Origin of the sequence: Plantibacter sp. CFBP 8775 (genome assembly GCF_014839505.1) — a bacterium.
GTDB classification, from domain to species: Bacteria; Actinomycetota; Actinomycetes; order Actinomycetales; family Microbacteriaceae; genus Plantibacter; species Plantibacter auratus.
The window spans coordinates 2,319,811-2,434,115 of the sequence record NZ_JACYNV010000001.1 but is presented as its reverse complement, the minus strand read 5'-3'; the positions used below and the strand labels follow the sequence as shown (position 1 = coordinate 2,434,115).

The 114,305-nt window shown below is 69.3% G+C and carries 102 protein-coding genes, 8 tRNA genes and 1 pseudogene (2 of these 111 only partly in view); 28 read left to right on the top strand and 83 right to left on the bottom strand.

Annotation, left to right across the window (positions count from 1 at the left end; all coding sequences use genetic code 11):
* A protein-coding gene (gene polA / locus IFR14_RS11490; protein ID WP_137241666.1) for a DNA polymerase I crosses the window boundary here: on the bottom strand, positions 1-1,829 show its 5' portion. The gene continues 832 nt to the left of window position 1, outside the view; only the first 1,829 of its 2,661 coding nucleotides appear in the window; the start codon lies at positions 1,827-1,829; its stop codon lies off the left edge, out of view.
* Positions 1,830-1,884: 55 nt separating this feature from the next.
* Here polA and IFR14_RS11485 point away from each other — a divergent pair, with 55 nt between their 5' ends.
* Positions 1,885-2,307, top strand: coding sequence for a hotdog fold thioesterase (locus tag IFR14_RS11485; protein ID WP_137241667.1), 423 nt, complete (start codon positions 1,885-1,887; stop codon positions 2,305-2,307).
* 74 nt (positions 2,308-2,381) lie between these two features.
* On the opposite strand, the gene IFR14_RS11480 is transcribed toward IFR14_RS11485, so the two are convergent.
* Positions 2,382-2,987 (bottom strand): ANTAR domain-containing response regulator, encoded by a 606-nt coding sequence (locus tag IFR14_RS11480; RefSeq protein ID WP_064296913.1) that lies wholly within the window; start codon positions 2,985-2,987, stop codon positions 2,382-2,384.
* 54 nt (positions 2,988-3,041) lie between these two features.
* Here IFR14_RS11480 and IFR14_RS11475 point away from each other — a divergent pair.
* Together IFR14_RS11475 and IFR14_RS11470 are read left to right on the top strand one after the other, a co-directional pair.
* Positions 3,042-3,122 (top strand) — tRNA-Leu (locus IFR14_RS11475).
* 257 nt (positions 3,123-3,379) lie between these two features.
* A complete protein-coding gene (locus tag IFR14_RS11470) occupies positions 3,380-3,652 on the top strand; it encodes a hypothetical protein (protein ID WP_137241668.1) in 273 nt (90 codons plus the stop codon).
* Here IFR14_RS11470 and IFR14_RS11465 read toward each other — a convergent pair whose 3' ends face one another.
* The 43 genes and pseudogenes from IFR14_RS11465 to IFR14_RS11255 form a co-directional block, all read right to left on the bottom strand.
* The gene (locus IFR14_RS11465) at positions 3,653-4,315 is read right to left on the bottom strand and encodes a histidine phosphatase family protein (RefSeq protein ID WP_191941112.1); all 663 of its coding nucleotides are present in this window, start codon (positions 4,313-4,315) and stop codon (positions 3,653-3,655) included.
* Between the two features lie 60 nt (positions 4,316-4,375).
* Positions 4,376-5,716, bottom strand: a complete 1,341-nt coding sequence (locus tag IFR14_RS11460) for a CoA transferase (protein ID WP_191941111.1) — start codon at positions 5,714-5,716, stop codon at positions 4,376-4,378.
* 114 nt (positions 5,717-5,830) lie between these two features.
* Complete coding sequence (pyk, locus tag IFR14_RS11455; protein ID WP_064296910.1) at positions 5,831-7,246, bottom strand: pyruvate kinase; 1,416 nt, start codon at positions 7,244-7,246, stop codon at positions 5,831-5,833.
* 92 nt (positions 7,247-7,338) lie between these two features.
* Positions 7,339-8,796: a glutamate synthase subunit beta gene (locus tag IFR14_RS11450; RefSeq protein WP_137241671.1), complete on the bottom strand. Its 1,458-nt coding sequence runs from the start codon at positions 8,794-8,796 to the stop codon at positions 7,339-7,341.
* Positions 8,789-13,351 carry a glutamate synthase large subunit gene (gene gltB, locus IFR14_RS11445; protein ID WP_191941110.1) on the bottom strand — a complete coding sequence of 1,521 codons (4,563 nt, stop codon included), beginning with the start codon at positions 13,349-13,351 and terminating at the stop codon, positions 8,789-8,791. The genes IFR14_RS11450 and gltB overlap by 8 nt, the downstream gene beginning before the upstream one ends.
* A 118-nt stretch (positions 13,352-13,469) precedes the next feature.
* The gene (gene lgt / locus IFR14_RS11440) at positions 13,470-14,483 is read right to left on the bottom strand and encodes a prolipoprotein diacylglyceryl transferase (protein ID WP_137241673.1); all 1,014 of its coding nucleotides are present in this window, start codon (positions 14,481-14,483) and stop codon (positions 13,470-13,472) included.
* A gap of 75 nt (positions 14,484-14,558) precedes the next feature.
* The gene (trpA, locus tag IFR14_RS11435; protein ID WP_137241674.1) at positions 14,559-15,371 is read right to left on the bottom strand and encodes a tryptophan synthase subunit alpha; all 813 of its coding nucleotides are present in this window, start codon (positions 15,369-15,371) and stop codon (positions 14,559-14,561) included.
* A complete protein-coding gene (trpB, locus tag IFR14_RS11430) occupies positions 15,368-16,618 on the bottom strand; it encodes a tryptophan synthase subunit beta (protein ID WP_370281926.1) in 1,251 nt (416 codons plus the stop codon). Before trpB ends, trpA begins: the two co-directional genes overlap by 4 nt.
* Positions 16,615-17,391 carry an indole-3-glycerol phosphate synthase TrpC gene (gene trpC, locus IFR14_RS11425; RefSeq protein WP_137241675.1) on the bottom strand — a complete coding sequence of 259 codons (777 nt, stop codon included), beginning with the start codon at positions 17,389-17,391 and terminating at the stop codon, positions 16,615-16,617. Before trpC ends, trpB begins: the two co-directional genes overlap by 4 nt.
* Positions 17,392-17,393: 2 nt before the next feature.
* Positions 17,394-17,624: a DUF6704 family protein gene (locus IFR14_RS11420; RefSeq protein ID WP_079705940.1), complete on the bottom strand. Its 231-nt coding sequence runs from the start codon at positions 17,622-17,624 to the stop codon at positions 17,394-17,396.
* A 115-nt stretch (positions 17,625-17,739) separates the two neighbouring features.
* Positions 17,740-18,432, bottom strand: coding sequence for a Trp biosynthesis-associated membrane protein (locus tag IFR14_RS11415; protein WP_085510892.1), 693 nt, complete (start codon positions 18,430-18,432; stop codon positions 17,740-17,742).
* A gap of 13 nt (positions 18,433-18,445) precedes the next feature.
* Positions 18,446-18,835, bottom strand: coding sequence for a phosphoribosyl-AMP cyclohydrolase (gene hisI, locus IFR14_RS11410; protein ID WP_079705938.1), 390 nt, complete (start codon positions 18,833-18,835; stop codon positions 18,446-18,448).
* Positions 18,832-19,596 carry an imidazole glycerol phosphate synthase subunit HisF gene (hisF, locus tag IFR14_RS11405; RefSeq protein ID WP_079002513.1) on the bottom strand — a complete coding sequence of 255 codons (765 nt, stop codon included), beginning with the start codon at positions 19,594-19,596 and terminating at the stop codon, positions 18,832-18,834. The genes hisI and hisF overlap by 4 nt, the downstream gene beginning before the upstream one ends.
* Before the next feature lie 47 nt (positions 19,597-19,643).
* Positions 19,644-20,483 (bottom strand): ATP phosphoribosyltransferase, encoded by an 840-nt coding sequence (gene hisG / locus IFR14_RS11400; protein WP_137241676.1) that lies wholly within the window; start codon positions 20,481-20,483, stop codon positions 19,644-19,646.
* 76 nt (positions 20,484-20,559) lie between these two features.
* Entirely contained in the window at positions 20,560-20,823 is a 264-nt protein-coding gene (locus IFR14_RS11395) for a phosphoribosyl-ATP diphosphatase (protein ID WP_064293847.1), read from the bottom strand.
* Between the two features lie 65 nt (positions 20,824-20,888).
* On the bottom strand, positions 20,889-21,557 hold the full coding sequence (gene rpe / locus IFR14_RS11390; RefSeq protein ID WP_137241677.1) for a ribulose-phosphate 3-epimerase: 669 nt from the start codon (positions 21,555-21,557) through the stop codon (positions 20,889-20,891).
* A 10-nt stretch (positions 21,558-21,567) separates the two neighbouring features.
* Positions 21,568-23,055: an RsmB/NOP family class I SAM-dependent RNA methyltransferase gene (locus tag IFR14_RS11385; RefSeq protein ID WP_428844492.1), complete on the bottom strand. Its 1,488-nt coding sequence runs from the start codon at positions 23,053-23,055 to the stop codon at positions 21,568-21,570.
* Positions 23,052-23,981: a methionyl-tRNA formyltransferase gene (gene fmt, locus IFR14_RS11380; RefSeq protein WP_137241678.1), complete on the bottom strand. Its 930-nt coding sequence runs from the start codon at positions 23,979-23,981 to the stop codon at positions 23,052-23,054. Before fmt ends, IFR14_RS11385 begins: the two co-directional genes overlap by 4 nt.
* 28 nt (positions 23,982-24,009) lie before the next feature.
* On the bottom strand, positions 24,010-25,944 hold the full coding sequence (locus tag IFR14_RS11375) for a primosomal protein N' family DNA-binding protein (protein WP_342365686.1): 1,935 nt from the start codon (positions 25,942-25,944) through the stop codon (positions 24,010-24,012).
* Between the two features lie 26 nt (positions 25,945-25,970).
* Positions 25,971-27,164: a methionine adenosyltransferase gene (gene metK, locus IFR14_RS11370; RefSeq protein WP_064293843.1), complete on the bottom strand. Its 1,194-nt coding sequence runs from the start codon at positions 27,162-27,164 to the stop codon at positions 25,971-25,973.
* 203 nt (positions 27,165-27,367) lie between these two features.
* A complete protein-coding gene (rpoZ, locus tag IFR14_RS11365) occupies positions 27,368-27,625 on the bottom strand; it encodes a DNA-directed RNA polymerase subunit omega (protein ID WP_056005756.1) in 258 nt (85 codons plus the stop codon).
* Between the two features lie 68 nt (positions 27,626-27,693).
* Positions 27,694-28,572, bottom strand: coding sequence for a guanylate kinase (gmk, locus tag IFR14_RS11360; RefSeq protein WP_191941313.1), 879 nt, complete (start codon positions 28,570-28,572; stop codon positions 27,694-27,696).
* A gap of 28 nt (positions 28,573-28,600) precedes the next feature.
* Positions 28,601-29,446: an orotidine-5'-phosphate decarboxylase gene (gene pyrF, locus IFR14_RS11355; protein ID WP_191941108.1), complete on the bottom strand. Its 846-nt coding sequence runs from the start codon at positions 29,444-29,446 to the stop codon at positions 28,601-28,603.
* Positions 29,443-32,733 (bottom strand): carbamoyl-phosphate synthase large subunit, encoded by a 3,291-nt coding sequence (carB, locus tag IFR14_RS11350; RefSeq protein ID WP_086473290.1) that lies wholly within the window; start codon positions 32,731-32,733, stop codon positions 29,443-29,445. The genes pyrF and carB overlap by 4 nt, the downstream gene beginning before the upstream one ends.
* The gene (gene carA / locus IFR14_RS11345; RefSeq protein WP_085510883.1) at positions 32,733-33,899 is read right to left on the bottom strand and encodes a glutamine-hydrolyzing carbamoyl-phosphate synthase small subunit; all 1,167 of its coding nucleotides are present in this window, start codon (positions 33,897-33,899) and stop codon (positions 32,733-32,735) included. The genes carB and carA overlap by 1 nt, the downstream gene beginning before the upstream one ends.
* Positions 33,900-33,901: 2 nt before the next feature.
* A complete protein-coding gene (locus IFR14_RS11340; protein WP_124769343.1) occupies positions 33,902-34,489 on the bottom strand; it encodes a PH-like domain-containing protein in 588 nt (195 codons plus the stop codon).
* Positions 34,489-35,856 carry a dihydroorotase gene (locus IFR14_RS11335; protein ID WP_191941107.1) on the bottom strand — a complete coding sequence of 456 codons (1,368 nt, stop codon included), beginning with the start codon at positions 35,854-35,856 and terminating at the stop codon, positions 34,489-34,491. The genes IFR14_RS11340 and IFR14_RS11335 overlap by 1 nt, the downstream gene beginning before the upstream one ends.
* Positions 35,849-36,808: an aspartate carbamoyltransferase catalytic subunit gene (locus IFR14_RS11330; RefSeq protein WP_071260160.1), complete on the bottom strand. Its 960-nt coding sequence runs from the start codon at positions 36,806-36,808 to the stop codon at positions 35,849-35,851. The genes IFR14_RS11335 and IFR14_RS11330 overlap by 8 nt, the downstream gene beginning before the upstream one ends.
* A pseudogene (gene pyrR, locus IFR14_RS11325) lies at positions 36,805-37,350 on the bottom strand (bifunctional pyr operon transcriptional regulator/uracil phosphoribosyltransferase PyrR); the annotation flags it as partial. The gene IFR14_RS11330 and the pseudogene pyrR, both read right to left, overlap by 4 nt.
* Before the next feature lie 68 nt (positions 37,351-37,418).
* Positions 37,419-37,829, bottom strand: a complete 411-nt coding sequence (locus tag IFR14_RS11320) for a VOC family protein (protein ID WP_159880285.1) — start codon at positions 37,827-37,829, stop codon at positions 37,419-37,421.
* A gap of 2 nt (positions 37,830-37,831) precedes the next feature.
* Positions 37,832-38,248 carry a transcription antitermination factor NusB gene (gene nusB / locus IFR14_RS11315; protein WP_064293834.1) on the bottom strand — a complete coding sequence of 139 codons (417 nt, stop codon included), beginning with the start codon at positions 38,246-38,248 and terminating at the stop codon, positions 37,832-37,834.
* Positions 38,245-38,808: an elongation factor P gene (efp, locus tag IFR14_RS11310; RefSeq protein WP_056005785.1), complete on the bottom strand. Its 564-nt coding sequence runs from the start codon at positions 38,806-38,808 to the stop codon at positions 38,245-38,247. The genes nusB and efp overlap by 4 nt, the downstream gene beginning before the upstream one ends.
* Before the next feature lie 116 nt (positions 38,809-38,924).
* Positions 38,925-39,368, bottom strand: coding sequence for a type II 3-dehydroquinate dehydratase (locus tag IFR14_RS11305; RefSeq protein ID WP_191941106.1), 444 nt, complete (start codon positions 39,366-39,368; stop codon positions 38,925-38,927).
* Between the two features lie 52 nt (positions 39,369-39,420).
* Complete coding sequence (gene aroB / locus IFR14_RS11300) at positions 39,421-40,518, bottom strand: 3-dehydroquinate synthase (protein WP_191941105.1); 1,098 nt, start codon at positions 40,516-40,518, stop codon at positions 39,421-39,423.
* Positions 40,515-41,033: a shikimate kinase gene (locus tag IFR14_RS11295; protein WP_079705925.1), complete on the bottom strand. Its 519-nt coding sequence runs from the start codon at positions 41,031-41,033 to the stop codon at positions 40,515-40,517. The genes aroB and IFR14_RS11295 overlap by 4 nt, the downstream gene beginning before the upstream one ends.
* The gene (gene aroC, locus IFR14_RS11290) at positions 41,026-42,240 is read right to left on the bottom strand and encodes a chorismate synthase (RefSeq protein WP_064293830.1); all 1,215 of its coding nucleotides are present in this window, start codon (positions 42,238-42,240) and stop codon (positions 41,026-41,028) included. Before aroC ends, IFR14_RS11295 begins: the two co-directional genes overlap by 8 nt.
* Positions 42,241-42,332: 92 nt before the next feature.
* Positions 42,333-43,232 carry a shikimate dehydrogenase gene (locus IFR14_RS11285; protein WP_191941104.1) on the bottom strand — a complete coding sequence of 300 codons (900 nt, stop codon included), beginning with the start codon at positions 43,230-43,232 and terminating at the stop codon, positions 42,333-42,335.
* Between the two features lie 16 nt (positions 43,233-43,248).
* Entirely contained in the window at positions 43,249-44,817 is a 1,569-nt protein-coding gene (gene mltG / locus IFR14_RS11280; RefSeq protein ID WP_229938877.1) for an endolytic transglycosylase MltG, read from the bottom strand.
* A 13-nt stretch (positions 44,818-44,830) separates the two neighbouring features.
* Positions 44,831-45,301, bottom strand: a complete 471-nt coding sequence (ruvX, locus tag IFR14_RS11275; protein ID WP_138947071.1) for a Holliday junction resolvase RuvX — start codon at positions 45,299-45,301, stop codon at positions 44,831-44,833.
* A gap of 1 nt (position 45,302) precedes the next feature.
* The gene (alaS, locus tag IFR14_RS11270; protein WP_191941103.1) at positions 45,303-47,957 is read right to left on the bottom strand and encodes an alanine--tRNA ligase; all 2,655 of its coding nucleotides are present in this window, start codon (positions 47,955-47,957) and stop codon (positions 45,303-45,305) included.
* Positions 47,958-48,026: 69 nt separating this feature from the next.
* Positions 48,027-48,260, bottom strand: a complete 234-nt coding sequence (locus tag IFR14_RS11265; protein WP_079002498.1) for a hypothetical protein — start codon at positions 48,258-48,260, stop codon at positions 48,027-48,029.
* Between the two features lie 160 nt (positions 48,261-48,420).
* Complete coding sequence (gene rpsD, locus IFR14_RS11260; protein WP_137241687.1) at positions 48,421-49,050, bottom strand: 30S ribosomal protein S4; 630 nt, start codon at positions 49,048-49,050, stop codon at positions 48,421-48,423.
* 222 nt (positions 49,051-49,272) lie between these two features.
* A complete protein-coding gene (locus IFR14_RS11255; RefSeq protein WP_082915828.1) occupies positions 49,273-50,724 on the bottom strand; it encodes a replication-associated recombination protein A in 1,452 nt (483 codons plus the stop codon).
* Positions 50,725-50,908: 184 nt separating this feature from the next.
* Here IFR14_RS11255 and IFR14_RS11250 point away from each other — a divergent pair, with 184 nt between their 5' ends.
* The 3 genes from IFR14_RS11250 (at position 50,909) to IFR14_RS11240 (ending at position 53,850) form a co-directional block, all read left to right on the top strand.
* On the top strand, positions 50,909-51,715 hold the full coding sequence (locus IFR14_RS11250; RefSeq protein ID WP_079705920.1) for a peptidylprolyl isomerase: 807 nt from the start codon (positions 50,909-50,911) through the stop codon (positions 51,713-51,715).
* A gap of 133 nt (positions 51,716-51,848) precedes the next feature.
* Complete coding sequence (locus IFR14_RS11245) at positions 51,849-53,078, top strand: DUF349 domain-containing protein (protein ID WP_369808437.1); 1,230 nt, start codon at positions 51,849-51,851, stop codon at positions 53,076-53,078.
* Positions 53,079-53,172: 94 nt separating this feature from the next.
* On the top strand, positions 53,173-53,850 hold the full coding sequence (locus IFR14_RS11240; protein ID WP_191941102.1) for a hypothetical protein: 678 nt from the start codon (positions 53,173-53,175) through the stop codon (positions 53,848-53,850).
* Here the strand turns inward: IFR14_RS11240 and IFR14_RS11235 are convergent.
* From IFR14_RS11235 to thrS, 12 genes are all read right to left on the bottom strand, one after another.
* The gene (locus IFR14_RS11235; protein ID WP_079705918.1) at positions 53,837-56,092 is read right to left on the bottom strand and encodes a RelA/SpoT family protein; all 2,256 of its coding nucleotides are present in this window, start codon (positions 56,090-56,092) and stop codon (positions 53,837-53,839) included. The genes IFR14_RS11240 and IFR14_RS11235 overlap by 14 nt on opposite strands.
* 48 nt (positions 56,093-56,140) lie before the next feature.
* Positions 56,141-57,181 carry a protein translocase subunit SecF gene (gene secF, locus IFR14_RS11230; RefSeq protein WP_079705917.1) on the bottom strand — a complete coding sequence of 347 codons (1,041 nt, stop codon included), beginning with the start codon at positions 57,179-57,181 and terminating at the stop codon, positions 56,141-56,143.
* A complete protein-coding gene (secD, locus tag IFR14_RS11225) occupies positions 57,181-58,932 on the bottom strand; it encodes a protein translocase subunit SecD (RefSeq protein WP_064293819.1) in 1,752 nt (583 codons plus the stop codon). Before secD ends, secF begins: the two co-directional genes overlap by 1 nt.
* 64 nt (positions 58,933-58,996) lie before the next feature.
* Complete coding sequence (locus IFR14_RS11220; protein WP_249407008.1) at positions 58,997-59,380, bottom strand: preprotein translocase subunit YajC; 384 nt, start codon at positions 59,378-59,380, stop codon at positions 58,997-58,999.
* 72 nt (positions 59,381-59,452) lie between these two features.
* Positions 59,453-60,484, bottom strand: a complete 1,032-nt coding sequence (gene ruvB / locus IFR14_RS11215) for a Holliday junction branch migration DNA helicase RuvB (protein ID WP_071260128.1) — start codon at positions 60,482-60,484, stop codon at positions 59,453-59,455.
* Positions 60,481-61,107, bottom strand: a complete 627-nt coding sequence (gene ruvA / locus IFR14_RS11210) for a Holliday junction branch migration protein RuvA (RefSeq protein WP_064293816.1) — start codon at positions 61,105-61,107, stop codon at positions 60,481-60,483. The genes ruvB and ruvA overlap by 4 nt, the downstream gene beginning before the upstream one ends.
* Positions 61,104-61,736, bottom strand: coding sequence for a crossover junction endodeoxyribonuclease RuvC (ruvC, locus tag IFR14_RS11205; protein WP_064293815.1), 633 nt, complete (start codon positions 61,734-61,736; stop codon positions 61,104-61,106). Before ruvC ends, ruvA begins: the two co-directional genes overlap by 4 nt.
* A 96-nt stretch (positions 61,737-61,832) precedes the next feature.
* A complete protein-coding gene (locus IFR14_RS11200) occupies positions 61,833-62,594 on the bottom strand; it encodes a YebC/PmpR family DNA-binding transcriptional regulator (RefSeq protein WP_079705914.1) in 762 nt (253 codons plus the stop codon).
* Between the two features lie 99 nt (positions 62,595-62,693).
* On the bottom strand, positions 62,694-63,290 hold the full coding sequence (pdxT, locus tag IFR14_RS11195; RefSeq protein WP_137241690.1) for a pyridoxal 5'-phosphate synthase glutaminase subunit PdxT: 597 nt from the start codon (positions 63,288-63,290) through the stop codon (positions 62,694-62,696).
* 30 nt (positions 63,291-63,320) lie between these two features.
* On the bottom strand, positions 63,321-64,226 hold the full coding sequence (gene pdxS / locus IFR14_RS11190; protein ID WP_079705912.1) for a pyridoxal 5'-phosphate synthase lyase subunit PdxS: 906 nt from the start codon (positions 64,224-64,226) through the stop codon (positions 63,321-63,323).
* Between the two features lie 97 nt (positions 64,227-64,323).
* Positions 64,324-64,884: an HIT family protein gene (locus IFR14_RS11185; RefSeq protein WP_079705911.1), complete on the bottom strand. Its 561-nt coding sequence runs from the start codon at positions 64,882-64,884 to the stop codon at positions 64,324-64,326.
* Positions 64,881-66,803 carry a threonine--tRNA ligase gene (gene thrS, locus IFR14_RS11180; RefSeq protein ID WP_194718942.1) on the bottom strand — a complete coding sequence of 641 codons (1,923 nt, stop codon included), beginning with the start codon at positions 66,801-66,803 and terminating at the stop codon, positions 64,881-64,883. The genes IFR14_RS11185 and thrS overlap by 4 nt, the downstream gene beginning before the upstream one ends.
* A gap of 193 nt (positions 66,804-66,996) precedes the next feature.
* On the opposite strand from thrS, the gene IFR14_RS11175 reads away from it, so the two are divergent.
* On the top strand, positions 66,997-67,680 hold the full coding sequence (locus tag IFR14_RS11175; RefSeq protein ID WP_191941099.1) for a lysoplasmalogenase: 684 nt from the start codon (positions 66,997-66,999) through the stop codon (positions 67,678-67,680).
* Positions 67,681-67,777: 97 nt separating this feature from the next.
* Here IFR14_RS11175 and IFR14_RS11170 read toward each other — a convergent pair.
* The 8 genes from IFR14_RS11170 to IFR14_RS11135 all read right to left on the bottom strand — a co-directional run bounded on the left by IFR14_RS11170 (position 67,778) and on the right by IFR14_RS11135 (position 71,026).
* Positions 67,778-67,849, bottom strand: a tRNA-Val gene (locus tag IFR14_RS11170).
* A 21-nt stretch (positions 67,850-67,870) separates the two neighbouring features.
* Positions 67,871-67,941 (bottom strand) — tRNA-Cys (locus tag IFR14_RS11165).
* A 56-nt stretch (positions 67,942-67,997) separates the two neighbouring features.
* Positions 67,998-68,069, bottom strand: a tRNA-Gly gene (locus IFR14_RS11160).
* A gap of 355 nt (positions 68,070-68,424) precedes the next feature.
* A complete protein-coding gene (locus IFR14_RS11155) occupies positions 68,425-69,696 on the bottom strand; it encodes an HNH endonuclease signature motif containing protein (RefSeq protein ID WP_137241691.1) in 1,272 nt (423 codons plus the stop codon).
* Positions 69,697-70,011: 315 nt separating this feature from the next.
* Positions 70,012-70,551, bottom strand: a complete 540-nt coding sequence (locus IFR14_RS11150; protein ID WP_161578517.1) for a hypothetical protein — start codon at positions 70,549-70,551, stop codon at positions 70,012-70,014.
* 139 nt (positions 70,552-70,690) lie between these two features.
* Positions 70,691-70,765 (bottom strand) — tRNA-Val (locus IFR14_RS11145).
* Between the two features lie 58 nt (positions 70,766-70,823).
* A tRNA-Cys gene (locus IFR14_RS11140) sits at positions 70,824-70,894 on the bottom strand.
* Positions 70,895-70,954: 60 nt separating this feature from the next.
* A tRNA-Gly gene (locus IFR14_RS11135) sits at positions 70,955-71,026 on the bottom strand.
* Between the two features lie 168 nt (positions 71,027-71,194).
* Here IFR14_RS11135 and IFR14_RS11130 point away from each other — a divergent pair.
* Positions 71,195-71,267: transfer RNA gene (locus IFR14_RS11130), tRNA-Val, on the top strand.
* Between the two features lie 45 nt (positions 71,268-71,312).
* On the opposite strand, the gene IFR14_RS11125 is transcribed toward IFR14_RS11130, so the two are convergent.
* Positions 71,313-72,953, bottom strand: coding sequence for an MFS transporter (locus tag IFR14_RS11125; RefSeq protein WP_191941098.1), 1,641 nt, complete (start codon positions 72,951-72,953; stop codon positions 71,313-71,315).
* A gap of 165 nt (positions 72,954-73,118) precedes the next feature.
* Here IFR14_RS11125 and IFR14_RS11120 point away from each other — a divergent pair, with 165 nt between their 5' ends.
* Together IFR14_RS11120 and IFR14_RS11115 are read left to right on the top strand one after the other, a co-directional pair.
* Positions 73,119-73,859 carry a histidine phosphatase family protein gene (locus tag IFR14_RS11120; RefSeq protein ID WP_124769327.1) on the top strand — a complete coding sequence of 247 codons (741 nt, stop codon included), beginning with the start codon at positions 73,119-73,121 and terminating at the stop codon, positions 73,857-73,859.
* A complete protein-coding gene (locus tag IFR14_RS11115) occupies positions 73,846-74,727 on the top strand; it encodes an ADP-dependent NAD(P)H-hydrate dehydratase (protein WP_191941097.1) in 882 nt (293 codons plus the stop codon). Before IFR14_RS11120 ends, IFR14_RS11115 begins: the two co-directional genes overlap by 14 nt.
* On the opposite strand, the gene IFR14_RS11110 is transcribed toward IFR14_RS11115, so the two are convergent.
* Both IFR14_RS11110 and IFR14_RS11105 read right to left on the bottom strand, forming a co-directional pair.
* Positions 74,724-77,150: a phosphoketolase family protein gene (locus tag IFR14_RS11110; protein WP_191941096.1), complete on the bottom strand. Its 2,427-nt coding sequence runs from the start codon at positions 77,148-77,150 to the stop codon at positions 74,724-74,726. The genes IFR14_RS11115 and IFR14_RS11110 overlap by 4 nt on opposite strands.
* A gap of 62 nt (positions 77,151-77,212) precedes the next feature.
* Complete coding sequence (locus tag IFR14_RS11105) at positions 77,213-78,304, bottom strand: hypothetical protein (RefSeq protein WP_194718763.1); 1,092 nt, start codon at positions 78,302-78,304, stop codon at positions 77,213-77,215.
* A 133-nt stretch (positions 78,305-78,437) separates the two neighbouring features.
* Here IFR14_RS11105 and IFR14_RS11100 point away from each other — a divergent pair, with 133 nt between their 5' ends.
* The 4 genes from IFR14_RS11100 to IFR14_RS11085 are packed head-to-tail and all read left to right on the top strand — an operon-like array spanning position 78,438 to position 82,622.
* Positions 78,438-79,574 (top strand): glycosyltransferase, encoded by a 1,137-nt coding sequence (locus IFR14_RS11100; protein ID WP_191941095.1) that lies wholly within the window; start codon positions 78,438-78,440, stop codon positions 79,572-79,574.
* A complete protein-coding gene (locus IFR14_RS11095; RefSeq protein WP_191941094.1) occupies positions 79,571-80,713 on the top strand; it encodes a glycosyltransferase in 1,143 nt (380 codons plus the stop codon). The genes IFR14_RS11100 and IFR14_RS11095 overlap by 4 nt, the downstream gene beginning before the upstream one ends.
* Complete coding sequence (locus IFR14_RS11090) at positions 80,710-81,744, top strand: glycosyltransferase (protein WP_191941093.1); 1,035 nt, start codon at positions 80,710-80,712, stop codon at positions 81,742-81,744. The genes IFR14_RS11095 and IFR14_RS11090 overlap by 4 nt, the downstream gene beginning before the upstream one ends.
* Positions 81,741-82,622, top strand: a complete 882-nt coding sequence (locus IFR14_RS11085; RefSeq protein WP_198425041.1) for a glycosyltransferase family 2 protein — start codon at positions 81,741-81,743, stop codon at positions 82,620-82,622. Before IFR14_RS11090 ends, IFR14_RS11085 begins: the two co-directional genes overlap by 4 nt.
* A gap of 51 nt (positions 82,623-82,673) precedes the next feature.
* On the opposite strand, the gene IFR14_RS11080 is transcribed toward IFR14_RS11085, so the two are convergent.
* Together IFR14_RS11080 and IFR14_RS11075 are read right to left on the bottom strand one after the other, a co-directional pair.
* Entirely contained in the window at positions 82,674-83,474 is an 801-nt protein-coding gene (locus tag IFR14_RS11080) for a glycosyltransferase family A protein (protein ID WP_191941092.1), read from the bottom strand.
* The gene (locus IFR14_RS11075; protein WP_191941310.1) at positions 83,471-84,151 is read right to left on the bottom strand and encodes an alpha/beta hydrolase; all 681 of its coding nucleotides are present in this window, start codon (positions 84,149-84,151) and stop codon (positions 83,471-83,473) included. Before IFR14_RS11075 ends, IFR14_RS11080 begins: the two co-directional genes overlap by 4 nt.
* 248 nt (positions 84,152-84,399) lie before the next feature.
* On the opposite strand from IFR14_RS11075, the gene IFR14_RS11070 reads away from it, so the two are divergent.
* The 6 genes from IFR14_RS11070 (at position 84,400) to IFR14_RS11045 (ending at position 91,921) form a co-directional block, all read left to right on the top strand.
* Entirely contained in the window at positions 84,400-85,947 is a 1,548-nt protein-coding gene (locus tag IFR14_RS11070; RefSeq protein ID WP_191941091.1) for a DUF3375 family protein, read from the top strand.
* Position 85,948: 1 nt separating this feature from the next.
* Positions 85,949-86,794: a DUF4194 domain-containing protein gene (locus tag IFR14_RS11065; RefSeq protein ID WP_191941090.1), complete on the top strand. Its 846-nt coding sequence runs from the start codon at positions 85,949-85,951 to the stop codon at positions 86,792-86,794.
* Complete coding sequence (locus IFR14_RS11060; RefSeq protein WP_191941089.1) at positions 86,791-90,171, top strand: ATP-binding protein; 3,381 nt, start codon at positions 86,791-86,793, stop codon at positions 90,169-90,171. The genes IFR14_RS11065 and IFR14_RS11060 overlap by 4 nt, the downstream gene beginning before the upstream one ends.
* Positions 90,172-90,286: 115 nt before the next feature.
* Positions 90,287-90,973 carry an HAD-IA family hydrolase gene (locus tag IFR14_RS21195; protein WP_191941088.1) on the top strand — a complete coding sequence of 229 codons (687 nt, stop codon included), beginning with the start codon at positions 90,287-90,289 and terminating at the stop codon, positions 90,971-90,973.
* 95 nt (positions 90,974-91,068) lie between these two features.
* Positions 91,069-91,383, top strand: a complete 315-nt coding sequence (locus IFR14_RS11050) for a hypothetical protein (RefSeq protein WP_191941087.1) — start codon at positions 91,069-91,071, stop codon at positions 91,381-91,383.
* A gap of 214 nt (positions 91,384-91,597) precedes the next feature.
* On the top strand, positions 91,598-91,921 hold the full coding sequence (locus tag IFR14_RS11045) for a hypothetical protein (RefSeq protein WP_191941086.1): 324 nt from the start codon (positions 91,598-91,600) through the stop codon (positions 91,919-91,921).
* 19 nt (positions 91,922-91,940) lie between these two features.
* On the opposite strand, the gene IFR14_RS11040 is transcribed toward IFR14_RS11045, so the two are convergent.
* The 3 genes from IFR14_RS11040 to zapE form a co-directional block, all read right to left on the bottom strand.
* Positions 91,941-92,486 carry a type II toxin-antitoxin system PemK/MazF family toxin gene (locus IFR14_RS11040; protein ID WP_342365684.1) on the bottom strand — a complete coding sequence of 182 codons (546 nt, stop codon included), beginning with the start codon at positions 92,484-92,486 and terminating at the stop codon, positions 91,941-91,943.
* 98 nt (positions 92,487-92,584) lie between these two features.
* Positions 92,585-93,814: an ammonium transporter gene (locus IFR14_RS11035; protein WP_085510852.1), complete on the bottom strand. Its 1,230-nt coding sequence runs from the start codon at positions 93,812-93,814 to the stop codon at positions 92,585-92,587.
* A gap of 198 nt (positions 93,815-94,012) precedes the next feature.
* Entirely contained in the window at positions 94,013-95,077 is a 1,065-nt protein-coding gene (zapE, locus tag IFR14_RS11030; protein WP_191941085.1) for a cell division protein ZapE, read from the bottom strand.
* A 136-nt stretch (positions 95,078-95,213) separates the two neighbouring features.
* Between zapE and IFR14_RS11025 the strand changes: the two genes are divergently transcribed.
* Together IFR14_RS11025 and IFR14_RS11020 are read left to right on the top strand one after the other, a co-directional pair.
* Positions 95,214-96,116, top strand: a complete 903-nt coding sequence (locus IFR14_RS11025) for a sulfurtransferase (protein WP_121290722.1) — start codon at positions 95,214-95,216, stop codon at positions 96,114-96,116.
* Positions 96,117-96,199: 83 nt separating this feature from the next.
* Positions 96,200-96,634, top strand: a complete 435-nt coding sequence (locus IFR14_RS11020; protein ID WP_191941084.1) for a SufE family protein — start codon at positions 96,200-96,202, stop codon at positions 96,632-96,634.
* A gap of 16 nt (positions 96,635-96,650) precedes the next feature.
* Here the strand turns inward: IFR14_RS11020 and IFR14_RS11015 are convergent, their stop codons facing one another.
* A complete protein-coding gene (locus IFR14_RS11015) occupies positions 96,651-97,907 on the bottom strand; it encodes an alpha/beta hydrolase family protein (RefSeq protein WP_079705892.1) in 1,257 nt (418 codons plus the stop codon).
* A 25-nt stretch (positions 97,908-97,932) separates the two neighbouring features.
* On the opposite strand from IFR14_RS11015, the gene IFR14_RS11010 reads away from it, so the two are divergent.
* The 4 genes from IFR14_RS11010 to IFR14_RS10995 all read left to right on the top strand — a co-directional run bounded on the left by IFR14_RS11010 (position 97,933) and on the right by IFR14_RS10995 (position 103,191).
* Complete coding sequence (locus IFR14_RS11010) at positions 97,933-98,529, top strand: DUF3000 domain-containing protein (protein WP_079002473.1); 597 nt, start codon at positions 97,933-97,935, stop codon at positions 98,527-98,529.
* The gene (locus IFR14_RS11005; protein ID WP_191941083.1) at positions 98,522-99,769 is read left to right on the top strand and encodes an HRDC domain-containing protein; all 1,248 of its coding nucleotides are present in this window, start codon (positions 98,522-98,524) and stop codon (positions 99,767-99,769) included. The genes IFR14_RS11010 and IFR14_RS11005 overlap by 8 nt, the downstream gene beginning before the upstream one ends.
* Positions 99,770-99,843: 74 nt before the next feature.
* A complete protein-coding gene (locus tag IFR14_RS11000; RefSeq protein ID WP_064293790.1) occupies positions 99,844-101,049 on the top strand; it encodes a thiolase family protein in 1,206 nt (401 codons plus the stop codon).
* Entirely contained in the window at positions 101,050-103,191 is a 2,142-nt protein-coding gene (locus IFR14_RS10995) for a 3-hydroxyacyl-CoA dehydrogenase NAD-binding domain-containing protein (RefSeq protein WP_191941082.1), read from the top strand.
* Between the two features lie 105 nt (positions 103,192-103,296).
* On the opposite strand, the gene IFR14_RS10990 is transcribed toward IFR14_RS10995, so the two are convergent.
* The 7 genes from IFR14_RS10990 to dut form a co-directional block, all read right to left on the bottom strand.
* A complete protein-coding gene (locus tag IFR14_RS10990; RefSeq protein ID WP_124769310.1) occupies positions 103,297-104,274 on the bottom strand; it encodes an aldo/keto reductase in 978 nt (325 codons plus the stop codon).
* Positions 104,271-104,654: a MerR family transcriptional regulator gene (locus IFR14_RS10985; protein WP_191941081.1), complete on the bottom strand. Its 384-nt coding sequence runs from the start codon at positions 104,652-104,654 to the stop codon at positions 104,271-104,273. The genes IFR14_RS10990 and IFR14_RS10985 overlap by 4 nt, the downstream gene beginning before the upstream one ends.
* Before the next feature lie 55 nt (positions 104,655-104,709).
* Positions 104,710-106,674: a 1-deoxy-D-xylulose-5-phosphate synthase gene (gene dxs / locus IFR14_RS10980; RefSeq protein WP_191941080.1), complete on the bottom strand. Its 1,965-nt coding sequence runs from the start codon at positions 106,672-106,674 to the stop codon at positions 104,710-104,712.
* A 143-nt stretch (positions 106,675-106,817) separates the two neighbouring features.
* Complete coding sequence (locus tag IFR14_RS10975) at positions 106,818-109,637, bottom strand: aconitate hydratase (protein ID WP_191941079.1); 2,820 nt, start codon at positions 109,635-109,637, stop codon at positions 106,818-106,820.
* A gap of 246 nt (positions 109,638-109,883) precedes the next feature.
* Positions 109,884-110,597 (bottom strand): DUF3159 domain-containing protein, encoded by a 714-nt coding sequence (locus IFR14_RS10970; protein ID WP_137241709.1) that lies wholly within the window; start codon positions 110,595-110,597, stop codon positions 109,884-109,886.
* Between the two features lie 81 nt (positions 110,598-110,678).
* Entirely contained in the window at positions 110,679-111,299 is a 621-nt protein-coding gene (locus tag IFR14_RS10965; RefSeq protein ID WP_086473327.1) for a DUF3710 domain-containing protein, read from the bottom strand.
* The gene (dut, locus tag IFR14_RS10960; RefSeq protein ID WP_137241710.1) at positions 111,296-111,805 is read right to left on the bottom strand and encodes a dUTP diphosphatase; all 510 of its coding nucleotides are present in this window, start codon (positions 111,803-111,805) and stop codon (positions 111,296-111,298) included. Before dut ends, IFR14_RS10965 begins: the two co-directional genes overlap by 4 nt.
* A gap of 38 nt (positions 111,806-111,843) precedes the next feature.
* On the opposite strand from dut, the gene IFR14_RS10955 reads away from it, so the two are divergent.
* Positions 111,844-112,290: a DUF3093 domain-containing protein gene (locus IFR14_RS10955; protein WP_079705884.1), complete on the top strand. Its 447-nt coding sequence runs from the start codon at positions 111,844-111,846 to the stop codon at positions 112,288-112,290.
* An 87-nt stretch (positions 112,291-112,377) separates the two neighbouring features.
* On the opposite strand, the gene IFR14_RS10950 is transcribed toward IFR14_RS10955, so the two are convergent.
* Complete coding sequence (locus tag IFR14_RS10950) at positions 112,378-112,671, bottom strand: DUF4193 domain-containing protein (RefSeq protein ID WP_056005937.1); 294 nt, start codon at positions 112,669-112,671, stop codon at positions 112,378-112,380.
* 199 nt (positions 112,672-112,870) lie between these two features.
* Here IFR14_RS10950 and sepH point away from each other — a divergent pair, with 199 nt between their 5' ends.
* Positions 112,871-113,986 (top strand): septation protein SepH, encoded by a 1,116-nt coding sequence (gene sepH / locus IFR14_RS10945; RefSeq protein ID WP_191941078.1) that lies wholly within the window; start codon positions 112,871-112,873, stop codon positions 113,984-113,986.
* A gap of 12 nt (positions 113,987-113,998) precedes the next feature.
* Here sepH and IFR14_RS10940 read toward each other — a convergent pair whose 3' ends face one another.
* Positions 113,999-114,305, bottom strand: partial view of an alkaline phosphatase family protein gene (locus IFR14_RS10940; RefSeq protein WP_249406908.1) — the 3' portion only. Its footprint extends 836 nt past the window's final position; the window shows 307 of its 1,143 coding nt (coding positions 837-1,143); its start codon lies off the right edge, out of view; the stop codon is at positions 113,999-114,001.

Genomic DNA, 114,305 nt, shown 5'->3' with positions numbered 1-114,305 from the left:
CGGCCGTCGGGCGTGATCGCCTTGTCGAGCGTCTCGACGATCTGGCGGAGCTTCGTCGCATCACGGTGCTCGAGGAGGAGCCCCAGGAACGGGTGCGGGCTCTTCTCCTGGAGATCGGCCAGGGCGCCGGCGTCCGTCGAGAAGCCCGTCTTGTTGGCGCGTGTCTTCGGCATGGCGAGCTGGTCGAAGAGGACCTCCTGCAGCTGCTTCGGTGATCCGAGGTTGACCTCGCGGCCGATCTGCTCATACGCGTTGCTCGCGAGCTCTGCTGCCCGGTTCCCGAGCTGCTCGGACAGGCCGCTCAGGATGTCGTGGTCGACCGTCACGCCGGTCAGCTCCATGTGGGCCAGCACCTGGAGGACCGGCAGTTCCATGTCGAGCAGTACGCCGAGCGACCCGGCGTCGAGCGCCGTGCGGGTCGCCTCGGCGACCCGGAGGGCGTACCAGGCGGTGCCGCCGGCACCCACGGGGTCGGTCTCGGGGACGAGCTGGTTCGGGTCGGCGACGGGCATCGTCTCGTCGAGATAGCGCGTGATGAGGTCGGCGATGGTCTTGTCGCCGCCGCTCGGACGCAAGAGCCAGCCGGCGACCGCGGTGTCGTAGCCGAGTCCGCCGACCGTCAGGCCGGCGCGCGTGACCGCCTGGAGCTGTGGCTTGGCGTCGTGCATGATCTTCGGGGCGTCGCTCGCCAACCACGCTTCGAGCGGGGCGTAGTCGGCTTCGCCGGGACGCCAGGCGAGCGAGACGATCTCCGTGGGCGTCGCGAGGCCGGCTGCGACCGGCAGGCCTCCGTCGAGGTCGAGGTGGAGACCGATCCCGGCGGGATGTGCGGCGACGGCACGGGTGATCCACGCCTCGAGCTCTTCGTCGAGCAGCTCCTTCTGCGGCGGCATGACCACGCCGCCCGCCTGCGGTGCGGACACATCCGTGTTGGCCTCGAGTCCGTCGAGTTTGAGGACCCGATCGAGCAGCGTGCGGAACTCGAGCCGCCCGAAGACGGCCGCCACCGCGTCCGCGTCGATCGGTCGGCGTTCGAGGTCCTTCGGTCCGACAGGCAGTTCGACGTCGGTGAGGAGCCGGTTGAGGCGGCGGTTGCGGACCGCGTTCTCCTTGTGCTCGCGGAGGCTCTCCCCCACCTTGCCGGTGATCTCGTCGGCGCGCTCGAGGATCTGCTCGAGGGAGCCGAACTGGTTGAGCCACTTCACGGCGGTCTTCTCGCCGACCTTCGGGATGCCCGGGAGGTTGTCGCTCGTCTCACCGACGAGCGCCGCGATCTCCGGGTACTGCTCCGGCCGGATGCCGTAGCGCTCGAAGACCTTGGCTCCGTCGTACCGGGTGAGCGCGGAGACGCCCTGGCTCGACGGGTACAGCAGGGTGACGTCGTCGGTGACGAGCTGGATGGTGTCGCGGTCGCCGGAGACGACGAGCACGCGGAAGCCGTCCTCAGCGCCCTGCTTGGCGAGGGTGGCGAGGATGTCGTCGGCCTCGTAGTCCTCTTTGCTGATCGTCGTGATGTTCATCGCCTTGAGCGCTTCTTCGAGCAGCGGCACCTGCCCCTTGAACTCCACCGGGGTCTCACCGCGCGTGCCCTTGTACTCGGGGTACTCGCGGGTGCGGAAGGAACGGCGCGAGATGTCGAACGCCACGGCGATGTGGCTCGGGTTCTCGTTCTTGAGCAGGCTGATCAGCATGGAGATGAAGCCGTGGATGGCGTTCGTGTGCTGACCGTCGCGGGTTTGGAAGCTGTCGACCGGCAGGGCGTAGAACGCCCGGAATGCGAGCGAGTGGCCGTCGACGACGAGGAGGGTAGGCTTTTCTGATTCCGACACGCGCCCAGCCTACAAGCCGGTGCCGACACGGCTCAGGCCCGATCCGAAGGTGGACATGACGAACGAGACCGACGACGCACTCGAGTTCCTGCGGACGAGGGGCAGCGGCGCACTCGCCGCCAAGATGGGCATCGAGTTCACGGAGTTCACGGTGCAGCGATCCGTCGCCACCATGCCCGTCGAGGGCAACACCCAACCCGCGATGCTGCTGCACGGTGGGGCGTACGTCGTGCTCGGCGAGTCCCTCGGCTCGATGGCCGCCAACCTCTTCGCGGGCCCGGGCAAACTCGCGGTCGGCATCGACATCAACGCGACGCACACCAGGTCCGCCACCGAGGGCCTCGTGACGGGTGTCTGCACCCCGATCCACCTCGGTCGCTCGCTCACCGTGCACGAGATCGCCGTCAGCGACGAGCAGGGACGACGGTGCTCCACGATCCGCATCACGAACCTCATCAAGGACGCACCGACCGGCTGACGAGCCCGGCACCGGACACAGCAGAGCGGCCCGCCCCCGAGGGGACGGGCCGCTCTTGCGACGAGGGAGGAGCGCTACTTCTTGGCGCTGAGCTGCTCGATGATGGCCTGCGCGACATCGTGCATGGTGAGGCGACGGTCCATGGAGGCCTTCTGGATCCAGCGGAACGCCTCGGGCTCGGTGAGGCCCATCTTCTCGTTGAGGAGGCCCTTCGCCCGGTCGACGAGCTTGCGGGTCTCGAAGCGCTCGACCATGTCGGCGACCTCGGCCTCGAGGGTGATGATCTGCTGGTAGCGCGAGAGGGCGATCTCGATCGCGGGAAGGAGGTCGTTCGGCGTGAACGGCTTCACGACGTAGGCGAGGGCGCCTGCCTCGCTCGCCCGCTCGACGAGCTCCTTCTGGCTGAAGGCCGTGAGGAGGACCACCGGGGCGATGTGCGCCTTACCGATGCGCTCGGCCGCGGAGATGCCGTCGAGCTGAGGCATCTTGACGTCCATGATCACGAGATCCGGACGGAGTTCCGTCGCGAGGGCGACAGCGGTCTCGCCGTCGCCGGCCTCGCCGACGACCTCGAAACCGTTGTCGCGGAGGATCTCGACGATGTCGAGGCGGATGAGGGATTCGTCCTCAGCGACGACGACGCGCCGTGGGGCTGCGGGAGGGGTCTCTTGCTCGGTCACCCTCAAATCCTACGGTACTCTGATGCAGGTTGCTGTTCGCCGTGCGGCGGACGCGCCGGTGTGGCGGAATGGCAGACGCGGAGCACTCAAAATGCTTTGTCGAAAGACGTGTGGGTTCGAGTCCCACCACCGGTACCGCGATGAGTGAGAAAGCCCTCCGGGCGCACTCAACATGCTTTGTCGAAAGACGTGTGGGTTCGAGTCCCACCACCGGTACTCTCTTCATCCATTTCAGGCCCGGACTCAGGCTCCGGACTCAGCCCGTCCAGGCTCCGACGACTCGTGAACCGCGCCCGATCGTCAAGCCCCTGCGGGAGGTGTCGGCGACGCCGTAGCGTACCGTCGAGAGCACGGCGTACCTCACGTCGTCCGACACGATGGGACCCGACACCATGACCGCAGAGCACACCGACCCGCGCCAGGACGTCCACGACGCCAGCACCGACGACCGGCTCCAGGGCATCCTGGTGCAGGTCGCAGCAGACCGGTCCCTCACCCCGGACCTCGACGTCCGGGCAGCGCTGGCGGACCGTCTCAGCGACCAGGGCATCGACGTCGACGCCGCTGAGCTCGACCGTCTCGTCGGCTCACTGCCGGGTCAGCCCGGCGAAGAGCCCGGACCGTTCCTCACGGACGGCGCGACCTCGGCTGACGGCGCGAACTGATCAGAAGCCGCGCTCGACGGCGGCGGCCGGACCGTCGGCCTCTGTCGTCAGCTCCGGTCCGCCGACGGCGTCGCCCGTCCACGTGTCGACCCGCCAACCGGTCGTCGTGTCCCCGTCGACGATGATGACGCCCGTGTTCGTGATGGGGTGCGTGCCGATGAAGTGCCCGTCGACGTTCGCCCCGCGCAGCCCGAGCCAGGACCGGAGCATCGCTCCGTGGCTCACGACCACCACGCTCTCCAGTCCGAAGCCCTCGAGCTCCTCGATCACGGCGTCGAAGCGCGCGAACACCTCGTGGCCGTTCTCGCCGCCCGGCATCCGGGTGTCGAGGTCGCCCATCGCCCACGCCACGATGGTGTCGATGTAGACCTGGACGGCCTCGGGCGACCCGAGCATCTCGTTGTCGCCGGCGCTGATCTCCCGGAGTCCGTCACGGACGATCACGGGAAGCCCACTGACTTCGGCGACGGGTGCGGCGGTCTGTTGCGCCCGCACCGCGGTGGAGGCGTAGACCGCGTCGATCCGCTCCCCCACGAGCGCTTTGGGGAGGGCGGCCGCCTGCGTCTCGCCGAGTTCGGTGAGGACGGCCCCGGGGATCGCGGTGTCGAGCAGGCCGGCGACGTTGGACGAGGTCTGACCGTGTCTGATGAGGATGAGGCGCATACCTCCAGGGTAGGCGAGCGACCGGACGGCGGTCATCTCCCGGTGCGGAGTGTGCCGGGATCAGCTGCGCGGGGTCCACTGCGGTTCGGCGCTCCCCAGGACCGCCGCCGGGGACGCGTGGTCGTCGAAGGCGCTGAGCGCGGGGCGGGCCGTCGTCACCGCACCGTGGGTCACCAGGCACCGCGCTCCCGGGAGATCGGACGGCGGGCGTTCCCCGGATCGTGGCAGTCGCTGGAGCGCCGCACCGACGCGCGCGAGCGACACCGACGACCGGCCGGCATCACCGCCGCCGACGACCGCCGCCACGTCGTCGACGATGGCCGCCGCCAGCAGGTATCCCGCGCTGTGGTCGAGCGCCTGAGCCGGCAGGGCACCCGGGGCGCCGTCCTCCCCTTCGACCAGCGCGATGCCCGTGGCGGCCTGGACCAGGCTGTCGAAACCGCGTCGATCACCCCAGGGCCCCGTCGTACCCCAGGCGTCGACGGAGCCGGTGACCAGACCGTCGCGACCTCGCAGACCGAGGCGCTCGAGGGCGTTTGGCCGGTACCCCGTCACCAGGATGTCGGCCTCGTCGCTCAGCGTCTGCAGTGTCGCGAGGCCGCGCGGTGTCGACGCGTCGAGGGTCGCCGTCCGCTTCCCCTGGCCGCTGTCGGTGTGCTGCCACGGGATCTCGGGGACCTGCGGTGGATCCACGCGCAGGACGTCCGCGCCGAGGAGCGCGAGGGTCCTCGTGGACACCGGACCGGCGATCACCCGCGTCAGGTCGAGGACGCGGAGGCCGCGCAAGGGGTGTCTCCTCGTCGGCCGCACCCACGAGGCGCTCGCCGAGCCGACGGAGCCGCCATGACGCCTGACGAGCGGTCCATCACCGACGGCGGCCTGTGGTGTGGACGACCACTCGGCAGCGCTCCGGACGGCGACGAGGAGTGCGCCGACTCCCGCGGCCTCCGATTCCAAGTCGAGAGCCGAGCGGGAGGCGATCGCCGAGGCGAGCTCTGCGCGGGTGGCCTCGTCGCCGATCCCGAGCATGGCGCTCAGGCGGCGGCGATGGTGCGGGTAGTTCGCGTGCGTGCGCACCCAGCCGTCTGCCGCGGCGAAGAAGCCGGACAGTGGCGCGAACGCGTCCACGGCTGCTCCGTCGATCCGCAACAGGCGGTCGCTCTGGTAGGCCGCGGCGATCCGCTCGAGGTCGAGAGCCGTGTGCAACGGCTCGTACCCGAGGGCGATGCGGAGTCGGTCGGCGGCATCCTCCACGGCGCCGACGGCGACCGCGGCGAGCTCCAGGACGGCGAATCGGGAGGCCAGGAGTCCCGCCGCACCGGTCGCCTCACGGTCGACGCCTCCCGGCTCCAGGCCCACTGCGCTGCGGAGGGTGTCGTCGACGAGGACGGAACGGTTCATGGGGATCAGGCTAGACCCACGGCGTCCGGAATCGCGGTGCCACCGCACCCCCGGCGGACGACGAAGGCCGTGGTCCCCGTACGGGAGGACCACGGCCTTCGCTGCTGTCGACGACTAGAGGACGTCGCCCACCTTGTGGACGCGGATGTCGTTCGTCGTCCCGGGGATGCCGGGAGGGGAACCGGAGATGATGATGACCGGCTCACCGACGGCGGCCTTGCCCGTGGCGACGAGGACCTCGTCCACCTGGGCGACCATCTGGTCGGTGTGCGTCACGCGCTCGACGACGAAGGACTCGACGCCCCAGTTCAGCGCCATCCGACGACGGATGGCCGGGTCGGGCGTGAACGCCAGGATCGGGATCCGGTTGCGGAGACGGGCCATGCGGCGGACCGACTCCCCCGACTCCGTGAAGACGCAGAGGAACTTCGCCTCGACGAAGTCCGCCACCTCGACGGCCGCCAGCGTGATCGCTCCGGCCTGGGTGCGCGGCTTCGTGCCGAGCGGCGGAACGCGGTCGAGACCGTGGATCTCGGTCGACTCGACGATACGGGCCATGGTCTGGACCGTGATCACCGGGTAGGCGCCGACACTCGTCTCGCCACTGAGCATGACCGCGTCAGCACCGTCGAGCACCGCGTTCGCGACGTCGGAGGTCTCCGCGCGGGTCGGGATGGGGCTGGAGATCATCGACTCGAGCATCTGCGTCGCGACGATGACCGGCTTCGCCATGCGGCGAGCGAGCTCCACCGCGCGCTTCTGCACGATCGGGACGGCCTCGAGCGGGAGCTCGACACCGAGGTCGCCACGGGCGACCATGATCGCGTCGAACGCCTCGACGATGCCCTCAAGGTTCTCGACGGCCTGCGGCTTCTCGATCTTGGCGATCACGGGGACCTTGCGGCCCTCCTCCGCCATGATCTCGTGGACACGGTCGATGTCGGCCGCGTCGCGCACGAACGAGAGGGCGATGAGGTCGGCGCCGAGACGCAGTCCCCAGCGGAGGTCCGCTTCGTCCTTCTCGCTGAGCGCGGGGACGTTGACGGCGACGCCGGGGAGGTTGATGCCCTTGTTGTTCGATACCGGGCCGGCGACGATGACGCGCGTGGTCACGACGGTGTCGTCCGCTTCAACGACCTCGACCTTGACCTTGCCGTCGTCGATCAGGAGGAAGTCGCCCGGCTTGACGTCCTGGGGCAGGCCCTTGAACGTCGTCGAGGAGATCTCCTTGGTGCCGAGGATGTCCTCGGTCGTGATCTTGAAGATGTCGCCGACGGCGAGGTCGTACGGGCCGCCCTCGAACTTGCCGAGGCGGATCTTCGGGCCCTGCAGGTCGACGAGGACGGCGACGGCACGGCCGGAGTCCTCGGTGGCCTTGCGCACGTTGGCGTAGATGGCCTCGTGCACGTCGTAGCTGCCGTGGCTCAGGTTCATCCGGGTGACATCGACCCCCGCATCGATGATGGCCCGGATGTTCTCATAGCTGGAGACTGCAGGCCCCAGCGTTGCGACGATCTTGGCTCGTCTCATGTGTGTGTGTTCTCCATGATTTCTGCGCGCGAGGCGCTTCGGTACTCACTGCTCGGCATGATGCGTCCGACGCTTGTCGTCCGCTTGAAAGCCTAGAGGGAGATGGGCTGGTCCGTGGGACGGACCGGGAAGGGAAGCTGGGTCTCACCCTCGAGGTACTGGTCGACGGCCGCCGCCGCAGCGCGGCCCTCGGCGATCGCCCACACGATGAGGGACTGGCCACGACCGGCGTCGCCCGCGACGAACACGCCGGGCTGGTTGGTCTGGTAATCGCGCTCCCGTGCCACGTTGCCGCGCCCGGTGAAGGGGAGCTGGAACTGCGACTCGAGGGTCTCGCCCTCCGGGCCCGTGAATCCGAGCGCGAGGAGCACGAGGTCGGCCGGGATCTCACGTTCGGTGCCGCTCTTCGGCACGCGACGGCCGTCGACGAACTCCGTCTCGGCGACGCGGATCGCCCGCACCTCTCCGGCCTCGTTGGCGAGGAACTCGACGGTCGACACCAGGTACTCGCGGTTGCCGCCCTCTTCGTGCGCACTCGCGACCTCGAAGAGCGTCGGCATCATGGGCCACGGCTGGTGCTCGGGCCGCTCCCCCGCCGGCTGCGTGCCGATGGCGAGGTTCGTGACGGAAGCGGCACCCTGACGGTGCGCCGTGCCGATGCAGTCGGCACCGGTGTCGCCGCCGCCGAGGACCACCACGTGCTTGTCCTCCGCCGTGATCTGGTCGGAGACCATGTCGCCGGCGCCGACGCGGTTGGCCTGCACGAGGTACTCCATCGCGAAGTGGACCCCGGAGAAGTCACGACCGGGGATCGGGAGGTCGCGCGGCACCATGGCACCGGTGGCGATGACGACGGCGTCGTAGCGGGCGCGAAGCTCGTCCCAGCTGATGTCGACCCCGATGTTCACACCGGCGCGGAACCGGGTGCCCTCGTCCTGCATCTGCTTCAGCCGGATGTCGAGGTGCTTCTTCTCCATCTTGAAGTCGGGGATGCCGTAGCGCAGCAGACCACCGATGCGGTCGTCGCGCTCGTAGACCGCGACCGTGTGCCCCGCACGCGTCAGCTGCTGGGCTGCGGCGAGGCCGGCCGGACCGGAACCGACGACGGCGACCGTCTTGCCCGTCAGCCGCTCCGGCGGGTGGGACTCGACCCAACCGTTGGCGAACGCCTGGTCGATGATCGACACCTCGACCTGCTTGATGGTCACGGCGGGCTGGTTGATGCCCAGCACGCACGAACTCTCGCACGGCGCCGGGCAGAGACGACCCGTGAACTCCGGGAAGTTGTTCGTGGCGTGCAGCCGCTCGATGGCCGAGCGTCCCTCGCCTCGCCACATGAGGTCGTTCCACTCCGGGATGAGGTTGCCCAGCGGGCAGCCCTGATGGCAGAACGGGATGCCGCAGTCCATGCAGCGACCAGCCTGCTTGCGGACGGTCGCGGGGTCGCTCTGCTCGTAGACCTCTTTCCAGTCCATGATGCGGACCGGCACAGGCCGGCGCTTCGGGAGCTCGCGCTCCGGTACCTTCAGGAATCCCTTGGGATCAGCCACCGGTCACCTCCAGGATTCGGTTCCATACGATGTCGCCGTCGGGGTCGAGCCCCTCGTCGAGTGCGGTCTGTCGGGTCGCCAGGACTGCCGCGTAGTCACGCGGCAGGACCTTGACGAAGCGGGCGAGTGAGTCCTCGATGTCGGCGAGCAGGCGCGCGGCCAGCGGAGAACCGGTCTCCACGACGTGCCGCTCGAGGAGGTCGCGGACGATCTCGGCGTCGGCACTGTCGAGTTCGGACAGGGTGAGCTCCCCCGATGCGAGGGAGTCGCGGTTGACCTGGTCGTGTTCGAGGTCGAACACGTAGGCCGTGCCGCCGGACATGCCCGCGCCGAGGTTCCGGCCGGTCTGACCCAGGATGACGGCGAGACCACCCGTCATGTACTCGAGCGCGTGGTCACCGACGCCTTCGACGACCGCCGTGGCGCCGGAGTTGCGCACCAGGAACCGCTCGCCGACGATCCCGCTCAGGAACATGGTGCCCTGGGTCGCGCCGTAGCCGATGACGTTGCCGGCGATCACGTTCTCCTCGGGCGCGAAGGCTGCGCGCTCGGATGGCCGGACGACGATCTGTCCACCGGACAGGCCCTTGCCGACGTAGTCGTTCGAGTCGCCGATGAGCCGCAGGGCGATGCCGCCGGGGAGGAACGCACCGAAGGACTGCCCGGCCGAGCCGCGCAGGGTGATGTCGATGCTCCCTGCCGGGAGCCCGTTCTCGCCGTGTCGTCTGGTGACCTCGTGGCCGAGCATGGTGCCGACCGCCCGCTCCGTGTTGCGGATGGGCAGGTCGACCGAGAAGTGGCCGCCGTGTTCGAGCACGTCCGAGGCGGCCGTGATGAGCTGCTGGTCGAAGTGCTTCTCGAGCTCGTGCTCCTGCGGCCGGCGGTTGATCCGCGGCTCGTCGTCGGCGAAGACGGGACCCACGAGGACCGGGGCCAGGTCGAGCCCGGACGCCTTCCAATGGTCGATCGCCCGGTCGGCGTCGATCAGTTCGTTGTGGCCGATCGCCTCCTCGAGCGTCCGGAACCCGAGCTCGGCGAGGTACTCGCGCACCTCCTGGGCGATGAACTCGAAGAAGTTCACGACGAACTCCGGCTTGCCGGTGAACCGCTCGCGCAGCACCGGGTTCTGCGTCGCGACGCCGACCGGGCAGGTGTCGAGGTGGCACACGCGCATCATGACGCACCCGGAGACGACGAGCGGTGCCGTCGCGAAGCCGAACTCCTCCGCGCCGAGCAGTGCGCCGATGACGACGTCGCGTCCGGTCTTCATCTGACCGTCGACCTGCACCACGACGCGGTCGCGCATGTTGTTGAGCATGAGCGTCTGCTGCGTCTCGGCGAGACCCAGCTCCCACGGCGTGCCGGCGTGCTTCAGGGAGTTCAACGGGCTCGCACCGGTTCCGCCGTCGTGACCGGAGACCAGGATCACGTCCGAGAGCGCCTTCGCGACGCCCGCGGCCACCGCACCGATGCCGGACTGGCTCACGAGCTTGGTGTGGATCCGGGCTTTCGGGTTCGCGCGCTTCAGGTCGAAGATGAGCTGCTTGAGGTCTTCGATGGAGTAGATGTCGTGGTGCGGCGGCGGCGAGATCAGCCCGACGCCCGCAGTGGCGTGCCGCGTCCGTGCCACCCACGGGTAGACCTTCGTCGGCGGCAACTGCCCGCCCTCACCGGGCTTCGCACCCTGGGCGAGCTTGATCTGGATGTCGTCGGCGTGCGTCAGGTACATGCTCGTCACGCCGAACCGGCCGGAGGCGACCTGCTTGATCGCGCTGCGGCGCGTGGGGTCGAGGAGACGGTCGACGTCCTCGCCGCCCTCACCCGTGTTCGACTTGGCACCGATGCTGTTCATCGCGATCGCCAGCGTCTCGTGCGCCTCGCGCGAGATGGAACCGTAGCTCATGGCGCCGGTCGAGAACCGCTTCACGATCGACGCGACCGACTCGACCTCGTCGAGCGGGACGGGCGGCCGCGCACCGGCACGGAGCGTGAACATCCCGCGGAGCGTCATGAGCTGCGCCGCCTGGGAGTCGACCATGTGGGTGTACTCGCGGAAGATGTCGTACCGGCGCGTCTTGGTCGCGTGCTGCAGCTTGAAGACCGTCTCCGGGTTGAAGAGGTGCGGCGAGCCGTCGCGACGCCACTGGTACTCGCCGCCCGACTGCAGCCGCTCGTGGGCCGTCGATGCGGCGTCCTCGGGGTACGCGTACCGGTGACGCTTCGCGTTCTCCTCGGCGATCACCTCGATGCCGACACCGCCGAGCTTCGTCTCCGTACCGGTGAAGTAGCTGTCGACGAGCTGCTGGCTCAGGCCGACGGCCTCGAAGGCCTGTGCTCCGGCGTAGGAGGACACCGTGGAGATGCCCATCTTCGACATGATCTTGAGCACGCCCTTGCCGAGCGCCTTGATCACGTTCTTCACGGCCTGCTCGCGGGTGACGCCCTGGATGAGGCCGCTGCGGACGAGGTCCTCGCAGCTCTCCATGGCCAGGTACGGGTTGATCGCGGAGGCGCCGTAGCCGATGAGCAGCGCGACGTGGTGGACCTCGCGGACGTCGCCGGCTTCGACGACGAGCCCCACCTTCATCCGGTTCTCGGCGCGGATGAGGTGGTGGTGCACGGCCGCGAGCGAGAGCAGCGACGGGATCGGCGCGAGGTCTGAGTTCGAGTCACGGTCGCTCAGGACGATGAACTCGGAGCCGGCGAGGATCGCCTGGTCGACCTCGTCGCACATCTCGCGCAGGCGCGTCTCGAGTCCGGCCGAGCCGTCCTCGACGCGGTAGAGCGCCTTGACGGTCGTCGTCAGCGGGCTCGCCGGGTTCGGTTCGATGTGCTGGATCTTGGCGAGCTCGTCGTTGTCGATGACCGGGAAGTCGAGGACGACCTGCTTGGCGTGCTCCGGGCCCCACGAGAGGAGGTTGCGCTCCGGGCCGAGCCCGAGCTTCAGCGAGGTGACGACCTCCTCGCGGATCGAGTCGAGCGGCGGGTTGGTGACCTGGGCGAACTGCTGCACGAAGTAGTCGAACAGGAGCCGAGGGCGGTCGGAGAGCACCGCGATCGGGGTGTCCGAGCCCATCGCGCCGAGCGGCTCCGCACCGTTCTGACCCATGGGCTGCAGGAGGATGCGCACCTCCTCCTCGGTGTACCCGAAGGTCCGCTGGCGGCGGGTGACGGACGCCGGCGTGTGCACGATGTGCTCCCGCTCCGGCAGGTCGCTCAGGTTGATGCGTCCGGCGTCGAGCCAGTCGCCCCAGGGCGCCGATGCCGAGAGCTCGTCCTTGATCTCGTCGTCCTCGATGATCCGCCCGGCCTCGGTGTCGACGAGGAACATCTTCCCGGGGCGCAGGCGGCCCTTGCGCTTGACCCGGCTCGGGTCGACGTCGAGGACGCCGATCTCGCTGCCCAGGACGACGAGACCGTCGGTCGTCTCCAGCCAGCGACCGGGACGCAGGCCGTTCCGGTCCAGGGTCGCCCCGACGAGTGAGCCGTCCGTGAAGGTGAGGGCGGCCGGGCCGTCCCACGGCTCCATCTGCATCGAGTTGAACTCGTAGAAGTCGCGTCGCTCCTGCGACAGCCCGGTCTGCTTCTCCCAGGCCTCGGGCACCATCATCATCATGGCGTGCGGGAGGGATCGTCCGGTCAACGTCAGCAGCTCCAGGACCTCGTCGAACGAGGCGGAGTCGCTCGCTCCGGGCGTGATGATGGGGAGCAGCGGGCGGATGTCGCCGATGAGCTCGGACTCGAGCTGCGACTGCCGCGCGCGCATCCAGTTGCGGTTGCCCTCGACCGTGTTGATCTCGCCGTTGTGCGCCATCATGCGCAGCGGCTGGGCGAGCGGCCAGGACGGGAACGTGTTGGTGGAGTACCGCGAGTGGACGATGGCGAGCTTGGTCGCGAACCGCTCGTCGGACAGGTCGGGGTAGAACGGTTCGAGCTGGAGCGTCGTGACCATGCCCTTGTAGACGAGCGTGCGGCTCGACAGGGAGATGAAGTATGCCCCGAGCTCGCGCTCCGCCCGCTTCCGGAGTCGGAAGGCGAGTCGGTCGAGGGCGATCCCGGTCGGCGTCGACGCGCCGGACCCGGTGACGAACAGTTGCTCGAACGCCGGCATGGCCGCACGGGCGAGCTTCCCGAGCTCGTCGGCGTCGACCGGCACCTCACGCCAGCCGAGGACGGTGAGTTCCTCCTCGGCGGCGATCGCGGCGATGCGCGTCTGGAGCTGTGCGCGCTCGGAGGCGTCGGTGGGCAGGAAGGCGATGCCCACGGCGTACGCACCGAGCGGCGGCAGGTCGAATCCGGCGACGCCGCGGAGGAAGGCGTCGGGCATCTGGGTGAGGATGCCCGCGCCGTCGCCGGTCCCGGCGTCGGAACCGATCGCGCCGCGGTGCTCCAGGTTGCGGAGCGAACCGAGGGCCGCGTCGATGATGCTGTGCGAGGCCTCGCCCGTCAGGGTCGCGACCATCGCCAGGCCACAGGCGTCCTTCTCGTTCGCCGGGTCGTACATGCCCTGCTTGGGCGGAACCGAGCTGAACGAAGCGTACGGTGCATGCGCCATGGAATTACCGTCCTCACGAAAGGGGATCAGAAGGGGGACGTCGCTGGCCCTGGGACGAAACGGGTGATGGATCCCCTGCTGAGCCGGGATCCACCGGGCCGACGAGGGTGCGTTCAGCCTAGGAGCGAGAGCCGGTCTTGCTTGTGGCGACCGTGGCTTCGGACGACGGAGTGGATGACGCAGTGCGGTCTGATCCGTCGGCATCGTCGTCGGCGGAGGCACTGCGCAGCCCCAGGTTCTCCGCGTCGGTGTCGTAGTAGTCTACCGCAGCCTTCGGATCGGCCCAGGAACGGCCGGGGACGTACGGCGACGGCTCGGCACCCGTGTGGCGACGCGACTGGATGACGATGATCGCGAGTCCGACGACGATCGCGAGGATCGCGGCCCAGACATTGGCGCGGATGCCGAAGAGGTACTCGCTCGGGTCGATCCGGATGGTCTCCCAGACCGTGCGACCGGCGCCGTACCAGATGAGGTAGACACCGAACAGGCGGCCCCACTGCGGGTTGAAGCGGTGTCCGATCCAGAGGATGACGGCCACCCCCAGCAGGTTCCAGATGATCTCGTACAGGAACGTGGGGTGGAACAGCGTGCCGGCGGGCAGACCGATCGGGAACGCTGGGTTGCTGGCCTCGATCTCGAGGCCCCAGGGCAGGTCCGTGGGGAGCCCGTAGAGCTCGTGGTTGAAGTAGTTGCCGAGGCGACCGAACGCCTGGGCGAGCAGCAGGCCGGGCGCGAGGGCGTCGGCGAAGGTCCAGAACCGGATCCCCGTCATGCGGCAGCCGATGTAGGCGCCGACCGCTCCGCCGAGGAGCGAACCGAAGATCGCGATGCCGCCCTCCCAGATGTAGAGCGTCCGCAGGAGGTCGGCACCCGGGTAGAAGTAGTCGCCGGGGTGGGTCAGGACGTGGAAGATCCGCGCACCGATGATCCCCAAGGGGATGGCCCACAGGATGATGTCGAGCACGATGCCCGGCTCGGCACCGCGCTTCGTCAGCCGCCGGGAGGTGAGGATGGTGGCGGCGATGATCCCGGCGATGATGCAGAGCGCGTACATGTGCACCGTGAACGGGCCCACGCTGAAGGTCGCGATGTCCGGGTTCGGGCTCGGGATGCTGAGGGGTGCAATCACTGCAGTGGTCGCCTTTCGTTACGAACTCTGATCGAGTGTACGGCTTTCAGCATCGCGGACGTGGTGAGGATACCCTCAGCGGGCGGTGCCGGCCGCGAGTGAACGGGCGACCTCGGTGATCGCCGGGACGCCGCCGTCGGCGAGAGCCTTGACGAACACAGAGCCGACGATGGCTCCGTCGGCGTACTCGAGGACCGAGCGGACCTGCTCCGCGGTCGAGATGCCGATGCCGACGCACGCGTGCTGTGCCCCCGCCGTGCGGAGACGACCGACGAGGGTCTTCGCGGCCGCGTCGAGGTCCTGCCGGGCACCGGTGATGCCCATCGTGGAGACGGTGTACACGAAGCCGCGGGACCGTTCGGTCACGAGCGACAGGCGGTCGTCGCTCGAGGTCGGTGCTGCCAGGAAGACCCGGTCGAGGCCGTGTCGTTCACTGGCGTCCAGCCAGTCCGCCGCGGCGTCGGGGGTGATGTCGGGGGTGATGAGCCCGGCTCCGCCGGCCGCGGCGAGGTCGGAGGCGAACCGCTCCACGCCGTACTGCAGCACCGGGTTCCAGTACGTCATGACGAGGACCGGGACGTCCACGGCGGCGCGGATGGCGCTGATCGCCGTGAAGACGTCGCGCAACCGGAACCCCTCCGCGAGGGCGGTCATGGTCGCGGCCTGGATGACCGCTCCGTCCATGACGGGGTCGGAGTAGGGCACGCCGAGCTCGAGGACGTCGACGCCGTTCTGCGCGAGCGCGATGGCGGCGTCGATACTCGTCTGGAGGTCGGGGAATCCGACGGGGAGGTACCCGATGAGGGCGCCGCGACGGTCGACGGCGGCGGCGTCGATCGCCGATGCGACCGGTGAGACCGTCGTGTGGTCGGTGGCCGGGGCGGTCATGCGTTCCGCCCGGCTTCGTCGAGGAGCCCGAAGTAGGTGGCAGCCGTCTCGACGTCCTTGTCTCCGCGCCCGGAGAGGTTGATCAGGATGGTCGCCTCGGGGCCCAGCTCCTTGCCGAGGACGATGGCCCCGGCCAGTGCGTGGGCGGACTCGATCGCGGGAATGATCCCCTCGGTGCGGCTCAGGAGTCGGAAGGCCTCCATCGCCTCGGCGTCCGTCGCGGGGACGTAGGTCGCCCGCCCGGTGTCGGCGAGCCAGGCGTGCTCCGGTCCGACGCCCGGGTAGTCGAGGCCTGCGGAGATGGAATGGGACTCGACGGTCTGGCCGTCGTCGTCCTGGAGGACGAAGGTGCGGGCACCGTGCAGGACACCCGGACGACCGCGGCCGATGGACGCGGCGTGCCGTGGGGTGTCGACGCCGTCGCCGGCAGCCTCGACTCCGTAGAGCGCGACGTCCGCGTCGTCGAGGAAGGCGTGGAAGATGCCGATGGCATTGGAGCCGCCACCGACGCAGGCGACGACCGCGTCGGGAAGTGAACCGTTCAGCTCGAGGAGCTGTGCGCGGGCCTCTTCTCCGATGATCTTCTGGAAGTCGCGGACCATGACCGGGAACGGGTGTGGGCCCGCCGCGGTGCCGAAGATGTAGTTCGTGGTCTCGACCGACGCGACCCAGTCGCGGTACGCCTCGTTGATGGCGTCCTTGAGAGTCCGCGAGCCCGTCGTCACGGGGATGACGGTCGCGCCGAGCAGTCGCATGCGGGCGACGTTGAGCGCCTGACGCTCGGTGTCGACCTCGCCCATGTAGATCGTGCAGTCGAGGCCGAAGAGTGCGGCCGCGGTGGCCGTGGCCACACCGTGCTGACCGGCCCCCGTCTCGGCGATGACGCGGGTCTTGCCGATGCGCTTCGTGAGGAGCGCCTGGCCCAGGACGTTGTTGATCTTGTGCGAGCCGGTGTGGTTGAGGTCCTCGCGCTTGAGGAAGATGCGTGCACCACCCGCCGATGCGGCGAAGCGTGGCACCTCGGTGATGATCGACGGGCGGCCGGCGTAGTCGCGGAGCAGCGTCGTCAGCTCGGCCTGGAAGCTCTCGTCGGCCTTGGCGGCCTCGTAGGCCGTCGCGAGTTCGTCGACCGCGGCGATGAGCGCCTCCGGCATGTAGCGTCCGCCGAAGTCGCCGAAGAACGGACCGGCTTCGTCTCGGAGGTGCGTCGGTTCCGCGTGGGCGGGGGTGGCTGGTGACATGGTCATGCGGTGGCTCCCAGGAACTGTTCGAGGGTGGCGACGGGGTCGCCGGTGACGAGCGCCTCGCCGACCAGGACGACGTCGGCGCCGTCACGTCGGTAGGCGGCGACGTCGGCGGCGCGGAGCACAGCTGACTCGGCCACCTTGACGGCGTCGGCGGGGAAACGGTCGGTCAACGATCCGAAGAGGTGTGGGTCGAGTTCGAAGGTGCTGAGGTTCCGCGCGTTGACGCCGATGAGCCGGGCACCGATGTCGCTCGCTCTGGCCAGCTCCTCGGCTGAGTGGGTCTCCACCAGCGGGGTCATGCCGAGCTGCAGGACGAGTTCGTGCAGCGACGACAGCGTGGCCTGGTCGAGTCCGGCGACGATCAGGAGGACCAGGTCGGCGCCGGATGCCCGGGCTTCGAACACCTGGTACGGCAGGGAGATGAAGTCCTTGCGGAGGACCGGGATGCGGATCGCGGCCCGGACGGCCTCGAGGTCTTGCAGCGAACCACCGAACTTGCGGCCCTCGGTCAGCACGCTGACCGCGCTGGCACCACCCTGCTCGTAGAGCGAGGCGAGGAGCGCAGGGTCGGGGATGTCGGCCAACGCGCCGCGGGACGGACTGGACCGCTTGACCTCGGCGATGATCTTGACCTGGTCGGCCGGGGCGAGCGCAGCAAGGGCGTCGATGGCCGGAGGGGCCTCGACAGCAGCGGCTTCGACGACTGCAGCCGGACGGCCCGCGAGGCGCCCGAGAGCGTCCTCCTTCGCGCCGGCCATCAGGTCGGCGAGCATGTTCAGTGCTCTTTCGCCACGGTCTTGGACCCGCCGACGCCGTATCCCGCCTTGGCGAGGACACCGCCCGTGATCCACCCGAGGAGGAGGACGCCGGCGGAGGCCCAGACGAGGACGGGCATGTCGAGCCAGAAGAAGACCGTACCGGCGGCGAACGCGACCAACATGATGATCACGGCCGTCCAGGCGGCGGGCGAGTGTCCGTGGCCGGGGTCCGAGGGGTCGGTGCTCATGGTTCTCCTTCTGTGCGAGTGCGGGTTCCAGTGTACCGGCAAGCGGTGCGCGGTTCCGTGCGTGGGCCACGAGTTCCCAGGTGGCCCGGGGTGCCGTCGTGGTTCGGCGGAGCGGTCAGCGCGTCGGGTCGTCGCCGCGGCTGAGGTCGTCCCAGGCGCCCACCGGGTCGGCGCTCGGGGCCGTCTCGACCTGCGTGAACCGGACCGCCTGGTACTTCTTCGACGGACCGGGCCACCGGCGGTGGGTGAGCACGGTCGCGAGCCCGGCGAGTCCGAGCACGACGCCGAGCACCAGGGTGATCGCCGGCCAGGCGGTGAGCGTGGTCGCCGCGACGAGGTCGATGGTCGACTGGCTTCCGGCGACGCCCGTAGCCTCGGTCACGGCCGCCGCGCCCGCGGTCGCCGGCGAGGCGAGCACCGCGATCGACGAGATCATGACGCAGGCGCCGATCACGGCCTCCAGCAGGCCGAGGATGATGCGGAACACCGGCCCGGCGATGGCCAGCGCCGCGACGAGGGCGAGACCGGCGAGCGCGAGTGCGGACAGGGCGGGAGCGGCGACGGAGCCGACGACGTCGAGCGCGCCGGAGTGCGGGCCGACGCCCACGAGGCTGATCGAGAGCCAGGTCTGGGTCCACGCTGCGAGGATGAGCGCGTCGGCGAGGACGGCGGTGACGAGGAGCAGGGTCTTCAGGCGGCGCTGACGACTGCGGAGAGCCCTGGACTCGAGCTCGTCAGCCTCGGACGGTTCGTCGGGCCTCGGCGGCTCCACCGGCCCGGACTGGGGTGCTGCGGTGCTCTCGGTCATGCTCCAACTCGATTCATGGTGTCGGCGATGGCGCTGCGACGACGTCGAGGCTCCGGCCGTCGAAACAGCTGCGCGTGCCCGTGTGGCAGGCGGCGCCGTGCTGATCGACCTCCACCAACAGGGTATCCCCGTCGCAGTCGTAGGCGAGCGCCCGGACGAACTGCACGTGGCCGGAGGTGTCGCCCTTGCGCCAGTACTCCTGTCGTGACCGGGACCAGTAGGTGACCCGACCCTCGGTCATCGTCCGGCGGACGGCCTCGGCGTCCATCCACCCGAGCATGAGCACCTCGCGTGAGTCCCACTGCTGCACGATCGCGGGAAGCAGGCCCTGCGCGTCGAAGGTGAGCTGGCCGATCGCGGTCTCCGGGTCGGCGCCCACCGGGATGGTGATGTCCGCGCTCATGCCCGCACCGTCCAACCGGCGTCGGCGAGTTCCTGTTTGACCTGGCCGATCGTCAACTCGCCGTTGTGGAAGACGCTCGCGGCGAGGACGGCGTCGGCACCCGCGGCGATCGCGGGTGGGAAGTCGGCGAGGCGGCCTGCTCCCCCGGACGCGATGACCGGAACCCGGCTGATCTCGCGCATGGCGCTGATGAGCTCGGTGTCGAACCCGGCCTTGGTGCCGTCGGCGTCGATCGAGTTCACCAACAGCTCGCCCGCACCGCGTTCGATCGCCTCGGTCGCCCAGGCGAGCGCGTCGAGCTCGGTCTCTCGTCGGCCGCCGTGTGTCGTGACGATCCATCCGGACGCGCTGCCGGCGTGTCGCTTCACGTCCAGGGAGAGGACCAGGACCTGAGCGCCGAAGCGGTCGGCGATCTCCCCCAGCAACTCCGGCCGGGCGATCGCGGCGCTGTTCACGCCGACCTTGTCCGCCCCGCTGGCCAGCAGCCGCGAGACGTCCTGGGTCGAGCGGACCCCGCCGCCGACCGTGAGCGGGATGAAGACCTGCTCGGCGGTGCGGCTGACGAGGTCGTAGGTGGTGTCGCGTTCGGCCACGGTGGCCGTGACGTCGAGGAAGGTCAGTTCATCGGCGCCCTGCTCGGCGTAGCGCTTCGCGAGCTCGACCGGATCGCCGGCATCGCGGAGGTCGAGGAAGTTGACGCCCTTCACGACGCGCCCGTCGGCGACGTCGAGACAGGGGATGACTCGGGTGGCGAGTGACACGGAGGCCTCCGCAATGCGACTGGGACGGGTGATGATGGAGGGGCGACTCAGAGTCGGGCGGCGTGGATGGCCGTGACGAGGATGGCGCGTGCGCCGAGCTCGTAGAGGCGGTCCATGACGTCGTTCGCGTCGCCGCGAGGGATCATGACCCGGACCGCCACCCACTCGGGATCGCGGAGCGGCGAGACCGTCGGCGACTCGATGCCACCGGCGACGGCGGTCGCCTGCTCGAGCAGCCGGACCGGGAGGTCGTAGTCGACGAGCACGTACTGCCGCGCGACGAGCACGCCCTGCAGTCGGCGGATGAGCGTGGCCGTGGTGGGCTTCGTCTCCGGCGACGCGATGAGCACGGCGGTGGAGTCGAGGATCACCGGGCCGAAGATGCCGAGGCCGGCCTTCCGGAGGGTCGTGCCGGTGGACACGACGTCGGCCACCGCGTCCGCGACCCCGAGCTGGACGGCCGACTCGACCGCACCGTCGAGGTGGACGAGCGTCGCATCCACTCCGGCGTCGCGGAGGAAGTTGCCGACGAGGCCGGGGTAGCTGGTGGCGACCGTCTTCCCCGCGAGATCGGAGAGCTCGGAGAACTCGTCGGCCGGACCGGCGAAGCGGAACGTCGAACCGCCGAAGCCCAGCTCGGCGAGTTCGGTCGCGGCGGAGTGCGAGTCCAGAAGCAGATCGCGCCCCGTGATGCCGATGTCGAGGGCGCCGGAACCGACGTAGGTCGCGATGTCGCGCGGGCGGAGGTAGAAGAACTCGACGTCGTTCCGTGCGTCGACGACGTGGAGCTCCTTGGTGTCGCGACGGGTCGCGTAGCCGGCCTCCTGCAGCATCTCGACGGCGGTCTCGGACAGCGAGCCCTTGTTGGGCACGGCGACTCTCAGCATGGGGTGACTTTCGTGTTGTGCGATAGTGTCTCGACAGGGTGATCAGGAGGCGCGGCGGATGCGCCGCGACGTGCTCCTACAGATGTCGGTAGACGTCGGCGGGGGTGAGCCCCTTCGCCACCATCATCACCTGCACGTGGTAGAGCAGCTGCGAGATCTCCTCGGCCGTCTCGGTGTCGCTCTGGTACTCGGCCGCCATCCAGACCTCGGCGGCCTCCTCGACGATCTTCTTCCCGATGCCGTGCACACCCGTGTCCAGTTCGCGGACGGTGCCGGAACCCTCCGGCCGGGTCTCGGCCTTCAGGCGCAGCTCGTCGAACAGCTCGTCGAAGGTTTTCACGTGCTCCAGGGTACCGGTTCCGGGCGGCGGCGCGCACCGCGGGGGCGCTCGACCGGCCAGCCGAGTCAGTGGGTGTGCGTCGACGCCTCGGCTGCGGCCCGGAGGAGCGCGATGTTCGAGGCAGGATCGGAACCGCTGTAGACGGCCGACCCCGCGACGAAGGTGTCGGCACCGGCGGCGGCCGCGATCCCGATCGTGTCCGCGGAGATCCCGCCATCGACCTGGAGCCAGACGTCGAGACCGGTGCGTGCGACCTCGGCTGACAGCGCCTGCAGCTTCGGCATGGTCTCCGGCATGAACGACTGTCCGCCGAAGCCCGGTTCGACCGTCATGACGAGCACCTGGTCGAACTCCGGCAGGAGTTCCAGGTACGGCTCGATGGGCGTGCCGGGCTTCACGGCGATCCCGGCACGTGCCCCGATGGAACGCAGGCGTCTGGCGAGGGCGACGGGGTCGCTGGTGGCCTCGGCGTGGAACGTCACCGAGAACGCCCCGAGCTCGGCGTAGCCGGGAGCCCATCGATCGACGTCCGAGATCATGAGGTGGACGTCGAGCGGGACCGGAGACACGTCCTGGATGCGACCGACCATCTGCGGACCGAACGTGAGGTTCGGGACGAAATGGTTGTCCATGACGTCGACGTGGACGAGGTCGGCGCTCGCGATCCGCTCCAGGTCGGCCTGGAGGTTCACGAAATCGGCGGACAGGATGCTCGGGTTGATGCGCGCGGACATGTGCTCGAGCCTATCGATCGACAGTGGGTTCGGCCGACTCCGCGGGCTTGCGGAGCAGCGCGATGTACATGGCGTCGGTGCCCTGGCGGTGCGGCCAGAGCTGGACCGCGCCACCGGGCGCCGCGGCGTCGAGCGGTTCGGTCGTGACCTGGTCGAGCACCGCGGAGGTGTCGAGTCGCTCCATCCCGGGGTGGGCTCGCAGGGCGCTCTCCACGATCAGTGCCGTCTCGCCGACGTGCGGCGAGCACGTCACGTACGCCACGATCCCGCCGGGAGCGAGCGCGGTGATGGCGGCGTCGAGCAGTGAGCCCTGCAGTCGGGTCAGTTCGGAGACGTCCTTCGGGGTCTTGCGCCACCTCGCCTCCGGGCGTCGTCGCAGTGCGCCGAGCCCGGTGCACGGGGCGTCGAGGAGGATGCGGTCGTAGGTCCCGGGATGCTCCGCAGCGAGCTTCGTGCCGTCGGCGGTCGAGACCGACACGTCGAGCGGGACACCTGCGAGGGCGCGTTCCACGAGACGGGCCCTCGCGGGGACCAGTTCGTTCGCGTCGAGACGTGCCTCCCCGGCGAGGGCTTCGGCTGCGAGCAGCGCTGCCTTGCCACCCGGCCCCGCGCAGAGGTCGAGCCATCGCTCGCCGGGCCGCACCGGTACCGCCCGCGTCAGCGCGAGCGCGGCGAGCTGCGAGCCCTCGTCCTGGACGCGGAGGCGCCCGCCGCCGGTCCCGACGAGTTGGACCGGGTCGCCGCCGGGGCTCCGGAAGCCGTACGGGGAGAAGCGGTTCGGCTCGGCGTCCTCGGGCCGGTCGGCGAGCCCTGGGAGCGCGATGAGGTTCACCTGTGGGGCGAGGTTGTCCGCGGCCAGCGCCTCCTCGAGTTCGTCGCCGCGGTCCTGCAGGTCGAGCGCCTGTCTGATGGCCCGAACGACCCACGACGGGTGGGCGGTGCTCACGGCCAGGCGATCGGTGTCGTTCGTGACCTCACCGAGCAGGATCCGCTCCCACTCGGCGGGTTCGGTCCGCGAGATGGTGCGGAGGACACCGTTGGTGAAGCCGGCCGCCGACCGCGAACCGGCGGACCGGGCGAGCTCGACCGACTCGTTCACGGCGGCGTGGCCTGCGACGCGCATGGAGAGCAGCTGATGGGCACCGAGCCGCAGGACGTCGAGGATCGCGTCGTCGATCTCGGTCACGGGACGCTTGGCCGCGTGCGCGATGACGCGGTCGTAGTACCCGCGTCGGCGGAGGGTGCCGTACGTCAGCTCGGTCGCGAGGCCGGCATCCGCCGGACTCAACTTCGCCTCGGCCAGCCGGTGCGGCAGGAGGAGGTTCGCGTAGGCGTCCGAGGTGCTGACGGCGTGGATGACGTCGAAGGCCACTCGGCGTGCCGGCTGCACGGTCGCCGAGTCACGCGGCCGGGTGGGACGCTGGCGTCCGCGTCGGGGTTCCTCGTCGCGGGGCCGTCGGTCGCGGCGTCGCTGGCCCTCTGGCTGCTGGCCGCTCACGCGGTGACCAGCCGATCGGTTCCAGCGGACGCACCGCGCCACCAGTCGGCGGCGGGCATCGCCGTGCGCCCGGCCGGCTGCACCTGCAGGAGTTGCAACGGTGTGTCCGCCGTGCCGACCAGGACGAGGCCGTCGACGGACACGATCGTCCCGGGCGCCGGCGGGTCCGTCGGCATCGTCGACACGGGGACGGCACGGTGCACCTTCAGCCGTGCCTCGTCGAGGAGGGTGAACGCGCCCGGCTCGGGGGTCACCCCGAGGATCTGCGACCACACGTCGGCGACGGGGCGGTCCCAGACGATGCGGCCGTCCTGGCCGTCGAGCTTCGGCGCGAGCGACACCTCGCCCTGCTGCGGGGCCGCGACCGCGGTGCCGGCGGCGATGGCGGCGACGACCTCCGCGGTGAGCGGTGCGCCGAGCTCGGCGAGGCGGTCGAGGAGCTCCCCCGAGGTCTCGCCCTCGGCGATCGGCGTCTCCACCGACGCGAAGACGTCTCCGGCGTCGAGAGCCGGCACGAGCTGGAAGACCGACGCACCGGTGACCGCGTCTCCGGCCATCACGGACCGCTGGACGGGCGCCGCGCCGCGCCAGGCCGGCAGCAATGAGAAGTGCAGATTGATCCAACCGTGTGCCGGCGCGGACAGGAGGGGTTCACGGACGAGCCCGCCGTACGCGACGATCACGCCGAGTTCCGCACGGAGCGCGACGATCCGCGCGGTCGCGTCGTCGTCGAGCCGTGCAGCGCGGATGACCGGGAGCCCGAGCCGTTCGGCGGCCGCTGCCACCGGCGACGGGGTCAGGACCCGCTTGCGGCCGAGCGGGGCGTCGGGTCGGGTCACGACGGCCGCGATCTCGTGCCCGGCCGAGACGAGGGCGTCGAGCGTCGGTACGGCGACGGCGGGGGTGCCGGCGAAGACCAGCCTCATGCGGTTCGGACTTCGTGGACGGGGTGGATCATGACAGCATCTCCGGATCGTCGAATCGTACTCTGAGTGTAGGCGGGGCTTTCGGTGCTCGCCTGCCGGGGGTCGGACGTCGACGCTTCGCCGCCTGCGCGACGACGGTCGCCCGCAACTGCTCGGCGACCGCCCTGGCGTGGCCGTAGTCGACCCGCAGGATCGCGACGCTGTCGCCCGCTTCGTCGACGGTCGGGCCGAGCACGCGGCTCCGGTACTCGGTGGGTAGCGCGGCGAGAGCGGCATCGACGGCGTCGCGGGTGCCGGTGAGGGTCGCGCTCCGGACCGCGGGAGGGAACCCGAGCTCTCTGCGTTCGGCGAGCTCCTCGCTCGCGAACCGCGGCTGCTGCCACAGGGCGAAGGCGTTCGCCACGGGGGCCTCGACGCCGATCAGCAGCACCGGTGCACGCGCAGCGGCCAGGGCTGCGGCGTTCGACCACCACCGCAGGCAGTCCTCGGCGGCGCGGAGCGACTCCCGCGCCAGCATGCGGTCGGCGTCGACCAGGAGGACGGCGGCATAGCCGCCCGCTGCGACGGGCTCCGCGCCTCGGGTCGCGATCACCAGCGCCGGCTCCGGGCCGACCTCGAACTTGGGGGCGTCGCCGTCCGACACCACGACCCGGTATCGGGGGAACGCCCGGCCCAGCTCCTCGGCGGTCCGGCCGGTGCCGGCGGCCGTGACGCGGAACGCGGTGTCGTGACAGGTCTCGCAGGACCACCCGGCCGCGAGGTGACCGCACCACCGGCAGGAGGGTTGCGAACGGGCTGTGGCGAGTTGGAGTGGACCGTGGCACACCGAGCAGTGGGCCCTCGTCCCGCACCGTCGACAGGCGAGGTGCGGCGCGTACCCCGGCCGCGCGACCTGGACCAGCACGGGTCCGTGATGCAATGCCTCGTCGACCGCGCGCCACGCGCTCGACGGGATCCTCGCCTGGCTCGTCATGGCGTCGTCGCCGCTCGCCCGGGACACGACGACTCTCGGTCGTACCGGCGGGGTCGGTGCGACCTCGCGCAGCCAGCCGAGTTCGACGAGTCGCTGCGTCTCGGTACTGCGTGAGTGCGCGGCGAAGACGAGGGCGGAGCCGCTCATCTCCTGCCGGGTCAACGCGACGTCGCGGGCGTGCACATAGGGGGCGCGCTGCTCCTGATGGAGGGGGTCGCCGTCGTCCCAGAGGGCGATGAGTCCGAGGTCGTGCGCCGGTGCGTAAACGGCCGACCGGTTGCCGACGACGATCCGGGGTACCGGATGCAGTCCGTCCAGGTAGGCGCGGTAGCGAGCAGCCGGGGTCTGCTTCGCGTCGGCCCTCGCGACCGCGTCACCGACACCGAGGTCGTCGAGCGCCGCCAGGAGGTGTTCGACGTCCCGGTAGTCGGGGACGCACAGGATCGCACTCCTCCCCTCGGACAGCTGGTTCACGGCGAGAGCCGCCAGCGTGAAGGACCAGTCGGGGAGCCAGACGCCCGCGCTCGTCGCGGTCAGGGTGGGGATCGCGCTGATCGCGTACCGCTCCCCCGGCGCGAGACGGTCGAGGGTGCCAGGGGCGAAGCCCGGGACGGTGCGCCGCTCGACCGACGGAGGCTCCGGCGGGGTCGCGGCGGTCCAGGTCTTCTCCACCCGGACCTGTCGCGGCGGAATGGCGAGACGCAGGACGTCCATCGCGCTCCCGGCGCTGCGATCCGCGATACGGCGTGCGAGCGTCCACAGGGTCGGGGTCAGGACCGGTACCGACGACACGACCGAGCTCAGCGGGCTGAGCGCTCCGCCGAACTCGCTCGAGTCGGCAAGGTCCACGATGAACCCGTTCGCCGACCGTCCGGCCGAGCGCAACGGCACCGAGACGCGCGCGCCGAGCACGGCGTCATCGGCCAGGTCGTCGGGGATGGCGTAGTCGAACAGGTGGTCGAGCTGTGGCAACGGGGAGTCGAGTACCACCCTGGCGACCCTCGCGCCGACCACGGCTACAGCCCGGCTGCTGACCGCAACGCCTCCACCCGGTCGAGACGCTCCCACGTGAAGTCGGGGAGCTCGCGGCCGAAGTGCCCGTACGCCGCCGTTGCGGCGTAGATGGGGCGGATGAGGTCGAGGTCGGCGATGATCGCGGCCGGACGGAGGTCGAAGACGTCGCGGATCGCGCGCGTGATGTCCGCCTCCGGCACATGGGCCGTCCCGAAGGTCTCGACGTAGAGCCCGACCGGCGCAGCCTTGCCGATGGCGTAGGCGACCTGCACCTCGAGACGTTCGGCGAATCCGGCGGCGACCGCGTTCTTCGCCACCCAGCGCATGGCGTATGCGGCCGAGCGGTCCACCTTCGACGGGTCCTTCCCGCTGAAGGCCCCACCGCCGTGTCGAGCCGCTCCACCGTAGGTGTCGATGATGATCTTGCGTCCGGTGAGCCCCGCGTCGCCCATCGGGCCACCGACGACGAAGATGCCGGTCGGGTTGATCAGGTGGGTCACGTTCGAGCTGTCGAGTTCGACCGTCGCGAGGACCGGTTCGATGACGTGACGCTGGACGTCGCGACGCAGCTGCTCCGTGGAGACACCCGGATTGTGTTGCGTGGAGACCACGACCGTCTCCACGGTCTTCGGGAGGAAGCCGTCGTATCCGATGGTGACCTGGGTCTTGCCGTCCGGGCGCAGATAGTCGAGCTGGCCGGACTTGCGGACCTCGGCGAGTCGCTCCGCGAGACGGTGTGCGATCCAGCTGGGCAGCGGCATGTACTGCGGTGTCTCGGTGGTCGCGAACCCGAACATGATCCCCTGGTCGCCGGCGCCCTGGAGGTCGTAGGCGTCGACACTGGACTGTTCGCGGGACTCGAAGGCATGGTCGACTCCGGCGGCGATGTCGGCGGACTGCGAGCCGATCGACACGCTCACGCCGCAGGAGTCGCCGTCGAATCCGATGTCGGACGAGGTGTAGCCGATGGACCGGATGCGCTCGCGGACGATCGTCGGGATGTCGACGTAGCCGCTCGTGGAGACCTCACCGGCGACATGGACGAGCCCGGTGGTGACGAGCGTCTCGACGGCGACTCGACTGCGCGGATCCACCTCGAGGAGCGCGTCGAGGATGCTGTCCGAGATCTGGTCGCAGATCTTGTCGGGATGCCCCTCGGTCACGGATTCGGAGGTGAACAGGCGCAGCTCGGTCATGCGGTCTCCCGTCGGAAGTGGTGGTGCGATGGTGGAGGGATCGGCCGTCGCGGTGTTCCGGGGCCCGACCGTTCATCACTCTAGTCGAGGCCTCGGACACGTCGTCCGTCCGTGACGCGGGGCGTCGGCGGCGGCGGGAACGGGCCCGACACGACGAATCCGCCGGTCGTCTGGCGCCCGGCGGATTCGTCGTGGTGAAGCGGTTATTCGGCGATCGGCTTGATCTGGAGCTTGTCCTCGTTGATCTCGTGCATCGCGATCGAGAGCGGCTTGTCCTCGACGGACGAGTCGACCAGCGGCCCGACGTTGTCGAACAGGCTGCCCTCGTGGAGGTCGGCGTAGTAGTCGTTGATCTGGCGCGCGCGCTTGGACGCGAAGATCACGAGTGCGTACTTGGACTCGACCTTGGTGAGCAGGGAGTCGATGGGCGGATCGATGATGCCCTTGAGCTTGTCAGCCATGCAGGTTCACACTCCTCGTGTGGTTGTGTTCGGGGAAGATCGGATCGATGCGGGGTGCGCGTCGGACGTCAATCCCCGTGAATCTTCATCAAGTCTACGACCTCTTGGGCCGCGCGGGCCACGTCGTCGTTGACGACACGGTGGTCGAACTCGTCCGCGGCGGCCAGTTCGACCTTCGCGGTGCGCAGTCGGCGCTCCCGTTCCTCCTCGTCCTCGGTGCCCCGTCCGACCAGTCGACGGACGAGTTCGTCCCAGTTCGGCGGCAGCAGGAACACCAGGGTCGCCTCCGGCATCGCCTCCCGGACCTGCCTGGCACCCTGGATGTCGATCTCGAGCAACGCGCTGTCGCCGGCCGCGAGCGCTCGCTCGATCGGCTCGCGTGGCGTGCCGTAGCGGTACGCGTTGTGGACCGTGGCGTGCTCCAGCAGGCGGTCGCCCTCGATGAGGCCGTCGAACTCGTCGTCGGTCACGAAGTAGTAGTTCACCTCGTGCTGCTCCCCAGGCCGCGGCTTGCGTGTCGTGGCCGAGACGGAGAGGTGGACCTCCGGGTAGTGGTCGCGGATGTAGGCGGCCACCGTCCCCTTGCCGACGGCCGTCGGGCCGGCGAGCACGACGAGTCGGCTGCGCGCGGTGCCCGGGTAGCGTTCGGCGATGAAGGCGCGGAGGCGATCCCGCTGCAGTCGGCCGAGACCGCCGAGGCGCTTGACCGAGGAGATGCCGAGCGATTCGAGGATCCGCCCCAGTTTGGTGACGCCGACACTCGGGATGCTGAGGAGGTACTCGGTGATGCGGATGCCGCCCTCGATGCCGTCCGGATCGGCGGTCGCGGCGTCGAGCACCTCCAACGGGGTGCGGGCGCCGGAGGCGATGGACGCCTTGACGGTCGCGCGGGCGCGGCGCTTGCGAACGGCCTCACGTGAGGCGGCGGCCCGGTCGACCTCCGGCATGTTCCTGCCGGGCTGGTCCTGCTCCTGGTCAACCACGGGCGCTCCTCACGGCTGCGACGGAACGTTCGACGGCGTCCGCGATCCCCGAGGGTCCGGCGGCGAGGATGCTCCGGGACTCGGAGACGATGACACCCGGTGCGAGGTCGCCGTAGATGGATCCGAGGTCGGCGACCGAGGCCCCCTGGTGGCCGAATCCGGGCGCGAGGATCGGGATCGTCGTCGTCGGCGGTACCGCCGTCAGGCCGAACTCCTCGAGACGGAGCGTGGCACCGATGACCGCACCGATCGAACCGGTCGACCCGGGGTGGTGCCGTGCGTTCCAGTGGTCGATCTCGTCGAGCATCGACGCCGCGACGGTGAGGCCGGCGCCGTCCTCGGCGCGCTGGACGTCGCGACCCTCCGGGTTCGAGGTCGCCGTCAACACGAACACGCCCTTGCCGTGCTGCTCGGCGAGCTCGAGTGCCGGCTGCAGTGAGCCGAAGCCGAGATAGGGGTTCACGGTGAGGGCGTCGACCTCCAGCGGTGAACCGGGGGTCAGCCACGCTTCGGCATAGCCCTCCATGCTCGTCCCGATCTCACCGCGCTTGGCGTCGCCGATCACGAGGAGCCCGGCGTCGCGTGCCGCGGCGAGGACCCCTTCGAGGGCGATGTACCCGGCCGACCCGAACCGTTCGAAGAACGCCACCTGCGGCTTGACGATCCCGGCGCGACCGGCTGCGGCTTCGACGACGGCGAGGCCGAAGGCCCCCGCGCCGGCGGCGGTGTCGGGCAGTCCCCACGCCTCGAGCAGGAAGCGGTGCGGATCGATGCCGACGCAGAGTCGGCCCGACCGGACGAAGACCTCGTCCAGCCGGGTTCCGAAGGAAGCCGTCACGAGCGCGCAGCCCGATCGAGTGCGTACTCCTGGAGGGAGCGGACCTCGAAGCCACCGCCGAGCGCCTCGAAGGAGCCGACCGCGGCGGTGAGCTGCGCGATCGTCGTGAAGAGCGGCTTGTCGGCCGCGACGGCGGCCGCGCGGATCTCGTAGCCGTCCGCGCGAGCCGACCGGCCACTCGGGGTGTTGATGACCATGTCGACCTCGTCACGGTTGATCAGGTCGACGATCGAGTCGTCCTCGCCGGCGGCCGTGGTCTCGCTGTACTTGCGCACCGTCCGGGCACTGATGCCGTTCCGGTTCAGCACCTCGGCCGTGCCGTCGGTCGCGAGGATGTCGAACCCGAGCTGCTGGAGGCGCAGCACCGGCAGGATGATCGAACGCTTGTCGCGGTCGGAGACCGAGACGAACACCGTTCCGCTCGACGGCAGGCCGCCGTAGGCCGCCTCCTGGCTCTTCGCGAACGCGCGCGGGAAGTCCTTGTCGATGCCCATCACCTCGCCGGTGGAGCGCATCTCCGGGCCGAGCACGCTGTCGACGATCTGGCCGTCCTTCGTGCGGAAGCGCTTGAAGGGCAGCACGGCCTCCTTGACCGACACCGGGGAGTCGATCGGGACCCGGGATCCGTCGACCGGGGGCAGGAGCCCGGAGTCCTTGAGCTCGGCGACCGTCGCGCCGGTCATGATGAGTGATGCGGCCTTCGCCAGCGGGATGCCGAGCGCCTTCGACACGAACGGCACCGTGCGGGACGCACGCGGGTTCGCCTCGATGACGTAGAGGATGCCGGCGCCGATCGCGAACTGGACGTTCAGCAGACCACGCACGCCGATCCCCTGGGCGATCGCGAGCGTCGCGTTCCGCACCCGGTCGATCTCGGCGCGACCGAGCGAGACGGGCGGGAGGGTGCAGCTCGAGTCGCCGGAGTGGATACCGGCCTCCTCGATGTGCTCCATGACGCCGCCGATGTAGAGCTCCTCGCCGTCGAACAGGGCGTCGACGTCGATCTCGATCGCGTCGTCGAGGAAGTGGTCGACCAGCAGCGGCTGGGCCGGGCCCACGATGCCCTGGTCCTCGATGCGCACGAAGTAGTCGGTGAGCGAGGCGCTGTCGTAGATGATCTCCATGCCGCGTCCGCCGAGCACGAAGCTCGGGCGGACGAGGACCGGGTAGCCGATCTCCTCGGCGACGCGCAGTGCACCCTCGATCTCCACCGCGGTGCCGTTCTTCGGTGCGACGAGGCCGGCGGCGTCCAGGATCTCCTGGAACTGGCCGCGCTCCTCGGCGAGGTCGATGGCGGTCGGCGTGGTGCCGAGGATCGGGACGCCTGCGGCCTCGAGACCCTTTGCGAGCCCGAGCGCCGTCTGGCCACCGAGCTGGACGACGACACCGACGAGTTCGCCCGACTCGCTCTCGGCGTGGATGACCTCGAGGACGTCCTCGAGCGTGAGCGGCTCGAAGTAGAGCCGGTCGCTCGTGTCGTAGTCCGTCGAGACGGTCTCCGGGTTGCAGTTGATCATGATGGTCTCGAAGCCGGCGGCCTGCAGCGCGAAGGACGCGTGCACGCAGGAGTAGTCGAACTCGATGCCCTGGCCGATGCGGTTCGGGCCGGACCCGAGGATGACCACCTTGCGGCGGTCGCTCGCGACCACCTCGGTCTCCGTGTCGTAGCTCGAGTAGTGGTACGGGGTGAGCGCCGGGAATTCGCCGGCGCACGTGTCGACCGTCTTGTAGACCGGGCGGACTCCCAGGATGTGCCGGACCTCGCGCACCTCCTGCTCGCCGAACCCGCGCAGCTGACCGATCTGCGCGTCCGAGAAGCCGTGGTTCTTCGCGGTCCGGAGCACCTCGGTGTCGAGGCGTTCCGCCGCGGCGATCCAGTCGGCGACGTCGTTGATCAGGACGATCTGGTCGATGAACCACGGGTCGATCTTGGTGGCCTCGAAGACCTGCTCGGCGGTGGCGCCCTTGCGGAGCGCCTGCTGCACGACGACGATGCGGCCGTCGGTCGGGGTCTTCATGACCTCGAGCAGCTCCTCGACACTGCGGGACTCGTCGCCCCAGTGGAAGCTGGAGCCGCGCTTCTCGAGCGACCGCAGCGCCTTCTGCAGTGCGGTGGCGTAGTTGCGTCCGATGGCCATCGCCTCACCCACCGACTTCATGGTGGTCGTGAGCGTCGGATCGGCGGCGGGGAACTTCTCGAACGCGAAGCGCGGCACCTTCACGACGACGTAGTCGAGCGTGGGCTCGAAGCTCGCGGGCGTGACCTTCGTGATGTCGTTCGGGATCTCGTCGAGGCGGTACCCGATGGCCAGCTTCGCCGCGATCTTCGCGATCGGGAAGCCGGTCGCCTTCGAGGCGAGGGCACTCGAGCGGGAGACGCGCGGGTTCATCTCGATGACGATGATGCGGCCGTCGGCCGGGTCGACCGCGAACTGGATGTTGCAGCCGCCGGTGTCGACGCCGACCGCGCGGATGATGTCGATACCGATGTCGCGGAGCTTCTGGTACTCGCGGTCCGTCAGCGTCAGGGCGGGAGCCACCGTGATGGAGTCCCCGGTGTGCACGCCGACCGGGTCGACGTTCTCGATCGAGCAGACGACGACGGTGTTGTCGGCCGTGTCGCGCATGAGCTCGAGCTCGTACTCCTTCCAGCCGAGGATCGACTCCTCGAGGAGCACCTCGGTGGTCGGGCTCTGGTGGAGGCCGTCGCCGACGATCCGGCGGAGCTCCGTCTCGGTGTACGCGAAGCCCGAGCCGAGGCCGCCCATGGTGAACGAGGGGCGGACGACCAGCGGGTAGCCGAGGTCCTCGGCGTAGCCGACGGCCTCCTCGACGGTGTGGGCGATGTAGGAGCGGGCCACGTCCGCGCCCGCGTCGAGCACGAGCTGCTTGAAGATCTGGCGGTCCTCGCCCTTGTTGATCGCCTCGAAGTTCGCGCCGATGAGCTCGACGTCGTACTTCTCGAGGATGCCGTGCTCGTGCAGCTGGATCGCGGCGTTCAACGCCGTCTGGCCGCCGAGGGTCGGCAGGATCGCGTCGGGCTTCTCCTTCGCGATGATCGTCTCGATGACCTGCCAGGTGATCGGCTCGACGTAGGTCGCGTCGGCGAAGTCGGGGTCGGTCATGATGGTCGCCGGGTTCGAGTTGACGAGGATGACGCGGACGCCCTCCTCGCGCAGCACGCGGCACGCCTGGGTGCCCGAGTAGTCGAACTCGGCGGCCTGCCCGATGACGATCGGCCCGGAGCCGATGACGAGGACGCTGTTGATGTCGTCGCGCTTGGGCACTAGTTGTTCTCCTTGGTGCTGGAAGTGGTGGCGTGGCCGGTCACGAGGTCGCGGAACCGGTCGAACAGGTAGACCGCGTCGTGCGGACCCGAGGCGGACTCGGGGTGGTACTGGACCGAGAACGCGGGGATGTCGATGCAGTTGATGCCCTCGACGACCTCGTCGTTCAGGCTGTAGTGGCTGACCTCGGCGAGGCCGAACCCGGCGGGCGTCTCGTGACGGCCCTCGATCGGCAGGTCGACCGCGAAGCCGTGGTTCTGCGAGGTGATCTCCACCCGGCCGGTCGCCTTGTCGAGGACCGGCTGGTTGATCCCGCGGTGACCGAACGGCAGCTTGTAGGTCTCGAAGCCGAGCGCGCGGCCGAGCAGCTGGTTGCCGAAGCAGATGCCGAAGTACGGCACGCCCGCGCGGAGCACGTCCTGCAGGAGGGCGACGTGCGCGTCGCTCGCAGCCGGGTCACCGGGGCCGTTGGAGAAGAACAGGGCGGACGGTTCGAGCGCGAGGACCTCGGCCGAGGTCACCGACTGCGGCAGCACCACGACGTCGAAGCCGCGAGCGGCGAGGTGGTTGAGCGTCGACGTCTTGACGCCGAGGTCGAGGACCGCGACGGAACCGACGCGCTCGCCCACCGCCGGTACGGTGTACTGCTCGGTCGTGGAGACCTGGCTCGACAGGTTCAGACCGGCCATCTGCGCGCCGGCTCGGACGAGACTGAGCTGCTCGGCGCCGGACAACTCGAAGTCCTCGCCGGAGAACACGCCGCCGCGCATGGAACCGGCGGAACGGATGTGCCGGGTCACCGCGCGGGTGTCGATGCCGCTGATGCCCACGACGCCGTCCTGGACGAGTTCGTCGTCGAGCGAGCGGTCCGCTCGGAAGTTCGAGACGACGCGCGACGCGTCACGCACCACGTATCCGGCGACCCAGACGCGGGCGGACTCCATGTCCTCGCGGTTGACGCCGGTGTTGCCGATGTGCGGCGCGGTCATCAAGACGATCTGTCCGGCGTAGGACGGGTCGGTCAGCGTCTCCTGGTAGCCGGTCATGCCCGTGGCGAAGACGACCTCGCCGAGCGTGCGGCCGGTCGCGCCGTAGGCGTGCCCGACGTAGCGGTTGCCGTCCTCGAGGACGAGTACCGCTGGACTGGGTGGGGTGAAGGAGGTCATGGTCAAGCCCTCTCGTGAGGCGGTGGGGTGGAGTCGTCGGCCGAGGTGATGTCGGCGACGGTGTCTGGGGTGCCGGTCGGTCGGAGTCCGGCGTCCGCGGCGGGGATGAGGCTCGTGACGGTGTCGATGATGCGGGCGCGGTCCGCCTGCTCGAGGACGCGGAAGGTGCTGTCCGCGATCACCGTCGGGACGGGGCGCCAGCTCAGGCGGATGAGCCCGCCCGGCTCGACGACCCGGTCGATCGTGAGGTTGGTCTGGTCGACGCCGACGATGCTCGTCGCCGGGATGAACGTCGGCCGCTCCCCCGGGACGTCGACGACGACTCCGGCGGCACCGAGTTCGAGCGTGACCCGGGATCGGTAGCGCAGTCCCTGCAACGCCAGCCGTTCGAGCGGCTGGTCGTGCTTCGACGTCGCGACGTAGAGGACCTCGACCGTCAGTGACGGGACCGGCCGCGGGTCGGGGAGCTCCGCGAGGGGACCGACCTGGGCGTCGCGCGCGACGCGGCGTCGCCAGGCGAAGGCCATGAGGGCGAGGATGCCGAGGAGGACGAGGGCGACGAGGACGGCCGCGAGGATCCGCCCGTCCATCAGTGCTCGACCTCCGCGGATCGCGCGGCACGGCGTGCTGCGGCCGCGACCTGCTCCGTCGGGAGCACGGCGCCGTCCAGGACGGTCGCGTAGCCCCGGTGGAAGGTGGCGACGACGCGGCCGGGCAGCTCCAGGCCGAGGTAGGGCGAGTTCACGCCCTTGCCGGCCAGGTCTGCCGTGCCGAACGGACGGGTGGCGGCGGTGTCGTAGAGCACGACCTCCGCCGGAGCGCCGGCCTCGATCGAAGCCCCCTGCCCGGTGATCCGTCCGATCCTCGCCGGCGTCGCCGAGAGCACCCGGGCGACGTCGTTCCAGTCCAGGAGCCCGGTCGCGACCATCGACGCATGCACGACGGAGAGGGCGGACTCGAGGCCCACCATGCCGTTCGCGGCGGCGTCCCACTCGCAGTCCTTGGCCTCGACCGGGTGCGGTGCGTGGTCCGTCGCGACGATGTCGATCGTGCCGTCCGCGAGGGCCTCGCGCAGCGCCTGGACGTCCTCCGCCCGTCGCAGCGGAGGGTTCACCTTGTACCGGGCGTCGTAGCTCGCCACCAGCTCCTCCGTGAGCAGCAGGTGGTGCGGCGTGACCTCGGCCGTGACGGGGATGCCCCGGGCCTTCGCCCAGCGGATGACGTCGACGGAACCGGCCGTCGAGACGTGGCAGATGTGGAGGCGGGAACCCACGTGCTCGGCGAGGAGCACGTCGCGGGCGATGATCGACTCCTCAGCGACAGCCGGCCATCCGGTGAGACCGAGCTCGCCGGAGAGGGCGCCCTCGTTCATCTGCGCACCGACGGTGAGTCGGGGCTCCTGCGCGTGCTGGGCGATCACGCCGTCGAAGGCCTTCACGTACTCCAGCGCGCGACGCATGAGCAGCGGGTCCGACACGCAGAGGCCGTCGTCCGAGAAGACCCGGACCTTGGCGCGTGAGGAGGCCATGGCGCCGAGTTCGGCGAGTCGTTCCCCGGCGAGTCCGACCGTCACGGCACCGATCGGCTGCACCGTGGCGTAGCCGGCGCGCTCACCGAGCGACTGCTCCTGCTCGACGACCCCGGCCGTGTCGGCCACCGGCGAGGTGTTGGCCATCGCGAACACCGCGGTGAAGCCGCCGGCGGCTGCGGCACGCGTGCCGGTGAGCACCGTCTCGCTCTGCTCGAACCCGGGTTCCCGGAGATGCGTGTGGAGGTCGACGAGCCCGGGCAGCGCGAGGAGGCCGTCCGCGTCGATGACGGTCGCGCCGACGGCGCTCAGCCCGGAGCCGCGTTCCGCGATCCGTCCGTCGCGCAGGAGGAGGTCGGTGCGTGTCCCGTCGGCGAGCGTCGCTCCGGTGATCAGGGTGACGTCGTGGTTCGAAGTGGGCTCAGACACGGGTGGATTCCTCTCGATCGCCGGACAGCAGCAGGTACAACGCGGCCATCCGGACCGACACCCCGTTGGCGACCTGTTCGAGGACGGTCGACCGGGGTGAGTCGGCTGCCCCGGACGAGATCTCCAGACCGCGGTTCATCGGCCCGGGGTGCATGACAATGCTAGCCGGATCGAGGCGGGCGAGCCGCTCGTCGTCGAGCCCCCAGCGCCTGGAATACTCCCGGCTGTTCGGGAAAAAGGCGGCGTGCATGCGTTCGGACTGGATCCGGAGCATCATCAGCACGTCGGGACGCTGGGCGATCGCGTCGTCCAGGTCGTAGCGGACGGTTGCCGGCCAGGGGCCGAGGTCCACCGGAAGCAGTGTCGGCGGGGCGACGAGGGTCACCTCGGCGCCGAGCGTGTCGAGCAGCCAGACGTTCGATCGGGCGACCCGGGAATGCAGGATGTCGCCGACGATCGTCACCGCCACCCCGTCGAGCGCGCGACCGCGGGAACGCTCGCCGTGAAGGCGCTTGCGCATCGTGAACGCGTCCAGGAGGGCCTGCGTCGGGTGCTCGTGCGTCCCGTCCCCCGCGTTCAGGATGCCGGCGTCGATCCACCCGCTGTCGGCGAGGGTCTGCGGCGCACCGGAGGCGGAGTGTCGGATCACGACGGCGTCGGCATGCATCGCGGCGAGGGTCTGTGCGGTGTCCTTCAGGCTTTCACCCTTCGAGACGCTCGACCCCTTCGCGCTGAAGGTGATGACGTCTGCGGACAGCCGTTTGGCGGCAGCCTCGAACGAGATGCGCGTGCGGGTCGAGTCCTCGAAGAAGAGATTGACGACCGTCTTCCCACGGAGGGTCGGGAGCTTGCGGACCTCACGGAACTGCGTCTCGGCCATGTCCTCCGCGACGTCGAGGATCTCGATCGCCTCGTCGCGGGTGAGGGTCTTCGTCGACAGCAGGTGCCTCATTCGCCGCTCCCCTCGATCGTCACCGAGTCGTCACCGTCGAACTCCGTGAGCCGGACGAAGATGCGTTCCGCCTGCGAGGAGGGCAGGTTCTTCCCCACGAAGTCGGGTCGGATCGGGAGCTCGCGGTGCCCGCGGTCGACGAGCGCGGCGAGCCGCACGACGCGCGGGCGGCCCAGGTCGGTCAGGGCGTCGAGGGCGGCGCGGATCGTGCGTCCCGAGTACAGGACGTCGTCGACGAGGACGACCGTGCGCCCGTCGATCCCCTGTGGCGGCAGCGTCGTGGGTTGCGGTGCACGGGTCGGGTGCTTCGCCAGGTCGTCGCGGTACATCGTGACGTCGAGTGCACCCGAGACGATGGTCGCGCCCGAGATCGAGGAGATCGTGGCGGCGATCCGCTTCGCGAGGATGACTCCGCGCGTCGGGATGCCCAGGATCACGAGGTCGTCTGCTCCGCGGTTGGACTCGAGGATCTCGTGGGAGATCCGAGTCAACGCCCGCGCGATGTCAGCTTCGTGCAGCACGGTACGTGCGCTCATCGCCGACTCCCTTCTCCGCCTCTCTGGACGGTCTTAAAGGTTGTCTTGGTCAACACCCGAGCCTAGCAGTCGGATCAGGCCTCGTAGAGCTCCAACGGGAGGCCGTCGGGATCGAAGAAGAACAGCATCTTCCGCGAAGTGTGGGGGTCGATCCGGACGTCTTCGACGCGGACACCCAGCTCCACCAGACGGGCGTGGCCGGCGTCGACGTCGTCGACCGCGAAGGCGAGGTGCCGCAGTCCGAGCGCTTCGGGTCCGGATGCGCGCGCCGGCGGGTCCGGGAAGGAGAACAGCTCGATGAGGTATTCACCGTTCAGGGCGAGGTCGCCCATCCAGGAGTCGCGCTCGGCCCGGTACACCTCGGTGAGCAGCTCGCAGCCGAGCACCGAGGTGTAGAAGCGCTTCGAGGCCTCGTAGTCGCTGGCGATGATCGCGATGTGGTGCACGCGCTTCAGCGGCAGGGCCGGACCGGTCTCGTCGCTCATCGTCACCGCGGGTTGATCTGCGAGATCTTGCCGAGCAGGCCGTTGATGAAGCCGGCGGAGTCGTCGGTCGACAGCGTCTTGGCCGCCTCGACCGCTTCGTCGATGGCCACGCCGTGCGGCACCTCGTCGTTGAACAGGATCTCCCAGATCGCGATCCGGAGGATGGCCCGGTCGACCGTGGGCATCCGCGCGAGCGTCCAGCCCTGCGCGTACGTCTCGATCTGTTCGTCGATCTCCTCGGCGTGGTCACCGACGCCGTCGACGATCTCCCGCGCGTACAACCAGGAGGCCTGGCGGTCGGGCTCGCTGACGGCGCGAGAGGCTTCCGCGGAAAGGACTTCAGCGAGGGTCTGCTGACGGACGTCGGCCTGGTACAGCAGATCGAGGGCGCGCTTGCGCGCCTTGGTACGAGCGCTCACTCGTTGACGCGACCGAGGTAGTCACCGGTGCGGGTGTCGACCTTGACCTTGGTGCCGGTCTCGAGGAAGAGCGGGACCTGGATCTCGTAGCCGGTCTCGACGGTCGCCGGCTTCGTGCCACCGGTCGAGCGGTCGCCCTGGAGCCCGGGTTCCGTGTAGGTGACCTCGAGGATGACCGACGCGGGGAGTTCGACGTACAGCGGGTTGCCGTTGTTGAGCGCGACCGTGACGTCCTGGTTCTCGAGGAGGAAGTTCTTGGTGTCGCCGACGACGACGGCGGGGATGGTGATCTGGTCGTAGTCGCTCTTGTCCATGAAGACGAAGGAGTCGCCGTCCGCGTACAGGTAGGTGAAGTCGCGGCGGTCGACGTTCTCGACGTCGATCTTCGTGCCGGCGTTGTACGTCTTGTCGACCACCTTGCCGGTCATGATGTTCTTCATCTTGGTGCGGACGAACGCGCCACCCTTGCCCGGCTTGACGTGCTGGAACTCGATCACCGTCCAGAGCTGCCCGTCGATGTTCAGGACGATGCCGTTCTTGATGTCAGCGGTAGAAGCCATGCGCGAAAATGTCCGTTCGTGGAAAGTGTGCGGCCGGATACGACCCAACGAACGAGTGTAACCGCTGCGAGGACCCGTGACCAACGCGCCCGTGGTGGACCAGGACGCCTCGCACGTCACTCGGCGCTGCGGCGGACCACGAGGTCGAGGGCGAGGCGGTACGAGTCGAAGCCGAAACCGGCGATCACGCCGGTCGCGACACCGGAGATCACGCTCGTGTGACGGAAGGCTTCGCGGGCGTGTGGATTCGAGAGGTGCACCTCGACGAGCAGGAGGCCTGCCTTCGTGACCATGGCCGCAGCGTCGCGGAGCCCGTAGCTGTAGTGGGTGAACGCCGCGGGGTTGAGGATCACGGACGTGCCGGCGTCGACGGCCTCGTGGAGCCAGCCGATCAGCTCGCCCTCGTCGTCCGTCTGACGCAGGTCGATCCGCGTCCCGTCGCCCGCGTCGGCCTCGAGCACGGTGCGCAGCGCAACGAGGTCGGCAGAGCCGTAGACGTCGGGTTCACGGCTGCCGAGGCGGCCGAGGTTCGGTCCGTTGAGGACGAGCACGGTGGTCATGAGTCGAGGGTATCCGTTCGGGACGAGCGCTCACGGAGCGCGACGGCGTCGGTCAGGAGCCGATCTCCTGGTAGGCGGCGAAGAGCAGCGAGGTCTCGGGCCCCTGGAGGACGGTCGGCTTGGCGAGGTCGTCGAGCACGATGAACCGCAACATCGAACCACGCGTCTTCTTGTCGCGCTGCATCGTCGCGAGCAGGGTGTTCCAGCGACCCACCGGATAGGCGATCGGCAGGCTGAGGAGCTCCAGGACGCGACGGTGGCGGTCGACGACCTCGTCCGACAGTCGGCCGGCGAGGCGGGACAGCTCGGCGACGTACATCATGCCGATCGCCACCGCGGCACCGTGTCGCCACTGGTACCGCTCGGCGTGCTCGATGGCGTGCCCGAGCGTGTGCCCGTAGTTGAGGATCTCGCGGAGGCCCTGCTCGGTGAAGTCCTCGCTGACGACGTCGGCCTTCATCCGGATCGCGAGCTCGATGCAGCGGCGGAAGGCGGGCGTGTCGGGGTCGGTCGCGGCGTCGACGTCGGCCTCGATGAGGTCGAGGATCTCCGGGTAGCGGATGAACCCGGCCTTGGCCACCTCGGCGAACCCTGCGAGGATCTCGTTCTTCGGGAGGGTGTCGAGCGTGTCGAGATCGCAGACGACGGCGGCCGGGGCGTAGAAGGCGCCGACGAGGTTCTTGCCTTCCGCGGTGTTGATGCCCGTCTTGCCGCCCACGGCCGCGTCGACCATGCCGAGGACCGTCGTGGGGACCTGCACGAGTCGGACGCCGCGCAGCCAGGTGGCGGCGACGAAGCCGGCGAGGTCGGTGACCGCGCCACCGCCGAACCCGATGACCGCGTCGGAGCGCGTGAAGTCGGCCTGCCCGAGGACTCCCCAGCAGAACGCGGCGACCTCGACCCGCTTCCCGGCCTCGGCGTCCGGCACCTCGGCGAGCAGTACCTGGTACCGGTCGCTCAGGGTCTCGCGCAGCTTGGCCGCCTTCTCGCCCAGCGTCGCCGGGTGGACGATGAGGACCCGCTGCACGCCGGTCCCGAGGGCGCCGACGAGCACGTCCTCCAGCCCTCTCCCGATCGTGATGGGGTACGGGGAGGATCCCGTCACTTCGATGACGGTCCGCTCGGTCGGGGTGGTCGGTTCGGTGCTCATGCAGGCTCCTTCACCCAGGCGACGAGCTCGTCGACGATGCCTGAGATGGGTCGGTGCGAGGTGTCGAAGGTGACATCCGCGAGTCGTTCGTACACGGGACGCCGGGCGGCGGCGATGCGCGACCACGCGCCGGGATCGTCGCGGAGGAGCGGACGCTTGTCGAGGTTGGCCCGCGCCAGCACGGCCTCCTCGGTGACCGTCAGCAGCACGACGCGTGCGTCGGCGAGCTCACGTTGCGTGTCCTCGTCGAGGACCGCTCCCCCGCCGAGCGACACGATCGCCGGCTGCTCGAGCGCGGCGGCGACCGCCGCCCGCTCCAGGGCGCGGAAGTGAGGCTCGCCGTGTTGCTCGAAGATGCGCGCGATCGCGCCGTGCTCGCCGGACACGACGCTGTCGGTGTCGACGAACGGCAGGCCCAGGCGCTTCGCCAACTGCTTGCCGACCCGGCTCTTCCCCGACCCCATCGGTCCGATGAGGACGACGGGGAGTCGGAGATCGGCGGCCTGCTCAGGCATCGGCGCTGGAGGCGTGGTCGCCTCGCGTGCGCAGGTTGGACGGGATCGCTGCCAGGTATCCGTCGAGGTTGCGCTTCGTCTCGGGGACGGAGTCGCCACCGAACTTCTCGAGCACCGCTTCGGCGAGGACCAGGGCCACCATCGCCTCGGCCACGACACCGGAGGCCGGGACCGCGCAGACGTCCGATCGCTGGTGGTGCGCGGTGGCTGCCTCGCTCGTCGCGACGTCGACGGTGCGGAGCGAGTGCGGGACGGTCGCGATCGGCTTCATACCGGCGCGGACGCGGAGGACGGTACCGGTGGTCATGCCACCTTCGGTGCCGCCGGCGCGATCGCTCTGTCGGGCGATGCCGTCGCTCTCCTGGACGAGCTCGTCGTGGGCCGCGGAACCGCGACGCGTCGTCGTGAGGAATCCGTCGCCGACCTCCACACCCTTGATGGCCTGGATACCCATGAGCGCTGCCGCGAGCCGTGCGTCGAGTCGGCGGTCCCAGTGGACGTAGGAGCCGAGACCCGGTGGGAGTCCGTAGGCCAGGACCTCGACGATGCCGCCGAGGGTGTCGCCGTCCTTCTTGGCCGCGTCGACTTCGGCGACCATGCGCTCCGAGGTCGCCTTGTCGAAGCAGCGCAACGGATCGGCGTCGAGCGCGTCGACGTCGGCCGGGACCGGCAGCGGGCTGTCTTCGGGAACGCGCACCGGGCCGATCGACAGCGTGTGGCTGACGAGGGTGATGCCCAGCTCGCCGAGGAAGGAGCGCGCGACGGCACCGAGGGCCACGCGCGCAGCGGTCTCGCGTGCGCTGGCGCGTTCGAGCACGGGACGCGCCTCGTCGAAGCCGTACTTCTGCATGCCCGTCAGGTCGGCGTGACCGGGACGCGGACGGGTGAGCGCGGCGCTGCGGCCACGCGACTTGTCGGAGATCTCGGTCGGCTCGGGGCTCATGACCTCGGCCCACTTCGGCCACTCGGTGTTGCCGATGCGGATCGCGATCGGGCTGCCCATGGAGAAGCCGTGGCGGACGCCGCCGGACAGGTTGAGCTCGTCCTCTTCGAACTTCATGCGGGATCCTCGGCCGTAGCCGAGCTTCCGTCGGGCGAGGTCGGCGCGGACGCCGTCCATGGAGATGGGGACGCCGGACGGGAGTCCCTCGAGGACGGCGATGAGTTCCGGGCCGTGAGACTCTCCGGCAGTGAGCCAACGAAGCATGGTCCTATCCTTCCATAGAGCCGGGACGCGACCGTGCGCCTTCGGTCGACGGCCCGGCGGGTGTACAGGTGGGACGGATGCGTCTCGAGCGGTCAGTGCGAGGCGACCGGCGCCCCGGTGTGATCGAGGTGGACCGTGTCGAGCATCGCCCCGAGCACCGTCGTCTCGTCCTCGAGCGGCAGGAGCGGATCGCCGAGGACGAAGATCCGGACCTGGAGGAACGCCTGGTGCACGAGCATCGACAGCCCGCTGAGGACCGACCCGCCGGCCTGCGACCACGCCTCCGCGAGCACACTCGGCCACGGGTCGTACGCGACGTCGAGGAGGAGCGCGCCTGGAGCATGGGACAGGACCGGACCCGGTTCGGTGAGGGCGCCGCCGGGAAGGGTGCTGATCACGAGTTGTGCGTGAGGCGTCGCACCGTCGAGCGGCCCTGAGGCGAACCGCAGCCCCAACCGGCCGGCGAGGTCCTCGAGTGGTCGCGCCTGAGCTGGTCGTCGGAGCGCCACGTGGACGTGCTCGGCACCGAGGTCCGCCGCTGCCATGATCGCCGAGGAGGCCGTCGCTCCCCCGCCCAGGACGACCGCGGACGCGATCGTGTCGACGCCGGCCGCCCCGATCGCGCGGACGATGCCGCCGACGTCGGTGTTGAACCCCTCGATCCGACGGGATCCGTCTTCGGCTCGGCGGAGGCGTAGCGTGTTGACCGCCCCGGTCTCGGTTGCGGCGCGGTCGGCCACGTCGGCCAGCTCGAGCGCGCGATGCTTCAGGGGCATGGTCAGCGAGAGCCCCCGCCAGTCCGAGCCGAGGTCGTCGAGGAAGGCCGACAGGCCGGCCGCCTCGAGTTCGTGGCGACCGTAGTCCCAGTCGAGCCCCAGCACCCGGTACGCGGCCTCGTGCAGTGCCGGGGACTTGGAGTGGGCGATGGGCGCGCCGAGCACGGCGAGCCGCGGCTGCCCGTCCTCGCCGTGACCCGGCCCTGTTCCACTCATGTGCGCCACGCTCCCGCTACTGGTACTCGGGATGCTCGTCCATCCAGGACAGCCACTTGTCGACCGCGGCCTCGTGCTCCTCCTGGGTGGTGGAGAAGATCGTCTCGCCGGAGTCGAGGTTCCAGGTGACGAAGTAGAGCCAGGGTCCGTCGGCCGGGTGCAGCGCGGCGTCGATCGCGAGGTCACCCGGGTTCGAGATCGGTCGCACGACCATGCCCGGGTGGACGTAGGTGTTGTACGGGTTCGAAGCGTCGGCGCGCTCGGCGTCCGTGGTCGACACGCGGTGGGTGTTGCCCGTCCCGTACGCGACCGTGGCGTCGGACTGCAGCAGACCGCTCTCCCACTGGGCCGGGTCCAGCCGGTTGAGGAAGACCCGCGACACCTTGTAGTAGTCGTCGCGGAGGCCCGCCTCCTTCTGGATGAGCGAGGCCAGGACGATGGTCTTCCAGCGGTCCTCGGGCTTCACCCCGGCGTCGTCGAGCGCCTGGAACGACCGGTTCACGAGGGTCTGGAGGACGGCGTGCGCATCGCCGCCGTCGGGGAGGCTGTAGGTCGCCGGGAAGAGGAACCCCTCGAGCGAGGTCGCCTCGGCGGGGAGACCGAAGGACGCGACGTCGGCGGCCGCCGCCTGGAGTTCCTCCAGCGGGATGCCGGTGCCCTCCGCGATCGACGGCAGGGCGTCCTGCTCAGCGGTGCCCTCGGGGATGACGAAGGTGTCCTCCATGCGGTTCGCCTCATCGGTCAGCGCAGCAAGGGCGGATTCGGCGCTCATCTTGAGCTTCAGCTTGTAGGCGCCCGGGAAGAACTCCGGCTGGGTGGGCTGTGCGAGGAGGAGGTCGTAGAAGGCGTCGAACGACTTCGTGACCCCGGCGTCGTGCAGGCTCGTCGCGATGTCCTCGCCGATGTCGCCCTCGTTGACCATGACGACGGCCTCGCCGCTACCGGCACCCTCGTAGTCGTTCGGTTCCTCCCAGCCGAGCACCTTGCGGATCTGCGGCTCGTAACTCGTCCACACGACCGCGGCGCACGCGACGAGACCCCCGACGACGACGATCGACACGATGAGCGCGATGAGCCCTCGACGACCACGTCGGCGCTTCGGCGGTTCCCCGCCGGCCAGCGCACGACGGCGCCCCCGATGGATCGGCTGTGGCCCGCTGTCGTTCGCCGTGTCGCCCTCAGCGAGCAGGTCCTCGAACGCGGGGATGGTCATGGTCCTGGCCCGGGACGCTGAGGACTCGGTGTCGTCCGACTCGGGGGCACGTGAGGTCGGCCCGCTCAGGAGTGTGTCGCTCGCGGCCGTCTCGCTGACGCTGGAGCCACTCGACGACGCGGTCGTGGGGGCGTCGACCGAGGAGGCGTCGATCGACGTGGCGCCGGTCGGGGCCGGTTCGGCCGTGTCGCTCGGAGCATTCCCGTCGACGGGCTCGGACGGCGACGAAGCGGCTTCCGCGGCCTCCCGCTGCTGACGTGCCTCGCGTCGGGACAGTGGCACCGGCTGCTCCCCCGCGGCGTTCCGCTCGGACGTGAAGAGGTCGGCGAGCGGATCGTCTGCTGGGTTGTTCTGAGGTGTCAGATTCGACACAGGCACGTCCTGTTCACGGGTCGACGGGGCTTCCGGGGGGTCGCCCCGAACCGCGTTCGGCGTCGAGGGCGTACTGCAAGAGTATGACGGCCGCCACCTGATCGACAATCGAGCGGGTCTGCTTCTGTCGTTTCCCAGCGGAGCGCAAGGCGCTGTGGGCGGTCACCGTCGTCAGCCGCTCGTCGACGAGACGGGCCGGGACACCCGTGATCGACCTGAGTCGGGCGGCGAACTCCCGGGCGTCCTGCGTGGACGCCGTGTCCTTCCCCGACAGGGCGATCGGGAGACCGACGACGAGCTCCACGGCGCCGAGTTCTTCGGCGATGACCGCGATCGCCCGGATGTCGGCGTCGCCGCCGAGGTCCCGTGGGACCGTCTCCACCGGCGTGGCCAACAGGCCGTCGGGATCGCTTCTCGCGACCCCGACCCTGGCCTTCCCGACGTCGATCCCGAGTCGGACTCCGCGACGGAACCCGTCCGTCATGTCAGGCGATCTCGCGGGCGATCGCCGCGAGGGCGTCGCCGAGTGCGGAGGCGTCGACGCCGCCACCCTGTGCGAGGTCGTCCTTCCCACCACCGTTGCCGCCGAGGACACCGGCCGCGACCCGGACGAGGACGCCTGCCTTGAGTCCGGCGTCGCGGGCACCCTGGTTCGTCGCGACGACGATCGCGGGCTTCCCGCCGACGACCGCGCCCAGGGCGACGACCGCCGGGCTCGCGCCGAGCTGCTCGCGGAGCTGCGTGACGAGCGTCCTGACGTCGTTGGGTGACCCGAGCTCGCCCAGGTGCTCGGCGACGAGCGACACCGGTCCGACGCGGTGAGCGGTCTGCGCCAGTGCCGGGAGGCGTTCGCTCAGCCCGCGGGCTTCGAACGCGGCGATCTTCTTCTCAGCGGCCTTGAGGTTCGCGACCAGTTCGGCGATGCGGTCGGGCAGCTGCTCCTTCGGCGTCTTGAGGCTGCCGGAGAGCTGTGACACGAGCGCCCGCTCGGCGGCGAGGTCGCGGAAGGCCTCGAGTCCGACGAGCGACTCCACCCGACGGTTCGTCGAGCCGACGGACGACTCGCTGACGAGGTTGATCAACCCGATCTCGGCGCTGGAGCTGACATGGGTGCCCGCACACAGCTCACGCGACCACGGTCCGCCGATGTCGACGACGCGGACGGTCTCGCCGTACTTCTCGCCGAACAGCGCCATGGCGCCGAGCGCCTTCGCGTCGTCGAGCGCCATCTCGCGGGTGCTCACCTGCAGGTTGTCGCGGATGGCGTTGTTGGAGATCTCTTCGATCTCCGACCTCGTCGCCGGTGACAGCGGCTGGTTCCAGGTGAAGTCGAGCCGCAGATACCCGGCCTTGTTCGACGAACCGGACTGGTGGGCGCTGTCGCCCAACACCTGTCGCAGGGCGGCGTGGATGATGTGCGTGCCGGAGTGTGCCTGCTGCGCGCCGCGGCGGTAGCTCGCGTCGACGATGGTCGTCGCCGGTGCATCCACACCGACCTCGCCCTGGCTCACCTGCACCTTGTGGGCGATGAGACCCTTGACCGGCTTCTGCACGTCGAGCACCTCGAGCTCGTATCCGGGACCGACGATGACGCCCTGGTCGGCCTCCTGCCCGCCGGACTCGGCGTACAGCGAGGTCTCCGCCAGGATCACCTCGGCGATGTCACCGGCGACCGCGCGCTGCACCGGGTGTCCGCCCACGATGATGCCGAGGATGCGGCTCTCGGTCTCGAGCTCGGTGTAGCCGGTGAACACGGTCTCGCCCTTGGCGCGGATGTCGCTGTAGACCGAGAGGTCGGCGAGGACGCTCTTCTTCGCCTTCGCGTCGGCCTTCGCCCGCTGGCGCTGCGCGGTCATGAGCGAATCGAACGCGTCACGGTCGACTGAGAGGCCGGCCTCCTCCGCGATCTCGAGGGTCAGGTCGATCGGGAAACCGTAGGTGTCGTGCAGGAGGAACGCGGAGTCGCCGGCGAGGGCCGTCCGGCCCGTGCCCTTGGTCTGCTCGAGCGCGAGGTCGAGGATGGTCGTGCCGCTGGCCAGCGTCCGGAGGAAGGTCTCCTCCTCGGCGTAGGCGCTCTGCGAGATCCGGCCGAAGTCGGTCTCGACCTCCGGGTAGGCCGCCTTCATGGCGTCGCGCGACGCGGAGAACAGCTCGGGGAACGTCGCGGTGTCGACGCCGAGGAGGCGCATCGCACGGACGGTCCGTCGCATGAGGCGGCGGAGGATGTACCCGCGTCCCTCGTTCGACGGGGTGATGCCGTCGCTCATGAGCATGAGCGAGGAACGCACGTGGTCGGCGATGACGCGCATCCGGACGTCGTCGTCGTGGTCGGCGCCGTACCGACGGCCGCTCAACTCGGCGGCGCGATCGAGGACCGGGCGCACCTGGTCGATCTCGTACATGTTCTCGACGCCCTGCTTGAGGAAGGCGACCCGCTCGAGCCCCATGCCGGTGTCGATGTTCTTCTTCGGGAGTTCGCCGACGATGTCGAAGTCGACCTTGCCGCGGACGTTCTCGATCAGGTACTGCATGAAGACGAGGTTCCAGATCTCGACGTACCGGTCGTCGTCGGTCGCCGGGCCGCCGTCGGCTCCGTACGCAGGACCGCGGTCGAAGAAGATCTCCGAGCACGGGCCGGCCGGTCCGGGCTGACCCGTCGACCAGTAGTTCGTGTCCTTGTCGAGCCGCTGGATGCGGTGCTCGGGGAGCCCTGCGACGCGCTTCCAGAGGTCGATCGCTTCGTCGTCGTCCTTGTACACGGTGACCCAGAGGTCCTTCTCGTCGAAGGCGAGGCCGCCGCTCGACTCACTGCCGGTCAGGAGCTCCCACGCGTAGGTGATCGCCCCCTCCTTGAAGTAGTCGCCGAAGGAGAAGTTGCCGTTCATCTGGAAGAAGGTGCCGTGCCGGGGCGTCTTGCCCACCTCTTCGATGTCGTTGGTGCGGATGCACTTCTGGACGCTCGTGGCGCGATCGAACGGCGCGGGGACGACGCCGGTGAGGTACGGCACGAACGGCACCATGCCGGCGACCGTGAAGAGGAGCGAGGGGTCGTCGCTGACGAGGGAGGCGGAGGGGACGACGGTGTGCCCCCGATCGCCGAAGAAGGTGAGCCAGCGGGAGCGGATGTCAGCGGTGTCCATGGTGTCCGTACGTCAGGGGTGTGCGTGTCGATGTTCGTGCGCTGCGGCGATGCCCGTCCGGGCGTGCCGCTACGGCTTGGTGAGGTCTTCTGCGGCGTCCTCGACGCGCGCGACGACGGACTCAGCCGTGTCGCGCAGCTGCGCCTCGCGCTCCTTGTAGGCGTCGCCGACGGTGTCGGTGAACTCCCTGACGCGTGAGTCCAGCTCGGAGAAGAACCGCTTGCCGGACTGTGTCTTGTTGATCTCGTGGGCGACGACGAAGCCGGCGCCGATGCCGACGATCAGCCAGAACACGTTCTTCATGGGGAACTCCTCATCTGCGGTGCGACCACCCGGGCGTCGCCGGGCGTACCAAGCATCCATCGTAGTCGAGCGCGGTGGACCGATGGCGTCGTACAACGACGAAGAGGCACCGGCCGGAGCCGATGCCTCTTCGTGTGGTGCCCGGAGCCGGGCCGCAGGCCTAGCGGGCTGCGTAGTACTCGACGACGAGCTGCACTTCACAGGTCACAGGGACCTCGGCGCGCTTCGGGCGACGCTCGAGACGCGCCTGGAGCTTGTCGAGCTCGACCGAGAGGTACGCGGGCACCTTCGGCAGGACGTCGACGTGACCGCCGGCAGCGGCGACCTGGAAGGGCTCGGTGCCCTCGGAGCGCGGCTTGACGTGGATGAGCTGGCCCGGCTTCACGCGGAAGGACGGGCGGTCGACGAGCTGGCCGTCGACCATGATGTGGCGGTGCACGACCATCTGGCGAGCCTGAGCCGTGGTGCGGGCGAAACCGGAGCGGAGGACGAGCGCGTCGAGACGGGTCTCGAGGATCTCGACGAGGTTCTCACCCGTCAGGCCCTGGGTGCGACGTGCCTCCTGGAAGGCGATCTTGAGCTGGGCCTCGCGGATGCCGTACTGGGCGCGCAGACGCTGCTTCTCGCGCAGACGGACGGCGTAGTCGCTGTCGGCCTTGCGCTTGCTGCGGCCGTGCTCACCGGGAGCGTAGGGACGCTTCTCGAGGTACTTGGCGGCCTTCGGGGTGAGGGCGATGCCGAGTGCCCGCGAGAGGCGGGTCTTGCTGCGGGTACGTGACTTGGTAGACACGGTTTCCTTTCGATGAAGTCTCAAACGATGAATGACCGGCGCGAAGACGCGTCGGTGATCCGGAATCACACCGGACAAAGTCAGAGGGGTCCGCCGGGGCTGTTCGGCTACAGAACACGCCCGTCGAACACGGTGATCGAGCAGCCGCGCAGTCACACCGGTTCTAGGCGGATCAATACTAGCACGACGTGCCCCGGTCGCCGGGCCGCCGCGACCCGACGTTCACTCGCCCCGGACGATCTTCCGGAGTTTGTCCAACCGTGCCGAGATGTCGCGTTCGTGGCCGTGGTCGGTGGGCTGGTAGTACCGGACGTCGCGGAGCTCGTCGGGCAGGTACTGCTGGGCGACGACACCGATCGGGTGGTCGTGCGGGTAGCGGTAGCCCTTGCCGTGTCCGAGGCGCTTGGCGCCCGCGTAGTGGGCGTCGCGCATCGGCTTCGGAACACGTCCGAAGGCTCCGGCCCTGACGTCGGCGATGGCCTGGTCGATGGCGACGTAGGCCGCGTTCGACTTGGCGGCGGTGGCCAGGTACACCACGGCCTCGGCCAGCGGGATGCGACCCTCGGGCATGCCGATGAACTGGACGGCGTCGGCGGCCGCCACGGCGATGGGCAGCGCCTGCGGGTCGGCGATGCCGATGTCCTCGGCCGCGGAGATGATGATGCGGCGGGCGATGAAGCGCGGGTCCTCCCCCGCCTCGATCATCCGAGCGAGGTAGTGCAGCGCGGCGTCGACGTCGGATCCGCGGATGCTCTTGATGAACGCGCTGATGACGTCGTAGTGCTCGTCGCCGTTGCGGTCGTATCGGAGGAGGGCGCGGTCGACCGCCTGCGAGACGAGCTCGTCGGTGATGACGGGACCGCGGGGCGCCCGCGTCGCGGTGTCGGAGTCGTCGTCCACCCCGTCTTCGTCGTCTTCATCATCCTCATCGCCGACGTCGAGGAGGCCCGCGTCGTCGAGATCGAGCTCGTCGGGGTCGACCGGAGCGCCGAGATCGGAGTCGGCGGCGATCGCGGCCGCCTCCAACGCCGTCAGGGCTCGTCGGGCATCGCCGGAGGACAACTGGATGATCGCGGCGCGGGCCTCCGGCGTCACGGTGAAGCGACCGGCCAGGCCGCGAGGGTCGGTCACGGCGCGGTCGATGAGGATGCCGAGGTCGTCGTCGCTCAGCTGTTCGAGCGTGAGGAGCAGCGAACGCGACAGCAGCGGGGAGATGACGGAGAAGGACGGGTTCTCGGTCGTCGCGGCGACCAGGATGACCCAGCCGTTCTCCACGCCGGGGAGCAGGGCGTCCTGCTGCGCCTTCGTGAACCGGTGGATCTCGTCGAGGAAGAGGACGGTCGAGCTGCCGTAGAGGTCGCGGCTCGACATCGCCTCCTCCATGACCTGCCGGACGTCCTTGACGCCCGCCGTCACGGCCGAGAGCTCGACGAACCGGCGGCCGGAACTGTGCGCGATGGCCTGCGCCAGCGTCGTCTTCCCGGTGCCCGGTGGGCCCCAGAGGATGACGGACACGGCCGCCTGTGTCCCCTCGTTGTCGCTCGCCAGGCGGACGAGCGGCGAGCCGGGACGGAGCAGGTGCTGCTGGCCGGCGACCTCCTCGAGGCTGCGGGGCCGCATGCGCACCGCGAGCGGGACCGGTGCGCCGGCGATGCCGGGTCCTCGACTGAACATTCCACCAGGCTAGCCGCAGCCTGCGACACGCGGACCCGCTGCAGAACGGGGTCGCCGCCGTCGTGCGCCGTTTGGTCCGCGCGGAGCGCTCCCCGTAAGGTTCTCCTGGGCAGTCCGCCGCGGGCGTGGTGCCAGATGACAGCGCGATGCCGCCGCTCGGCCGACGGCACCTGGAGGGAACGACGTGGCAACGAGCAAGGGTCCGGACAAAGAGGCACGCGCAGCACGCGCACGACTGCGCGCCTACAACGCCCGGCGCACCGTGCACGAGCACCGCTCCAAGCGCCGCGTCCGCGACAACGTGATCGCCGCTGCGGCGCTCGTCGTCATCCTTGCCGGTGCCACGGCTGCGCAGGTGTTCTTCTTCGCCGGCGGTCCGGGCACCCCGGTTGCGACGCCCACCGCCTCCGCCGAGGCCGGGGCCTGCGGTGTCACCGGGGCCACGGACGGCGCCAACACCGGCGAGGTCCCCGCGAGTACGATCGCCGAGGACCGCGACTGGAGCGGTGAGATGACGATCAACGACGTCGTCATGAACCTCACCCTCGACGGCGCCTGCGCGCCGCAGGGTGTCTCCTCCTTCATCTCCCTCGCCCAGTCCGGCTTCTACGACGGCGTCACCTGCCACCGCCTCACGACGAGCGGCATCTACGTCCTGCAGTGCGGCGACCCCGACGGCACCGGCACCGGCGGCCCCGGGTACAGCTACGGCCCGGTCGAGAACGCACCGACGGACGACGTCTACCCGGCCGGCACCATCGCCATGGCGCGCCAGGGCGGGAACGGCTACAGCAACGGTTCGCAGTTCTTCCTCGTGTACCAGGACTCCACCATCCCGTCCGACGCCGCCGGCGGCTACACCGTGCTCGGCCAGATCACGAGTGGTCTCGACCAGCTCGTCTCGGGCGTCGTGTCCGGCGGCGTCGCGGACGGCAGCGGTGACGGTGCTCCAGCGGTCCCGGCCACCATCACCTCGGTGACGGTCCAGTAGCGCGTGCAGTAACCTGCACCAGACGGAACCGACCGGCGCAAGCGGTCGCCCCGAGCAGGACTCGGGGTAATAGGCTTGTGGATCGATCACGATCGCCACGAACGGCGGTCAACACACAGCAAGGGTGATGCGCGTGACCAGTCCAGAGATCGAACCGTGGGGTCGTGTCGACGACGACGGCACCGTCTACGTCCGTGAGGCCGACGGTGAACGAGCGGTCGGACAGTACCCCGACGGTTCCAAGGAGGAGGCGCTCGCGTACTTCGAGCGCAAGTTCACGGACCTCGCCGGACAGGTGACGCTCCTCGAGCAGCGCGCGAAGCGCGGTGCACCGGCGACGGACGTCGCGAAGGCTGTGAAGTCGATCACCAAGCAGGTCGAGTCCGCCAACGCGGTCGGCAACCTCCAGGCGCTCCTGACCCGCCTCGCGGCGCTCGACGGCACCGTGAGCGAGCTGACCGAGGCGCAGAGCCAGGAGACCAAGGCAGCCCTCGAGGAAGCGGCACGTGCGCGTCTCGCGATCGTCGAGGAAGCCGAACAGCTCGCGCAGCAGGATCCGGCACGGGTGCAGTGGAAGCAGACCTCGGCGCGACTCGACGAACTCTTCGCCGAGTGGCAGCGCCAGCAGCACGACGGACCTCGTCTCGCGAAGAACGACGCCAACGACCTCTGGAAGCGGTTCCGGACGGCGCGCGCGACGATCGAGCAGCACCGTCGTGCGTTCTACACGGAGCTGGACTCGGTCCACAAGGAAGCACGCGCGATCAAGCAGAAGCTCGTCGAGCGCGCCGAGGCCCTCATCGCCAAGGGCGCCGAGGGCATCCCCGCCTACCGCAGCCTGCTCGACGAGTGGAAGGCCTCCCCGCGTGCCGGGAAGCGCCAGGACGACGCACTCTGGGCGAAGTTCAAGGCCGCGGGCGACGCGATCTACGGCGCCAAGGCCGAGATCGACGCGCGCGACAACGAGGAGTTCCAGGGCAACCTGGATCTGAAGCTCGCGGTGTTGGCGGATGCCGAGCCGATCCTGGCCGACACGAACCGGGACTCGGCGCGCAAGGCGCTCACCGACATCCAGCGTCGGTGGGACGAGATCGGCAAGGTCCCGCGCGAGCAGGTCCGCGTCGTCGAAGACCGTCTCCGCAAGATCGAGACCCACGTCAAGCAGCTCGAGGACGAGCACTGGAAGCGCAACAACCCCGAGACGAAGGCTCGCACCGAGGGGCTCGCGAGCCAGCTCGCCGATGCCATCGCCAAGCTCGAGGACGAGGTCGAGGCGGCACGAGCGTCCGGTGACGCCGACCGGCTCACCGCGGCCATCGAGGCGCTGGATGCACGCAAGGCGTGGCTCGGGGCGATCCGCTAGGCGGATCCGCTCCACCAACCGCGTGACGGTCGCGGTTCTCCACAGATCCGTCGACGATCCTCCTGCTGCCGGACGGCTGCAGGAGGATCGTCGTATGTCCACGGCACTCCAGACGTCCTCCCCCATCGAGCCAGGCTGCACGACGGATCCTTCGGCCTCCACGAGCCGCCTCCCCGCCTACCTCCAGCCACCTGAGCTCTCCGTCGCCGAGCTCGCCGCCGCGCGGCTCGACGGCGAGCTCTTCGCCTTCGAAGACGGCTACTGCAGTGTCGACGAACCCGACACCGTCAGGCTGCGCGCGGCGGTCCTCGAACAGCTGCCCGGGCTGACCGGCGCGGTCATCGCCGAGACGAGTGCCGCCTGGCTGCACGGTGCGGCGCTCATCGCACCGAGGGTCCACACGGGCTTCGTGTCGATGGAACGGCGAAGCGCGCGTTCGCCCCGGTTGCGTCTGCGTCAGGTGTCACTCCGCGCGGACGACAGCGAGCGGTGCGGGGCACTGCGGGTCACGACCCCCACGCGCACGGTCGCGGATCTGGCACGGCGCACCGGGGCCGATGCGGAGGAGGCCATGTCGACGATCCGCAACTACTTCCTGCTCGGGCTCACCAGCCCTGAGGAGGTCGTCGCATGGGTCCGCTCCGTCCCGCGGGTCCTCGGCGGCACACGGATCGTCCGTGTCGTGTCGTGTGCCACCGAGGTGATGCTCCCCAGCCTCGAGCCGACTCGGAGTGAACTGGCGTCCTGGTCGCTCCCGCTCAGCCGCCGTTGACCCGGTAGACGTCGTAGACGGTGTCGATCCGCCGGACCGCGTTCAGCACGCGGTCGAGGTGGGTGGTGTCGCCCATCTCGAACACGAAGCGGCTGATGGCCAGGCGGTCGCTCGAGGTGTTCACCGTCGCCGACAGGATGTTGACGTGGTACTCGGACAGCACCCGCGTCACATCCGACAACAGTCCGGCTCGATCGAGTGCCTCGACTTGGATCTGGACGAGGAACACGCTCTTCGAGGACGGCGCCCATTCCACGTCGATCATGCGCTCGGGCTCCTGCAGGAGTCCCTGGACGTTGTGGCAGTCCGAACGGTGGACGGAGACGCCGGAGCCTCGCGTGACGAACCCGACGATCTCATCACCCGGCACCGGGGTGCAGCACTTCGCGAGCTTGACCAGGATGTCGGGAGCACCGAGCACGAGGACCCCGGAGTCGCTGTTCTGCAGCCGCTCACGGCGGCTCCCGCGGACCGGGACGGTGTACTCGGCGTGCTCGCTGTCGGCGTCCTTCTGCAGGAGCGCGACGACCTTCTCGAGCACGGACTGCGTCGAGACGTGGCCCTCGCCGACGGCCGCGTAGAGCGCCGTGACGTCCTCGTAGCGCAGCTGCGCCGCGACCTCGGCGAACGAGTCCTGGTTCATGAGCTTCTGGAGCGGCAGGTTCTGCTTGCGCATCGCCCGCGCGATCGCGTCACGGCCCTGCTCGATGGCCTCGTCGCGTCGCTCCTTCGTGAACCACTGGCGGATCTTGTTCCGCGCCCGTGGGCTCTTGACGAAGTTCAACCAGTCCTGGCTCGGACCGGAGTCGGGGTTCTTCGAGGTGAAGACCTCCACCACGTCGCCGGTGTTCAGCGAGCTCTCCAGCGGCACGAGCCGCCCGTTGACCCGGGCGCCCATCGTCCGGTGGCCGACCTCCGTGTGGACGGCGTAGGCGAAGTCGACCGGCGTCGCGCCGGCGGGCAGGCCGACGACACGCCCCTTCGGGGTGAAGACGTAGACCTCCTTCGCGCCGATCTCGAACCGCAGCGAGTCGAGGAACTCCCCCGGGTCCGCCGTCTCCGCCTGCCAGTCGGAGATGTGGGCGAGCCAGGCCATCGAGCTGTCGGGCTCGGCGGAGGACGCGGTCTTCCCGCTGTTCATCCGCTCCTTGTACTTCCAGTGCGCGGCGACACCGAACTCGGCTCGCTGGTGCATCTCGTTCGTGCGGATCTGGATCTCGACGGGCTTCCCGCCCGGTCCGACGACGGTGGTGTGCAGCGACTGGTACAGGTTGAACTTCGGCGTGGCGATGTAGTCCTTGAAGCGCCCCGGGACGGGCGTCCACCGTGCGTGGATCGACCCGAGGACCGCGTAGCAGTCCCGCAGCGAGTTGACGAGGACACGGATGCCGACGAGGTCGTAGATGTCGTCGAACTCGCGGCCGCGGACGACCATCTTCTGGTAGATCGAGTAGTACTGCTTCGGGCGACCGGCGACCTTGCCGCGGATCTTCTGCGCCTTGAGGTCCTCGTTCACCGCGTCGATGACGTGCTGCACGTACTCCTCGCGCTGCGGTGTCCGCTGCTTGACGAGCGATTCGATCTCGGCGTAGAGCTTCGGGTACAGCACGGCGAAGGACAGGTCTTCGAGCTCCCACTTGATCGCCTGGATCCCGAGGCGGTGCGCGAGCGGTGCGTAGATCTCGAGGGTCTCCGTGGCCTTCTTCGCCGCCTTCTCGGCCGGGACGAATCCCCAGGTCCGGGCGTTGTGCAGACGGTCGGCGAGCTTGATGATGAGGACGCGGATGTCCTTCGACATCGCGACGATCATCTTCCGGACCGTCTCGGCCTGGGCGCTGTCGCCATACTTGACCTTGTCGAGCTTCGTGACGCCGTCGACGAGCATGGCGACCTCGTCGCCGAAGTCGGCGTGGAGTTGGTCGAGTGAGTAGTCGGTGTCCTCGACGGTGTCGTGGAGGAGGGCCGCGACGATCGTCTTCGGTCCGATGCCGAGGTCGGCCAGGATCTGGGAGACGGCGACCGGGTGCGTGATGTACGGCTCGCCGCTCTGGCGCTTCTGGCCGGAGTGGGCCCGCTCGGCGACCGTGTACGCACGTTCGATGAGCGCCAGGTCGGCCTTGGGATGGTGCTGCCGCACCGTCCGCATCAGGGTGTCGACGGCGCCGGCCGGCTGTGCCTTCGAGAAGATCCGTGGGACGAGACGGCGCAGGGAGGCCGTCGAGGATGTCGTGGTGTCCGCCATCTCAGGCCTCCCTGCGCTCGTGCACGCGGTTGTCGGTCGCTGTCAGGGTCAACGCGCCAGCGGCGCGTCTGCTTCCGTGCGTTCGCCCTCGGCGTCATCCGAGGTCTGAGCGCGCTCGCGCGCCTGCAGCACGCGCTTGTCGTGCTTGGCGATGCGGGGCTCGTTGTGCCGGAAGTTCGCGTAGAGCGGTGCGGCGACGAAGATCGTCGAGTACGTGCCGACGAGGATACCGACGAGCAGGGCGAGCGAGATGTCGCGCAGCGTGTCGGCACCGAGGACGAAGGCACCGAAGAACAGGATCGCCGCGACCGGGAGCGCCGCCACGACGCCGGTGTTGATCGAGCGCACCAGGGTCTGGTTGACCGCGAGGTTGACCGACTCCCCGAATGTCCGGGCCGCGCCGTCGGCGTCGAGCGTCGTGTTCTCGCGGATCTTGTCGAACACCACGACGGTGTCGTACAGCGAGAAGCCGAGGATGGTGAGGAAGCCGATCATGGCGGCCGGCGTGATCTCCCAGCCCGTCGCGGCGTAGACACCGGCCGTGATGATGAGGTCGTGCATGAGGGAGAGCAGCGCGGCCGCGGACATCTTCCAGGTGCGGAAGTACAGGGCCATGAGGATCGCCGCGAGCACGAGGAACACGATGAGGCCGACGATCGCCTGCTTGGAGACGTCCTGACCCCATGACGGGCCGATGAACGAACTCGTGATGTCGGACTGTTCGACGCCGTAGGCCTCGGCCAAGGCTGCCGACACCTGCTGGGTGACCTTGTCGTTCTTCAGCTGGTCGGTCTGCACGCGGACCGAGTTGCCGCCCACGACGGTGACGTGGGTGGTCGCGCCGCTGACGACGGACGCGACCGCGTCTTCGGCCAGCGTCTGATCGGTGCTCTTGACGTCGGCGATCTGGAACTGCGAACCACCGCGGAACTCGATGCCGAAGTTGAATCCGCCCTTGACGACCGGGATCAACACGGAGAGGACGACCGCGACGATGGCGATCGTGTACCAGATCTTGCGCTTGCCGACGAAGTCGTAGGAGCGCTTCCCGGTGTAGAGCTCGTTTCCGAACCGTGCGAACGCACCCATCAGGAGTCCTTCCCATCGGTCGGCAGATCGTCTGCTCTGGTGTCGGAGCCGCCTCCGACGAGGGCCGCCTGCTTGCGCTCGGCGATCGTCTGGCGCTTGGCCGCCTCACGGCTGCTGGACGCGGCCTTGGCGCCGGGCACCGAGACGGGCTTCCGGAACTCCGCGCGACCACGGTAGATGGCGCCGAGCGCCGACGGGTCGAGACCGGTGAACGGCTTGCCGCTGTTGAAGAGCTTCGTCTGGCCGAGGAGCTGCATCATCGGGTGCGTGAACAGGAGCACGACGATGACGTCGATGATCGTGGTCACGCCGAGGGTGAGCGCGAAGCCGCGGACGTTGCCGATCGCGAGGACGTACAGCACGACGGCGGACAGGAGGTTGACACCCTTCGCCGCGTAGATGGTGCGCTTGGCGCGCTTCCAGCCGGCTTCGACGGCGGACTCCAGACCGCGACCGTCGCGGAGTTCGTCCTTGATGCGTTCGAAGTACACGATGAAGGAGTCCGCGGTGAAACCGATGGCGACGATGAGGCCCGCTATCCCGGCGAGGGAGAGCCGGAAGCCCTGACGCCAGGACATCAGCAGGATCACCACATACGTGAGCACCGCGGCCGCGACGAGCGAGGCGATGGTCACGGTGCCGAGGAGCCGGTACTGGAACAGCGTGTAGATGACGACGAGGATGAGCCCGATCAGACCGGCGATGAGGCCGCTCTCCAGCTGCGTCGAACCGAGGGTCGCCGAGATGGTGTCCTGGCTCTGCACGACGAAGCTGATCGGCAGGGCGCCGAACTTGAGCTGGTCGGCGAGGGTCTTGGCGGACTCCTCGGTGAAGGAGCCGCTGATCTCCGGCTTGCCGTCCGAGATGACGGCGAGCGACTGCGGTGCGGAGATGACGTTGCCGTCGAGCACGATCGCGAACTGGTTCTGCGGGCTCTGCAGCGAGGTCAGGCGGCCGGTGACGTCGGCGAAGAGCGCGGTGCCCTTCTCGTTGAAGACCGGGTACACCGCCCACTCGCCCGTGCTGGCACCCGACGACGTCGTCTTGATGCCGGCGCTCGCGTCGGACAGGTCTTCTCCGGACACCTCGACCGGGCCGAGGACGTACTTGAAGGTGCCGTCGACGTCGCACGTGATGAGCGGGTCGGCAGCGGGCGCTGCGGTGGCGTCGAGCGAGTCCGCGTTCGCGGCGCAGTCGTAGGCCTGGAAGGCGGCGTACAGCGCGGGCGTCACCTGCGACAGGTCGCTCGCGTTCGTCGGCGACGCGGTCGGCGTGCTCTCGAGGCCCGGATCCGGCGTCGGATACGGGGTCGAGGCGCCGTCCTCACCGATGAAGGTGTTGGACGGCTGACCGGGAGTCAGCTGCTGCGAGGTGAGGACCGGACGGAACTCGAGCTTCGCGGAGCTCTCGATCCGGTTCAGCGTCGCTTCGTCGGGGGTTCCCGGGATCGAGACGACCACGTTCTGACCCTGCGTCGTGATCTCCGCTTCTGAGACGCCGGACGCGTCGACGCGCTGGCGGATGATCGCCACGGCCTGGTTCAGCTGTTCGTTGGAGACCGTCTGGCCGGACTCCAGTTTCGGCGCGAGGATGATCTGGGTGCCACCCTCGAGGTCGAGGGCCAGCTTGGGCGCCCATGAGCTGTTCCCCCAGAGGACCCCGGCCGCGTTGATCGCGAACAAACCGATGAGGATTACGCCAAGCCAGGTGAGCGAACGCCACGCCTTCTTGACCGGAGTCGACTTTGCCAAACTCGGAACTCAGCTTTCTCTGCCGGCGGTGGCACGACGGCCACCGCCCGGGAAGGGGTTGGGACTAGTCGTCGCTCTTCTGCGGCTTCGAGGTGTCCTCGACGCGCTGGCCGAATTCGGGCTTGGAGAGGTCGAGCGATGAGGCGTCGTCGGGGATCGACTCGACGACCGGAGCCTCCTCCGCGGTCTCGGCGACCGTCGGGGCGACGACCGCACCCGCGTAGCGGGGGTCGATGGTGACGACGACGCCGGGGGCGATCTCGACATCGGCCTTGCGGGAGTCGCGGTCCATCGAGATGAGGGTGCCGTAGACACCGAAGCCGGTGAGCACCTCTGCGCCGGGGACGAGCTTCTGCTCCGTCACCGCGGCTTGCTTCTTCCGCTTGTTGTTGCTCACCATCATGAACACGATCATGACGCCGGCGAGGCCGAACAGGACGAGGGTCATTGCATCCACGATGGGAACCTTCCAGAGGAGATTGAGGGCGGGAGACGTTGGGAACGCACCGCCAAAGGGAAATTATAGGCCATCGAGGGTCGAGCCATGCTGAGAAGGTGTTCTGCCGAAGTGCCGCCAGGCGGCCGGGGTCGCCACGCGGCCCCGTGGCGTGCGCGTGATGAGGCCGATCCGGACGAGGAAGGGCTCGACGACGGACTCGATCGTCTCCGCTTCCTCGCCGACCGAGACCGCGAGCGTGCTGAGCCCGACCGGGCCTCCGGCGAAGCGGTCGAGCATGCCCTCCATGACCGACCGATCGAGTCGGTCGAGACCGAGGGCGTCGACGTCGTAGAGCTCGAGGGCGGCACGCACGGTCTCCAGGTCGGCGCGGCCACCGTGCACGAGCGCGTAGTCCCTGACCCGGCGGAGGAGTCGGTTGGCGATGCGTGGCGTACCCCGACAGCGTCCGGCGATCTCGGCGACGGCCCGACCGTCGATGTCGAGGCCGAGCATGTCGGCGGTGCGGTGCAGCACCTGCTGCAGTTCCGGCTCGTCGTAGAACTCGAGGTGGGCGGTGAACCCGAAGCGGTCGCGGAGCGGGTTCGGCAGCAGACCGGACCGGGTGGTCGCCCCGACCAGGGTGAACGGTGCCAGCTCGAGCGGGATGCTCGTCGCGCCGGCACCCTTGCCCACCATGATGTCGATGCGGAAGTCCTCCATGGCGAGGTACAACATCTCCTCGGCTGGGCGGGCCATGCGGTGGATCTCGTCGATGAAGAGGACCTCACCCGGGGTCAGCGACGACAGGACGGCGGCGAGGTCGCCGGCGTGCTGGATGGCCGGACCGCTTGTGAGCCGGAGCGGTTTCCCGGTCTCGTGCGCGACGATCATCGCGAGGGTCGTCTTGCCGAGTCCAGGAGGGCCGGCCAGCAGGATGTGGTCGGGGGTGCGGTTCTGCATCCCGGCGGCCGTGATCAGGAGCTGCAACTGACCGCGTGCCTTGGACTGACCGACGAACTCGGAGAGCGACCGCGGACGGAGCGCCCCCTCGAACGCCAGTTCCGCGTCGGACTCGGCGGCTGGATTGGTGAGGTCTTCTGGAGCGTCCGTCACGAGGTACGGCCTCCGGCGTGCGCCGGGCCGAGTCTGCCGAGGGCCAGGCGGATGAGCGACGGCACGGTCGAGAGGTCGTCCGCACTGGCGGAGGCGGAGGCCTCCACGACCGCCTGCGTCGCCGTCTTCTCCGGCCAACCGAGCCCGATGAGCGCCGTCACGACCTGATCGGCGATCGCGGCCGCGTTCACGGTGGTCGCCGGAGCTTCAGGCGTCGTCCTGGTGACGCGGAGCTTGCCGGCGAGCGAGACGGTGATGAGCTTCGCCGTCTTCGGCCCGATCCCCGAGACCTTCCGGAACGGGGCGTCGTCGTCCGCGGAGATGGCGGCGGCGATCTGCTCCGGCGTCAGCGCCTCCAGGACGCCGAGTGCCGACTTCGGGCCGACCCCGGTGACGCTCACCAGGAGCTCGAACACGGACAGCTCCTCGGCGGATCGGAACCCGAACAGCGAGAGCGAGTCCTCCCGCACGATCAGTGTCGTCGAGAGGAGTGCTTCGGTGCCGACCCGGAGTGAGAGCGCATGGGCCGGCGTGACCTGGACGGCGAATCCGACTCCGCCCACCTCGATCACGACGAGGTTGCCGACCGCGCTCAGGACGGTGCCGCGGAGGGAGGAGATCATGCTTCCAGCCTAGGGCTCCGCGCTGCCCGGGCCCGGACGGCCGCCTCGCGCGGAGCGCCGCCGCGTTCCGCAGCAGCCCAGGCACGCTGGGCCGGGGTGAGTGCTCCACTCCCCTGCGGCGGTGCGCCGACGGGTGTCGCAGCAGTCGACACGACTGGTCGCCAGGCGTGGCAGATCGCGAGCGCGAGCGCATCAGCGGCGTCAGCGGGCTTCGGGAGTTCGTCGAGACCGAGGATCCGCGCGACCATGGTCTGCACCTGGAGCTTGTCCGCCCGGCCGTATCCGGTCACCGCGGCCTTCACCTCGCTCGGGGTGTGCAGGCCGACGGGGATCCCGTTCGCGGCCGCAGCGTGCAGGGCGAGCCCACTCGCCTGAGCGGTGCCCATGACGGTCCGGACGTTGTGTTGCGCGAACACCCGCTCGACGGCCATCGCGGTCGGCGAGGTGCGCTCGATCGCCTCGGCGATGCCCTGCGCGATCATGAGGAGTCGCTGCTCGAGCGGGGCGTGCGCGTCCGTCCGGATGACGCCGTACTCGACCATCGTGGCCTGCCGTCCCGGCAGGACGTCGACGACCCCCACCCCGCATCGGGTCAGGCCGGGATCGATGCCGAGGACGCGCAGAGTCATGTTCCGACCCTAAGCGCGGGCGATGCGCCGAGCACTCCGCGAGGGCGGAGTGTCGTACATCCGTTCGAACGAGCTTCGCTCGGCACGCGTGCCGGACTACTCGTCGTCGGCCTCCAGTTCGGCCTGCACCTCGGGGGTGAGGTCGAAGTTGCTGTAGATGTTCTGGACGTCGTCGTTGTCCTCGAGGGCGTCGATCAGCTTGAAGACCTTGCGCGCCGTGTCGGCGTCGATCTCGACCTTGAGGTTCGGGACGAAGGCGACGTCGGCGGAGTCGTAGTCGATACCGGCCTCTTGCAGGGCGGTCCGGGTCGCGACCATGTCGCTCGGCTCGGTGACGACCTCGAAGGTCTCGCCCTCGGTGTTCACCTCTTCTGCGCCCGCATCGAGGACGGCGCCGAGGACGTCGTCCTCGGTGGTCCCCTCGGCCTGGACGACGATGAGGCCCTTGCGCTGGAAGTTGTAGGCGACGGAGCCCGGGTCGGCCATGGTGCCGCCGTTGCGGGACATCAGCGTCCGGACATCGGCTGCTGCACGGTTCTTGTTGTCGGTGAGGCACTCGACGAGCAGGGCGACGCCGTTCGGACCGTAGCCCTCGTACATGATCGTGGTGTAGTCGACGACCTCACCGGTGAGGCCGGCACCGCGCTTGACGGCGCGGTCGATGTTGTCGTTCGGGACCGAGGTCTTCTTCGCCTTCTGGATGGCGTCCTGCAGCGTCGGGTTGCCCGCGAGGTCTGCGCCGCCCATCTTGGCCGCGACCTCGATGTTCTTGATGAGCTTGGCGAACGACTTCGCGCGACGGCCGTCGATGACCGCCTTCTTGTGCTTGGTCGTCGCCCACTTGGAGTGTCCGGACATGTGCTCCCTAACTGCGTGAAAAGAACCTGACCAGTCTAGGCCAGCGGCCCGGAACTCGCGATCACGCCGGGACGGGTGGCGGGAGCAGGCAACGGTGCCTCAGCGGGATCGCTCGACCTTGTCGAGGAAGTAGGCGTGGAACCGGGTGTCGCCCGTGACCTCGGGGTGGAATGACGTGCCGAGGAGGTTCCCCTGCTCGACGGCGACCATCCGACCGTCGGGCAGTGAGGCGAGTGGTGTCACCGCCGGTCCGGCGGCCTCGACCACCGGCGCGCGGATGAACACCGCGTGCACGGGCGGGTCGCCGAGGACTGGGATCGAGAGGTCCGTCTCGAAGGAGTCGAGCTGCGACCCGAAGGCGTTGCGCCGGACGGAGACGTCGAGCCCGCCGAGACTCTGCTGGCCGGCGATCCCGTCGAGGATCCGGTCGGCCAGGAGGATGAGTCCGGCGCAGGTGCCGTACACGGGCAACCCGGCGGTGATCGCTTCGCGTAACGGTCCGGCGAGGTCGAAGGAGCGAGCGAGCTTGTCCATCACGCTCGACTCCCCGCCGGGGAGGACCAGTCCGTCGATGCCGGTCAGTTCCGAGGGACGCCTGATGAGGCTGACGTCCGCCCCGAGGCCGGTGAGGACGGCCGCATGCTCGCGGAAGTCCCCTTGCAGGGCGAGGACGCCGACGCGCGCCGACCCGGTCACGACGTCACCTGGTTCAGGGCGGACGCGGGGCTACCAGCCACGCTCAGCGAGGCGGTGCGGTGCCGCGAGGTCGGCGACGTTGATGCCGACCATCGCCTCACCGAGACCACGGGACACCTCGGCGATGACCTGAGGGTCGTCGAAGAAGGTCGTCGCCTTGACGACGGCCGCCGCCCGCTGAGCCGGGTTGCCGGACTTGAAGATGCCGGATCCGACGAACACGCCGTCGGCACCCAGCTGCATCATCATCGCGGCGTCGGCCGGCGTCGCCACTCCCCCGGCGGTGAACAACACGACCGGGAGCTTGCCGGTCTCGGCGATCTCCACGACGAGGTCGTACGGGGCCTGGAGCTCCTTCGCCGCGACGTACAGCTCGTCCTTCGACATCGACGACAGGTGCGCGATCTCGGAGCGGATCTTGCGGATGTGCTTCGTCGCCTCGGACACGTCGCCGGTGCCGGCCTCGCCCTTCGAGCGGATCATCGCGGCACCCTCGTTGATACGCCGCAGCGCCTCTCCCAGGTTGGTGGCACCGCACACGAACGGGACGTCGAAGCCCCACTTGTCGATGTGGTTCACGTAGTCGGCCGGGCTCAGGACCTCGGACTCGTCGATGTAGTCGACGTCGAGCGCCTGGAGGACCTGGGCTTCGACGAAGTGTCCGATGCGAGCCTTCGCCATGACGGGGATGGACACCTCGGCGATGATGGATTCGATGAGGTCAGGATCGCTCATCCGAGCCACGCCGCCCTGGGACCGGATGTCCGCCGGGACGCGCTCGAGGGCCATCACGGCGACGGCCCCGGCGTCCTCCGCGATACGGGCCTGCTCAGCGGTGACGACGTCCATGATGACGCCGCCCTTGAGCATCTCCGCGAGTCCGCGCTTCACGCGGTTCGAGCCGTGCTGTCCAGTGGTCGTGCTGCTCTCGGTCATGATGGCGAGCGTACCGGCGGGTGGCCTGACGGTGCTCCGTCCACAGGCCGGAAATTGGACTTGGGTGGACCGGTCCAGATGGACCGGCCCCGACGGATCAGGCCGAGGTCGGCCAGGCGTCCGCGATCGCCTGTCGGACATCGCCGAGCAGCTGCGGGAGCGCTTTGGTCTGGGCGATGATCGGGAAGAAGTTGGCGTCCGTCGCCCAGCGCGGCACGATGTGCTGGTGCAGGTGCGCCGCGATCCCGGCGCCGGCCACGGCACCCTGGTTCATCCCGAGGTTGAAGCCGTCGTTCCTCGAGACGGACCGGACGACCCGCATCGCCGTCTGCGTCAGGGCGCCGATCTCGGCGACCTCCTCCGTCGTCGCGTCGTCGTACATCGCGACGTGGCGGTACGGGCAGACGAGCAGGTGCCCGGAGTTGTACGGGAAGAGGTTCAGCAGCACGAAGGCGTGCTCGCCCCGATGCACGATGAGCGCTGACTCGTCGTCGAGCGTCGGCGCGATGCAGAACGGACAACCGTCGTCGGATGGCTGGCCCTGCTTGATATACACCATCCGGTGGGGCGTCCAGAGACGCTGGAATGCGTCCGGGACGCCCACCAGGTGGGAGGTGTCGATCGACTCGAACGACTCCGGTTCGGTGCCCGGGGTCATGCCGGCAGCTCCGCTGCGGTGTTCACCTGCAGTTTCGCGGCGATGGCGGTGCGGATCCGGCGCACGGCGTCGGCGACGGGGACACCGTTCTCCTGGGTGCCGTCGCGGAATCGGAAGCTCACCGCCCCGTTGGCCTGGTCCTCCTCGCCGACGATCAGCTGCAGCGGGGTCTTCGCCTTGGTGTGATTGCGGATCTTCTTCTGCATCCGATCGTCGGAGGCGTCGAGTTCCGCGCGGACTCCGGACGAGCGCAGCTCGGCGATGACACCGCCGAGGAACTCCTCGTACTGCTCGGAGACGGGGATGCCGACGACCTGCACGGGCGCGAGCCACACCGGGAAGGCACCCGCGTAGTGCTCGAGCAGGATCGCGAAGAAGCGCTCGATCGAGCCGAGGAGCGCGCGGTGGATCATCGCCGGGCGCTTGCGCGTGCCGTCCGCGGCCGTGTACTCCAGCTCGAACAACTCGGGCAGGTTGAAGTCGAGCTGCACGGTGGACAGCTGCCACGTCCGGCCGATCGCGTCGCGCGCCTGCACCGAGATCTTCGGACCGTAGAAGGCTGCGCCGGCGGGGTCGAGGACGAGCTCGAGACCGGACTCGACCGCCACCTGGCGGAGGGTCTCGGTCGCTTCGTCCCAGACCTCGTCGGTGCCGACGTACTTGTCGGGGTCCTTCGTCGAGAGCTCCAGGTAGAAGTCGTCGAGACCGTAGCCGCGGAGGGTCTCGAGGACGAACTGCAGCTGGCGGCCGACCTCGTCCTTGACCTGGTCGTCGGTCACGTAGATGTGGGCGTCGTCCTGCGTGAGGCCACGGACGCGCGTGAGCCCGGAGAGGGTGCCGCTCTTCTCGTACCGGTAGACGGTGCCGAACTCGGCGAGTCGCAGCGGCAGTTCGCGGTAGCTGCGGCCTCGAGCGCGGTAGATCAGGTTGTGCATCGGGCAGTTCATGGGCTTCAGGTAGTAGTCCTGGCCCTGACGGGTGACATGGCCGTCGGCGTCGACCTCCTGGTCGAGGTGCATCGCCGGGAACATGCCGTCCTTGTACCAGGCCAGGTGCTGGCTGACCTCGAACAGGTGCCCCTTCGTGATGTGCGGGGTGTTCACCAGCTCGTAGCCGGAAGCGAGCAGGCGCTCGCGCATGTAGTTCTCGATCTCGTTGCGGATGATGCCGCCCTTGGGGTGGAACACCGCGAGACCCGAGCCGATCTCTTCGGGGAAGCTGAAGAGGTCGAGCTCGGCACCGAGCTTGCGGTGGTCGCGCTTGGCAGCCTCCTCGATCCGCGTCTGGTACGCGCGCAGCTCGTCCTTGGTCGCCCAAGCGGTGCCGTAGATCCGCTGCAGCTGCGGGTTCTTCTCGCTCCCCCGCCAGTACGCCGCGGCGAGGCGCGTCAGGGCCCAGCCGTTGCCGATCATGCGCGTGTTCGGCAGGTGTGGACCGCGGCAGAGGTCCTTCCAGACCGTCTCCCCTGTCTTCGGGTCGACGTTGTCGTAGATGGTCAGCTCCGCGCCGCCCACCTCGACGTTCTCGTCGTCGGCTGCCGATCCGCCCTTGAGGCCGATCAGTTCGAGCTTGTAGGGCTCCCCCGCGAGTTCTGCGCGAGCCTCGTCCTCGGTGACGACGCGTCGCACGAAGCGCTGGCCCTGGCGGATGATGCGGTCCATCGTCTTCTGCAGCACCTTGAGCGCCTCAGGCGTGAACGGTGCGGCGACGTCGAAGTCGTAGTAGAAGCCGTCGGTGACCGGCGGGCCGATGCCGAGGTTCGCGTGCGGGTCGACCTGCTGCACGGCCTGCGCGAGCACGTGGGCTGCGGAGTGCCGGAGGATGTTGAGACCGTCGGGCGAGTCGAGGTGCACCGGCTCGACGGTGTCCGTCTCCGTCACCGTGGCGGCGAGGTCCTTCAGTTCGCCGTTGACGCGCATGGCGACCACGGATCGGTCGGTGAACAGTGCGAACCCGTCACTCACGGATGATCTCTCTTTCTCAGGTGAAACCTTGGCCGTGCAAGCCTATCGTCGTCCACGACGAGGAGACGCTGCCGTCGGTCGGCGGCCATGGTTCGTGCTCGGTCGCATCGCTAGAGTGAAGGCCTACGACGTGACGGGGGTGGCGCTGATGACGGCTGTGCAGAGGGGCGGGGCTGCGACGGCGCTGTTCGCCGCGCTGCCCGTGGTCGCACTCGTGCACATCATCGCCCTCGCATCCGGTCAGGAATGGCTGTCGCTCCTCACCAAACCGTTCATCATGCTGGTCCTCGCGCTGGCGCTCGTGTGGTCGGTCCGACGGCTTTCGGTCGCTGCGGTCACGGCGCTCGTCGCGATCCTCTGCAGCTGGCTGGGCGACGTCGCCCTCATGGTTCCGGGCGAACTCGCGTTCGGCGTGGGGATCCTGTTCTTCATGCTCGCGCAGGCCGGTTACGTCGTGCTCTTCGTGCGGCATCTGCGCACCAGGAACCGCCCGCCGGTCTGGGCGCTCGTGTACCTGGCGTGGCTCGTCGCCGGCATCGCGCTCCTCAGTCAGCAGGACATGGGGGCGCTGTATCCGGCGGTCGTCCTCTATGCCGTCGTGATCGGGGCCATGGCGGCGTCTTCCACGATGACGACGCCGACGATCGCCGTCGGCGGTGCGCTGTTCCTGGTCTCCGACTCGTTGATCGGGCTCGACCGCTTCGTGCCTGCAGTGACGATCTGGGCGGCTGACGAGATCATCATGGCGACGTACGCCGCTGGCCAAGGCCTCATCGTGTGGGGCGTCGCGGAGGTCCTGCGTCGCCGGGAGCGGGCGCCTCTCTCCGTCTGAGCGGACGTTAGGGGTGTGCGACGGCTGGTCTGCGCAAGAGTTGGTCTGTGGAACGACGAAGGGCCCGAGCTGTTCGCTCGGGCCCTTCGTGTTCCTGTGGGCGATACTGGGATCGAACCAGTGACCTCTTCCGTGTCAGGGAAGCGCGCTACCGCTGCGCCAATCGCCCAGGTGAGTGGTGTTGCCAGCGAGGTGGCGACGGGATTCGAACCCGTGTGGACGGCTTTGCAGGCCGCTGCCTAGCCTCTCGGCCACGCCACCACGTGTGATGAAACACACTGTCGAGCGGAACGCTTGCACGTTCTCACTGACACTCGAGCGGATGACGAGATTCGAACTCGCGACCCTCACCTTGGCAAGGTGATGCGCTACCACTGCGCCACATCCGCATTACATCCCGTTTCCGGGTGCTTGGAAACTCTAGCCGATGTTGAGGGCGCTCGTTGACACCTCGGCGCGGGCGAGTCGGCCCAACCCTTGATGTTCCGCGGAAAATCGGGCCGAAATTCCATCTTCCTCGGCGCGTCGGCCTGTGACGACGTCCTGAGTGGCACCGTCCAGGCCGAACCACCCTTCGACAGACTCCGGGTTCGGAGCGGTCCGGGTGCACTCCCCCGGTCGCTGAGCTTCTCGAAGTGGGGCACGGCTCGGGGACTGAAGCGATGCGGGCGGACGTTTCCCGGTCACTGAGCTTGTCGAAGTGCCCACGATGAACCCTTCGACAGGCTCAGGGACCGGCGGGGGTCAGAACGGTGCGGGGTCCGGTTCGGTCCGGTGGTGTTTGCCGTCGGGTGTTGTCCAGTCGAGCACCCCGCCAGGCCCGTGGTCGAGGTTCCACCCGGGGAGATGTTTCATTCGGTGGTGATGTCGACACAGGCAGGCGAGGTTCCCGACATCCGTTGTCCCGCCGTCCTCCCACGCGACCGAATGATCGAGATCGCAGGCCCGGGCTCGCCTGCCGCAGCCCGGTGCCCGACAGGTGCCGTCCCGAAGCCGGACCGCGCGCTGCAGATCGGCCGGAACCCGGTACTGATTCCGCCCGACGGAAAGGACCGCACCGGTTTCCGGTTGGACGAGGATCCGGGTGAAGCTGGGGGCGTTGACCGCGATACGGGCGGCGGTCTCCGGGTCGATCGGGCCGTACCCGTCGAGGGTGGCCGGGGCGTCGCTGACGCCGGCCATGCTGAGCGCCGGGACGGTGATCTGCACGGTGGGCTTGATGTGCTCCTGGACCTCGATGGGGTGCGGCAGGACTGGGCTGGACATGACGTCTTCCGGGGTCACACCGGTGAGAGCGAGGGCTGCGAGGGCGTCCGCCTGCAGCTGCGCGCAGGTGCGAGTGTCGCCGGCGGCGCGTGCCTTGGCCGCTGCGGCTTCGACCCGTTCGACGATGCCCTGCGCGATCGGCGCGGTGGTGAAGAGGTGCACCCAGGCCATGCCGTCGGCGGCCGGTTCAAACTCCACCCGGCGGTCGGCCTCTGAGCGGGTTGCTCGGGCGGTGATGGATTCCGGGTGGAGGCGCTCGCGCAGGACGCGGGCGCGGTTCTTGAGTCCTGCGGCCGTCAGGCGCTCCGCCTCTGGAAGGACCTGGTCGAGGAACACCGCCCGGCCCGCGGTCGGGACGTCGCACAGCTGGTCGGTGATCACCCGCGCATGCCGCGCCGAGATCCTGCCGGCCTCCAGCGACTCGAGCACGGCTGGTGCGTCGTTGACGAGACGTTCGGCGTCGTTGGTCGCCCGCTGGATCGTCCGCTCCGGCGTCCGGGTCGCCATCGCGAGGGCCGCGCAGGTCGACCGGCGGGACAGCGCCTGACGCTCGGCCGGCGGGAAGATCGCCGGGACCGTGGCGTCTGCGAAGGCGTCCGCGTAGGCGGCGGAGCGGGCGAGGAGGCGCGCTTTCCGTGCGTTGAGGACGGCCTGCTGCCGGTGGAGCTCCGCCCACGCATCCGAGAACTCCGCGAGCTGCGCGGCGTAGTCGTCGCCGACGCGGGTAGCGGTGAGGGTGGTCTCGGTCATGGAGCAAGTCCATCATGGACCACTGACATTCCAGATGGTGAGTGGGATCGGTCGGGGAAGTCGCTCGTGTGCCCTTCGACAATCTCAGGGACCGGTGGGGGTTGCTCAGGGACCGGTGGGGGTTGCTCAGGGACCGGTGGGGGTTGCTCAGAGACCGGTGGGGGTTGCTCAGGGGTTCGGCGGGGCGTCGCTCTCAGGGACCGGTGGGGTGTCGGTGGTTGTGGAAGTTGCTGGTCTGCCCGCCGACAAGCTCGGAGACCGAGCGCGTCGGCCCGGTGGTGGGACGGTACGTGGCTGCGCAGTGGGTGGAGCCACTCACCGGCGCTCCTGCTGGCTCCAGTCGTCGTTCGCATCGGCGAGGTGCGGGTAGATCTGGAGCATCCGAATCGACTCCACCTCCCAGACGTCGTCGTCCCAGGTGCGCTGGCCGTCGCCGTCAGGGTGGTACTCCGGGTAATCGCGGAGCCGTTCCTCTGCGTTCGAGACCGCGATGGCCTGCCGCGTGTGTTCCGAGAGTGGGCGGATCGCCCCGGCGTCCGCGAGCCACTGCACTACGGAGTCCATCACCGCCGGCATCGCCCCCATGCCCCTCGAGTCGTCCATCAGGGAGGAGTGCGTCCGACCGGGCATGATGAGCCAACCGTTGGTGTCGGGCGTGTCACCGCGGCTGGCGACCTGCCGTCCCCACGCTCTGGCCTCGACGATCTCACGGAGGAGGTACTGCTCGCACTGGGCGAACGCCGCCCGGCCCGACCGGCTGAGCGCCGGGTACGGGACGGCGGCGTGGCCCGGGTCCGTGGGATGCCGTCGCGGTTTCGCGTTGCTCGACCGCCACCAACCGCCGAGGCGGCTCATGCCACACGTCCGTCGCGCGATGGCGACGAGCGCCGCTGTGGCCCGATGGTCTCCGCCATGACTCGCTGAAGCATGGTCCCCCTGCGTTGCCTGCATGTGCCCGTACGACGAAAGCCCCCGGGGGTCCGGGGGCTTTCTGTGGTGGGCGATACTGGGATCGAACCAGTGACCTCTTCCGTGTCAGGGAAGCGCGCTACCGCTGCGCCAATCGCCCGGGTGGCGTGTGAGACACGACGCCGGGATGCTGCTGGTGGAACTGTGTTGCTGAGGTGAGGTGGCGACGGGATTCGAACCCGTGTGGACGGCTTTGCAGGCCGCTGCCTAGCCTCTCGGCCACGCCACCATGTGTGACCGAACACACTGCCGAGTAGGGTTCCTGCCGGAACAACACTACTGACACTCGAGCGGATGACGAGATTCGAACTCGCGACCCTCACCTTGGCAAGGTGATGCGCTACCACTGCGCCACATCCGCATTGCCCGCATCACTGCGTGCTCGAACGACTCTAGCCGAAACCGGGACCGATGTTCAAACCGGCGCGCGTACTGGGTCGACAGCGATGCGGATGTGCGTTCGTCCCCCGGCATCGGCTAGTATCGTGACTCGCGGCTGTTCGGCACCTCTCCGGTGCGGACGACCTGCGGGCGATTGGCGCAGTTGGTAGCGCGCTTCCTTCACACGGAAGAGGTCATCGGTTCGAGTCCGGTATCGCCCACATCATCCACCATCGCCCGGGGTGTTCCACCTCCACGGCGGCGACTCACTCCGCGAGATCAGGACGTTTCGCCCTGGCAGACCCGGTCCGGCGGGCGTCGCTCGGGAAGAAGTGTCGTTCGACGGGTTCGCCGTCGGCGTGCGCCAGCGCTGCAGCGCGGATGTCGCGGTCGCGGCCGGTCAGACGCTGCGTCTCCTGTCGTCGGAACTCGCCCCACGACGGCACCATGAAGGTCTCCAACTGCACGTCGGACTCCTCGCCGCTCCGGTACAGAGCCCATCTCGAGGCACCGGTCCGGCGACGAGAGGACTCGACATGGCCCATGGCCTTCTGGAACGCCGCGAGCGAGTCGGGATGGACCGCGTAGGAGATCTGCACGAGGACCGGCCCGTCGGTCGGCTGTGGCTCGAACACGAGCGTGGGTGTGGGCCAGGACATCGAGATGCTGCGGTCGACGGTCCCTGTTCCGGGGAGCAGGGGCAGCACCCGCACACTGGCCGCCACCAGCAGGAGCAGGACGGCCGAAGCGCTGTAGGCGAGCGACGTCCCGAGCCACTGCGCCACGATGCCCCAGCCGGTCGAGCCGATGGCCATCGCCCCCATGAAGACGAGGATGTAGATCGACGCGCCACGCGATCGCACCCACTGCGGCAGGGTGAGCTGCAGGGCGGCGTTCAGCACGGTCAGCGTGCCGATCCAGGCCAGCCCCGCGAGGACCAGGAGCACCAGCGTCGGGACGACGGGCAGGACAGCCGCTGCGAGCGACCCCGTCGCGAAGAGGACCGCGCTCACCGCGATAACGAGGTTGTCTGAGAACCGACGGCGAGCGAGCGGCAGGGCGAAGATGCCCAGCACCGCGCCGACGCCGAGCGCGCCGAGCAGGACGCCGTAGCCGCTCGAGTCGAGTTGGAGTCGCTTCGCGGTGAGGGGCAGCAGCGCCCAGAGCGCGCTGGCCGGCAGGGCGAAGAGCGCGGAACGCAGCAGGATCCGGCGGACGAGGTGCGCGGACACGACGTACCGGACCCCCGCTCGCAACGCCGCCCCGAACGGCTCGCGGTCGTCGAGACCGGTCTGCGCCGGCCGCTTCCACCAGATGAGGGCGATCACGGCCCCGACGAAGCTCAGCGCGTTGACACCGAACACGACGGGGGCTCCGAAGGCCGACAGGACGACGCCGGCCAGGGCGGGACCGACCGCGCGGGCTCCGTTCACGGTGACACCACCGAGCGCCGACGAAGCCGCGATCAGGTTGCGCGGCACGAGCTCCGGCTGGATCGCCTGCCATGCGGGTGAGGTCAGGGTGGAGGTGATGCCGAGCAGGAAGGTGAAGGCCAGGATCGTCCACGGCGACAGCGCGCCGATCCACGCCACGACGGTGAGTCCGGCCGCGAGGACCGCACTCGCCGCCGATCCCCAGATGAGCAGCCGTCGCCGGTCGAGCGAGTCGGCGAGGACCCCTGCCGGGAGGGCGACCAGGATGGCGGGCGCGAGGCTCGCGGTCTGCACGAGCGCGATGACCGCTGCGCCGGCTGCGGCCTCGACCAGGACCCACTGGGCCCCCACGGTCTGCATCCAGGTGCCGATGTTGCTCCCGAGCTGGGCGAACCACAGCACCCTGAAGGCGGTGATCGCCATGGGAGCCCATGCTGACGGTTGCGACGATGGAACTGCGGAGGGTGACGACATGGTCGAACGATAGGACGCCGTCGCGACCGGGGCATCGTCGGTTTGTCGCAATCATCGAACGGTGCATCACCGTCGCGTGGACGGCCGCCGGCGTCGCTCCATGGAGGATCATCGTCGAATCGTCAAGGTCTGCGGCCGCCGAATCGTGCTGGCTACCGTGGATCCATGGCCATCACGGAACTGATCCTCGTCCGCCACGGTGAGAGCGCCGGGAACGTCGCCGCACTCGAAGCCGATCGCTCGGAATCCCACCGCATCGCCGTTCCGAGCCGTGACGCCGACGTTCCGCTCTCAGCACTCGGGCTCGAGCAGGCGGCTGCGGTGGGGAGACGTCTCGCGGCCCTCACACCCGCCGACCGGCCGGACATCGTGTTCAGTTCGCCCTATCGGCGAGCGCACGAGACGGCCGTGGTCGCCCTTCGGGCCGCAGCGCTCGACGCCGATGAGCTTCGTCCTGTCGTCGACGAGCGGCTGCGTGATCGCGAACTCGGTATCCTCGACACCTTCACCTCGATCGGCGTCGACGCCGAGTTCCCGGAAGAGGCCGCTCGACGACGGTTCCTCGGCAAGTTCTACTATCGACCGCCAGGAGGTGAGGCCTGGACGGACGTGGCCCTCCGCCTCCGCTCGTTCATCGGCGACCTGGACCGGCACACCGACCGCACGCGGGCCCTGGTGGTCTGTCACGACGCCGTCATCTCGCTCTTCCGCTACATCTGCGAGGGGTGGGACGAGCGTCGCGTCCTGGAGGAGGCCGCTCTCCGTCCGACGCCGAACGCGTCCTTCACCCACCTCGTCCACGACGGACGGGCGTGGAAGGCGCGGGCGGCGAATGCGACTGCGCACCTGCAGCAGGCGCAGGTTCCGGTCACCGAGCACTCGGGGGCGAACGATGTCCGAAGCTGACCCCGCCACGCTCACGCCCGAGGTCCTCGCCGACTGGCCACTCCCCGATCCCGGATCGTCGAAGGACGATCGTGGGTCGGTGCTCGTGGTCGGCGGCGCGCGAATGACGCCCGGGGCGGTCGCCTTGGCGGGCCTCGCCGTTCTCAGGGTCGGCGCGGGTCGGATCACGCTCGCGGTCGGTGCGTCGGCAGCGTCTCCACTCGCGATCGCCTTCCCGGAGGCAGGCGTGATCGGGTTGGCGGAGACCAGCGGCGGAGCCGTCCGGGGTGACGGTGCCGGCCCCCTCGAGGACGTCCTGGACGTCGACTGTCTGCTGCTCGGTCCTGGCCTCGACGACGCGGACGAAGCCGTGGCACTCCTCGACGGTGTGCGCCCGCTCCTTGGCGCCGACACCGTCGTGGTCCTCGACGCCTTCGCGCTCGGTGCCCTGTCACACGCTCCCGACTTCTCGAAGGGGCTGGAGGGCCGCCTTGTATTCACGCCGAACGTGGCCGAGGCCGCGATCCTCCTCGACGTGGACGAGGCCGACCCGGACACGGCGGCGCTCGAGCTGGCGCGACGGTTCGGAGCCGTCGTCACCTGTCAGGGCAGGGTCTCCGACGGGGAGCGGGACTTCATCGCGCCCGGCGGGAGTCCGGCCCTCGGGACGGCGGGGAGCGGTGACGTCCTGGCCGGTGCGATCGCCGGGCTCGCGGCACGCGGACTCTCCCCGCTCGCGGCGAGCTGCTGGGGTACCGTGCTGCACGCCGCCTCCGGCGATCGGCTCGCCGACCGGATCGGCCCCCTCGGAGCCCTCGCCCGCGAGTTCGCGGACGAGTTCCCGACGCTCCTCCGAGAGCTCGAGCGACCCGTCACGGGGCGGTCCTAACCGACAGCGGGCCAGCGCCAGCCGGTGATCTCGGGTGCATCCTCGCCGAACTCCCTGGTGTGCGCTCGGGCTCGGAGCCGGGCGTCCTGCATCTCCTGACGGAGACCCGCGAACCGCTCGCCGAGCCCCGGCGTCCGGTCGATCGCGTCGCACACGAGCGAGAACCGGTCGATCTCGTTGAGCATCACCATGTCGAACGGTGTCGTGGTGGTCCCGTTCTCGAGGTACCCGCGGACGTGCAGCTGATCGTGCCCGTGGCGCTTGTACGTCAGCCGATGGATGAGCCACGGGTACCCGTGGTAGGCGAAGACGACTGGACGGTCCGTCGTGAACACGCTGTCGTACTCGGCGTCGGAGAGGCCGTGCGGATGCTGATCCTCGCTCATGAGTCGCATGAGGTCGACCACGTTCACGACCCGGACGGACAGCTCCGGGATGCGTTCGCGCAGGATACTCACGGCGGCCAGCGTCTCGAGCGTGGGGACATCCCCGGCACAGGCCATGACGAGGTCCGGGCGCTCCCCCGCACGCTCTGAACCGGCGAAGGGCAGGATGCCGAGCCCGCGGGCGCAGTGCGCGCGAGCGTCGTCGATGCCGAGCCACACGGGTTCCTGGTCCTTGCCCGCGACGATGACGTTGATCTCGTCCGTGCTCTGCAAACAGTGCTCCGAGACGGCCAGGAGGGTGTTCGCATCGAACGGCAGATACACCCGGATGACATCGGGCTTCTTGTTGACGACGTGGTCGATGAACCCGGGGTCCTGGTGGCTGAAGCCGTTGTGGTCCTGACGCCAGACGTGGCTCGTGAGGAGGTAGTTGAGGCTCGCCACCGGGCGCCGCCACGGCAACTCACGTGAACCGTTCAGCCACTTCGCGTGCTGGTTGAACATGGAGTCGACGATGTGGATGAAGGCCTCGTAGCAGGTGAACAGGCCGTGCCGACCGGTGAGCAGGTAGCCCTCCAACCAGCCCTGGCACTGGTGCTCGCTGAGCATCTCCATGACCCTGCCGGCGCGGGCGAGATGCTCGTCGCCCGGGACGGTCTCGGCGTTCCACTGCCGTTCGGTCACTTCGAAGACCGCCTGGAGTCGGTTACTGGCGAGTTCGTCGGGAGCGAAGATCCGGAAGGTGGTCGGGTTACGCCGGATCACCTCCGTGAGCCACGACCCCAGGACACCCGTCGCCCCGGCGTCGCGACCACCCGGGGCGTCCACCACGACGGCGGCGTCGTCGATCGCGGGGAGGTCGAGTTCCGTGCGCAGCAGACCTCCGTTGGCGTGCGGGGTCGCGCTCATCCGGGCCTCCCCGAGCGGAGCGAGCTCCCGCACGAGCGGAACCACCGCACCATGTTCGTCGAAGAGCTCCTCAGGCCGGTAGCTCCGCATCCAGGACTCCAGGATCCGCGTGTGCTCCTCGGTGTCCCGAGCGTCGGCGAGCGGGACCTGATGCGCGTGGAACGTCCCCTCGACCCGGACGCCGTCGATCACCTCCGGGCAGGTCCAGCCCTTCGGTGTGCGCAGCACGATCATGGGCCACACCGGCCGTCCGGTGTCTCCGGCGGCGGCCCGGGACTTGATGGCCGCGATGCGGTCGAGCACGACATCGAGGACCTCGGCGAACCTGCGGTGGACCTCCATCGGATCCTCGCCGTCGAACCCGCCCTCGACGAAGAACGGTTCGTGTCCGTATCCGCGCAGGAGACTCTCGAGTTCGGAGCGTGGGATGCGCGCCAGGACCGTCGGGTTCGCGATCTTGTAGCCGTTCAGGTGCAGGATGGGCAGGACGACGCCATCCTGGACCGGGTCGATGAACTTGTTGGAGTGCCAGCTGGTCGCGAGCGGTCCGGTCTCCGCTTCACCGTCGCCGACGACCGCTGCGACGAGGAGATCTGGGTTGTCGAAGGCCGCGCCGTACGCGTGGCTCAGGACGTACCCCAGTTCGCCACCCTCATGGATGCTGCCGGGTGTCTCGGGCGCCGCATGACTCGGAACCCCGCCGGGGAAGCTGAACTGACGGAAGAACCGGGTCAACCCGGCCTCGGTCTCGGCGACGTCCGGGTAGATCTCGCTGTAGGTGCCGTCCAGGTAGGCGCTCGCCAGGATCGCCGGCCCGCCGTGCCCGGGCCCGGCGATGAACATCGCCGACTGGTGGCGCTCCGCGATCACGCGGTTGAGATGCGCGTACGTCAGATTCAATCCCGGAGCGGTCCCCCAGTGGCCGAGGAGCCGGCGCTTCACATGAACGGCTTCGAGCGGGCGGCGGAGGAGCGGGTTGTCGAGCAGGTAGATCTGCCCGACGGACAGGTAGTTCGCGGCGCGCCACCAGGCGTCGACCTGTTCGATGCTCCGCTCGGACACCGGCTCGCTCGTGCCGCGAGACCGCCAGCTGTCCGTCGTCGACCCGTCCCGTGCGTTGTGCGTCATCGTTCCACGATCCCAGGTCGAGCGACCGGAGGCCAGGGTGGTGCGTCGCTCCTGCGAGCGTGCTAAAGCGTCGGCGGGCGGTGCCGACCGGTACCGGCCGTCGCGCCCCACCAGTCGAGGTACGCGCTCGCGGTGTCCGGCAGCGCCGGGCGGAGGCTACGACCGGCGGGCAGGCGCGTCCGGGAGGGATCAAGCCAGGCCGCGGCCAACTCGGTGTGAAGCGTCGACGGGTCGTAGCGGACCATCGTCTCCGGGCGCAGTTGGTCCATCTCCGCTGCATAGCGCGAGTCGACGACGAGCGGTCGGCGGCCTGCCTCGACCCAGTCGAGCATCGAGCGTGACGCGGAGACATGGCCGTGCGCGGCCAGGGGGATGCCGGGGCGCGAGATCTGCGCGGTGAACGCCGCATCGTCGAGATATCCGGTCACCTCGAACGAGACTTCGGCGGCGCGTGCTTCCGCCTCGAGGTCGAGCACGTCGTCCTCGTGCCCGGCCGAGGGGGCGCCGATGGCACGGACGACGACGTCGGCGACCTGGTGACCGGTGGCACGGAGATCCTCCGTCGCACGCGAAGCCGCCTGGATCGCCGACGAATGACCTTTACCTGGGTAGATGAATCCGGCGATGAGGACGGTGAGTGGGCGGGCCGTTCCCGTCAGCGATGCATCGTCGGCCGTGACCGCCGCCGTCCCGATCCGGGAGCCGAGCGGAATGGCGTGCGGAACGGTCGCGGCACTGACGCCGAGGAACTCTTCAGCGAGCGCCTGCTCGTGCCGGCTGTTGACGGCCGTCGCGTGGGCGGCTGCGATGAACCGTGCGTAGGCGGCGATGCGGCGGTCCAGCATCCTGCCGTCCGAGGTCTGCGGGATGTCGTGGAGGGTGACCGTCAACTCGGTGGCGTCCGCGAGACGCTCGACGGCGTCCGCCGCCTCTTCGGGTGACCGGCCGAAGAGACGGTCGGTGACGTGGACGTGGGCACGGTCCACGCCGTCGAGCAGAAGCACGGCGTCGGCCGGGGTCGAGGCGTACACCCGTTCCGCGCGAGGGTCTGCGTGGACGACAGCGTCGGCGACGTCGATCGCGTACTGGACGACGCCGTGGTGCTGTGGGCCGACCATGAGGAGACGGGGTGGGGCTGCGATCACCTGCGTCATGGTGGTGCAGTGGGGGGCCCGCGTCAAGGGTCGCGGGCACTCTCGTCATCGGACCTATGTTCGGAGGACGGCGCCCGTATCGTGCCGACCCGTCCGCGCCTCTCGCGCCCGCATCCGTACAGGGGATCCCGCCATGCAGTCGACCGTGATGTCGCACGCCACCGATCGAGCCGCCGACCCGGCATCTCGTCCGATCCGCGTCGTCTCGATCCCGGCCGCGCACCCCTACGTCGGCCGCATCACCGCCTCGCCCGACATCGACGTGCTGAGCGATCCACCGGTCGACGGAGCGCCATCGGGCGTCTGGTGGCCGCCCGCCGCCCTCGATCCGGACTGGATCCACGACCACGCCGTCGATGCCGACGTGCTGCACATCCACTTCGGGACGGAGTCGTTCCCACCCGGACACGTGACCTCGTGCATCGAGGCAGCGCACCAGGTCGGCTGGTCGGTCGTCTACACGGTGCACGACCTCGAGCACCCGCAGCTGGAGTACCAGGGGGCATACGAGGCGCAGCTCGACGAGCTCGTCCGTGGCGCGGACGCCCTGATCACCCTGACTCCTGGCGCCGCCGCCGGCATCCGGGAACATTGGGGCCGCGACGCCGTCGTGATCCCGCACCCGTCGCTCCTGTCGGATGACGTCACGGTTCCGCTCGTGTTGCCGTCGGCGGAGACGCGGGTCGGCGTCCACCTGAAGGACCTGCGCCCCAATGTCGATGCGGTCGGTGCCGTCACCACCCTCATCGACGCGGTCGAACGCCTGCGCCGCCGTGGAGCGGACGTCGTCGCAGAGGTCCGGATGCACCATGCGGTCCGGGATCCGGAGGCACGCGAGGCCGTCCGACGGCTTGTCGGCAGATCGGAAGCCGCGCTGCTCATCGAGCACGAGCGTCTCGACGACCTCGGACTCGCCATCGCACTCAGCCGCCTGGACGTCTGTCTCCTTCCGTACCGGCACGGCACGCACTCGGGTTGGCTCGAACTCTGCTGGGATCTCGGCGTGTCCGTCGCCGTCCCGTCCGGGATCGGAGCGTACCTCGAGCAGCATCCCGACGACACGGTCTCCGCGTACGACCTCGGGGACGGAGCGTCACTCGAGCGTGCCGTCGGCGAGCTCCTCGAAGCGGATGGCGCGTCCCGAGCCGGTTCGGCCGGTCGGGGCGCGACCGTCGCTGATCGCCGTGCCCGTCGCGTCGTCGACGACGCCGTCGGTGCAGCAGCGCACGCCGAGCTGTACCGCCGAGTCATCGCCGAGCGCGCCTCGTGACGGCCGGTCCACGACTGCGCGTCGTCGTCATCGCCCCGCTGCGCTTCCCCATCCGTCGTCCACACGCCGGCGGGCTCGAATCCGCCGTGTGGTCGGAGGTCACCGCGCTTCGCGCACGAGGCCACGAGGTGACGTTCATCGGCGTCCGCGGGTCCGACTTCGTCGAGCGCGGCAGCGTCTTCGAACTGCCGGAATTGCGGTGGCCGCGGTGGTCCTCCCCCGACGACGAGCGGTATCCCCCGGGCCACATGACCCGATCCGTCCCGGCATTGCGTCGCGCGCTCGAAGCGATCGCCGCTCGGCCAGGGCGATACGACGTCGTGTCCAACCACTGCCTGGACGCGCTCCCGGTGGAACTGGCACCTGAGCTGGGCGTCCCCATGATCACCACCCTGCACACGCCGGTCGACGAGGCCGTCGCCGCAGCAGCGAACCGGGCCGGTTCCGACGGCAGCCGGTTCCTGGCGGTGAGCGAGTTCACCAAGCGCACGTGGGCGACGGCCGGTGTCGAGTCCGAGGTGCTCCTGAACGGCATCGATCCGGATGCCTGGCGGGCAGGCCGAGGCGGTGACGACCTCGTGTGGTTCGGACGGGTCGTCGCGGAGAAGGCTCCGCACCTCGCGGTCGACGTCGCCCGCCGACTGGGGCGACGGCTCGTCATCGCCGGTCGCGTGGGCGATCCGGTGTACGCCGAGCGCGTCCTGTCGCCGCTGCTGGGACGTGACGTCCGACATGTCGGGCCGCTCGACCCGACGCGTCTCGCCACGCTCGTGGGGCGGAGCGCGGCAGCGGTCTCGACACCGGCATGGGCCGAGCCGTTCGGTCTCGTCGCACCGGAGGCGCTGATGACCGGGACCCCGGTGGTCAGCTTCGCCGTCGGCGGCGTGCCCGAGATCGCCCAGGCGAGTGTCGGTATGCAGGTCGTCGCACCAGGAGACCTGGCGGCCATGGCGGACCGCGTGGACGGGTTGATCCGGCAGTCGGAGCTCGACCGGGGATTCCGCGCCTCGATCCGGGCATCCGCCCTCGCCCGGTTCTCGCTCGACGCCAGGGTGGGCCGGCTCGAGGAGCACTTCGCCGCGCTCCTCGGCGACTCGCCCGTGCTCGGTTCCGGTCGCGTCGACGAGTTCAGCTCGTGAGGCCCCGCATCGGTTGGTACGTGCACCACCACGGACGGGGGCACGTGACGCGTCTGCTCGCCGTCGCACCCCACCTCGACGCCGACATCGTCTGTTTCAGCTCGTTCCCGGCTCCGGTGGGACTCCCCTCGAACTGTTCCTGGGTGGTGCTCGACCGGGATGACGACGTGCCGGACGGCGCGTCTGCCCCGGACGACTGTGATCCGACCGCGGAGGGCTTGCTGCACTGGGCGCCACTCGGCCATGCCGGTCACCGTGCTCGTCTTGCGACCATCGCCGCCGCCCTCGCTCAGCAGCAGATGGACGCGATGGTGGTGGACGTCTCCGTCGAGGTGGTGCTCCTCGCACGCCTGCTCGGTGTCCCCACCGTCGTCATGGCACAGCCGGGCCACCGCGACGACGAGCCGCACGCGCTTGCCTTCCGTGCGGCGTCGACGATCATCGCCCCATGGCCTCACGGCGTGCTACAGCTGGAGCACCTGCGTCCCGTGCAGAACAAGGTGGTGTACACCGGCGGCATCAGTCGCTTCGAGGGACGCGAGCGGACGTCCGCGGAAGCCGGGCGCAGCGGGGTGCTCCTCCTCGCCGGGGCCGGGGGTTCCGCGGTGTCGCGGGATGCCGTGGAGGAGGCCGTACGCGCCAGCGGTCGCGATTGGACCTCACTCGGCACCGGTGCCGGGTCCGTCTGGACCGACGACCCGTGGGACGCGCTCTGCCGGGCGGAGGTGGTGGTGTCGTGGGCCGGTCAGAACGCGATCGCCGATCTCGCCGCGGCCGGCGTCACGGCTGTCGTGGTCCCACAGGAGCGCCCGTTCGGCGAGCAGGTGTCCACCGCACATGCACTCGAGGCCAACGAGCTGGCGGTCGTGCGGGCGTCCTGGCCCGACGCCGCGGACTGGACGGGCATCCTCGACCGGGCCTCGGAGTTCCAGCCCGACTGGTCTCGTTGGCAGGTGGCGGGCGCCGCCCGACGAGCTGCGGAGGCGATCGAGGCGGTCGCGGCCGGCGATCCTGCAGGGGGTTGGCGATGAGGACATCGATCGTGACCCTGTGCTCGCTCCCACGACTCGGGCACCTCGAACGGCAGCTCGAGGCCGTCGGGGCGTTCATGCCGACGTCGGGCGACGTGGTGGAGCGACTCGTCGTGTGGATCGGTGACGACGCACCACCGGCTCTCGATGCGGAACTGACGGTCCACCTCCCACCGGGGCCGGACGGGCTGCGCCTCGCTGCGGGTCGGAACGCCGGTGCCACGTTGGCCATCGAGCGCGGTGCCGACCTCATCGTGTTCCTCGACGCGGACTGCGTCCCCGGGCCTGCACTGCTCGACCGCTACCGTGAGGCGTCCGATCGTCACCCGGGCGCCGTCCTCTGCGGCCCGGTGACCTACCTGCAGCCAGGCGTGGACGTCACCGACCGCCGCGCATTGGCGGCGGCGACGGCACCGCATGCGGCGAGACCGAACCCGGACGACGGCTCGGAGCGCGTCGCCACCGAGGACGAGTACCCGCTGTTCTGGTCGTTGTCGTTCGCGACGAGTGCGTCGACGTGGTCCCGGACCGGAGGCTTCGACGAGGGCTACGAGGGCTACGGCGGCGAGGACACCGACTTCGCGTTCGCCCTGAACGCGGCGGGGACGCCACTCGTGTGGGTCGGAGGCGCCCACGCCTACCACCAGCACCACGAGACGCAGCGCCCGCCCTGGCAGCACTTCGACGACATCCTCCGCAACGGCGCGCGGTTCGCCGACCGGTGGGGAACCTGGCCGATGACCGGTTGGCTGGAGGCGTTCGCTGAGGCCGGCGCCGTGCGGCGGGCGGGTGACGACTGGGTCCGCGTTCAGTCGACCACCCCGAGCCGTCTGTCGATCGCGACCACCAGCGTGGTGGCGACGGGGTCCGGCGCGTAACGGTCGACCGGGCAGTGCCGTCTCGTCGGCCGCCGCCCGGGGCATCACTCGTCAGCGACGAAGCGAGCCCGGTGAACCGGTGCGCAGTCGTGTGCCGCGCTGGAGCCACCGGACGGCGGGCAGCTCCTCCGGCCAGTGCACACGCAGGGTGGTCCAGCCCCGACGCATCCGGAGTGCGAGTGAACCGGCATCGGTGAACGGGCGCATCGAGATCCCCATCCCGAGCGACCGGTCGTAGCGCACGCGTCGGTGGAGACCCAGATGGGCCGAGACGTCCAGATCGTCGTGCAGTTCCGCATCCTCGCGGTGCACCGCCTCGGCGATCTGGTCCCACGTCGTGCGCCGGATCGCACAGTTGGATCCGAAGATCGGGACCTGGGCGAGGGCGGCTCCGACGAAGAGCCGGTACGCCCCGAGGTAGAGGCCGGCGAGCGGTGCTCGGAGCGGGCGGGGACCGTCGATGAAGACGGCGGGGCCGGTGAGCGCCTCCAGCTCCGGGTCCGTCGCGAACGCCTCGGTGATCCGGGTCAACCAGTCCGGCGGCGGCACGCAGTCCGCGTCGAGTCTCGCGACGACCGTCGCCGTCGCGTGGTCGAAGCCGGCTGCGTTCGCAGCGGGGATGCCGGGCATCGGCTCATCGATGAGGACCGCGCCGTACCGCTCGGCGATGGCCGCGACCTCGGCGCGATCGCGGCTGCCGTTGTCGACGACGATGATCGATGCGGGTCCGGTGTGCTGCGCGCGCAGTGAGCGCAGACAGCGGCGCAGGAGCGCGGCATCGTCCTTCACCGGAACGACCACGTCCACGGTCGTGGGCGGGTGGACCGCGGTCTTGAACGTCTCGATCGTCATGCGTCCCGCCCGTCCGCCAGCAGCTGTGCCTCCGCGAACACCCGCGGGTCGGCGAGGATCCGGAAGTGGCCGCCGGTGTCGAGTTCCACGTTCTTGGCACCGTCGAGTCGGCTGCCGCCCGGGATGTGCGGATCGAAGCGCCCGTAGACGGAGACGATCCTCGGGTTGACGGTCGCCTCCCGGGAGAGCGCGAGGATCGTCGGGTCGTCGGGCGTGAAGATGCGCAGGCTCGGGAGGAGCATGAGCCTCGCGTACCGCGATCCGGCGAACGGCGCCGCGACGGCGAGCATCCCGGAGATCCGGGCTCCCCCGCCGCCGAGCGACATGACGTACTTGCCGACGAGCCCGCCCTTGCTGTGCGCGAGGAGGACGACGTCGCCGAGCCCGTTCGCCTCGAGGTAGTCGGCGACGAGTCGTGCCGCCACCGGGACCGAGCGGTCGTTGCGTCCGAGCGGGTCGATCACGTGTACCGGGTGTCCGTCGTCGTGGAGTCGGCGGATGAGCGGCTCGAGGAACCGCCAGGTCTCGTAGACGCCCGGGAGGACGACGATCGGCGACCGGTCGCCGGACAGGAAGTCATGCGGATCGGTGCGGCTGACGAACGCCCGGAGCTGCCAGACGAGCGCGTAGGCGTAGTCGCGCGCCCACCAGCCGAGCGTCCGCAGCGCGGACCGGATCACCGGCGATCACCGTTCGCGTGGCTCAACCGTCTCCCCGCAGGACCTGGGGGCATCGCTCTGTTCCCATGTCCTCACCGTAACCGGACCACCCGGCCTCACCCTGGACCTTGACAGCGGCCGGACCGGACCCGGGCTGATCGGGACCGACGATGCTCGGCGTGGCTCACCACGGGTGCGGTGCGCTGATAATCTGGCAGCTGCGGTGGCCTCGGGGTGTTCGTGTGCCCGGACGATCGAGGAGTGCAGTGGGAGAGATCGACGCAGAGTTCGGCCGCGTCCGGGACGCGCTGGAGCGTCCCGCGATCCGGCTGCTGAGCCGACCGACGGCACCCGCGGTGGTCGCGATCTTCCGTACCACGTTCGGCCGCGACGTCCAGTTCGTCGCAGCGGACCGCTTCCACCTGCAGGTCGAGGAGTACCTCGGCGAACTCGCGGCGCGCGGTGCGCGGATCCCGGCCGGCGGCGATGAACGCGGTGGCGGACGGTCCCTCTGCCGGGAGTGGGTCCACGACCAGTGGCTCGTCCGGACCAGCACCGACGACGGCGAGGAACAGTACTCGCTCACCTCGCACGCGCTCGAAGCGGTCTCGCTCGTCGACGGACTCGCACACGACCGCGCCCTCATCAGTGAGTCGCGCCTGACCATGATCCTCGACTCCGTGCGCCGATGGGCGCTCCAGGCCGACCCGGATCGTGACGAGCATCTGCGTCGTATCGACGCGCAGCTCGCCGAGCTCCAGGCGGAACGCGAACGGGTCGCAGCCGGCGGCATCGTCGTCGCGGCGAGCGATGACCGGATGCAGGACGGCTACGCGAACATCGCCGACCTCATCCGTCAGCTCCCGAGCGACTTCCGCCGGGTCGAGGAGTCGGTCATCGCGATGCACCGGCGGATCGTCGAGGACTTCCGGAACGACACCCGTCCGATCGGCGAGATCCTGGACGACTACCTCCGGCGCACCGACGAGCTGATGACGGCGACGGCCGAGGGTCGGGCCTTCGAGGGCGCTTTCGAGCTCCTCCGCAACGACGATCTGCTGCAGAACCTCAAGCGCGACCTCTCCACGATCCTCGACCACCCCTTCTCGTCCAGGCTCGGGCCCGCGGAGCTCCGTGGCTTCCGGGGTGCCGTCGGGATCATCCGACAGGGGATCGACGACGTCCTCGCGCAGCGTCGGCGGCTCACCGCGACGCTCCGCGACCACATCGTGCATCACGACGTCGTGCAGGACCGCGAGCTCGACACGACCCTGCGAGCGTTGAACCAGCGCCTCGGCATCTGGATGCGGACTGCGGGACCACGCGCCACCGTCGACTTGCCGCTCCTCCCCGAGACCATCGACATCCAGCACCTGCGCGAGCGGTTCTACGATCCGGACGTCGAGGTCGCTCCGCCGCCGATCGCGACGTCCGTCGAACGGACCGACGGCGCGGCGATGTCGCTCGACACCCTCCGGTCGCAGGGCGGTCCGCTCCTCGACGAACTCCGGGCCGGACTTCTCGACGCGGTGACCTCCGGTGCCGAGGACGCCCATGTGGCGTTCTCCGGGCTCGATCCGGAACTCCGACGACCGGTGGAGCTCTTCGGCCTCGTCCACCTCATGACCCAGCTGGGCACGTACGACGAGCAGGCACCACGCCGTCGCTACGAGACGGTCCGTCCGGACGGGACGACCACCGCGTTCGAACTCCCGGCCTTCCCACTGGGTGAGGCCGGTGTCGCAGCGCTGACGCGAGCCACGACGACCACGACGACTGCTCCGGCCGACCAGGCCGGGCGCGGAACGGAATGACATGACCTCCGAGACGGATCCCACCGTGACGGCGACGACGGATTCGACGTCGGACGCCCTGACGACGGACGGACTCGACGCCGTCGCACCCGCCGACGCGCCGGTCGCCGGCCCGGACGACGACTCGTTCGCCCTCTTCGAAGGGGACGAGGGACGCCTCGACGCCGCTCAACGTCGTGCGCTGGTCGCTCTGCTGAAGCACCGCTACGTCAGCCCCGCGCTCCAGCCTGCCGAGTGGCGGACGGTCCTCGAGTCCGAGTCGCTGCTGCGGTCCCGCCTCAACGAGCTGTTCCTGGAGCTCGAGGTGGACCGCTCGGCCGAGGTCGCCTTCAAGCGCCAGGCGGGCTCGGAGAGCGGGCGGCGTCCCTTCCCTACCCTGCTGCACGACACCAGCTACAGCCGCGAGGAGACGATCCTGCTCGTCTACCTGCGGACGCGTCTCCGGACCGAACTGGCCAACGGTGCACGGGCCGCGATCGTCGAACACGACGAGCTCCTCGGCTTCGTCGCGAGCTTCCGGCCCGAGCACGCCACCGACCGCGCCCGCGACGACGGACGCGTCGAGCGCGCGATCGACAAGCTGCTGACCGCGCGCGTCCTGCTGCGGACCAAGGACGCCCGCCGCCACCGGATCGCGTCGGTGGTGGAGACGCTGCTCCCCCTCGAGCGCCTCCAGGAACTCCTGGAGTGGCTCGAAACGCAGACCGCAGCTGTCGATCCGGCCTCCGAACAGCCGCGAACCGATGCCGACGCGGACTCGGACGACGAGCCCGACGGCACCGCAGCCGAGTCGCAGGACTCCCCCGACGACCAGACCCAGCCACAAGCAGCAGAGGACGACCGATGAGCCGCTCCACGGACACCGACACCCTGCTGGACCTCGTCGAGCAGTGGCGCATCGAACGGATGCAGGTCATCAACTGGGGTGGGTTTGACGGGTACCGATCGGTCGACTTCGCCTCCCGCGCGACGCTCATCTCCGGCGCCTCCGGAACCGGGAAGAGCTCGCTCATGGACGCGTACCTCGCGGTCATGATGCCGTCGGACGTGCCGTTCAACGGAGCCTCCAACGACGCGGCGGTCGGACGGGCACGGAATCCCGACCAGCGCAACCTGCTCACCTATCTCCGCGGCAAGGTCGACTCGGCACGGGACCCGCAGACCGGCGCGATGCGCGACATCAACCTGCGCGGCACGGATCAGCTCACCTGGGGTGCCGTGGCGGTGACGTTCCTCAACGACGACGACCGTCGCTTCACCGTCGTGCGCGCCTACCTCGTCCCCCGACGTGCGCTGCGCACCGGTGACCTGTCGATGACCATGGCGACCGTCGACGGGCCGTTCGAGCTCACGGATCTCGAGGCGTTCGTGCCGAAGCGGTTCGACGCCGGTGAGCTCCAGGGTCGCATCCCCGGATTCGTCGTCCGCGACACCTACGCGGAGCTGTCCTACACGCTGCACACCCGTCTCGGCATCGGTGCCGGTGGCGACGGTGGTCGGGCGATGCGTCTGCTGGCCCGGATCCAGGCGGGCCAGCACCTGCCGACGGTCGACGGCCTGTACAAGTCGATGGTGCTGGAGCGTCCGAGCACGTACGACGCGGCCGACCGGGCGCTGTCGCACTTCGAAGCGCTCGACGAGGCGTACCTCGCGATGGAGACCGAGAGCCGCAAGGCTCGGGTGCTCGAGCGGCTCGGTGAGCTGCGTCGCGACTACGAGGACGGGCACCGGGCGGCTGCCGACCTCGAGCGCCTCGGCTTCACCGAGGACGGTACGACACCGTTCACCGTCTGGCGCAGTCGCGCGCACGAGGCATTACTCGATGAAGCGGTCTCCCGGAACCGGCGGGAGAAGCTCGAGGCCGGAGCCACGTTGGAGGCGGCGCGGGCACGAGCCGCTGCGGCGGGTGTCCGCGTCCGTGAACTCGAGCGGCAGGTGTCGGAGCAGGGCGGGAGCGCGCTGCGGCGTGCCGAGGAACGCCGTGAGGCCGCGGAGGCGACGCACGCCGAGGTGGCACGAGCCAGGTCGCTGTTCGACGAGCGCACCGAGGTCCTCGACGATCCGATCGAGGACGAAGCCTCGTTCCGGCGTGCGCTCGGCCGCAGCGAGGACTTCCTCGCCGACGACGACACCGCGCTCGACGCCATCGAGACCGATCGCGCCCAGCTGCATCGCGAAGCGTTCCCTCTCGAGGAGCGCAACACCGAGCTCCGCCGTGAGCTGCAATCGCTTCGCGGCCGTGACGGCGCGGTCCCCGATCGACTCCACCGGGCGAGGCTCGCCCTCGCCGAGGCAGCCGGACTCGATCCGGAACAGCTGCCGTTCGTGGCCGAACTCATCGACGTCGCTCCCGCCTATGCCGCCTGGCGTCCCGCGATCGAGGTCACCCTGCACGGTCTCGCGAGGACCGTCCTCGTCGACGAGGAACACCTCGATGCGTTCGGCCGCGCGATCGACGCCGTCCGGATCCCGGTCCGCCTGCAGTTCGAAGGTGTCCCGCTGCATGAGCCGTCCTCCCCGGAAGCGGGTGACCCCGCGTTCATCTCCGGCCGCGTCACATACCGCACCTCCCCGTTCAGCACGTGGATCGAGCAGCGCGTCACCTCGGACCGGATCGACGCGCGGTGCGTGGAGTCTCCGTCGGAGCTCTCGGGCGGCGGTCGCCGCGTGACCATGAACGGCCAGCTGCGTGACGGCCGCCGCGGCTCCCACGGCGACACGGGCGGCGCACCGATCCTCGGCTTCACCAATGAGGCACGCATCGCGTCGATCGAGGCGGAGACGGCCGAGATCCGTGGGCGCCTCGAGCTCATCGCCGGTCGACAGGCCGGCATCCAGCAGCGGCTGTCGCGTCGTGAGGCCGAGCGGGCCGCCCACCGGTACCGACTCGACACCGAGTGGGCCAGGATCGACGTCGCCGGAGCTGCGGCGCATCGTGACGCCGCCGCGGCCGAGCTGGAGCGTCTGCTCGACGCCAGTGACGTCCTGCAGGAGCTCCAGGGCTCGGTGGCGGCCGCCCAACGTGAACTCGACGCCGCCAACGCCGAGCGGTTCCCGGCCGAAGACCGTGTCAGACGCCTCGACGAGGAGCACGGGGTCCTCGTCGATCAGCAGGACGCGGCGACGACGGTCATCGACCGCTTCGAGCGCTCCGAGGTGGAGGAGGTCTCCCCCGCCGACGTCGATCGGATCGAAGCCGCCCTCGCAGCGGTGGGCGGCGTGCCGTCACTCGGCGGGTTCGGCGACGCGATGAAGCGGCTCCGCGCCCGGCTCGGTGACGAGTTGTCGTCGGCCGTCCGCCAGGCGGAGCAGGCCGCGCTTGCACAGGTGCACGTGTTCGAGCAGTACCAGTCGATCTGGCACGACCCCAACCTCGGCACGACGCTCGAGTCCTATGGCGACTACCGGGCGATCCTCGACGGCATCCTCGGCACCGGTCTCCCCGAGCGCCGTCAGGAGTGGCGCCGTCGGTTGTCCCAGTGGAGCGGCGAGGACCTGGTCCCCCTCAGCAGCACGTTCGACAGCGCCGTCGAGGAGATCGAGGACCGCCTGGTCCCGGTCAACGACATCCTGCGCGACCTGCCGTTCGGACCGGCGCACGATCGGCTGAAGATCGTCCTCCGCCGGGTGCATCGCGAGGAGGCCTCCGCCTTCCGGCGCGAGCTTCGGGCGCTGTCGAGCGAAGTCACCGCGAACCTCGACGACGACGAGTTGGAGGCCCGCTTCCAGCGGCTCCGCCGGTTCATGGAGTCGATGCGCGACACGGGTGCCGGGTCCCAGTCGACCCGCGAACAGGTGCTCGACGTGCGCCGTCACGTCGAGATCACCGCCGTGCGGTACGACACGTCTGGGCAGGACGTCAGCGTCTACTCCTCGCTCGGCGACAAGAGCGGTGGCGAGACCCAGGAGCTCGTCGCGTTCATCGTCGGCGCTGCCCTGCGCTACCAGCTCGGCGACGAGGACCGCCCGCGTCCGAGGTTCGCACCGGTGCTGCTCGACGAGGGCTTCATCAAGGCGGACTCGGAGTTCGCCGGCCGTGCGGTGGTCGCCTGGCTGCGGCTCGGCTTCCAGCTCGTGATCGGGGCACCGCTCGACAAGGTGACGGCGCTCGAGCCCTACATGGACCGGCTCCTGTCGATCCGGAAGGATCCGGAGACCCGACACGCCTGGGTCGCCGAGATCGAGCGGTCGGCTCCGGTCGAGCCGCTCGAACGCGTCGGATAGGCAGGAAGAGCCGACGACCCACCACCATGGGCGGTGATCGATCCCTTCGGTTGCGGCGCTGAGCTAGGTTGCTGGGACGAGCGAGTGCAGCGGTGATGGAACTTCCGGTCAGCCTGTGCGCGCGACGGGCCCGGCTGAGGCGCGACCGTCGCACCACTCGGCTGCGCGCCCGAGCGCGGTGCTCCTCGACTTCCACAACACCTTGGCGGTCGTCCGGCCGGTGGCCGAGTGGATCGACGAGGCGAGCGACCTGGTCGCGGGTGGGCCTGCGCCGGGGAAGATCCCACGTGAGCGGATCCGAAACGTGTGGGTTGAAGCCAGACGGCTGTTCCCGGTTCTGGACTGGGACCTCGACCCCACCGCGCATCGGCACGCCTTCGTCTCGACCCTGAGCCATGACGACGCGATACCGATCGACGTCGCCGAAGCGCTGTACGCGGTGATGCCGAACCAATGGGTGTTGAACGCAGGCGCATCCGACTTCATCGCCCGAGCATCAGCAGCGGGGACGCGTCTCGGGATCGTCTCGAACATCGCGCTGGACATCCGCCCCGCGCTCGAACGATGGGGTATCGCCACTGCATTCGACGCGGTGATCCTGTCCTACGAGGTCGGCTATGTGAAACCCGATCAGCGGATCTTCCGACTGGCCGCGGACGCGCTCGGCGTCGATCCGACGGACTGCCTCATGATCGGCGACTCAGCGCACGACGATGTCGGCGGTGCCGCCTTGGGAATGCCGTGCCTGATCGTGCCCCCGGACGGGACGTGGCGAGCGTTCGCCCTGGCGAGCCCGTCGTGAACCAACTCGCCCTCGCAGCTGACACGCAGACGCGGCACGGTTGATCTTCGCCACGCCGGGAGTCCGTGCGGGCCGCGTTGGCTGTCATGCACTGCATGGACACCTCGCTCGCTCCGTTGGTGATGTTGATCGTGTTCTTCGGATCGTTCTTCATCTGGATGCTGTGCATGCCGTGGTTCATCCACCGCGAGCGACACAGTCAGCATCGGCAAGCGAAAGCGGGCGTCATCGGCGTTGTCGATGAGGTGTTCCACCCAGAGGCTCATGAAGCGCACGTCGTGTGGGAGGCGCAAAAGGAGATGCCCGCCCCGGCTCCACTCGTCGGCGACAAGCTCTTCCCGAGGGGACGGATCACTCTGGACCTGCACGAGCACGGAGATGCTGCCCAAGTCGGTTCGCCGCGTCGCTGACGTCGCCCGCCCCCTCGGCCAGCCCGTAGCTGCCGTTGGGGTGTGACAGGGGCGGCTGTGAGCATGTCGTGGACGGCTCTCTGGCAAGCTCGCATGTCACCGCCGACATTGCCCAGATGCCCACCGAAGTCCGCGTACGTCTTCGTCCCCGATGGAGCGACGTGCCGCGCCGACGCGCCTTGACATCCCTCAGAATCGAACATATGTTCGAAACATGTCCGACCGGCCCGCTGCCCCGCCGATCCGCATCGGCGAGGCCGAGTGGATCGTGATGCGAGAGATACCCGACCGGCCGGCCGGTCTCGTGAAGTACTTCGCTCCGAGCGGCGCTCCTGCCTACTTCCGCTGCGTCACCTGGGCTCCGCGGTCAGAGGACCGCCGACTGATCGGTCGGTTCGCGACGCTCGCCGAGGCGGAGCGTGCCGTGCCGGGTGGCCGCCGGTCCGCCGCACCGGCCACTCCCAGCTCCGCGGACGCCTGGGAGCACGGGCAGGTGCCGTGGGACGCCGCGCCGCGCCGGAGCGACCGATACGCCTGAGCGACCGGTCGCTGGTCGGTCAGCGCCACCCGTACCGCGAACGGAGCCCAGTGGCGACTCGGGCGAAGCGATCACGCGGGACCTGAGCCGCCTCCCGTCGCATCCCGTCGGGGTGCACACGGAAGACGCGGTCGAGGTTCGCCCAACTCGGACGGCCGGCACTGTCCCATCCGCCGGTGCCGAGCGGCACGAACTCACCGTCCTGCGAATGATCCTTGCTCGTCAGCTGCACCGCCAGCACCCAGCCTCCGGTCGAGCGCGCCACGATGAGCACCGGACGGTCCTTGCCACGTCCGTCGCGCTCCTCGTACGGCACCCAGGTCCAGACGATCTCGCCGGGATCAGGGTCGCCGTCGATGGACGGGGCGTAGTCGATGGACACGGCGCCCACCGCCCGCGGATCGACCTCGACCGTCGCCGTCCGGCCTGAGCGTCCAGGTGAAGCGGTGGTGGTGGTCGGTGGCGTCGCGAGGCCGGCGGTCCGCACCGCACTGGAGGCGGCGCGGGTGGAGGGGCCCAGGAGTGCGTTCGCGACGCGGCGGATGATCGAGGTGAAGGTTGACACGCCGTCACCCTATCGTCCGCGGCTCCCACCGCAGGGGACGCCGAACGGGCGCCGTCCTGGTGGACGACGCCCGTTCGACGAAGCAGAGGCGGTCGAGGTCAGTCGACGAGGGCGTACCCCTCTTCGCCGTGCACGGAGGTGTCGACGCCGGCGATCTCGTCCTCGTTCTTGACGCGGAAGCCGATCGTCTTCTCGATCGCGAAGCCGATGACGAAGGCCACGATGAAGGAGTAGATGAGGACGGCGAAGGCGGCGATGGCCTGGACCGCGAGCTGCTCGATGCCGCCGCCGACGAAGAGGCCGGTCTCGGTCGCGAAGAAGCCGAGGTACAGGGTGCCGATGAGGCCACCGACGAGGTGGATGCCCACGACGTCGAGGGAGTCGTCGAAGCCGAGCTTGAACTTCAGCTCGACGGCGATGGCGCAGACGGCGCCGGCCACGATGCCGAGGAGCAGCGCCCAACCCGGGGTCAGGTTCGCGCACGCCGGGGTGATGGCGACGAGACCAGCGACGGCACCGGAGGCGGCGCCCACCGAGGTCGCCTTGCCGTCCTTGAACTTCTCGACGACGATCCAGCCGATGATGGCGGCCGCGGTGGCCCCGACGGTGTTGACGACGATGAGTCCGACGTTCGCGAGCTCGTTCAGCCACTCGGCGCCGGCGTTGAAGCCGAACCAGCCGAACCACAGGATGGCGGCTCCGAGGAGGGTGAGCGGCACGTTGTGCGGCTTCGTGATGCCCTTCTGGAAACCGATGCGCTTTCCGAGGACCAGGGCGAGGGCGAGGGCTGCGGCTCCGGCGTTGATGTGCACCGCGGTTCCACCCGCGTAGTCGATGACGCCGATGCCTGCATCCTCACCGAAGAGCGTGGTGCCGAGGTTCATGATCCAGCCGCCGCCCCAGACCCATGCGGCGATCGGGAAGTACGCGATGGTCGCGAAAAGGCCGGCGAAGATCATCCAGGAGCCGAACTTCGCGCGGTCGGCGATGGCGCCGGAGATAAGCGCGATCGTGATGATCGCGAAGGTGGCGCCATAGGTCGCTCCCACGAGGTCGGTGTTCGCGGTCTCGCCGCTCGCGAGTGCGGTCATCCCGAAGTCGGAGAACGGGTTGCCCGCGAACTCCAGCGGGCTGCCGACGGCCGACATGTTGAAGCCGTAGAGGATCCACAGCACGCTGATGAGGCCCAGTGCGCCGAAGCTCATCATCATCATGCTGACGACGCTCTTCGCCTTCACGAGGCCGCCGTAGAAGAATGCGACGCCGGGGGTCATGAACAGCACCAGAGCGGTTGCCGTGACTCCCCAAGCGATACTGCCTGTATCCATTGGATCTTCCTCACACATCGTGGTCTTGCAACGGGTGCCCGAGATGGTGAGGACTGGCTGAGCTCGGCCTCGCCGTCCGACTCGGTACAGCGACCAGTCTGGGGAACGGAGGTTTCCGCACGACTGTCAGCGTGTTTCCGACGTGTTACGCGAGTGCCGCTCAGGTAAACAGCGTGTTTCGTGACCAGGTGGGGCCGATCAGTCCATCGAGGTGAGGGCGATCATGCGCGACATCGCGCGCAGGTACTTCTTGCGGTATCCACCGTTGAGCATGTCGCCACCGAACACCTCGTCGAGGGCCGTGCCGGTCGTGACCACGGGGATCTGTGCGTCGTACACCCGGTCGATGAACGCGACGAGCCGGAGCGCCTGGCCCTGGTCGGTCAACTCGTGGACGTCGCGGAGCGCGATCAGGTCGACGCCGTCGAGCAGTCCGATGAATCGTGAGGGGTGGACGGCGGCGAGGTGGGTGATGAGACCGTCGAAGGTGTCGACCGTGACGTCACGGTCGGCGGCCGCCGCCTCCGCGGTGCGGGCGTCGAACCGCTCCTCGGGGCTCACCACGGCGTGTCCCTCGATGCTGCGGCGGCGGTAGTCGGTGCCGTCGATGCGGAGGGTCTCGAAGTTGGCGCTCATGGCCTGGATCTCGCGGAGGAAGTCGGCTGCGGCGAAGCGGCCCTCCCCCAGGGCGTTCGGCGGCGTGTTGGAGGTCGCCGCGATCCTCGTCCCGGTCGCGACGAGTTCCCCGAGCAGTCGGGTCATGACCATCGTGTCGCCCGGGTCGTCGAGCTCGAACTCGTCGATGCAGATGAGCGTCGCGCCCGTCAGCTGCGCGACCGCCGCCGCGTAGCCGAGCGCACCGACGAGGGCCGTGTACTCGATGAAGGTGCCGAAGTACTTCTTCCGACCGGGAGCGTCGTGCCAGAGCGCGGCCAGGAGGTGGGTCTTGCCGACGCCGAAGCCACCGTCCAGGTAGATGCCCGGCTTGGCCGCCGGCGCCTTGGACTTCCGCCGGCCGAAGAAGCCGCCGCCGCCGCCACCGGCCTGAGGCGCGAAGAAGCCGCGGAGCTTCTCGACCGCGGCCGCCTGGCCCGGGAAGTCGGGATCCGGACGGTACGAGTCGAAGCTCGCCTGCTCGAACTGCCGGGGCGGCGTCAGGCTCGCGACGATCTCGGCGCCACTGACCGTGGGGACACGGTCGGTGAGGCTGCGGAATCCGGTCGGGACGGAAGGCGTGGTCACGGCAAACCTCTGGCTCTGCATGGGTGCTGGGTTACGGCGTCTGACGCATCGGTGCGGTTCGGTGGTGCGGACGGCGTACTGTCGAAGGGACAGGCTTCCAGCCTAGATGCACGACACCCGAGCCCCACCGCAGCCAGCTGCACGACCGGAGGTACCCATGACCGTCGACGCCGATTCGACCTCGACCAAGTTCACCGCCTACGCCCACCCCGAGCGCCTCGTCACGGCGGAGTGGCTTGAAGCGCACCTGGGTGAACCCGGTCTCGTCGTCGTCGAGTCCGATGAGGACGTCCTCCTCTACGAGACCGGCCACATCCCCGGCTCGGTGAAGGTCGACTGGCACACCGACCTCAACGACCCGGTCGAGCGCGACTACATCGACGGAGCCGCGTTCGCCGCGCTGCTCGGGTCCAAGGGGATCTCGCGAGACGACACCGTCGTCATCTACGGCGACAAGAACAACTGGTGGGCCGCCTACGCCCTGTGGGTCTTCAGCCTCTTCGGACACGAGGACGTCCGGCTGCTCGACGGTGGACGCGACAAGTGGATCGCGGACGGCCGGGCGATCACCCGCGACGCCACGGAGCGCGACGCCGTCGAGTACCCCGTGGTGGAGCGCGACGACACGGCCCTCCGCGCCTACAAGGACGACGTGCTCGCCCACCTCGGCAAGCCGCTCATCGACGTCCGCTCCCCCGAGGAGTACAGCGGTGAACGCACCACGGCGCCCGCCTACCCCGAAGAGGGTGCGCTCCGCGCCGGTCACATCCCGAGTGCGCAGAGCGTCCCGTGGGGTAAGGCGGTCGCCGAGGACGGCACCTTCCGGCCGGCCGAGGAGCTGGACGCGATCTACCGCGACGGCGCGGGCCTCGCCGAGGGCGACGAGGTGATCGCCTACTGCCGCATCGGCGAGCGGTCGAGCCACACGTGGTTCGTCCTGCAGCACCTGCTCGGGTTCGACAACGTCCGCAACTACGACGGGTCCTGGACGGAATGGGGCAGCGCCGTGCGCGTGCCGATCGTGCAGGGCGCCGAGCCAGGCGACGCACCGACGCGCTGAGCTCGTCCACCCACCGCCCTCCCGCACGGCTTCACTGTGCGGGAGGGCGGTCCGCTGTTCCCGGCTGCGATACTGGAGTGACCATGACCGATTCCCTCCTCGCCCCGAACCTCGCCGAGATCCGAGATGAGTTCCTCGCCATCGAGGAACGCTCACGGCTGCAGCTGCTCCTCGAATTCAGCGACGAGCTGCCGGACCTCCCGGAGCGCTACCGCGACCACCCCGATCTCATGGAGCGGGTGCTCGAGTGCCAGGCACCCGTGTTCTTCTTCGTCGAGGTCGACGAGGACGGCATCGTGCACCTGTTCGCCACGGCTCCCGAGGAAGCGCCCACCACTCGCGGGTTCGCGAGCATCCTCGTCCAGGGGCTCGCCGGACTCACCGTCGACGAGGTCCTCGCCGTCCCCGACGACTTCCCACAGATGATCGGACTCTCCCGGGCGGTGTCGCCACTGCGACTGCGTGGGATGTCGGCGCTGCTCGGCCGGACGAAGCGCCGCCTCCGCGAACTCGCCTGAGTCGTCGGCCCGTCGGTCAGTGCCCGGGCGGTAGCGGCACGAGCTCGTCGAGCCAGTCCGAGACCGCGGCGGTCCAACGCTCCGGGTCGTAGTTCCAGAGCTTCGTGTGACGTGCGACGGTGAACGGGACGAACGTCACGATGTCCGGTCGTGCGAGGGCGAGCGCCCGCGACGGCCCTGCCGGCACGTAACCGTCGTCGTCACTGTGCATCAGCAGGATCGGCAAGGCGAGGTCGGCGGCGTTGGCGACGTAGTCGAGCCGACCGAGATCGATGCTCGTCGCCTGCCCGGTCAGGAGGCGTCCCCACCGGCGGCTGATGGCGAGCAGGGCGACCCGACCGACCACGCTCGGGATCCGGTTCTCGCGGGCCTGGTGCTGCAGGACGTCCACCCAGTCGATGACCGGCGAATCGAGCGCCACGGCGCGGAGGAGTTCGGGGTGCGTCGTCCGCCGTGACGCCTGGAGCACGATCGCTCCGCCCATGGACCAGCCCATGAGTACGACGTCGGCGGCGCCCTGTTCACGAACCCAACCGATGGCGGCGTCCACGTCGCGCCACTCCTCGTCGCCGAGCGCGTAGCGGAAGTCCAGTGCGGGCGGAGCGTCGCCGTCGTTGCGGTAGGAGACGAGCAGGCATGAGTACCCGGCGTTGCGGAAGCTCGGCACCGCTCGGAGCGCTTCGGATCGCGTGGTCCCCCGGCCGTGCACCAGGACGGCCCAGCGGGTGGACGGCCCGTCCTCCGGGTGGATCGCCCACGCCGGCGCCGGCCCGAGCGGGGTCGGGACGAGCACGTCCTCGTGGGCGAGGCCCAGTTCCTCCGGGCGGCGGAAGAACCACCCGCTGAACTCGGCCTCCTGGCCGACGCGGAGTGCGTCGACGTCGCCGCCGAGGAGCGTCCGGACCACGGTGTGCTGCCGCACCTCGAGGATGTCGCCCAGCTGCACGTAGGCGGCCCGTCTCGTCACCCAGCTGCCGTAGCGGCCGGGGACGATCGTGTCCGGGGACGCGACGAGTTCGACCGTCCCGCCGGCACGGTCCAACCCGACGATGCGAGCCTCACTCGGGCGGTCCCGAGCCGGGACCACCACCTTGCGGGCGATGGTCGCGACGACGGCGAGTCCGAGGGCGCCGACGGCGGCAGCGGCTCCACCGGCGATGACGATCGCATCCGTCGCCGAACCCCGCCGTCGGATGCCGGTGCTCGCCGCTCCTCGACCGCCTGCCTGCGACCCGGGTCCGCGTCTCCGCCCGGCGTGCCTCTGCCCATTCATCGGGATGTAACTCTAGTCTTCACTCGTGGTAGAGAGTCCGACGACGGCAAAGGTTCCCGAAGAGTTCGCCCGAGCGGTGGACGCTGTTCGCGCTGCAGCCGTCCGGCCCGATCTGAGAGTCACGGAGATCCCCGCGCCGAGCAATCTCGCGCCGTTCGCCATCGCCCTCGCGGCCGACGTCTCGCCGAGTCGCCACGATGCCGACTCCGACCTCGGTACGGGGCGGTTCGTCCTCCTCTACGACCCGGACGGCTCTGACGCCTGGGGTGGACGCTTCCGCGTCGTCTGCTTCGCCCAGGCCCCCCTGGAGACCGAGATCGGACTCGACCCGTTCCTTGCCGAGGTCGCCTGGTCCTGGCTCGTGGACGCCCTCGACACCCGCGGCGCCTCCTACCAGGCAGCGTCCGGTACCGCGACGAAGATCATCTCGAGTGGTTTCGGGGAGCTCGCCCGGCAGGGCGACGGCGCACAGATCGAGCTTCGAGCGTCGTGGACACCGCTGGAGAGCGACGTCGCGGCGCACGTGGAAGGATGGGGGGAGCTGCTGTGCATGCTCGCCGGCCTGCCTCCGACCACCGAAGGGGTCTCCCTGTTGTCCGTCAAACGAGCTCACCGTGAGTGACGCGGCGCCCGAATCAGCACCGCTCCTCCCGCCGCCCGCGCCCACCGCACCACGGGTCGTCACCGACACCCGCGAGGCCTACCTCGCCTCCCTCGAGGTGCTCGCGGCGGGTCACGGACCGTTCGCGCTCGACGCCGAACGGGCGTCGGGCTACCGCTACTCGCAGCGGGCCTACTTGATCCAGGTCTACCGTCGCGGTGCCGGGGTCTTCCTCTACGACCCGCCCGCCATCGGCTCCATGGCCGAACTCGGTGCCCTGATCCAGGGCGAGCGGTCGATCCTGCACGCGGCCAGCCAGGACCTCGCATGTCTCCGCGAAGTGGGCATCGACCCGAGCGAGCTCTTCGACACCGAGCTGGGTGCCCGTCTGCTGGGGCTGCCGCGTGTCGGGCTCGGCGCCGTGGTCGAAGAACTGTTGGGCATCCATCTGGCGAAGGAGCACTCCGCCGCCGACTGGTCGACCCGCCCGCTCCCCGCCTCCTGGCTCGAGTACGCGGCGCTCGACGTCGAGCTGCTCGTCGACGCCGCAGAGGAACTGGCAGCCCGCATCGAGGATGCCGGGAAGAGCGACATCGCGCGGCAGGAGTTCCAGGCCACGCTCGCCCGGGAGGCCAAGGCACCCCGCGCCGAGCCCTGGCGCCGCCTCTCCGGACTCCATGCCGTGCGCGGACAACGCAACCTCGCCGTCGCTCGCGAGCTCTGGGTCGCGCGTGACGAACTCGCGCAGCGCCGCGACACCGCCCCCGGGCGGCTCATCCCCGACGCCTCGATCACCGCGGCCGCGAAGGCCAACCCCAGCTCGAAGCGCGACCTCGCAGTGCTCTCGGACTTCCGTGGGCGCGCGAGCCGCACCGAACTGGACCTCTGGTGGAACGCGATCCACACCGGCCAGACCACCGAGGACCTCCCCGGTGCCCGCCCGGCCAGCGACACGCTGCCGCCCCCGCGCAGCTGGTCCGACAAGAACCCGGATGCGCACGCCAGGTACACCGCGGCACGGACGAAGATCCTCGCGACGGCGGAGTTCCTGACGATGCCGGTCGAGAACCTGCTCACGCCGGAGACGCTGCGCCGACTGGCCTGGACGCCGCCCGAACCACTCACCGTCGAGACGGTCGCTGCAGCACTCGCCGAGCACGAGGCACGCCCCTGGCAGATCGACGCGACCGCCCGGGCGATCACCGACGCCTTTGTCGAGTCGGCCCAATCCCCGGTGGAGCCTGACCCGGACGCTTCGTAGGAAGCGCTGCACCCGGGTGTCCACCCGTGTCTGCCGCCTAGGATCGGGGCGTACCCCGAGAATGAGGAGGCAACGTGGCCGAACAAGCCGACGTCGTATTCGTTGATGGAGTCCGGACACCGTTCGGACGAGCCGGCGAAAAGGGCATGTACTGGAACACCCGGGCTGACGACCTGATCGTCAAGGCGATCATCGGACTGCTCGAACGTCATCCCGGTCTGCCGCTCGACCGCATCGACGAGGTCGCCATCGCGGCGACGACCCAGCAGGGCGACCAGGGGCTCACGCTCGGCCGGACCGCCGCGCTGCTCGCCGGCCTCCCGAAGTCCGTACCCGGATTTGCGATCGACCGCATGTGCGCCGGAGCGATGACCTCCGTCACGACGCTCGGCAGCGGCATCGCATTCGGTGCCTACGACCTCGTCCTCGCCGGTGGCGTCGAGCACATGGGACGTCACCCCATGGGGCTGGACGCCGACCCGAACCCGCGGTTCCTCGCCGAGCGCCTCGTCAGTGAGGACGCGCTGAACATGGGCAAGACGGCCGAGCGCATCCACGACCGGTTCCCGCAGCTCACGAAGGAACGCTCCGACCGCTTCGGCATGCGTAGTCAGCAGAAGGTCGCGGCCGCCTACGAAGCCGGACGGATCCAGCCCGACCTCGTCCCGGTCGCGCTCCGGAGCGACAGCGGATGGGGACTCGCCACCGGCGACGAAGGGCTCCGTCCCGAGACCACGATGGAGGGGCTCGCCGGACTGAAGACGCCGTTCCGGCCCCACGGCCGTGTCACCGCAGGCAACGCCTCGCCGCTGACCGACGGCGCCACGGTGAGTCTGCTCGCCAGTGCCTCGACGGCGAAGGAGCTCGGTCTCACTCCGAAGATGCGCCTCGTCAGCTTCGCGTTCGCGGGCGTCGAGCCCGAGATCATGGGCATCGGTCCCGTGCCGTCCACGGAGAAGGCCCTTCGGAAGGCGGGCCTGTCGATCGAGGACATCGGTCTGTTCGAACTGAACGAGGCCTTCGCCGTGCAGGTGCTCTCCTTCCTCGACCACTTCGGCATCGACGACGAGGACCCGCGGGTGAACCCGTGGGGTGGCGCGATCGCCGTCGGGCACCCGCTCGCGGCATCCGGCGTCCGACTCATGATCCAGCTCGCGGCGCAGTTCGCCGAGCACCCCGAGGTGCGCTATGGACTCACGGCGATGTGCGTCGGCCTCGGCCAGGGCGGCACCGTGATCTGGGAGAACCCGTACTTCACCGGCAAGAAGGGACGCAAGTAGATGACCGACTACACGACCATCGACTTCTCGGAGCTCGTCGCGATCAGCGGCGACGACGAGGTCGTGACGCGCTCCTTCGTCAAGGACATCACCACGGCGAGCGGGCGCACGATCGCGCTCATCACCCTCGACAACGGACGCGACCACACGAGGCCGAACACCCTCGGCCCGGTCACGCTGCTCGAGCTCGACGGCGTCCTCGAGACGCAACGGACCCGTGCCGCGTCCGGCGAGATCGACGGTGTCGCCATCACGGGCAAGCCGTTCATCCTGGCGGCCGGCGCCGACCTGAGCAAGGTCGGCGACATCCCCTCCCGTGAGGTCGCGACCAAGCTCGCGCAGCTCGGCCACCATGTCTTCGGCAAGCTCGAGGACCTCGGCGTACCGACCTTCGTCTTCATCAACGGACTCGCGCTCGGTGGCGGACTCGAGATCGGCCTCAACGCGAACTACCGGACCGTCGACGCCTCGGCGCCCGCGATCGCGCTCCCCGAGGTGTTCCTCGGACTCATCCCGGGCTGGGGTGGCGCCTACCTGCTCCCGAACCTGATCGGCATCGAGAACGCACTCAACGTCGTCATCTCGAACCCGCTCAAGAACAACCGGATGCTCAAGGCGCAGGACGCGCTCGCCTACGGCATCGCGGACGTCATGTTCCCGTCCGCCAACTTCCTCGAGGACTCGTTGCGCTGGGCAGACGGGGTGCTCGGTGGCACGGTGACCGTGCAGCGCAAGAACGTGCCGGGCAAGGTGGAGCGGACGATCAAGTGGCCGCTCGCCATCAGCACCGCCCGTAAGATGCTCGAGAGCAAGATCGGCACGGTCGCGAAGTCGCCCTATGCGGCCCTCGACCTGCTCGAGGCCGCCCGCAGCGGCACGAAGGCACAGGGGTTCGAGCGAGAGGACCGGGCGCTGTCCGAGCTCATCGTCGGCGACCAGTTCCAGGCGAGCATGTACGCGTTCGACCTCGTGCAGAAGCGCGCCAAGCGCCCGGCGGGAGCGCCCGACAAGCAGCTCGCCCGACGAGTCACGAAGGTCGGCATCATCGGTGCCGGGCTCATGGCGAGCCAGTTCGCGCTGCTCTTCCTCCGGCGGCTCCAGGTGCCGGTGGTCATCACCGACCTCGACCAGGGCCACGTCGACGCCGGCGTCGCCCGGATCCACGGCGAGATCGACACCCTCCGAGGGAAGGGGCGCATCTCCCCCGACGAGTCGAACCGCCTGAAGGCGCTCCTGTCCGGCACCACGGACAAGGCCGACTTCGCGGACTGCGACTGGGTCATCGAGGCCGTCTTCGAAGAGGTCGGCGTCAAGCAGAGCGTGTTCGCCGAGGTCGAGCAGTACGTCTCGGAGCAGGCGGTCCTCGCAACGAACACCTCCTCGCTCTCCGTCGAGGAGATCGGGGCGAAGCTCGCGCACCCCGAGCGGCTCGTCGGCTTCCACTTCTTCAACCCGGTCGCCGTCATGCCGTTGCTCGAGGTCGTCCGCACACCCCAGACGGACGACGAGACGCTCGCGACGGCCTTCGCCACCGCGGCGAAGCTGAAGAAGAGCGCCATCCTCACCGCCGACGCTCCCGGCTTCATCGTCAACCGACTCCTGGCGAAGGTCATGGGTGAGGCGGCGCACGCCCTGGACGCCGGCACCCCGCTGCTGACGGTCGAACGTGCCTTCGCGCCCATCGGCCTGCCGATGACGCCCTTCCAGCTCATCGACCTCGTCGGTTGGAAGGTCGCCGCGCACGTGCAGGACACGATGGTCGGGAAGTTCCCCGACCGGTTCTTCGCGTCGGAGAACCTCCACCGGCTCGCCGGCCTGGACTCGGTCGTCGAGAAGGACAAGGGCGGCAAGGTGACCGGCTTCACGAAGCAGGCCCAGAAGGTGCTCGTCACGGGCGACAGCCCGCTCAGCGAGGACGAGATCCTGCGACGGGTCGAGGACGGCCTCGCGTCGGAGATCAAGCTCATGTTGGACGAGGGCGTCGTCTCAGCCGCCCAGGACATCGACCTCGGGCTCATCCTCGGTGCGGGTTGGCCGTTCCAGGACGGCGGAGCGACGCCGTACCTGGACCGCGTGGGTGCGAGCGAGCGTGCCTTCGGCGACACCTTCCACCACCCGCCCATCCGGGGCGTCCAGGCGTAGTCCGCGCGGTGTCGCGAGAGCGGGGTGTCCTCCACCATCGGTGGACGGCACCCCGCTCTCATGATTGAGCCTCGAGCGACGCCGGCCCTCAGCGCCTGCCGGAGCTCAGCGGTTGACGGTGCTCATGTCCGGATACCGGTCGCCGGCCGGGAGACGGAGTGCGTCGAGTCGAGCGAGCGCGTCGGCCGACAGGGAGAGCTCGTCGGCGCCGAGGTTCTCCTCGAGGTACGGGATCCGCTTCGTGCCGGGGATCGGCGCGATGTCGTCACCCTGGGCCAGCAACCAGGCGAGCGCCACCTGGGCCGGTGTCGCATCGAGCGACGCGGCGATCCGGTCGACCTCTTCGACGATCGCGATGTTCGCAGCGAGGTTGTCCCCCGTGAAGCGCGGGTTGGCGCGACGGAAGTCGGTCTCGTCGAGCACGTCGAGCGATCGGATCGTACCGGTGAGGAACCCGCGACCGAGCGGCGAGTACGGGACGAAGCCGATGCCCAACTCACGGACGGTCGGCAGGATCTCCGCCTCGGGGTCGCGGCTCCAGAGCGAGTACTCCGTCTGCAGAGCCGTGATCGGGTGCACGGCGTGTGCACGCCGGATCGTGTCCGGAGCCGCCTCCGACAGACCGATGTACCGGATCTTGCCCTCGGTGACGAGCTCCGAGAGTGCACCCACCGTCTCCTCGATGGGAACGCCCGGATCCACGCGGTGGAGGTAGTAGAGGTCCACGACGTCGGTCCCGAGCCGACGCAGCGATCCCTCGATCGACAGACGCACGTTCGCGGCGCTGCCATCGGCGCCGAACTGTCCGTCACTGGAATTGCGGATCGTCCCGAACTTGGTCGCGAGGGTCACCTCGTCCCTGCGTGACCCGAGTGCAGCGCCGAGCAGTTCCTCGTTGAGGTAGGGACCGTACATCTCAGCGGTGTCGAAGAAGGTGACGCCGAGGTCCAGGGCGCGGTGGATCGTCGCGGTGGATGCCGCATCGTCGAGGGCGGCACCGGTGTAGAACGCCGACATCCCCATGCAGCCGAGGCCGATCCGGGCGATGTCTGGTCCGGCTGTGCCGAGTGTGATGTGCTTCATCGTGTTGCCACCTGTTCTGTGTAGAGTTCGATCTTGCGATCGATGACCTCCAGCGACTGCTGCATCTCCTCGAGGCGGGCCAGGAACGAGATCCGATGCCGCAGCAGCAGCTCGAGCCTCGCCTCGGCGGTGTCGTCACCGCGCTGAGCCAACACCGTGTACTCGCGGAGCGTCGCGATCGGCATGCCCGTCGATCGGAGCCTCGTCAGGAACACGACCCAGGACACGTCGCCCTCGCTGTAGCGGCGGTGCGTCGATGAGCTGCGGCCGATCGGACGTGGCATGAGCCCTGCGCGCTCGTAGTACCGGAGCGTGTGGACGCTCAGTCCGGTCTGTTCGGCGACGTCGGAGATGGCGTAGCCCTCGTGGAGAGTGGTCATGTCCACACGATACGACTTCGAGTGCACTCGAAGTCAAGCGTGCCACAGCCCCCGCTCAGGCGCCGTGGGGCCTCGTCGTGCTCCGCTCCGAAGACGTGTCCTGCTCGACGCGGTCGTCAGGCAGTGGGCGGGCGACGGGGATCCGGCTGCCGAGGACCTGTGCCACGACGTCGCGGGCGATCTGCTGCGCTGTGAGGCCCGCATCCTCGAGGATCTGCTCGCGTGACGCGTGGTCGATGAACTCGTCCGGCACGCCGAGCTCGTCGACGGCCGTGTCGACGCCGGCCTCGCGGAGGGTCTGCCTGATGCGGGTGCCGATACCTCCGACGCGGATGCCGTCCTCGATGGTGATCACGAGCCGATGCGCCGCGGCGAGCTCGACGAGCGATTCGGCGACGGGGACCACCCAGCGGGGGTCGACGACGGTCGCGCCGATGCCCTGCTGGGCGAGTCGGTCCGCCACGTCGATCGCGATGGGCGCCATCGGGCCGACGGCGACGATGAGGACGTCCGGCTGCTCGGTCGTCCGGAGGACGTCGACACCGTCGTGCAGACGCTCGACGGCCGGGAGCTCGGCGGGGGCGCTGCCCTTCGGGAACCGGATGACGGTCGGGGCGTCGTCGATCGAGACGGCCTCACGCAGTTCCTCGCGCAGCCGCTCGCCATCACGCGGTGCCGCGATCCGGATACCCGGGACGACTTGCAGGATCGCGAGGTCCCAGATGCCGTGGTGGCTCGGTCCGTCGGGGCCGGTCACGCCGGCGCGGTCGAGGACGATCGTGACCCCCGCGCGGTGCAGCGCGACGTCCATGAGCAGTTGGTCGAAGGCGCGGTTCACGAACGTCGCGTACACGGCCACCACCGGGTGCAGTCCACCGAACGCGAGCCCGGCCGCCGAAGTGAAGGCGTGCTGCTCGGCGATGCCGACGTCGTGCACCCGCTCGGGGAAGCGTTCGGCGAAGGCGTGGAGCCCGACCGGTCGCAGCATGGCGGCCGTGATGGCCACGACGCGGTCGTCGGCCTCAGCCACTGCGAGCATCTCCTCGCTGAACACGGCCGTCCAGGACGGTCGGGACGCTGCCCCGACGGGCTCCCCGGTCTCGGGATCGATCACCCCGACGGCATGGAACTGATCGGCGTCGTCGTCGCGTGCCGGCTGGAACCCACGACCCTTCTCGGTGATCGCATGGACGATCACCGGTGCGCCGTAGTGCTTCGCCTGGGTCAGGGCCTCCTCCATCGCGTGGATGTCGTGTCCGTCGACCGGCCCGATGTACTTGATGTCGAGGTTGGAGTAGAGCGCCTCGTTGTTCGTGAGGCGGGACAGGAACCCGTGGGCACCTCCGCGGACGCCCCGATAGAGCGCGCGTCCCGGACCGCCGAGGAGGTTGAAGGCCCGCTGGCTGCGCTCGCGCAGGTCGCGATAGCTCCGGCGGGTCCGCACACCACTCAGGAACCGCGCCATACCGCCGATGGTCGGCGCGTACGACCGGCCGTTGTCGTTGACGATGATGACGAGCCGGCGGGTGTTGTCGTCGCTGATGTTGTTGAGCGCCTCCCACGTCATGCCACCCGTCAGTGCGCCGTCGCCGACGACCGCCACCACATGGCGCTCGTCCTGCCCGGTCATCTGGAAGGCGCGGGAGATGCCGTCCGCCCAGCTGAGCGAGCTCGAGGCGTGCGAACTCTCGACGATGTCGTGCTCGGATTCGGAACGCTGCGGGTAGCCGGCGAGACCGCCGCGGGTCCGGAGTCCGGAGAACTCCTGACGGCCGGTCAGCAGCTTGTGCACGTAGGACTGGTGTCCGGTGTCGAACACCATCGGATCCGTCGGGGAGTCGAACACCCGGTGCATCGCGATCGTGAGCTCGACGACGCCGAGGTTCGGACCGAGGTGTCCGCCGGTCTTGGAGACGTTGGCGATGAGGAAGGCACGGATGTCGCCGGCGAGTTCGACGAGTTCCGCCTCGGAGAGGCCGTCGAGGTCCCGGGGTCCGTTCACCTGATCGAGCACTGTCACGCTGTCGTCCCTCCACCGTGGGCCGACCGATCGCTCGGAGCCCGTCTTTCGAGTGTACGCGTCGTGGGCGGGGTGGGCGGCGAACGCCGCAGGCCGGCCCCGACGGTTGCTGTCGGGACCGGCCTGGTGGTAGAACCTCGTCGTCAGACGAGGCTGCGGAGCACGTACTGCAGGATGCCGCCGTTGCGGTAGTAGTCGGCTTCACCGGGCGTGTCGATGCGGACGACCGCGTCGAACTCGACCGGCTCCTTGCCGGGAGCCGAGTGCTCGCTCGGGACGGCGCTCACGCGGACCGTCTTCGGCGTGGTGCCGCTGTTGAGCTCCTCGAGACCGGCGATCGACACGATCTCCGTGCCGTCGAGTCCGAGCGAGGCCCAGCTCTCGCCTTCCGGGAACTGCAGCGGGACGACGCCCATGCCGATGAGGTTCGAGCGGTGGATGCGCTCGAAGCTCTCGGTGATGACCGCCTTGACACCGAGGAGGCTCGTGCCCTTGGCCGCCCAGTCGCGGGAGGAACCGGAGCCGTACTCCTTGCCACCGAAGATGACGAGGGGCGTGCCCTCGGCCTGGTAGTTCTGCGACGCGTCGTAGATGAAGGACTGCGGTGCGTCGGCCTGCGTGAAGTCGCGGGTGTAGCCGCCCTCCACGCCGTCGAGCAGCTGGTTCTTCAGGCGGATGTTCGCGAACGTGCCGCGGATCATGACCTCGTGGTTACCGCGACGCGAGCCGTAGGAGTTGTAGTCCTTCCGACCGACGCCATGCTCGTCGAGGTACCGGCCTGCGGGCGAGTCGGCCTTGATGTTGCCGGCCGGGCTGATGTGGTCGGTCGTGACCGAGTCGCCGAGCTTCGCGAGGACGCGGGCTCCGACGATGTCGGAGACGGGGGTCGTCTCCATGGTCATGCCGTCGAAGTACGGGGGCTTCCGCACGTACGTCGACTCCTCGTCCCACTCGAAGGTCGAGCCCTCGGGGGTCTGGAGCGAACGCCAGCGCTCATCCCCGTCGAAGACGCCGCTGTACTCGTGGTCGAACATCTCCTTGTTGATGGAGGTGTCGATCGTGTGCTGGACCTCTGCCGCGTCGGGCCAGATGTCCTTCAGGAAGATGTCGTTGCCGTCCGCGTCGACACCGAGGGCGTCGACCTCGAAGTCGAAGTTCATCGACCCCGCGAGGGCGTAGGCGATGACCAGCGGCGGGCTCGCCAGGTAGTTCATCTTGACGTCCGGGTTGATCCGGCCCTCGAAGTTGCGGTTGCCCGAGAGGACGGCGGTGACGGCGAGGTCGTTGTCCTGGACGGCGGTCGAGATCTCGTCGAGCAGCGGACCGGAGTTGCCGATGCAGGTCGTGCAGCCGTAACCGACCGTGTAGAAGCCGAGGTCCTCGAGGTACTCGGTGAGACCGGCTTTCGCGTAGTAGTCGGTGACGACCTTGGAACCCGGAGCGAGCGTGGTCTTGACCCACGGCTTCGCCTTCAGGCCCTTCTTGCTGGCGTTCCGGGCCAGGAGGCCTGCGGCCAGCATGACCGACGGGTTCGAGGTGTTCGTGCACGAGGTGATCGCGGCGATCGCGACGGCACCGTGGTCGAGGGTGAAGTCGACCCCGTTCTGCTCGAGGGTGACCTGGGTCGGCTTCGAGAGGGACGCCGGAGCGTGGCTCCGGTGCGTGTGGTGGTGGTGGTTGTTCTCGTCCTCGTCCTGCGGCGTGGTACCGGCCGGGTCGGAGGCGGGGAAGGAACCGGCGCCGACGAGGTCGACGATGTCGTGCTCGACCGTGGCGTAGTCGACGAGGTCGCGCTCGAACTGAGCCTTCGCGTCCGTCAGCTCGATGCGGTCCTGGGGACGCTTCGGGCCGGCGATCGACGGGACGACGGTGGCGAGGTCGAGCTCGAGGTACTCGCTGAAGACCGGCTCCTGGTCGGCGTCGTGCCACAGCTTCTGGGTCTTGGCGTAAGCCTCGACCAGTGCGATCTGCTCGTCGCTGCGACCGGTGAGGCGCAGGTAGTCGAGCGTGACGTCGTCGATCGGGAACATGGCGGCCGTCGAGCCGAACTCGGGGCTCATGTTGCCGATGGTGGCGCGGTTCGCGAGCGGCACCTCGGCGACGCCTGCTCCGTAGAACTCGACGAACTTGCCGACGACGCCGTGCTTGCGGAGCATCTGGGTGATGGTGAGGACGACGTCCGTCGCGGTGACGCCCGTCGGGATGGAGCCGTTCAGCTTGAAGCCGACGACCTTCGGGATGAGCATCGACACGGGCTGGCCGAGCATGGCGGCCTCAGCTTCGATACCGCCGACGCCCCAGCCGAGCACGCCCAGGCCGTTGACCATGGTCGTGTGCGAGTCGGTGCCGACACAGGTGTCGGGGTAGGCGCGCAGGACGCCGCCGACCTCGCGCGTCATGGTGACGCGGGCGAGGTACTCGATGTTGACCTGGTGCACGATGCCGGTTCCCGGCGGGACGACCTTGAAGTCGTCGAACGCCGTCTGGCCCCAGCGGAGGAACTGGTACCGCTCGCCGTTCCGCTCGTACTCGAGCTCGACGTTGCGCTCGAGCGCGTTCTCGCTGCCGAAGAGGTCGGCGATGACCGAGTGGTCGATGACCATCTCGGCCGGGGCGAGCGGGTTGATCTTGTCGGCGGAGCCGCCGAGTGCCTCGACCGCTTCGCGCATGGTGGCGAGGTCGACGATGCACGGCACGCCGGTGAAGTCCTGCATGACGACGCGAGCCGGGGTGAACTGGATCTCGGTGTCGGGGTCCGCGGTCGGAACCCAGTCGCCGATCGCGCGGATGTGCGCCTCGGTTATGTTGGCACCGTCCTCGGTGCGCAGCAGGTTCTCGAGGAGCACCTTGAGGCTGAACGGCAGCTTCTCGTGACCCTCCACCGTGTCGATGCGATAGATCTCGTAGTCGGTCGTCCCGACAGTCAGGGTGTCTTTCGCCCCGAAGCTGTTCACGGTGGACATATCGTCTTCTCCTTCGTTGGCGGCGGCGAGTGCTCACTCACGTGCGTTCCGACCAATCTTGCTGCTGGCGGGTGCTCCGCGGCTAGCAAGGCTTGCCTAACTACAGGCTGGGGCGCGTCGTGTCATCTCGGCATCGCTCATCTATCTTGATGTCGAGACAATTCTAGCATCGAGGATCGGGTCCTCCCGACATGACGAGAGCCCGGCCCGAGACACGCTGACGCGTCGGGCCGGGCTCTCGGCGGATCACTCGGTGGATGCCTGCGGCGCCTTCGGGAACACGGCGCGGACGACGAGCCAGCTGAGGACGAGCAGTGGCGCGTAGAGCGGGATGCCCATGAGGAGCCGGAGCGTGCCGAGGAGTTCGACGTTCCCACTGAAATAGAGGGGCAGCTGCACGAGGAGTCGTGCGGCGAACATGGCAACCCACACCAGCGTCAGCCACCGCATGGCGCGTCGTTGTCCGGGGTGGGAGCGCCAGCTCGTGCCGCTGCCCATGAGGTAGCCGGCCACGAGTCCGACGACGGGCCATCCGACGAGCACCGAGACGAGGAGGGCCACGGCATAGGCGCCGTTGGTCCAGAACCCGACGACGTAGAAGTCCTCAGCGCGGCCGGACAGCAGAGCCAGAGCCGCTGAGAGTGCGATGCCGAGGAGGCCGCCGACGGCCTGCGTGACCGGCTGCCGCTGCACGAGGCGTGCCACGGAGAAGAGGACCCCGAGGGCGACCGGAGCGATGATCGACGGGAGCAGGTCGAGGGTCAGCGTGTAGACGACGAGGAACAGGAGTCCGGGCAGGATCGCCTCGACGATGCCGCGCACGCCGCCCATGGCGAGCAGCAGTGCCTTGCCGGTGGGGGCGTCGCCCTCGGCCATCGCGCCCAGACCGGACTTGCGTGCGGCGGCACCGAACGCCGCGGACATCGATTCACCGAGCCGCTGTCGATCCGAATCACCCATGGCATCAGGGGAACCCGACGCGTCACGGTGCTCGACCGGGTCGACTCCGCGGGGCTCCGGTTCTCGTGCGTCCGTCATCGACTACGCGCTCGTGGCCGTCGGCATGCGCAGCGGGATGAGGTCGCGCGGCGGCATGGGCGAGTTGCCCCGAACGACGACGAGGCTGCGGAAGAGGTCGTCAACGAGTGCGGCGGCGTCCGGCTTCGAGGCGCCCTCCCCCGCGACGACGCCGCGGAGGAACCAGCGCGGTCCGTCGACGCCGATGAAGCGTGCCAGGTGGGTCGCGTCGGTGCCTGCTGCACCACCGGTCGGCACCTCGGCGACGAGCTCAGGACCGAACTCGCCCTCGCGCTCGGTCACGGTGCCACCCTGCTGGGCGATCTGCTCGGCGATCTGCGAGCGGGTCTCGTTCCACAGACCGGTCGACCGCGGGGCGGCGAACGGCTGGACCTGCAGGGTGGAACCGGCGTAGTCGAGGCCGACCGCGACGACGCGCTTCGTCGCCTCCTCCACCTCGAGGCGGAGGTTCAGCCCTTCCCGAGGCAGCACCTTGACGCCACCGAGGTCGATGTAGGGACGGACGGGGTTCGCCTCGCTCTCGTCGAACGGGCCGGCGGTCTCACGGTCCTCAGGTGCGGACTTCGCGTCGTCGGGCAGCTCCGCGTCGAGGTCGAGGTCTGGGAGGTCTTCGAGTTCGCTCATGCGAGGGTTCCTGTCTGCGCGGCACCGTCGGTGCTGATGGTTGGGTCGGTGGCGGCCGGTGTCGTGGAGAGCGAGCCGACGCCGGTCGAACCGAAGCCTCCGGCTCCTCGTGCACTGCCTGGCAATCGCTCCACCGGGATGAAGTTGGCGCGGGACACCGGCATCACGATGAGCTGGGCGATGCGGTCGCCCGGCTCGACGGTGAAGGAGGCGTGACGGTCGGTGTTGAGGAGCGTGACCTTGATCTCGCCGCGATACCCGGCGTCGACCGTACCCGGCGAGTTGACGACGGTGATGCCGTGTTTCGCCGCGAGACCGCTTCGTGGGACGACGAACGCGGCATGGCCGTCGGGCAGGGCGATCGAGACGCCGGTGCCGACGAGGGCGCGCTCACCCGGTTCGAGCACGACGTGCTCGGCGGACACGAGATCCGCACCCGCATCGCCGGGGTGTGCATAGCCGGGCAGATCCGGCGCGATAATGAGTACGTCAACGCTTTCGGTCACGAATCGAGGGTAGTGCAGTTCTCTGAGACAAGGCAGACATGCAGCCGTACCGTGAAACCCTCTGGCCCAGCCCCTGGGTCATCATCGCCCTCGCCCTCGTGGTGCCGGCGACCATGCTCGTCCTCGCGCCCGTTTCGCTCGCGGCGGGGATCGTCGGGGCGGTGGTGCTGTACGGCGGGTGCCTTGCGCTGGCGTTCGGGACGGCGCCGAGGATCCAGGTCTCCGAGTCGAGCCTGTCGGTCGGGAAGGCGTCGATCCCGCTCGGGTTCATCGGTGAGGTCGTGGTGTACACCGGGACCGACGCGACCGCTCAGCTCCGCACCAAGCTCGATGCACGCGCCTGGCTCATGATCCGCGGGTGGGTGCACAGCCTGGTGAAGGTGGAGATCGTCGACCCCGCCGACCCGACGCCGTACTGGCTGCTGTCGTCCCGTCGGCCGCAGGCCCTGGCGGATGCGATCGCCGCGGCACGCACGCACGCCTGAGGCGGCCACCGCTCGAAGCCGCAACGACAGAACCCCTCCGGATCGTGATCCGGAGGGGTTCTGTGTGCCGCTCGCGCGGCGGTGCTGTCAGGCTGCGCACTCCGCGCAGATCGGGCCGAACTTACCCTCGTGGTCGAGCTGCGAGCGGTGCTTCACGAGGAAGCACTCCATGCAGGTGAACTCGTCCGCCTGGGGCGGGAGCACGACGACGTCGAGGTCGAGGTCGGAGAGGTCGGATCCACCCAGGTTGTAGTCACCCGGGTTGTCAGCGTCTTCGGAGTCGACGACTCCGGACAGCTTGTCTGGAACGCGCTCCTTCAGGGCCTCGATCGACTCGGAATCGTCGTCGGTCTTGCGGGGAGCGTCGTAATCAGTTGCCATGCCTATCCACTTCTCGATGCCGTCGGAACAAAATCGGCGGGCACAGTTTGCATCAGTTCCGCATGAATTGCAAACCGTGTTCGGGAGGGTGTGCGGAACCTTCCCGTGCAACTGACGGCACGCCCGGCGTATTCCCCGAATACGCCCGTGATCCGTGAGAACGTGGGTCAATCACGTGGCACGCTGAGAGGCATTCATCATGCAGGAATTGAAGGTAGTCGGAGCGGAGCTCGGCGCTCTGATCGTTGCAGATCGGAACGAGGAGGAATACCGCCTCATCGTCGACGATTCGTTCCACGTCCACCTGCGGCGGGCGAAGCCGGCCGGTGCGCCCATCGGTGGGAACACCAAGATCTCCCCGAGGGAAGTGCAGGCACACATCCGCAGCGGGCTCTCCGCCGAGGACGTCGCAGCGGTCACCGGCGCCTCACTGGAGTACGTGCAGCGGTTCGAGGGTCCGGTGATGGCGGAGCGCGAGCACATCGTCGGCACCGCCCTGGGCGTCGCCGTCCTGCCGACGACGGACACGTCGGCCGACGACATCGAGGCCACCTTCGGGAACGTCATCCGGGCTCGACTCGAGAAGCTCGGCGCGACCGACGAACGGTGGACGAGCTGGAAGGAACCCGAGGGCGGCTGGATCGTCAAGCTGTCCTTCGCGGCCGACCAGGTCGACCACGACGCCCGCTGGGCGTTCGAGCCGAAGAAGCTCGCCCTCACGCCCATCGGCAGTGAGGCCACGACCCTCTCGCGTCAGGGCGACCTGCCGGCCGCGCTGATCCCCCGCTTGCGTGCGGTCGACACCGACGACTCCCCCGACACCTCACGCTTCGACAGCGGCGCGTTCTCCCTGGACCGCGTGTCGACGCCGCAGACCGAGACCGACCGTCCCGCCGAGACGCGTCCGATCGAGCCGTTGCCGTTCGCGGCCGACACGGGCTTCGGCCGTGCACCGTCCTCGAAGGCTGCGACGCAGGCCGCGATCAACCGTGAGGCGTCGAGCCCCGAGCAGCACAACCAGACCGCGGACCTGTTGGAGGCGCTCCGCAAGCGCCGTGGCGAGCGGGAGGCCGCTCCCAGCGAACCCGAACCTGCCGATCGCCCCAGTGCGCCGCACGCCGTCCCGGATCAGCAGACGCCGCTGGCGGTGTTCGACACCGGTGAGTTCGAGGCGGCGCAGCAACGACGCGCGGGCGATTCCGAGTCCTCCGATGGTGGCACGCCGTCCGGGGCCAAGGCGCGCCGCGGCCGGGCGTCGATGCCGTCCTGGGACGAGATCGTGTTCGGTGCGAAGTCCGACGACGACCCGGTCTGATCGGTCAGGGCTTCAGGGCTCGTAACGACCGAGGCCGAGGAGCGGTATCCGGCGTTCGTCGTCGGTGAGCGATCCGTGCTGTCCGATCATGCCCCTCGCGCTCTGATCGGCGGGACGTGAATCGTAGTAGGCGATGCGCTTCCGGGCGGCGACGATGACGTCGCCGATCCGTGGCAGCACCTCAGGGTCGACCTCGCCATACCAGCCGTGGTCGATCGCCTGCTCGCGTGTCGCGATCCAGGCGCGGCCTCCCTCCTCGGCTCGCCAGGCCTCAGCCAGGCGCTCCCGATCCGCTGGGCCTGCATCGGTGTCGAGATAG

What these genes read in the sequence shown, in the direction of transcription:
- IFR14_RS11485 (WP_137241667.1), top strand. Translation starts at nt 1,885, where the DNA reads ATGACGAACGAGACCGACGACGCACTCGAGTTCCTGCGGACGAGGGGC.
- IFR14_RS11470 (WP_137241668.1), top strand. Translation starts at nt 3,380, where the DNA reads ATGACCGCAGAGCACACCGACCCGCGCCAGGACGTCCACGACGCCAGC.
- IFR14_RS11465 (WP_191941112.1), bottom strand. Translation starts at nt 4,315, where the DNA reads ATGCGCCTCATCCTCATCAGACACGGTCAGACCTCGTCCAACGTCGCC.
- IFR14_RS11460 (WP_191941111.1), bottom strand. Translation starts at nt 5,716, where the DNA reads ATGAACCGTTCCGTCCTCGTCGACGACACCCTCCGCAGCGCAGTGGGC.
- pyk (WP_064296910.1), bottom strand. Translation starts at nt 7,246, where the DNA reads ATGAGACGAGCCAAGATCGTCGCAACGCTGGGGCCTGCAGTCTCCAGC.
- gltB (WP_191941110.1), bottom strand. Translation starts at nt 13,351, where the DNA reads ATGGCGCATGCACCGTACGCTTCGTTCAGCTCGGTTCCGCCCAAGCAG.
- trpA (WP_137241674.1), bottom strand. Translation starts at nt 15,371, where the DNA reads ATGACCGCCCCGGCCACCGACCACACGACGGTCTCACCGGTCGCATCG.
- trpB (WP_370281926.1), bottom strand. Translation starts at nt 16,618, where the DNA reads ATGACCATGTCACCAGCCACCCCCGCCCACGCGGAACCGACGCACCTC.
- trpC (WP_137241675.1), bottom strand. Translation starts at nt 17,391, where the DNA reads ATGCTCGCCGACCTGATGGCCGGCGCGAAGGAGGACGCTCTCGGGCGC.
- IFR14_RS11420 (WP_079705940.1), bottom strand. Translation starts at nt 17,624, where the DNA reads ATGAGCACCGACCCCTCGGACCCCGGCCACGGACACTCGCCCGCCGCC.
- IFR14_RS11415 (WP_085510892.1), bottom strand. Translation starts at nt 18,432, where the DNA reads ATGACCGAGAGCACCGCAGCACCCCAGTCCGGGCCGGTGGAGCCGCCG.
- hisI (WP_079705938.1), bottom strand. Translation starts at nt 18,835, where the DNA reads ATGAGCGCGGACATCACCATCCCGGTGGGCGCCGACCCGGAGACCGCG.
- hisG (WP_137241676.1), bottom strand. Translation starts at nt 20,483, where the DNA reads ATGCTGAGAGTCGCCGTGCCCAACAAGGGCTCGCTGTCCGAGACCGCC.
- rpe (WP_137241677.1), bottom strand. Translation starts at nt 21,557, where the DNA reads ATGTCCGCGCGCATCAACCCGAGCATCCTGTCCGCCGATTTCGTGAAC.
- fmt (WP_137241678.1), bottom strand. Translation starts at nt 23,981, where the DNA reads ATGAGGCTGGTCTTCGCCGGCACCCCCGCCGTCGCCGTACCGACGCTC.
- metK (WP_064293843.1), bottom strand. Translation starts at nt 27,164, where the DNA reads ATGACCGAGCTGCGCCTGTTCACCTCCGAATCCGTGACCGAGGGGCAT.
- rpoZ (WP_056005756.1), bottom strand. Translation starts at nt 27,625, where the DNA reads ATGGCTGACAAGCTCAAGGGCATCATCGATCCGCCCATCGACTCCCTG.
- gmk (WP_191941313.1), bottom strand. Translation starts at nt 28,572, where the DNA reads ATGCCGGAGGTCGACCGGGCCGCCGCCTCACGTGAGGCCGTTCGCAAG.
- carA (WP_085510883.1), bottom strand. Translation starts at nt 33,899, where the DNA reads ATGACCTCCTTCACCCCACCCAGTCCAGCGGTACTCGTCCTCGAGGAC.
- IFR14_RS11340 (WP_124769343.1), bottom strand. Translation starts at nt 34,489, where the DNA reads ATGGACGGGCGGATCCTCGCGGCCGTCCTCGTCGCCCTCGTCCTCCTC.
- IFR14_RS11330 (WP_071260160.1), bottom strand. Translation starts at nt 36,808, where the DNA reads ATGAGGCACCTGCTGTCGACGAAGACCCTCACCCGCGACGAGGCGATC.
- IFR14_RS11320 (WP_159880285.1), bottom strand. Translation starts at nt 37,829, where the DNA reads ATGAGCGACGAGACCGGTCCGGCCCTGCCGCTGAAGCGCGTGCACCAC.
- efp (WP_056005785.1), bottom strand. Translation starts at nt 38,808, where the DNA reads ATGGCTTCTACCGCTGACATCAAGAACGGCATCGTCCTGAACATCGAC.
- IFR14_RS11305 (WP_191941106.1), bottom strand. Translation starts at nt 39,368, where the DNA reads ATGACCACCGTGCTCGTCCTCAACGGACCGAACCTCGGCCGCCTCGGC.
- aroB (WP_191941105.1), bottom strand. Translation starts at nt 40,518, where the DNA reads ATGAGCACCGAACCGACCACCCCGACCGAGCGGACCGTCATCGAAGTG.
- IFR14_RS11295 (WP_079705925.1), bottom strand. Translation starts at nt 41,033, where the DNA reads ATGCCTGAGCAGGCCGCCGATCTCCGACTCCCCGTCGTCCTCATCGGA.
- aroC (WP_064293830.1), bottom strand. Translation starts at nt 42,240, where the DNA reads ATGCTTCGTTGGCTCACTGCCGGAGAGTCTCACGGCCCGGAACTCATC.
- IFR14_RS11285 (WP_191941104.1), bottom strand. Translation starts at nt 43,232, where the DNA reads ATGAGTGGAACAGGGCCGGGTCACGGCGAGGACGGGCAGCCGCGGCTC.
- ruvX (WP_138947071.1), bottom strand. Translation starts at nt 45,301, where the DNA reads ATGACGGACGGGTTCCGTCGCGGAGTCCGACTCGGGATCGACGTCGGG.
- alaS (WP_191941103.1), bottom strand. Translation starts at nt 47,957, where the DNA reads ATGGACACCGCTGACATCCGCTCCCGCTGGCTCACCTTCTTCGGCGAT.
- IFR14_RS11265 (WP_079002498.1), bottom strand. Translation starts at nt 48,260, where the DNA reads ATGAAGAACGTGTTCTGGCTGATCGTCGGCATCGGCGCCGGCTTCGTC.
- IFR14_RS11255 (WP_082915828.1), bottom strand. Translation starts at nt 50,724, where the DNA reads ATGTTCAGTCGAGGACCCGGCATCGCCGGCGCACCGGTCCCGCTCGCG.
- IFR14_RS11240 (WP_191941102.1), top strand. Translation starts at nt 53,173, where the DNA reads ATGTCCACGGCACTCCAGACGTCCTCCCCCATCGAGCCAGGCTGCACG.
- IFR14_RS11235 (WP_079705918.1), bottom strand. Translation starts at nt 56,092, where the DNA reads ATGGCGGACACCACGACATCCTCGACGGCCTCCCTGCGCCGTCTCGTC.
- secF (WP_079705917.1), bottom strand. Translation starts at nt 57,181, where the DNA reads ATGGGTGCGTTCGCACGGTTCGGAAACGAGCTCTACACCGGGAAGCGC.
- IFR14_RS11220 (WP_249407008.1), bottom strand. Translation starts at nt 59,380, where the DNA reads ATGACCCTCGTCCTGTTCGGCCTCGCCGGCGTCATGATCGTGTTCATG.
- ruvA (WP_064293816.1), bottom strand. Translation starts at nt 61,107, where the DNA reads ATGATCTCCTCCCTCCGCGGCACCGTCCTGAGCGCGGTCGGCAACCTC.
- ruvC (WP_064293815.1), bottom strand. Translation starts at nt 61,736, where the DNA reads ATGACTCTGCGCGTCCTCGGCATCGATCCCGGCCTGACCCGATGCGGG.
- IFR14_RS11200 (WP_079705914.1), bottom strand. Translation starts at nt 62,594, where the DNA reads ATGTCCGGACACTCCAAGTGGGCGACGACCAAGCACAAGAAGGCGGTC.
- pdxS (WP_079705912.1), bottom strand. Translation starts at nt 64,226, where the DNA reads ATGACCGAGAGCAGCACGACCACTGGACAGCACGGCTCGAACCGCGTG.
- IFR14_RS11185 (WP_079705911.1), bottom strand. Translation starts at nt 64,884, where the DNA reads ATGACCCCGGGCACCGAACCGGAGTCGTTCGAGTCGATCGACACCTCC.
- thrS (WP_194718942.1), bottom strand. Translation starts at nt 66,803, where the DNA reads ATGCGCGTCAACGGCGAACTGAAGGACCTCGCCGCCACGGTGACGGAG.
- IFR14_RS11175 (WP_191941099.1), top strand. Translation starts at nt 66,997, where the DNA reads ATGACGGCTGTGCAGAGGGGCGGGGCTGCGACGGCGCTGTTCGCCGCG.
- IFR14_RS11155 (WP_137241691.1), bottom strand. Translation starts at nt 69,696, where the DNA reads ATGACCGAGACCACCCTCACCGCTACCCGCGTCGGCGACGACTACGCC.
- IFR14_RS11150 (WP_161578517.1), bottom strand. Translation starts at nt 70,551, where the DNA reads ATGAGCCGCCTCGGCGGTTGGTGGCGGTCGAGCAACGCGAAACCGCGA.
- IFR14_RS11125 (WP_191941098.1), bottom strand. Translation starts at nt 72,953, where the DNA reads ATGTCGTCACCCTCCGCAGTTCCATCGTCGCAACCGTCAGCATGGGCT.
- IFR14_RS11120 (WP_124769327.1), top strand. Translation starts at nt 73,119, where the DNA reads ATGGCCATCACGGAACTGATCCTCGTCCGCCACGGTGAGAGCGCCGGG.
- IFR14_RS11115 (WP_191941097.1), top strand. Translation starts at nt 73,846, where the DNA reads ATGTCCGAAGCTGACCCCGCCACGCTCACGCCCGAGGTCCTCGCCGAC.
- IFR14_RS11110 (WP_191941096.1), bottom strand. Translation starts at nt 77,150, where the DNA reads ATGACGCACAACGCACGGGACGGGTCGACGACGGACAGCTGGCGGTCT.
- IFR14_RS11105 (WP_194718763.1), bottom strand. Translation starts at nt 78,304, where the DNA reads ATGACGCAGGTGATCGCAGCCCCACCCCGTCTCCTCATGGTCGGCCCA.
- IFR14_RS11100 (WP_191941095.1), top strand. Translation starts at nt 78,438, where the DNA reads ATGCAGTCGACCGTGATGTCGCACGCCACCGATCGAGCCGCCGACCCG.
- IFR14_RS11085 (WP_198425041.1), top strand. Translation starts at nt 81,741, where the DNA reads ATGAGGACATCGATCGTGACCCTGTGCTCGCTCCCACGACTCGGGCAC.
- IFR14_RS11080 (WP_191941092.1), bottom strand. Translation starts at nt 83,474, where the DNA reads ATGACGATCGAGACGTTCAAGACCGCGGTCCACCCGCCCACGACCGTG.
- IFR14_RS11065 (WP_191941090.1), top strand. Translation starts at nt 85,949, where the DNA reads ATGACCTCCGAGACGGATCCCACCGTGACGGCGACGACGGATTCGACG.
- IFR14_RS11060 (WP_191941089.1), top strand. Translation starts at nt 86,791, where the DNA reads ATGAGCCGCTCCACGGACACCGACACCCTGCTGGACCTCGTCGAGCAG.
- IFR14_RS11050 (WP_191941087.1), top strand. Translation starts at nt 91,069, where the DNA reads ATGGACACCTCGCTCGCTCCGTTGGTGATGTTGATCGTGTTCTTCGGA.
- IFR14_RS11045 (WP_191941086.1), top strand. Translation starts at nt 91,598, where the DNA reads ATGTCCGACCGGCCCGCTGCCCCGCCGATCCGCATCGGCGAGGCCGAG.
- IFR14_RS11035 (WP_085510852.1), bottom strand. Translation starts at nt 93,814, where the DNA reads ATGGATACAGGCAGTATCGCTTGGGGAGTCACGGCAACCGCTCTGGTG.
- zapE (WP_191941085.1), bottom strand. Translation starts at nt 95,077, where the DNA reads ATGCAGAGCCAGAGGTTTGCCGTGACCACGCCTTCCGTCCCGACCGGA.
- IFR14_RS11025 (WP_121290722.1), top strand. Translation starts at nt 95,214, where the DNA reads ATGACCGTCGACGCCGATTCGACCTCGACCAAGTTCACCGCCTACGCC.
- IFR14_RS11020 (WP_191941084.1), top strand. Translation starts at nt 96,200, where the DNA reads ATGACCGATTCCCTCCTCGCCCCGAACCTCGCCGAGATCCGAGATGAG.
- IFR14_RS11015 (WP_079705892.1), bottom strand. Translation starts at nt 97,907, where the DNA reads ATGAATGGGCAGAGGCACGCCGGGCGGAGACGCGGACCCGGGTCGCAG.
- IFR14_RS10995 (WP_191941082.1), top strand. Translation starts at nt 101,050, where the DNA reads ATGACCGACTACACGACCATCGACTTCTCGGAGCTCGTCGCGATCAGC.
- IFR14_RS10990 (WP_124769310.1), bottom strand. Translation starts at nt 104,274, where the DNA reads ATGAAGCACATCACACTCGGCACAGCCGGACCAGACATCGCCCGGATC.
- IFR14_RS10985 (WP_191941081.1), bottom strand. Translation starts at nt 104,654, where the DNA reads ATGACCACTCTCCACGAGGGCTACGCCATCTCCGACGTCGCCGAACAG.
- IFR14_RS10975 (WP_191941079.1), bottom strand. Translation starts at nt 109,637, where the DNA reads ATGTCCACCGTGAACAGCTTCGGGGCGAAAGACACCCTGACTGTCGGG.
- IFR14_RS10970 (WP_137241709.1), bottom strand. Translation starts at nt 110,597, where the DNA reads ATGGGTGATTCGGATCGACAGCGGCTCGGTGAATCGATGTCCGCGGCG.
- IFR14_RS10965 (WP_086473327.1), bottom strand. Translation starts at nt 111,299, where the DNA reads ATGAGCGAACTCGAAGACCTCCCAGACCTCGACCTCGACGCGGAGCTG.
- IFR14_RS10955 (WP_079705884.1), top strand. Translation starts at nt 111,844, where the DNA reads ATGCAGCCGTACCGTGAAACCCTCTGGCCCAGCCCCTGGGTCATCATC.
- IFR14_RS10950 (WP_056005937.1), bottom strand. Translation starts at nt 112,671, where the DNA reads ATGGCAACTGATTACGACGCTCCCCGCAAGACCGACGACGATTCCGAG.
- sepH (WP_191941078.1), top strand. Translation starts at nt 112,871, where the DNA reads ATGCAGGAATTGAAGGTAGTCGGAGCGGAGCTCGGCGCTCTGATCGTT.